Below are 112,870 nucleotides of genomic sequence, written 5' to 3'. Positions count from 1 at the left end.
TGCCTGGCCGCGCCACGGGCCGAACCAGCGAGCGGTGCGCTCCGGATCGGTGACACTCGCCCAGACGTCGTCGGCGGAGGCACGGTAGCTGCGAGTGAGGATCAGGTCGTGCCCCGTCGGCGTGTGGATGAGTTGTCCGGTGGGCTCAGGGGTCATGCCGTGTCCTCCTTGGAGTGGCGCGCGGTGTGCTGATCGTTGGCGGGCTCAGCCCGATTGCGGTCCCGTCGGGTGCGGTGAACCTCGGTCTCCAACGCCGCCAGACGCTGCGACCAGTCGACACGCTGGGTGTCGAACTGCGTGAGCCAGGCGGCTAGGTCACCCAGCCGGGAGCGGACGAGGGAGTAACGCCGATGGCGTCCGATCTGCTGGTCCCGGACCAGGCCGCTCTCCCGCAGCACGCGCAGGTGACGGCTGACCGCGGGTCGGCTGATGGCGAACCGGGCAGCAATGTCGCCTGCCGTCAGTGGGGTACGGCGCAACATCATCAGGATCTCCCGGCGCACCGGATCGGCGATGGCGTCGGCCACCTTGCTCAGGTCGTCCACACCAGAAGCGTAACCCATAGGTTACACGTCAAGAAGGCAAGCCTCAGTGCAACCAGCGCGGAGGTTAAAAGACAAGCTGAGATTTCGTCTCATTTGGTGATTCTGCGGTGGCAGATGAGGGTGCGGGCGATGGCGGTGAAGGCGAGGAAGTGTCCGGCCTTGCGTTCGTAGTGACGGTGCAGTCGGCGACAGCCGGCCAGCCAGGGCACGGTGCGTTCGATGGTCCAGCGGTGCCGGCCGAGCCGGATGGAGGACTTGATGCCCCTGCGGGCGATGCAGTGCCGGATGCCTCGCTTGCGCAGCCATCGCCGCAGGCGGTCGTGGTCGTAGCCCTTGTCGCCGTGGAGTTTGGCGGGCCGCCGCCTGCGCGGGCCACGACGGGACCGGATCGGCGGAATGCCCCGTACCAGCGGTTTCAGAGCCTGACTGTCGTGCAGGTTCGCGCCGGAGACGCCAATCGAGAGGGGCGGACCGGTCCGTTCGGTGATCAAGTGGACCTTCGAGCCTTTCTTGCCCCGGTCCACCGGATTCGGACCCGTCAGGTCCCCCCTTTCAGGGCCCGCATGTTCACCGAGTCGATCGCGCACCGCGACCAGTCCAGCTCACCGCGCGAGCCCAGTTCATCCAGGGCCAGACGGTGCAGCTTGGCCCAGACCCGGGCGGCGCGCCACTCGGTGAAGCGCCGGCGCGCGGTCGGCCCCGACGGACCGAAGACCGGCGGCAGCTGCCGCCGCGTACAGCCCGTCGTGGCCACGAAGACGATCGCCGCGAGCACCTCACGGTCACCATAACGACGCCGCCCACCACCTTGCGGCCGTGTCGGAGCGGGCGGCACCACCCGCTGGAACAACTCCCACAACCCGTCCGGGACCAGCCGCTCCACGATCGTCATGCCTCGAGGTCACGAACCCAAATGAGACGACGTCCTAGCGTCGACGGTCCCGGCAGCCACAGAATCATGCCGCTTGAACTCCTCTCCGTACGGGACAACACCGTTCTCACCAGTATGTGGAGGGAGGTATTCCTTTCCGCGCGCCGCAACGGCGCGGCACCCGACACCGTCGTCGTCTCCGCCGACGGCTCCATACAGCTTCTGTAGACGAAGCCCCACCGAACCCATCCCCGTCCCCTGCCCCGGCCCGCCGCCGCGACGACCACGGCCGGGGCGGTCTTCCCAGTCGCGCAGGACGGCGGAGAACGTGGCGGTGTCGTTGTCGTAGTTCAGCGGGCCGTCCCAGCCGGCGGTGGTGAGGGCGTCGGCTCCACGGGGCGCGGCGACGAGTCCGAGGCGGGCGTGCGGGTGCCGGTCCAGGAAGACTTGCGCGTACTGATCGGCTGTCGCGCCGGCGTCCCTGACGGGCGTGGTGGCGGGTGCGGGTCCGGGCCAGGTCTGGCCGAACGGGGCGGTGACGGCCAGGCGTTCTTCTGCGTCCCGCTGGTCGTCGTCCTCGTCGGTGGCGGTGTGGTCCTGCCACCAGCGGGCGAGGACGGTCCGGGGGTCGTGGTCTGCCGGGGAGGACATCCGCTCGGGGGACAGTTCGCCGCAGGCCCAGGGGCGGAAGTCGGCCTCGTGCGGCTCCAAGGGGGTGAGCAGGAGTGGCCAGAGGCCAAAGGCGGCGTGCTTTGCGCGCAGACGGGGCCACAGGCCGGCAGGGGGCGGGCTGTCGCTCAGCCACAGCGGCTGCACGGTGCCGCGCCCCTCGTCCGACGTGATCATGCGGCCGGGCGGCAGTGTCAGGCCCTGGGGCAGACGGGATTCGAGGTTCACGAGCGGATGCCAGGTTCCCGGTCCGACAACAGGCCCTTGTGCGGGCGCGGAGCCGACAGGGCGCGCAGCTCGCCCGGGCCACGCGGTGCCGGCTCGGAGGCCGGGCGGACGGGGAAGTCCCCGGTCGCCCTCCGGCCGTTCCCGTCCCGGCGGCCGGCAGGCGCAGCCGGCCAAGCCTCCTGCAGTGCCCGATGCCGGGCGGCAGCAGCGGCCCGGCCGGTAACACCGGGACCTGTCGACGATCAGGATCGGGGCGCAAGGAAGCGGGCGTTGTCCGGCAGCTGTTCGCGGAATCTGTCCGGAATCGAGCCCATCAGCCACAGCCAGCACGCGCTCCGCACGATCTCGTCCTCGAGCAGAACGTACGGGCGGTCGGCGCGGCTGGTGTATCCGGTCTCGGGCGGGCGCCCCTGCTCGTCGGTCCAGGTCATGTAGTGCCGTCCGTCGACGCGCAGCACGCGCCGGCCGTCAGGGTCCTGGTCGCCGAGTGCCCGGTAACCCACGCAGGTCAGCCAGAAGTCGCACGAGCGGCACACCCGCCAGAGCGCCATCCGCTCGCCCACGCCTGCGATCTCCGTCGCCGCCCCCTTGCCCGGGCACAGCTTGCAGTCGAACACCTCATACCGCACGCGCGGGTACGCCCCCCGTCGAACCACCACTCGCCCTTCCTCAACGTCCGGCCGTCAGCCCCCTTGGACAGCTGTCCGGTCCGGGGTGGGCACTGTAACCGGCTCGATCACCCCGACCGGCGTCGTCCACTCGATACCGCCACCCGCGGGCCGCAGCCAGGCGACGGGGGTGTCCGTGCCGACGTCGGGAGCGATGGCCCGCAGGATGCCGGTCCGCCCGGATGCCGTGTCGCACACCAGGCGGCCGAGGAGCCGGTGCTTCTCGTGCAGCATGCCCGTCGTGATCATCGGGGGCCTCGTGGTGGACGGGGCGGCCCGGGGCGTCCTCGACGGGGGAACGAAGACGTCCCGGGCGGCGGCAACTCCTTATCGAGGCCGGAGTGTTTGCCGCTGACACCCAGTGAACGATCACTGGTGGTTCTGCGACCATCACGCATGCGGCCCCCTCATACGCGTATCCGCTTGGCGCATACGCGTGAGCGGCGGGGGCCGTGAGGACTCGTAGCGTGGGGGGGTGCACCGTGCGGCACGAGGCGGAAGTGCGGGCAGCGTCCCGCGGCGGCGACTACGGCAGGGGCATCGGGCTGGTCCGCAGGGACCGGCGCATGACCCAGACCCAGCTGGGACAGGCGCTGGGTCTGTCGCAGCCGGCCGTCTCGCGCCTGGAAAAACGCGGCACGGGAACCTATCAGACCAGCGTCTTGGCGGCGGCCGCCGCGCACCTGGACATCACGCCCGATCTCGTCGGGCTGTCCAGCGGCTGGCCGAAGTCACAGGCGAGAGACGACGATGACATGCACCGACGTGCCCTCCTCGGCGGGGCGGTGGCCGCAGCAGCGGCACCGGCCCTGGCCGCCTTACCCACCACCCCGGCCGAAGGCGCCGCCGGCGGTCAGGCCGCCGCTCTGCGTCTGTCCACCGCCGCCTACAGACGGCTCGACGCCTCCACCCCCTCCCAGGATCTCGAGGACGTCGTGCAGGCGCACCTGCGGCTCATCCAGACCACCGCCCGCATCGCCGGCGAGGAGCACCGGATACGGCTCGCCGCCGTCGGCAGTGAAGCGGCCAGCCTTGCCGGGTGGCTGGCCTGGGACATGAGCAACCACGGCTCCGCCCGCGCCCGCTACGGGGCCGCCGTCAACGCGGCCAGGTCCGCAGGCGACCCGCTGCTCACCGCCTACCAGGTCGGCGGCTCTGTTCACGTGTAGCGACAGCACGTGGTCATGAGTTTCGACGTCAGTTGGTGATCTGCCCGGCCGGGAATGTTCACGAGAGATGACGGCGCTGCGGGTCGCGAAGTCTCTTGGCCATCACCTGCTCCCTGGTCACGCCGTCGGGCAGCAGGTCCCCTAGTTCTCCGGTGGCGATGAACCCGTTGCGTCGGTAGAGGGCGGTGGCGGACTCGTTTCCTGGGATCACCGCGAGCTTCAGTGTTGTGGAGCCCGATCGCAGGGCCCACGTCGTGACTGCTTCGATCAACTGGTCTCCGACGCCGTTGCCTCGCGCCTCGGGGCTGACCCACAGCGACCTGAGCTCGCTAGTTTCGCCGTCCCCGGGGACGCCCCTGACCATGCCGACAGGCAGGCTTCCCTGCAGCGCGACGACGTTGCAGGAACCGGGGACAGCCAGGCGAGCACGCCACTGCTCCTGGCCACCCCGGTGCCAGTCGGCGAGCCTGGCTTTGAACGCGTGCGGCGCATCGGTCAGCGCGGCAACGCGGATCTCCTGCCACAACGGCCAGTCATCTGGCGTGATGATGTGCAAACTCACCATGCAATGGAGTTTGCCCCACGGCCGGCAAACGGGTAGGTAGCACTGGCCGTCAGGAGCACGTGCGCAGTTCAGCCAGCTTTCGAGGGTCCCTCGGCCCGGGCCCGGGTGGAGGCGATGCGGTAGGAGTCGGTGCCGGTCTCGATGATGGTGCCGTTGAAGGTCAGGCGGTCGACGATGGCCTCGCAGAGGCGGGGGTCGGTGAAGGTCTTGGTCCAGCCGCCGAAGGACTCGTTGGAGGCGATGGCGACGCTGTTCTTCTCCTCGCGTTCGGTCAGCACCTGGAAGAGGAGTTCGGCGCCGTGGCGGTCGAGTTCCATGTATCCGAGTTCGTCGATGCAGAGCAGATCGACGCGGCCGTAGCGGACGATGGTCTTGTTCCGCTGCTTCTCGTCGGCGGCCTCGACCAGTTCGTTGACCAGCTTTGTCGCCAGCGTGTAAGCGTGTAGCGGACGCGGTAGCCCTTCATCGCGGCCTCCGTCCCGAGGGCGATGAGCATGTGGGACTTGCCGGTGCCGGAGTCACCATCAGGCAGAGCTGCTGCCCCTTCTTCATCCACTCGCGGGAGGCGAGTGTGTGGATGGTGGCGGGGTCGATATTGGGGTTGGCGTCGAAGTCGAAGGTCTGCAGCGACTTCTCCCTGGGGAAGCCGGCCGCCTTGATCCTGCGTTCCGAGCAGCACCGGGCCCGCGACCAGGCCGAACTCGCCGCCGAGACTCGCCGCTTCTTCCGCAGGCGCCAGCGACAACCGCACATCATCCGCGGCTGCTTCGGCGGCCCGCACGTCCGCTACACCCTGGACGAGAACCCCATGAGTTTCTGATCAATAACTGTCAGAACGGTACGGCGGGGCAGATGGTGCCCCGTGACGGGACCGCCAGGTCGGTGAGGTAGCTGTCCACGGCGTCCTGCATGCACGGGCCGCTGGTGACGCTGCCGTGGCCGTGGCCCGCGTAGGTGAGGAGCACGCCGCCACGGCCCAGCTGCCGGGCCACCGAGACCGCCCACGGATAGCCGGTGGCGGGGTCGTGCAGCGCGTTGGACACCAGGATCGGCGGGGTGCCGTGTGCGTCCAGGCGGTGCTGCGGGTTGGTGGTCGGTGCGCCCAGGCACGCCGCTGTCATGTGGAGCGGCAGCAGGTAAGGCAGGTCAGGAGCGGTTCGGTTCATCATGGCGACGAGTGCGGCGTACTCTTGGTGGTCGCGCACGGGCAGATGCCAGTCCGAGCAGAAAACCGGAACGGCCGGAGGCAGCGGCGCGGTCGAGGTGGGCGACGCGGGCAGTGGCTCGCCCGCGTCCATCTTCACGATCGCCGTGGCCAGGCCAGCGTAGTCGGCCTGGTAGAACTTCCGGAATGCGACTGTGTTGACCAGGTCCGAGGACGACAGCGGCGTGCCCGGCTCCGCCGGGTCCTCCAGTTCGCCGCGCCCGGCCCGGGCCAGCAGGTCCCGCCAGACGGCTCGGACATCGCGGCCGTGCAGCGCGCAGTCCGCGGTAGCGGCGCACCACTTCATGAACTCCCGGAAGGAGTCCTGCGCCGTGGCCGCCTGGGAGCGCAGGAAGTCGCGAGTGGTCAGGACGCTGTGGTCCATGACGCTCTCCAGCACGATGGCCCGTACACGGCGGGGATAGGTTCCGGCGTACTGCGCGCCGAGCAGTGTGCCGTACGAGCTGCCGTGGAAGGTGAGTTTCGGTTCGCCGAGGGCGGCCCGGAGTGCGTCCACGTCCCGCACCGTCTGGGCGGTGTCGAGGTGGTCGAACACGGGGCCGGTACGGGCCCGGCAATCGGCGTGGAGTCGCCTGTTGTACGCCATGGTGGCGTCGAAGTCCGCCTGGCTCTTCAGCTCCAGCGACGGCCGCTCGGCAAGGAGATCGCCGGAGCAGGTCACCGGGGCGCTGTCACCGACGCCGCGCGGGTCGAAGCTGATGATGTCGAACCTCCGGCGGACCTCGGGGCTGAACCGGCCAATACCGTCCACCACCCTCTCCACCCCCGAGTCGCCCGGCCCGCCGGGACCGAACACCATGGAGCCGACGCGCGCGCCGGGATCGGTGGCCTTGCGGCGGGCCACGACCAGGTCGAGTCTCGGCCCGCCCGGGTGGGCCCAGTCGACCGGCACCGAAAGAGCGGCACACTCGGCTCCCGGATCGACAGTGTCGTCGCACGGTGCCCACTGCAAGGCCCCGGTGGCGGTCGCAGACGGCGACGCGTGGGTAGCGGGAGCGACGGTGAGACCGGTGGTGACGGCCATGACAGCTCCCACAGCCATGGCCGTACCCCGCGCGGCGGCGCACCGCGGTGTGAATCTGCCCCTTAACGGCATGAGCCCTCCTCGTGACGGGAGTGGTTGTGTCAGACATGCGGACCCGGCCGGGGCGCCGTCGTCACGTTAGGTGCGCCGTCGACCGTTCGGTGCTCCTGTCAGGGACACTTCCGGGTCGCATCGGGGACCACTCAGGGGCGGTCAGGACCCAGGAACGTCGTCGAGCGACAGGGACGGGAGCAAGGAGCGCCCGGAGGCCCGGGAGCCGAGGGCCTGCGGCTGACCGGCGAGGGCGGGCTGCCGCAGCAGCTGGCCAAACGGCTGCTGGAATCCTCCCTGGAAGGCGAGATCACCGACCACCTCGGCTATGACCAGCACGATTCGGCGGGCAGGAACGGCGGCAACTCTCGCAACGGCACACGCTCCAAGGCCATCCTGACCGATGTCGGACCGGTGGAGATCACCGTGCCCCGCGACCGCGACGGCTCCTTCGAGCCGAAGATCGTCAAGAAGCGGTGGAAGCGCCTGACCGGCTTCGACGAGATGGTCATCTCGCCGACCGCGAAGGGTCTGACCACCGGAGAGGTGCAGGCCCATCCTGAGGCTGATCCTTTGGAGTGGACACCCTGACGATGGATCTTGACGGTCCAGGGAGGGATGCCCAGGTGGGACGCAAGTCTCCGTACCCGGAGGAGTTCCGGAAGGACACCGTCGCGCTCTACCGCGCCGAGGCGGGCAGGCGGACGTACGCGGCGGTGGCAGCGGATCTCGGCATCACCGCGGAGTCGTTGCGGACGTGGGTCCGTAAGGCCGAGGCCGTGCCCGGACGCCGTGCCACGGGCGGGAGCGAGGCGGAGGAGCCGGCCCGGCTGCGGGCGGAGAACGCTCGGCTGCTCAAGGCCGAGAAGGAGTGGCACCTGGAGCGCGAGATCCTGCGCCGGGCAGCCGCCTATTTCGCCCGGGAGGTGAAGTGAGACCCCACCGCTGGGACTTCCTCTCCGACAACCGAGCCGACTTCGGCGTCAAGCGGATCTGCCGTGTGCTCGGGGCGTCCCGCGCCGGCTACTGCCGGCACCTGGCCACCGAGCCCGCCCGCGCCGAGCGCCGGGCCGAGGAGAAGCGGACCGTGGCCGAGATTCGTGCCATCCACGCCGAGCACCAGGGCGCCTACGGCGCCCCGCGCGCCCATGCCGAGCTGCGGGCGAGGGGACGGAGGATCAGCCGCAAGCGCGTCACCCGGCTGATGCGGATCAACCACATCGTCGGCCGGCACCTGCGGAAGAGGAAGCGGACGACGATCGCTGACCACACGGCGCCGCCCGCGCCGGACCTGGTCATGCGCGACTTCACCGCGGACACGCTGGACACCGGGTGGTGCGGCGACATCACCTGCGTAGCCGTCGGGACGACCTGGCTCTACCTCGCCACGGTGATCGACATCTGCTCGAGGAGGGTGATGGGCTGGTCGATCGCCGATCACATGCGCACCTTGCTGGTCACCGACGCGATCGAGACGGCCGTGGCCGCCCTCCATGGAGGGCGGCCACTCGCATTTCTTCCGGGTCCACGCGCAGCCAGAACAGGACCGGCGCCGAGACGACGACGGAGTCGTGTGTCCATGAAAGGGCCGCTGTCGTGCGACGATCTTGTGTATTGTCACCGCGAAACGCGCATATCGGTCATGAGACGTGCGGAGGAGCAGCCGGTGCCGACTGGTGCTATGCACACACGGCGGTGCGCGCTGCGCTTGCTCATCCGTGAAGTACGAGACGGTCTGCACGGCAGGCAAGTGGCCTTGGTGGCAGCAGGCATTTCCTTCTTCGGGATGATCTCCGTCGTTCCCTTGGCCCTGGTGCTGCTCCGGCTGTGCGTGGTCGCGCTCGGTGGGGACGACACCCGGCGGGCCGTGGGGCGGATCGCGGACGCGCTTCCGTACGGGCACGGAGTGCAGACAGGGCTGCGGACCCTGGCCGAGGCGGTGGTCCAGTTGTCCTGGCCTGCTCTCGTCATCGCGCTGGTGCCCGCCACCCTGTACGGGGAAGGGCTGCGACGAGGCTTCCTGCAAGTGTCCCCGGTGGCGGCGGAGGACGACACGTTCACCGGCTGGCGGGGCAGGTTGGGACTGGTGCCCGCACTGATGGCGGCCCCGCTTCTCATGGGTACCGCCCTGTACGTCGCTCCAGCGCTGGCCCGACTGGCCGACGCCGGCGGCTGGCGTCCTGCAGTCTCCGCCTTCCTCGCCTTCCACCTGCTGTGGCTCCTGCTCTCCACGGAGGTGCTCCTGGTCTTCCGGTTCGTCGGCGTCGGTGTCGCAGGCTCCCGGGCGACGGTCCTGGCCGCGTTCGCGACGGGGGCGTTCTTGTGCGGTTTCCTCTGCGGCTTCGTGGTGTTCCTGGCCATCCCGGTCGACTGGAGCGTGCCGTTCGGCGGACTCGTCGTGCCCGGTGTCACCGTGGCGCTGGGGCTGTGGCTGTATCTACTGCACGCGGTCCTGCTCGTCGGCTACCGGCTGATGCTCTGCCTGGACAGCCGCGCAGGCCCCCTTCTCGCGATGCCCCGTCCTTTCCAAAGGAGCCGCACTCCGGGAGATCACCTGGCCGGTGAGCCCACCACCTGGCCGTGGTCCGGAGCGACTGGGGCCGCAGGAGCGCGCTCCCACAGCCGTAGGAGGGTGTTCACCGGACCCGGGGCGCACGGCCGCGTCAATGCCCTGGCACGGTGGGCCGAACTCCACGGAGGGTACGAACCCTCCGGCGGCGTCCTGGTCCCGGCGTGGGTGGTGCTGGTCCAGCGCTGCGCCCGCACACATCCGCTTCGCGTCGTGCCGCCCGATCTCCTCTCGCTGGCCGGGCCCCTCACGGTCGCCGCCGCCGTGGGACCGGCGACCGCGGGCGGCCCGTGGCCGTTGGTCTCCTGCGCGCTCGTCGTCCTGTCCGGTCTGTTCGACGGGCTGGACGGCGCGGTCGCCGCAGTCAGCGGCCGGGTCCGCCCTCTGGGCGCTGTGGTGGACGCCCTGGCCGACCGGGTGGCGGATCTTCTGCTCGTCGTGATCCTGTACGCCCTGGGGGCGCCGGCCCCTTGGTGCCTGGCGGCCGCTTCTCTGGCTCAGCTGCACGAGTACGTGCGAGCCCGGGCCAATGCGGCGGGAATGCGCGGAGTCGGGGCGCTGAGCGTCGCCGAGCGGCCGCTGCGGGTGGTGCTGTGTGCGGTCGCGTGCCTGGGAAGCGGCCTGCTGTCCGAAGGCACGCCGGGGACGGGATGGGACTGGGCGACGGTGTGCGCGGTGTGCTGGACGGTGGCCGGAGCCGTCGGCTTCCTGCACCTGGCGGTCGGGGTGGCGCGGACGCTGAAGTGAGGGATCCGCGGAATCAGGCGTCGCCGATCTGCGCTGCGACGATTTCCGCCGACAGCGCCACCAGCGGAAGGCCGCCGCCGGGGTGCGCCGATCCGCCGACGAGGAAGAGCCCGGGGACGGGGGAGCGATTGGCCGGTCGGAGAAAAGCGGCGCGGATGCCGTTGGACGAGGTTCCGTAGATGGCTCCACCTGGGCTTGCGGTGGTGTGCTCCAGATCGAAGGGGGTGCGGGCCTCGTACCACAGCAGGCGCCGACGCACGTCCGTGCCGCGGTCGGCCATGACGTCCAGGATCCGCTCGGCATAGGACTCCTTGAGCCCTGGGACGGTCCAGTCGACCGTGCCGGGCGCCCCCCACGGTGAGTGCCGGGGGGCATTGACCAGGACGAACCACGCCTCGTGGGCGTCATCGGGACGCAGCGCGGCGTCGTCCGGAGAGCTGATGTACACCGTCGGGTCGGCGGCGGGACGGGCCGGAGCACCGAAAACGGCGTCGAACTCCGCGTCGTAGTCCGCCGGAAACAGAACTCGATGATGCGGTGGCCGGTGATGCCGCCCGCGCAGCGCGAGCAGGAGAACGAACCCGGCCAACGAGGGCTGGGCACGTGCGAGGGCGGTCAGAGGCCGGTGCCCGCGCCGGTCCGCTGCCAGGCGTCCGTAAAGGACCCCGGCGTCGACGCCGGAGACGACGACGTCCGCCGCTGCCGTGCCGCCGTCCTCCAGGCGGACACCGGTGACGCCCTGGCCCGAGGTGTCCACCGCGGTGATCCCGCAGCCGTAGCGGAACAGCACCCCTAGATCGACGCACCGCTGCTCCACGGCCTCGGCCAGCAGACGAAGGCCACCGGGCACGTACCAGGTGCCGTAGTGCTGCTCCACGTACGGGACCACCGCCATGACGCCGGGTGTGCGCCGGGGATCGGAGCCGCTGTACGTGGCGTAGCGCTCCAGCCACATGCGCAGCCGGGGATCGCGCAGGTACCGTCGGCCGGTGCCCCGCAGGGTGCGCCAGGGAGCGACAGCCACCAGGTCGCGGGGACGGACCGAGCGGCGCAGCAGCCCCGCCGGACCGCCGAGCGGACGCCGCAGTACGTTCTCGCCCACCAACCGCCACAGCTCGCCGGAGGCCGCGTGCAGCCGGGCCCACTGCGCTCCGGCCCCCTCGCCCAGGGCATCGTCCAGCACACCAGGCACCAGGCGCGGGTCACCGGGCATCGCCAGCCGGGTCCCATCGGCGAACCGGTAGCTGCAGGCCGGCTCCACCGGTCTCAGCGGTACGCAGCGCTCCATGGGAGCGCCGGTGTCCGCGAACAGCCGGTGATAGACCTCGGGCAGGGTCAGCAGCGACGGCCCGGTGTCGAAGGCGAAACCGTCTCGGCGCAGCGTGCCGAGCTTGCCTCCGCACACGGTCGCTCGCTCGTACACGGTGACGTGGTGCCCCTGACGGGCGAGCCGGGCGGCAGCCGCCAGCCCGCCCATGCCGGCACCGATCACGGCGACGCGGGCCACCTCAGCGCCACCCCCGCAGCGGTCTGCCCTTCCACGTCAACGTGGAACGGCGGTGGCCGAGCCAGGACTGCGCCGTCAGCACCACCAGCAGCCCCACGGACACCGGGTGAGCCAGCGAGTCCGGCCAGCACCGCCCGCCCGTGCGCCGCGCGGTCAGCGTCCGCCCCGTCACGGCCGCGACGTATCCGGCCGCCCCCCAGCGTGATCCCCACAGCGCTGCCAACGGGGGCACCACATAGGCCCAGACGAGGAGGGCGCACACCGCCGTCGCGCCACCGCCGGAGCCGAACGCCGTCCACAACGACTTGCCGTATCCCTCGCGCAGGTCGCGCCAGCCGTCGTACATCCGGCACCTCGCGATCCGGCTGCCGTCCACGATCCCGCCCTGACCGCCGGCCCGCTTCAGCGCCCGGATGAGTGCCATGTCCTCGAGGACCTCGTCCGCGACCGCGGCGAAGCCGCCGCATCCGTACAGGGCGGTGGCGTCCACGACGAGGAACTGGCCGTTCGCCGCGGACAGCGCCGGCCGCGGCGAGGTCTCCGCCCGCCGTAACGGCAGTACCGTGAGCCATGACCACTGCAGCAGTGGCTGGACGAGCCGGTTGGCGGGTCCCTTGGCGACCTGGCGGGGAAAGGGGGAGACCAGGTCGAGCCCGGTCGAGCGCAACAGCGCCACTGATGACGCCACCGCATGCGGCGCGAGCACCACGTCCGCGTCCACGAAGACCAGCACGCTGCCCCGCGCGAGCGACGCGAGCTGGTGGCAGGCATGGGCCTTGCCCGGAGAACCCGGCTTCGGTGCCGTGCCGCGCACGACCCGGGCGTGCCGGTACGGTCGGCACAGGCGGCGGACCACGTCACCGGTGTCATCGGTGGACTGGTCGTCGAGCACGATGACCTCTGCCCGGGGCAGGTGTTCCTGCGCCAGCAACGACCGCAGTGCGGGACCGACCCGGCCGGCCTCATTGCGCACCGGCATCAGAAGGGACACATGCTCGGTCACCGGCGGCGGATCCGCCGGCGGAATCCGCAGAGCCGTGCTGTTCCAGGCGCTGTGCGCGGTACCGGCGGCCGCCAGCACCGTTCCCGCGGCGACCACCGTCCGCACGGGACGGAACCGGCTCACCCTCGTCTCCCGACGGCACCCGCCATCCGCACGGCCAGCGGCACGGCGACCAGGCCCATGAGCGTTCCGCCCACCAGCGCCACCTGCGGGCGGCCGAAGAACACCAGGCAGGCCGTCACCGAGGAGGCATAGGTCCACAGATACAGCATGAGGGCCGGACCGTCGTGCCCGCCGCTCTTGGTGGATCGCCGCACCGAGCGCCCGGTGGCGACGTCCACGGCGGCGACCATGACCACGGACACGGCCACCCACCCGACGAAGTTGGTCAGCGGCACGCCCTCCACGCCGGGAAGTGCCGGGCGGGGGTCCGACCAGATCCAGTGACCGGCATCCACCATCTGCGGGTCGAGGAAGACGTCCCAGGACGCCAGCGCCCACCCGCCGATCACCGCCGTCCGCACCCGGGCCGGGCGCGTCCGGGCGCGCCCCCGGCTCCCGGCCAGTACGCGCCCGGCCTCCAACGCGGGCCAGGCCATCATGACCCAGGCGAGGGGCACCACCACCGGCACCCCCACCACGCTCGGCCCCAAAGAGCCCGTGTAGCGGTAGGCACCGAACGGAAGACCCGTACGCACCCCCACTGCTTCCACCGCCAGGCCACCCAGCCCCGCCAGCACGAACAGCGCCAGTGGGCCCCGGACGCCGTGCCGCAGCGCGGCGGCCGCGAGGGACGCCAGGCAGAAGACCACCACTCCGACGACGGTGAGCACATCGCGCCGCGAACCGGACACGAGCGGGTAGGGAATCTGGCACAGCACGGCGGCCGCGGCCAGTAACCAGACCGCCCGCCGATCGCCTCCGGACCCGCGGCGCAGCCCCGGCCGTTCCTGTACCTGAACCATGCCGTGAGCATAGGAAAACGCCCCGGTCCCCCACCGAGGCGGCAGGAACGGCACCAGAAGCTTCACCGGTACGGACCACACGGCGGCGCGGCGGCCGTGAACGCCTCCCGTGCGGGCACGGGACTGGACGGACCGCGCCGCACCACCTCGTCCGGCCGGCGACAGCAGTGAGGAAGCGGTCCAGGAACGCCCCACAGACTGTGCGCAAACCACTCCCCCGCGGCGGACAGGCCCGGACGGGACCGGCGCGCGGTACGGATCAGCGTCGCCACGAACGGCCTCCCGCCGACTTGGCAGACGGGACCGCCGCCCCGTATCGCGGTCGTCGGCGGCGGCATCGCGGGGGTCACGGCCGCCGTCGCCCTGGCCGAGCGGGGCATGACGGTCGACCTGTTCGAACAGCATTCCCATCTCGGCGGGCGTCTGGCCGGCTGGCCGACCGCACTGCGCGACGGTTCGACCGCGACCATGTCCCGCGGCTTCCACGCCTTCTTCCGGCAGCACTACAACCTTCGCGCGCTGCTGCGACGCATCGACCCCGGCCTCACCCTCCTGACACCCGTTCCGGACTATCCGCTGCTCCACGGCGCCGGGCAGACGGACACCTTCGCCGGTCTGCCGAGGACGCCACCCTGGAACGCGGCGGCCTTCATGATGCGCAGTCCCACCTTCCGCGCCGCAGATCTCAGGACGATCGACGGGCGCGCCGCCCTCGGAACTGTTCGACGTGGGCGTACCGGACGTCTACCACAGGCTCGATCACCTCGACGCCCGGTCCTTCCTGGAACAGGTCCGCTTCCCGGTGAACGCCCACCACCTCGCCTTCGAGGTCTTCTCGCGCAGTTTCTTCGCCGACCCCGCCGAACTCTCGGCCGCCGAGTCGGCCGTCATGTTCCACATCTACTTCCTCGGCTCCAGCGAAGGGCTCCTCTTCGACGTTCCCCGGCGGACCTTTCCGGCTGCCGTACGGGACCCCCTGCGCCAACATCTGCATCGGCTCGGAGCCACGGTCCATACCGGCACCGCCGTGTCCGCGGTCCTGCCCGGACGGCAGCGGCGGTTCACCGTCATGACCGGGGGAGGAACGGCACCCGGGGAGCACGCCGTCGACGCCGTGGTGCTTGCCGCGGACCCCCAGGGCCTGCAGCGCATCGTCGAAACCTCGCCGGCCCTGGGGGGCGGGAATGGCGACGACGGATCACGTGCCTGCGCAGCGCGCCTCCCTCCCTGGTCTCGCGCCTGTGGCTCGACCGACCTCTGAACGCGGACCGGCCCGCCTTCCTGGGCACCGGTGGATTCGGTCCCCTGGACAACATCAGCGTGCTCGACCGCTACGAGGATGAGGCACGGGCGTGGGCCCGGCGAAGCGGCGGATGCGTCGTGGAATTGCACGCCTACGCCCTGCCCGGCGCCGCCGACCCGCAGCAGGTGCGGGAACGGCTGACACGGGAGATGCGACGGATCTGTCCGGAGACGGCGAACGCCACGGCGGTCGACGGGCGCCACGAACTCCACGCGGACTGCCCGCTGTTCCCTTCCGGAGGGTTCGGGGACCGCCCTACGGTGACGACGCCGGACCCCTGCCTCGTCCTGGCGGGCGACCTGGTGCGCGTCGACCTGCCGGTGGCCCTCATGGAGCGGGCGGCCACCAGCGGCTTCCAGGCGGCGAACGCCCTGCTGGCCAGGTGGGGAGTGCGCGGACACGATCTGTGGAGCGTTCCCGGGGGACACATCCGGCACATTCCCAGAGACACTCGGATGTCCAGCAACGTGACAGCGGCCTCGGAGACGCGGAAGGTGACGGTGTGGTGCTCGACCGTCTCCCACCGGACCGTGAGGCGGTGGCGCGAGGGGTGTTCGACGCTGCGGTGCAGGTCGACCCCGTCGCAGCCGTCAGCCGCGAGGAAGAGGGGCAGGGCCTGGGCGACGGCTTCCTCGAACTCTTGCTCCTGGCCCGGGCGGATCTCGATCTGGATAGCCATCAGGTGACACCGCAGCAGACCGGTGAAGTGGCTGACGGTGTGCGCGGACAGCGGCAGACGGCACTGGCAGACAAGCGGACAGGCGTCCTCGGCGTGCTCCTCGGCTCTCTTCACGCAGCGCCCAATGGCTGCCGGAGGAAATGCAGTCACGTTCATGCCGCACCATTCCGGGCTGCTCTTGCCGGGCTCGCCCCGAGCGCCGGCTCCAGTCAGCAGGTCCGTGGGATGTCGCCGTCCTGATCGGCCGAGTGAAGCAGTTCGATGACACGTTCCTCGTACCGGACGCGGGCCGGGGAGAAGTCGTACGGCATCTTGCCGACGGCCTCCATCGGACTCATCCTCGCCTCGCCTTCCTCCTCGCCGACGTGCTCGTCCCCCTGGTCCAAGAGGTCCTCGAGGGCCTCGTCCAGGCCGGATCTGTCGATGGCGGCTCCCAAGGCGGTCTCATGAGCACACCGCTGGGCAGCCAGGTCTTCGATAGAGGGGTCGTCGGGGGACACGGTGTCGTCCAAGGCCGCTTCGGCCTCGGCCAGACGGTCTTCCTCGGCCCGCAGCTCGGGGTGGGTGGCCAGGACGATGAACCGGTTGGCCTGGACGGCGGCGCCCGGGGAGCCGAAGATACGCTCCGTGACCAGAAGGGTATCGAGATCGGCCGGGCGCAGGGCCCCGGGCGCCAGGTCACGCAGGCGGCCACTGACCAGCGGTGAGAGCAGGCCCAAGGGGGTGCCCACCTCGCGGAGGCGGTGCACGGCGGCCCGCTGGGCTTCGATGGCGGCCGCCTTGGAGACGAGGGACTCCTCCAGCCGAGCCAGGGACTGCTCGATGCCGGTGGCGCCCTCGAAGCCGGCCCGGATGTCGTCCAGGGAGATACCCGCATCAGCCATCTTGCGGATCCACAGCAGGCGGATCATGTCGTCGTACACGTAGCGGCGGCGGTCGTCGCTGCCGCGTTCCGGTTCGGCGAGGAGCCCGATGGCGTGGTAGTGGCGGATGGCGCGGGGGGTGATCCCGGCGAGCGCGGCGGCATCGCCGATCTTGACTTGGCGGGGGATCGCAGGAAGGGGCATGTACGGGAACCTCTCAATGTCGTGCTCGCCGCCCACTCGACCACATGCCGCTACGGCACATGCAAACCCCGCTTCCGTGGGCACGTCCCGCGTTCCCGCATCACCAAGGGGAAGTGTCCGGTCAACGGCGGATCTGGTGGTCAAGGAGACGCCCGAGATGACCGAGACCGTTGTCGAGCAGGGGGTTGTGGCACGACCGTGGAGGCGACGGCAGACCGAAACGGGCCGGATGTACCTCGTGGGACTGCCGTCGTACCGGGACCTCGAGGACGGCAGCGCGGAAGCGGCGGAGTACCGGATCCGGGTTCGGTCTCCCGACCGCCCGTGCGGCGCGGACGGAACGCCTTGCCGGTCAGCTTGCGCAGCCGGACGTGGCCCTCACCGTCGGCACCCCCGCGCCCGGCCGGGCGCGGGGGTGCCGACGGTGAGCCCGAAGGCGACAGCCCGCCGGTGGTGAGACCCCCCAGATGTCTGGGATGGGATACGCCGACCGACCGCGGCACTCTTTACCCGGTCGAGGGTGGTGAGCCGCCTTCGGCGCGTTCGGTGACGACAACGAGGGGGAAGAGATGTCCATGCGAAGAAAGACCATGGGGATGCTGGCCGCGGCCGCAGTCGCCGGCCTGACGGTGGCGGGGGCTCCGGCTGCCGGTGCGGCCCCGTCTGCGGCGGGTGCCGCGGTCACGGCCTCCGTGTGGCGGAACGTCGCTCTGACCGGCACCTACACGATCCGCGACGACGAGGGCATCTTCGCCGCCGGTACGTACTGCAACGGCAACGTCGCCTCCGAGGGCTGGGTGAACGAGGTCCGCACGCCGTCGGTGTGGTGGGAGACCACGTGCGGGGGCGAGATCCGCGTGGAGAAGCATGTGTCCGCGGAGACGGACGCCGGCGGCGGAGTCATGATCTATGTGACCCTGCGGTTCTACGAGGGAACGAACGACACCAACACCGACCTCGACGCCGAGTACAACTTCAACCGCTACGTCCCCGCGGGACAGACCTCGACGATCAGCGAGATCACGCTCCGCAACGGGGAGAACGGCGGCAAGGACTGGGCGAAGCTCAACCTCGTCCTGCACAACAACCGCTGACCCGTACCGAGGCGTCGATCGCACGCCCCGGACGTCGACGGTTCCCGGGCACGGTAAGCGGAGGCACAACTACCTACGCAAACCGGGCTCGGGAACTGTTGTGCACGCTTAGCCTCGGATCATGAGGCGTCATGGGGGAGCAAGGCGGGTCGACGAGACCGGGGACGCGGCGGCGCGGGCGGCGCAGTCCGCGCGGAGCTTCGAGGAGTTCTTCGAGGCGGTGAAACGGGTCGTACGGCCTGCGCTGCGCTTCGACGTATGCGCCTGCTTGACCGTGGACCCGCAGACGTTGATGAACACCGGCGGTGACTACCGAGATGGCCTGCCGCCCGCCATGATGCCGCGCATGCTCGACATCGAGTACCGCGAGGGGGATGCCAACGACCTGTCCGATCTGGCGGCCAGACCGACGCCGGTGGGCCTGCTCAGCCGGGAGACGAGCGGGAACCTCACCCTCAGTCCCCGGTACCGCGACATCATGCGGCCCCTCGGCTTCCGCGACGAGCTGCGCGTACTGCTGCGGGACCGTCACGGAGCATGGGGCGCCCTGGTCATGGGACGCGCGGACGACGCGCCCCCGTTCGGCCCCCCAGAGCTGGCTGCGGCGGCGTCGCTGGTCCAGCCGTTGGGGAACGCACTGCGCCAGCTGCACCTGACGCGGCTCGCCGAAGCGAACACCTCGGAGACGGCGCCGGGACTGGTGCTGTTGGACGGCGACCACCAGGTGGTGCATGCGACACCCACCGTGGCCATGTGGTTCAACGACTTGGCGCACGCCGACGGCGTGCCGTCCGGGGATCGCGGACTGCCTCCCGCCGTGTACGCGGTGGCAGCGGCGGTGCAGGCCGCAGGGGCCGCGGCCTCCCACACCTCGTGGATGCACAGCCGCAGGCACGGCCGGGTACGGTTGCACGCCTGGCGCCTGGAGGAACCCACGGCGGCCCCGGCCCGCACCGCCGTCGTCGTTGAACGAGCCGGTCCCACTGAGCACATCGCACTGATCGTCGCGGCGTACGGACTGACTCCTCGCGAGAGGGACGTCATGGCGCTGGTGTTGCGGGGGCGGTCCACAGCCGACATCAGCCGCAGTGCAGGCTTGTCACCGCACACGGTCCAGGACCACCTGAAATCGGTGTTCGACAAGACGGGCGTCCGCAGCCGACGGGATCTGGTCGCCACGCTCTTCGCTCGTCACTACTTGCCGGGGCACTGTCACGTTGGGGAGCTCCCGTAGGGTGATCCTCAGGTTGATCGCTCCGAGAAGGGGTTTGCTCGTGGGTGCTGCGTCGCCGTCGTACAAGGGGCACCGGTACCCGTTCGAGATCATTTCCCACTGCGTGCGGCTGTGTCACCGCTTCCCGCCGTCGTTCCGGGAAGTCGAGGAGCTGATGCTCGAGCGCGGGGTGTTCGTTTCCCACGAGACTGTCCGTCGCTGGTGCGCGAAGTTCGGCCAGATCTATGCGACCAGCACGGGAACGTGTTGGACATCCTCGTCCAGCCCAAGCGCGACACCCATGCCGCCGTGCGGTTCTTCCGCCGGCTCCTGAAGGGCCCGGACCACGTGCCACGGGTGATCGTCACTGACAAGCTGCGCTCCTACGGCGCGGCCCACCGCCAGGTCATGCCGGGAGTAGCGCACCGCACCCCGAAGTACCTGAACGACCTGGCAGAGAACAGTCATCAGCCGGCGCGGCAACGCGAACGCGCGATGAAGGGCTTCCGCTCCGTCGGCGGAGCGCAACGGTTCCTGTCCGCGTTCAGCGGCCTCTCACCGCGCTTCCGGCCCCGCCGCCACCTGATGACCGCCCCCGGCTACCGAGCCGAGACGACCGTCCGCTTCGCCGTCTGGGACCAGGCCACCGGCGCTGCCGGCCGGCCCACCACGGCCTGAGCACCGGCCCGAAAACCGACCCCTGCCACGCCCCGACGCGCCGTCAGAGACCCAGGCGCCCAACAACGTGACAGCGCCCTCGGAGCCGACCCGGACTGCGTCCACGTGGAAGGCCAGGTGGTACGCGTCGTGCCACAGCCACATCGCACCGACGTACAGACCGCTGCCGGCAGTCCGTGGCGGGGTGAACTCCACAACCCCCAGCCACCACGCGTGATCACCAATCCACAGCCGCGACCGCCCACGCTGGGCCAGGCCGAGCGGCTTCAGGGACTCCCGCGCCACCGAAGTGATGATCCGGAGAACCGGACTGCGATCTGCCATGACCGGCATCATCGATCTTCGCACCGACACCCCCCGCCGGTACTGAGCCTCACCGGTCCACAGAAGTTGGACCAGAACCCGAGAGCGGACAGCAGGTGTTCATCACTTCGGGAGGCACTGAAGTGTGCCGGTCGACTCGAACAGCATGGGGGCTCCGCAGCGTCGCCCTCGCTGCTCCGACCGGTGGCGGGAGGGCAGCCGGGACGCGTGCAGGGAACAATATGGATCATGGACTACGGCGTACGTGAACCAGCGAGGCTCGGACGGACCCAGCTGTTGGACGGTCGGTTCCTGGGCTGGGCGGAATGGGGGCCGGCCGACGGCACCCCAGTGCTGTTGTGCCCGGGGGCGGCCACCAGCAGGTGGCTCGGTTTCGGCGGCGGTGTCATCGACGCAGCAGGCATCCGGCTCATCAGCGTGGACCGGCCCGGCCTTGGCGCCTCCGCCCCAGCCCCAGGGCGGACCCTGACCAGCTGGGCCACCGACATCCGGCACCTCATCCAAGAGCAGGCCCTGCGAGCCCCGTCGGCGGTGGGGTTCTCGCAAGGGGCGCCGTTTGCCCTCGCCCTGGCCGCAAACGGTCTGGTGAACGCGGTGGCCGTGGTGTCCGGCAGCGACGAACTCGCCCATCCTCGCTTCACACACGCCCTGGCCCCGCAGGTGAGGGACATGGTGAACGCCGTCGCAGCCGATCCCGACGCCGCTGAGGCATCCTTCGCGGACTTCGGCAGCGCCGACGCGCTGTGGGACCTGATCATCACGACGAGCCCCGAGGCAGATCGCACGGTCTACACCGATCCGGTCTTTCAGCGCGCCTTCCGGCGCGCGATGGATGAGGCATTCGACCAAGGCCCAGCAGGCTATGCCCGCGACACTGTCCTGGCGATGAGCCGCTGGCCATTCGACCCAGCTGACATCGCCGTCCCGGTCGAGCTTTGGTACGGAGAGCAGGACACCAGCCCGGTCCACTCCCCGGATCTGGGCGAATCACTGACTCAAATGACCCCGAAGGCGACCCGGCATCTGCTTCCCACCGCCGCGGGATCCCTGCTCTGGACGCACTCCGAGGCCATCCTGCGCGCCTTGCTGGCCCACGCCCGCTGACGACAGCGGAATCGAGCAGCCCACCTGCAACCGGCTGGACTGGGAATCGAACGGCGCTCAGTGCCGGTGTCTCCCGAGGTGGTGAACATCTGCTGTTCATTCTCAGGCTGGGGCGCGAGGACCTGGCCGGTCAGGGCGCGGCGTCGGGGAAAGGGAAGGGGAAGACGGCGGCCGCGGGGAAGACGGTGGCGTCGCAGCAGGAGATTGCGGGCGGGCCGGGTGGGGAGCAGCCGCTCGATGGGGGCGTGGTCCGGGGCAGGCGGGTGCGGTGTCGCGCGGGGCGGGTACGGTGCCGGTCGGCGGCGCTTTCTCGGTGACGGCTCCGGCTGCTCCCCCGGCGCCCGGGGCTGCTCCGGTCCGGTCCGCTCCTCCGGCCGCGGGACTGTAAGGGGCCTGACCACCGGCAAGGGCCAGGGCCGCTGAAAGACCGCACTGAAACGCCTTCGACATCACCTTCGGCGGCCGCCTGTCGGCAGCCAGCCAGTAGCCCCAACCACCCCGGTCACACCGCTCGTTCGACAGACCCCCACCAGGCCCGCGGACACATGGTGGCCCGCATGCTGAGCGGCACCGGCGACCACCTGGACAATCTCTTCACCATCACCCGGAACCCGACCAGCAGCCCTCACATGCGGGACCTGGAACAGCAGATATACAACGCCGTGGCAGGCTAGCCCGCCCGGAACATCGCCGGACAGACCGTACCGTCCGGCGTCTACCTCGAGCACACCGACGACAGAACAAACTCCGTACCCTCCCGCATCTGCATACAGGCGGACGGATCCAACGGCTACCGGCTCGACACCGATTTCACCAATCCTGACCACGCAGCACAACAGAACCGACGCCACCAAGGAGTCCAATGACCGACCTCACCGCCCTCACCAGGCTGTGCCCGCCCCCCGAGCAGGCCATGAGTATCCGCTGGGACACGGTCGAAGCCGGCCTCGGCATGCCGCTGCCGCAGGACTACAAGCAGCTCGCCGACCGGTACGGGCCCGGAGCCTTCAACGACTACCTCCACATCTTCCACCCCCACGGCGTGACCGAGTTCGTCAACCTCACCGGTCCCATGCCCGGCCGGATCCGCGCCCAACTGCGCAAGGACTACGACCAGGGCACGCATCCCGTCCCCCACGATCCGGGCAAGCTCTTCGCCTGCGGCTCCACCGACAACGGCGAGTACCTCTTCTGGATCACCGACCCCGCAACCGACCCCGACCGCTGGCACATCGCGGTCAACGAAGCCCGCGGTCCCCGCTGGTTCGCCTGCGCCGGAACCCTCACCGCCTTCCTCGTCCGCGTCCTCAGCGGACAGATCCAGGTCCCCCAGTTCCCACACAGCCTCCTCGACACCCCCGCCCGCTTCGCCCCCTCACGCCCCACCCCCTGGAAACCAGAACCCCCCTCCGACACCCAGCCCGTCGACACCGCAGCAATCCGCTCCTGGGCAAACGCCCACGGCTACAACGTGCCACCCCGAGGACGGATCCCCCGCGAAGTCCACGAAGCCTGGGAACGCGCCAACCGCCCCTGACAGACGGAAGGGACGTCACGTGGCTGAAGGGTGTCGAGCAAGTACTCCCCGAGTCGAGGAGATCCGGGATGATGAAGCATGCTCCCGGATGACTGGCACCTCACCCAAGACGTTGACGGCTTCCTCGCCCGAGCCGGGGGCTTCCTGCGGTCGCGCCCCGCTCTGCACAACACGCCGCTGACGGACATCGAGAAACTGCGGATACGCAGGCCGGACGCACACGGTCCCGTCAGCGCCGTCTTCGGCCGGCTGGAGGCCGGAGGCGAGGTCCACGCGGTCTTCTATCTCACTTCGCGCGGCCGCCTGGGCCTCACTCCCCTCTCCGTCGGGCAGACCGACTCCCTCGCCGCCCATCTGACTGTCCTCGGCCACTCGCCCGCCAGCGTCATCGCGGACCATGACACCGCCACCGCATTCGCCGACTCCTGGCAGCGGCACACGGGCGCGGCGCCAGTGCTCTTCTGGCGGACGCATCTCTACCGTCTCGGCACACTCACCCCGCCGCAGCCGTGCCCGGAGGGCCGGGGCCGTCTCACGGACGGGACAGACCGCGAACACGTCGTGCGCTGGTGCCGTGAGTTCTGCGTCGACGGCGGGGAGCAGTCCTCCATCGACTTGATCGACGCCGGCTCCTGGGACGACTCACGCTTCGGCGACCGGCACTTCATCTTCTGGGAGACCCCGGACGGCATCCCCGCCTCGATGGCAGCCGCGACCTCGGTCATCGGCGGCATGATCCGGATCGACCCCGTCTACACCCCGGCCCACCTCCGGGGCCGCGGCTACGCGGGCGCTGTGACGGTCGAGGCGAGCCGGGCAGCGCTGGCCGCGGGCGCGACGGACGTCGTCCTGTTCACGGACCCGGACAATCCCACCAGCAACGCCCTCTACCAGCGCATTGGGTACGTCCACGTCGCAGACTTCGCCGGGTACAAGTTCTCCTGAGGCGCACCACAGGCCGGGTGAGGGCGTGATCGGCGCAAACGCACCAGCCACGTACCGGCTGTGACCGCCGTGAAGCGGCTGACGAAAGCGGTGGCGGGCACTCCGATCAGCCTTCGGGTCGGTGACGCTCAATCCTGCTCACCGCCGTCGTCATCGTCATCGGTGTACGGGGCGGGTGTACGCCTCGCTGGCGGCGAGGACTCTGCCGACATCGTGCTGGGTGGCGGGGCGGCGGTTCTTCGAGCCAGGCGGCCGGCCCGGTGTCTGGTGCGGGCCTTGGCCGGTCATGTGCCGACCTTGGCGGTGTCGCCGTCGACGCGCGTGGTCTCGCGGGCGGCGGGTTCCGGGCGTCCCGAAGACGAGCAGCGCGCCGCACCGGGCAGAGCACCGCCGCAGCCGCACGGGCCTCCCTTCCCGCCTCTGTCCGTCCGGCGGCGGGCGCGGCGAAGAGCGCGCAGCGAGGCAAGGCCGCCGGGTTGGGAGGAGGTGCGCAACACTTGCCGCCTGCCCGGCTTTGCGGAGCCCGAGGCCCGTCGTCTCCGACGCGTTGCCGTAGGACTCGGACCGGGCCTTGGCCAACGAGATGCCGGTGGTAGAGGCCGATGTCGTGTCCGCCGCGCCCGCGCCGGGGGCGGGCCCTGAGCCAGTGGTCCTCGGTTTTCCGGGCGGAGGGGCAGCGCCAGATCCAGCAGGGCGTCGACGGTCTGGCCGTCCAGCTTGCCGTCGAGGTGGAGGGAGCGGCGCAGGAGGTCACCGACGTCCTTGGGCTCCGGTCCGAGACGTACGCGGGCGAGCAGACAAATTTCACCGAAGAGCACCGGCGTCCTGTCCGGTTCCCGCAGGATGTACCAGTCGAGGAGCGTGACGACGTCGCGCTGGATGTCCCCGAGGGAGATGCCGGTCCTGTACGTCTTCGCGGCCCGTCCGACCTCTTCGGCAAGGCTTCCGACGACCGCCTCGACCAGCGTGGTGCGCAGGGCCGCGACGGGGATGGAGCCGTCGGTGTTGTCGCTGAGGGCGACCGCGGGCCACCAGGCGAGCTGCGCGGCGGATGAGCTGTCCCGAGTTTCGTAGAGTCCGGTGATCTTGTTTCAGGCGGACTGTGGGGTGGCTTCCTGTTGTCGCCACCAGCCGCGTTCGTACTCGGCGGGCGGTACGCAGTCCAGGGCGGAGTGGAGCCGTTCCTCGTTGTACCAGGTGACCCACTGGAAGATCGCCCGCTCGACCTGGTCGACGTCCCGCCACGGTCCTTGCATCTCGATCAGCTCGGCCTTGAAGGTGCCGTTCAGCGCCTCGGCCATCGCGTTGTCGTAACTGTCCGCGACGGAGCCGACGGACGCGGCGACCCCGACCTCGGCGAGCCGGTCGGGGTAGCGAACCGACACATATCGCGATCTCCTGTCGCTGTGATGGACCAGCCCGGATTCCTTCTTGATCCGCCTCCTCCACAACGCCATTTCCAGGGCATCCAGCGGCAGTTCAGTCCGCATGTGGTTCGCGACCTGCCAGCCGACGATCATCCGCGAATACACATCCAGGACGAACGCCACATACGCCCAGCCGGACCATGTGCGGACATACGTCATGTCCGCCACCCACAGCTGGTCGGGGCGAGAGGCGGTGAAGTCGCGGTCGACCAGGTCCGGCGGTCTGGGTGCCGACGGCTCCGGCACCGTGGTGCGGCGACGCTGTCCGCGGATCACGCCCTCCGGGCCCAGCTCACGCATCAGCCGCTCGACGGTGCAGCGGGCCACGTCGACGCCCTTGCGTCGCAGCGCGCGGGTGATCCGGCGGACGCCATAGGTGCCGCCGGACTCGGCATGGACCTGTTCGATCAGCGGCATCAGCTGCTCGTCACGCAGCCGGCGAGCCGACTTCGGCCGCTTCCTGCGCGCGTAGTACGCCGACTCCGACAGCCCCAGCGCCCGGCAGGCGAACCCGACCCCGAGACCCTTGTCCCTGAGGTGCTCGATCACCTGGTCGGTCTCGTCCGGGGACGGTCGAGTTCGGCCGCAAAAAACGCGCTCGCGGCCTTGAGGATCTCATTCGCCCGCCGCAACTCCGCCACTTCTTTGCGGAGCTGCTTCAGCTCCTCGCGCTCGACGCTCGTCAGCCTGTTGTCGCGCTCGCCGGCGTCCGCCTCCGCTTGGCGGACCCAGCCGCGAAGGGCTTCCTTGTGGATGCCCAGGTCCTTGGCGACGTGCGCGATCGGTCGGCCGGTGGTGCGGACCTCACGAACGGCCCGCTCGCGGAGTTCGTCCGGGTATTCGCGTGGTGCTGGCACTGCTCGTGGTTCTCCTTCGGGCCAGGATCATAAGCCTGGCTTCAGGGACTCCACGAATCCGGGGTCAGCTCACTGGAGCCCGTCGGGGGTGGCGTGGCCGGCGTATTCGGCCAGCTGCCAGCCATTCTTTCGGCCGACCGGGCCGAGCAGACCACGAACGTAGTCGCGCGTCCGACGGCGTGGCTCCACACGGCCGAAACGATGGCCGACACGGAGGAAGAGGTCTGCGAGTCCGTCGTCCCAGGTCTCGGCTGCAGGCTCGTTGATCACGACGGGAGGCTGCCCCGGCCACTGCCGTTACCAGCGCCGGCTGCACACGATCGAGGGGCGGCCCCGTAAGGCCGCCCCTGACGGGCCACCGGCCCACCACACTCACCACACGCAGCCTCTGAGCAGGCAGAACGTCGAAGTCCTGCTGGAGTACTAGGAGGTCCTGCCGCTCGAGGGGATTTCGCCACGACCTGAGCCACACATCCGGACGTGGGTACGAAGCGTGCAGCCGTGGCCGCCAACATGCACGAGTTCGTCAGGCGTCGGCGAGAAGGGGATCATACGCGGTGTTCCTGCGGCGGCCGGACATGAAGGAAAGGAAGTCGCCCACGAAGGCGCTGCGGCCGTAGGCGCCGTCTGTGGTGGTGAGGTCGCGGTGGAAGGCGGTGCGGAAGAGCGCCCGGTGTTCGTCCGCGCTTATGGTCCCGCTGCCGTCCTTGTCGGTGGCGTCGAAGAGCACTTCGGCGACGCGGATGAGCGCGGGACCGGCGAGGGAGGGCACGGCGGCGGCGTACTCGTCGGCGCTGACACGGCCGTCACCGTCCGTGTCAAGGGCGGCCTGAAGCTCGCGCCACCAGGCGGCGAAGGCGTCGTAGAGCCGGGTCTCCTCGGGTTCGTCCAGGTCAAGGCGGGTGGCCAGTTCGCGTGCCATGGCGGCGAGGTCAGGCCAGTCGAGGTGGCCGTCGCCGGTCTGGTCCAGCACCTGCCGGAAGAACTCCTCCGCCGAGCGTCGGCCCTCTGCCGCCGCCGGGGTAGCAGGGGCCGGGTCGGGACTCGTGTCACCGCTCAGTGGTGTGAGGAGGCGGAGCAGGGCCGATGCCCGCTTCATGCGGGCGCGCAGCGCGGTCACGGCCCGGGCGCGGGGGTCGTCGCTGTCGGGCGAGAGGGAGAGGGCCTCGATGATGGATTCGGCATCGATCCAGCCCTCGGGCAGGAAACGGGTGAGCCCGGCGGCGAGGTAGGCGCCCTGCATGAGGGTCGGGGCGCCGGGCATCTCGGACAGGCCGGCCTTGCGCCGGTAGGGCTCGGGAAGCGAGGCGACGGTGATCGCGCCGAGGAGCGGACCGACGACGGCCCGGCCGACCGCCCACAGCGTCGGCGCGCCGTCGAGCAGTGCCGGGGCGGGCAAGTGGTCGAAGAGCCGGTAGAGAATGATGCGGGCCGCCTCGGTGTTCTCCAGCTCGTCCTCGACGACCCGGTCGAAGTACCGCCAGAAGTCGTTCAGGTCCTCGGGGAGTTCCCCGGCGTCGCCGTCGAGCGCGGCGAGGAAGGCGCGGTACTCGGCGTACATGCGCTCCATGGTGCCTTGGTCGAGCGGCTGACCGCTCAGTCGGCACATGGTGACGGCGCTCTCGTAGAGGGTGGCGACCACCCAGGCGCGAGTCGCGCGGTCCATGGCGTCGTAGGAGCGGCCGCGGGTGTCGGAGCCGCTCATGCGGGCGTGCAGCCTGTTGAGCCGGGCGGCCTCCCGTTCACGTACGGCTGGATCGGCGTTGAACATGCGCCGCATGCTGAGGAAGGTGTTGCGCAGCCGACGCCAGGGGTGGGCGACGAAGGTGGAGTTGTCGGCGAGGGCGGCGCCGATCTGCGGGTGGGCGGCCTCCAGCACGGTGGCGCGGATTATGGCCAGCGCCCAGCGCGGGTCGTCGAAGAAGGCGCGGAACTGTGATTCCGGGCCGAACAGGGGTGCCCTGTCGGACGTTCCCGTGGTTCCAGTCGTCATGACGGGTCTCCGTTCGTCTGGGGCGGCACGCCGCCGAAGCGGCGGTCACGGCGCCGGTAGGTGTGCAGGCAGGTGAGGAAGTCAGGGGCCCGGAAGTCCGGCCAGAGCACCTCGGGGAATACCCACTCGGCGTAGGCGACCTGCCAGAGCATGAAGTTGGAGATGCGCTGCTCGCCGGAGGTGCGGATGACGAGGTCGACGTCGGGGGTGTCGGGAAACGGCAGATGGTCCGCGAAGAGCCGCTCGGTCACCTCATCGGCGGGTGTCCCGTTGCGAATCAGCGACTTGGCGGCCTCGACGATGTCTCGGCGTCCGCCGTGGTCGAAGGCGACGGTGAGCGTCATCCCCTGGTTGTCGGCGGTCAGCGTCGCCAGATCGTCGAAGTCCTGGGCCAGCTCCCGGGGGATGCGCGGGTCGGCGGCCCCGAGAAAACGACAGCGGATGCCGCGGACGAGAAGCAGCGGTGCGTGCTTGCGCACAGCCCGGCGGACCAGGCGCATCAGGTAGTCGACCTCGGGGCCGGGGCGGTCCCAGTTCTCGGTGGAAAAGGCGTACAGGCTGAGCCACTCGATTCCGGCCGCCCGGGCCGCCTCGATGATGTCGATGACGGTGGTTTCGGCAGCCCGATGACCCGCCGTTCGTGGAAGCGAACGCCGTTGAGCCCAACGGCCGTTGCCGTCCATCACGCAGGCTACGTGCCGCGGCACCACACGCACCGGCCCATCGTCCCGCCGCTGATCGTTGCCGTATGGTCGCCCGCCCGCCCCGTCCCCCGTTGCCGTGCGTGCGCGATGGACGTCGTGATCCGTCACACCCAGCCCCGTCTCGCCCGGAGCGGCACGGTCGGCCCTGCCCCGCTCGGTCACGCCCACCCCATGTCACCCATACACACGCCCCACCGGAGCGTTCCTTCTAGGAGTCTGACGGCAGGGAAGGGTCCTGACCGGTCGAACGGGGGGGCGTCACCCTTGGCTCAGATGTCCGATTCCCTCGGTATCGGCAGGCGCGGACCTGACCCGCGTCGACCTGCCCGGCGCGGATATGCGCGATGCGAACCTGGTCACGGTGTTCATGGAAAACGCAGACCTGCGCAGCGCGGACTTGCTCGGCGTGGACCTGCGGAAAGCGAACCTGAGCGGCTCGGACCTGTCCGGCGCGGACCTGGACGGAGCGGGCCTGAGGCACGTGGACCTGACCGATGCGGACCTGTCCGGCGCGGAGCGGTAGCGCAACATCCCTCCGAGCGGGGCGGTAACGTCCGAATCGGGGCCCCGATGGCCCCATCATCCAGGCAGTCGGACAAAGCCTGGAAGCGTTACGTTCGTAACACTTCCCACCGCCTGCCTTACATACCTGGTTGGCGAGCTTCGGCTTTGACCTGCGTGGTCACGCCTGCGCCCCTGGACCCGTACTTCGCAGGTCGTTGATTCGTACGGTGTGACCGGTCCGGAAGCGTCCCGGGCCGGGAGTGCGGCGTCGGGTGGGGTGTGTCGATGACTTCCCGGTCCTCGCGGCCACAGTCTCAGCGTCAGCGCCTTGAAGTGGCGGTGATGTCCGTGGTGGAGAAGCGTCTGGGTGCTCTGCCTGTCGCTGCCGAGTCTCTGCGCCGGCTGGATGTCGCCGGAATCGTCGATGAGGTGTGTCCTGGTGGCGCGAGTGCGTTGGTGACGCACGGGCAGGTGATCGAGGCGCTGGTGGTCAACCGGCTGACGTCGCCCGCGCCGCTGGTGAGGGTGGAGGACTGGGCCAGGTGCTGGGCAGTGGAGGAGGTCTTCGGGATCGAGCCCGGCCTGCTCAACGATGACCGTCTGGCCAGGGCCCTGGATGCGATCACCTCCTCGACCTCCTTGACACCGGCATCGGACAAACCCGCTGGCCACAGACTTGCGGCTGAGCGCTTCAGCCTGCCTGTGAGCGCGAGAGTCGGCCCCCTGGGGGCATGTGCACCGCTCCGGTGTCGGGCGCGGGCAGACTACGCACATGCAGCTCCCCGCCGAAGCCGTAACCACCGCTGTGTTGCTGGAGGTCATAAGGATTTCCGAACTCCCGACAAAGCGGGGTGCCCCGTATCCCGGCAGGGCGGGCGCCCACTGGATCGGGAGCGAGGCAGCCGGCGTCCTGGCCTTGATCGAGAGCTTGCCCGGCAGCGAGCAGCACCGCTGCGGCTTCTCGCCGGGCTGGAGCGTCCGGGCGTACGCGGACACTCTCGACCTGGCGCTGTTCGAGGCGGCGTTCTGCTTCCACTGCCATGAAGTCCGCATGCGTGGAACCGCCGTGCCACCCGCACTGGCCACGCAGTTCTTCGACGCGGGTGCCCCGCAGGCGCACGCCCTCCTGACCCTTTTCCGAGAGGCAGCCCCGTAGCCGGTCGGCCCCAGTAACGACCTGAAACGGTGACCTGCGAAGTCCGGGCCCAGACAACGTGGGCCGCCTCTGTCGGCGGATAGACGAGCGCGCCCCGGACCGTACCAGTGTGGCTGAGCGCCACAGTTGGCCAGCTTGAGCGCGGTCGGCGGGGACGGCGGTCTACGCCTCCCGGGACGTCCGCCGCCCTCCCCGTCGGGAGGACGGACGCCGCCACCAGCAGTCCGGCCGCCAGCGCGCCCACCGCCGCCGCACGCCGCCACCGCTCCTTCTCCGTGGAAAGAGTCATGCCTCCCCCTGTCGTCCGCCGCGGTGCAGTGGTGTGGCAACGGCTCCCGCGGCCGACCGGTCGGCCGGGCCCTTGCGGGAGTTCCGGAACTGTCAGGAAGAACGGTTTCGAGGGTGCTTCGGTTCGCGGCGTGGTGCCGCGCACCGCACGGATCCGCCATCGCGCCCTCACCGTACGCACCCGCCCCCCGGGCGGCTCCTCCACGCGGCTCCGGAAGGCTTTCGTCCGCTTTTCCGGTTGCCTGTCGGAGCCCCGTCAAAAATAATGCGACGACGTGTGAACCCGCAGGTGAGGGCGTGCGTCCTACGAGATGGGCAGCGGCTTCGGCCGCTCACCGCCCGAACTGTAAAACTGGATGAAGGACATTCACATGAAGCGCTCGCTCAAGCGAGTCCTGGTCACGGCCGGCACGACCGCGGCTCTCGCGGTCAGCCTCCCCATCGGCAGCGCCGCCGCGATCAACACGGCGCCCTGCGGCAACCGGACCGACCTGGTCAAGATCGACTACAACAACGGGAGCTCGTCGGTCTGCTACGCCAACGCGGGCTCCGTGAGCGTCAACCTCCCCAACGCCTACCGGGTCTCGACGGGCAACAACGTCGTCACCTTCAGGACGAGCGCGGGCACCGTGGTCCTGGGGAAGTGGCAGACCAAGAGGGTGGTCGAAGCCGGTACGACCATCACCAGCGTGCAGATCTCCTGACGCGTCCACGCGTTCGGGAGACGGCGCCGGAAAAGCGGGGTCCCGCGGCTCAGGCCGCGGGACCCCGCTCCGCTTCCCCCCACCCGCCCACAGGGCCGGAAACAATCCCTCTGCCGGAAGTACGGCGACGCGGCCGACCTCGTCGGCCCGCCGTCCCTGTGCCGCCTCGCCCAGCGGTCCAGGGCGCACGGCTTCTCGGAGATCCTCGGTCCGGGCTGCCCCGGCCACAACGACCACACCCACGTGGCCTTCGACCCGTCGCCGTACTGGTCGGCTCCCACCTGCGGCATCTGCTCCACCGAGGACGAACAGGGGCGGGCCCGTCCTCCCATGAGCCTCACGACGCCGGCCCGTAGGTCACCGAAGGCGTCAACACGAAGACCGGGCTCCTCAACGGCCGGGCCCGCCCGCTGATCCGGCGGGCTGCGCCGGATCAGCGGGATGACAGCCCCGTGGCTCCTCCGTCCTACCGGGCGAACCGTACGGGCAGGCTGCGCGGACCGCGGATCATCATTCCCGGGCGCCAGGTGATCGCCGTCGGGTGGACGTCCAGGGCCAGGTCCGGGCAGCGTTCCAGCAGCGTCCGCAGGGCGATGCGCGCCTCCAGCCGGGCCAGCGGCGCACCCAGGCAGTGGTGGATGCCGTGGCCGAACGCCACATGGCCGCGGGCGTCACGGAGGATGTCGAAGCGATCGGGCTCGGGGAAGCGTTCGGGGTCGCGGTTTGCATCGGCCATGGCGACGAGGACGAGTTCGCCCCCTCCGGGGATGACCGTGTCGCCGATCGTCACCGGTTCGGTGGTGAAGCGGAACGTGGGGGTCTCCAGCGGTCCCTCGTAGCGCAGCGCCTCCTCGACGGCTGCGTCGACGAGGGAGAGGTCCGCGCGCAGAGCGGCCAGTTGCTCGGAGTGGGTCAGCAGGGCGAGGACGGCGTTGGATATGAGGTTCACGGTGGTCTCGTGGCCGGCCACGAGCAGCAGCCAGGCCATGCCGAGGAGTTCCTCGTGGGAGAGCCTGTCGCCGTTGTCGTCCGAGTTGTGGATCAGTCCGCTCATGAGATCGTCACCGGGCTGCCGCCGCTTGCGCTCCACCAGCTCCACCAGGTAACGCGCCATCGACTTCGCCGCGGCCTGACGCAGTTCGGGGTCGGCCGCGCCGAGTGCGTCGTTCGACCACGCCCTGAAGGATTCCCGGTCCAGGTCCGGCACGCCCAGAAGTTCGCAGATCACGGAGATGGGCAGCGGGAAGGACAGCGCCTCGACGAGGTCGACGCGCCCGCCGGGGGCGGCGAGCATCCTGTCCAGGAGCGTGTCCGTCGTCTCCTGGATGCGCGGGGCGAGCTCCTCGACGCGGCGCGTGGTGAACTCCCGGGCGACCAGCTTGCGTAGCCGGGTGTGGTCCGGCGGGTCGGCCCTGAGCATATGCGTGCCGGGGGATATGACGCCGAGGGGGAGGGAGGGCGAGGCCTTGCTCCAGTCCTTGGAGAGTCTCTGGTCCGCGAGGGCAGCGCGCCCGGCCTCGTATCCGACGACGAGCCAGGCCTCCGCGCCTCCTTCCGGCATGCGGATGCGGTGCACCGGGCCCTGCGACCGCAGTCGGGCGTAGACGGGGTAGGGGTCGCGGGTGAAGGACTCGCCGAGCGCCGCGAGGTCGACCACGCTCATGGGAATACCACCTAACTGGTTCCGGGAAAAGGAGTTGTGCGCCGTAGTGACCCGGGCGCGAACGTCATGGCGACGCGGAGGCGGCAGGGGAAGGGGTCACCCGGGAAGCGGCCGACGGTTGTCGTCCACCGGCGTGTGCGGCGCGGTGGAGGAACGCGTTTCGGCCGGGCCGTGGGCGTCGTGCACGCCGGATGCCGCCGGCTCATGGTTCCGGCAATGGTCCGCCCCCTCGGATCAACACCTGACCGCCCACCGACTGTAGCTCCTGTCGCCGCTGAAGGCAGGCGAATATCGGGCGGGCGGAAGGCGGTGGACGCGTCGGTGCGACCGGTCGGGTGTCAGTTTCCTTACGGGAGCGGCCGGCAGGCCTCGTACTGGCCTCCCACCGTCAGCCCGTAGGTCAGTGTGCGGTGACTGGCGCCGTGCACGCCGCGCTGTTCGTAGGCCGTGCAGGAGCGGTGGGCGGCGTCGTTCCACTCCTCGAAGATGACGACGTGGCGGGTGTTGTTGTCGCCGGTGGCGTCGATGACGAGGTCTCCGGGCTGGAGTTAGCCCCTCGCAAGAGGGCGGGAGAGCCTGCGGTCGGCCGACCCCACGTGTTGGTGCCGGCGTCCGTCGTCGACGGTGAGCCAGGTCGCGGCGCGGGCGGGGACGCGGCGCGGGCGGGGTCGCCCGACGGTGACCCGCCGGGGGTGACGGGCCGTCGGTGGCCTCCTCCGGCGTGAGCGCAGGAGGCCACCGGCAGCGTCACATGCTCAGCGTCTGGTCCACAGGTTCCAGAAGAAGGCGCCCCCGGCGCGCTGGTAGCGGTCCCAGTGACCGCGGTCGATGCCCTGCTGGCCCGCGGTCTGACATCCGCCCAGGGGCATGTACTTGCCATGCCGGATACGGCGACGGCCGGCGCCGCCGCTGACATCACCGCGACTTCAGGGTCCGACAGGAACAGGAGCTCTTCCAGACGCAGCAGCACTTCGTTCGCGGCCGCGAACTCTCGGGCACGACAAGGCAGCCACGGGGCATTTCAAGACGATCGAGCGAGGGCCAACATGGAGATCAACAGTCACGGAGCGAGAATGCTCCACAGAAGTTGAGCCAGAACCCACTACTGCTCGATAGAGCCGGAAGCCTACGCCACCCCTTGAACCCGTCCACTGCACCCCCGGGACTGCGGAGCCTGCGCCCCCGTGGGGCTGGTTGTCCGTGGCGCTGTCACGTCACCGCGGGTCGCTGCTCCCGGAAGGAAACGCCGCGTACAGAGCTTCGGCATGCACCACGTCCCATTGGCTGATCAGCAGGCGCTCCACCCCACCGTCGTGCCGGCGCAGTTCGATTTCCTGTCCTTTGTCGAACTCCACTCGCGCCTGCGGGTTCCTGCAGACCGCCTCGGCCTCGCCGCGCATCATCTCGAACCAGATGCCGCGTATGGCGTACTGGAGGTCATTGCCTCGGTGGCGCAGTACTCGTACCCGACGGTCGGTCAACAGAAGTGAAGCGCGTCGCGGGATCAGGCCCCACAGCGTGCGTCCGTATGTCACCGCACAGCCGGCTGTCATCCGCTCACCCTTGGGAACCCACTGGGTCAAGCGTTCGCGGTCCACCGACCACTTGGCCGCTTCCACCTTCATCCCTTCGTCTTCCGCACGACAGCGTCACTGTTCGGTGCTCGTCTGCCCTGGAGCAGCACAAGGGAGCGGGCTGGCCGAGGTGGTCAGGAAGATGGGCGGCCGGTGATGGCCGGCAGGGTCGTTGTCCTGATCCGGCGGTAGGTCCTGAAGCCGTGCACGGTCAATGCCGTCCAGATGACGGTACTGACCAAAGGCCACCACAGGTCCCAGCCCTGCTCGCCCCGAATGAGATTGACGACCCAGTTCACCGCCCAGCTGACCGTAAGGACAAGGGCCGCCCACCTGGCCCACCGCCAGATCCGCATCGTTCCTCGGGCACGGGTTTCCTGGGAGTTCTGCTCGTCTTGCCGAAGTCGTGTGCCATCCATGACTATCCGCCTACCCCCTCCCCGTCCCTTGCCTCCCGGCCCCTGGAAGAGGACCGAAAACGGACGGCCTCACCGGCTTCAGAGATGCTCAAGGGGTGGTCCGGGGAGGGGCCGGCTTGCAGCCAGATGCTGAGGCGCGGGAACGGGACCCGGGCCGCGGGTGGTTGCCTTACCGGCAGTGGGTCAGGCATGCGCGTGGCGCGGTTCAGCCGTCCTCCGTGATGCGGCGTGATGCGCGGGCCGTCGCGAGCCTGCGAGCTGGAGGCGCTGCAGCCACAGGGAGGCTGTGAGCAGGAGGGCGCTGAAGACGGTCAGGAGGAGGGCGGACACCCACATCTGCGGGCTTCCGGGCAACTGCCAGGCGGTCCAGGCGGCCAGTACCGCCCACAGCAGGACGCCCCCTGCGTAGAAGGCGCGGACCCGGCGCAGCTGCCGCACGGCCCGCGAGGACGTGACGCGATCAGTTGTGGATACCATGGCGCCCCGTGTACCCCCGTGCACGCTGTTCAACGGAGCGGGTTGATCGGGTTCTCCCTCCGGCCGCCCCTCATGCTTGCTGCTGGGTGCGTCCTTCGAAGTCGCGTCGTACTGCCGCGCTTTGGTCCTCGACCAGTCCCGCACCGCCGGGTGGATCCAGGACGGCGCCGCAGTGACTGCACAGTTTGCCGTCCCCGGCCGGCGTGCCGCACGCCTTGCAGAACCGGTTGCCCTCGCCGTTTTCGATCCTTGTGTCATGGCTCTCCCTGCAGGGGGACGGTGAGCCCCTTCCGACCTGACGGGTGGTTGGGCCGTCGCCCCAGTGGCGGGCGTGAAGGAAGCTCCTGGTAGACGGGGCCGCGACCAAGATCGCCAGTCCGCCAGGGGCTCTCGTGCCTGCCTATCCGTCTGCTGTCGATCCGTCCAGCCGCACCCTGCAGCGTCTTGCCGGTCTCCTGGCGGATCACCGGCCTCAGATTGGCTCCCGCTGGCGCCGCCTCACCTGTGGTCAGCAGGCCCTGCTCGTTCTGGCGCACTTGTGCTGCGGTGACCCCTACGCCCGCCTCGCGGCGGGTTTCCAGATCGGGATCGCGACGGTCTATCGCCACATGAGCAAGGCCGTCATTCTCCTGGCCCCTCGCTCCGACGCTTGAGCGGGCCATGGAGACGGCCTACAGGAAGGCGTACGCCATTCTCGACGGCACCCTCCTGCTGATCGACCGCATCGCCGCCGATCGCCCGTACCGCTCAGGGAAGAAGAGGCATCACGGCATGAACGTTCAGGTTCTTGCCGTCGACGGTCACGTAATTCCCCGCCTCGGGCGGGTTCGGCGTCAGGTAATTCCCCACCCTCGCGTTCGGGCTTCCCGCGGGGACGGCGGTCGCGAACGGCGGGCTCGGACTGCTTTTGAAGCTGGTCTATCCGTGCAGCCAGACCCGCAGTGGACCGACCGGCTCGAAGCCGTGGCGGACGGCGGCCGCCAGGTCGTCGCCGTGTTCGTAGCCCACCACCGGCAGAGTGGGGAACAGCCAGTGCACCGCGTCCAGTACGACCGGCCAAGCCGCGTCAGGACCGCCGTCCGATGCGAAGACGTTGGAGAGTCCGACCACATGGTCGCTGCGGCTCGCCACCGCCCCGGCGACCACCCGGCCGCTGGCGGACCGTCCGGCGAGCACGAAGGTGGCCGGGTCATCGAGCAGTTCGGGCCGGAAGAGGTCTGCGTTGCCGTCTCCGTCGTCCCAGGCCAGCGCCCAGGCGCGCAGTGTGTCCGGATCGCCCGCCACATCCCAGGCAAGAGCCGGCGCGACAGCGGACGTGCTCGCCGGGCGGTGGATCCACTGCGCCTCGAACAGGACGTGGAAGCCGGCCTCGCTCAGGTCGAGGTCGGCGAAGCTGTCCTTGACGGAGGCGTTCGGCGTGGTGGTGTCGATCCGCGCCGCCAGCGCGGCCGGGTCGGTTCCCGGCACGAGTGTCACCGCGTCGGGGTAGTACCGCGGCGTGCGGGCCGGGGCGGTCCAAGCCTGCAGGCCGAACTCGCTCGCCAGGCCGTGCGATCGGCTCATCGCTGCGCACCACTCGGCATTGTTGCGGGCGGCGGCCTGGACCATGAGCTGTCTTGACGTCGTCACACATGCGGATCATGGCCTGTCCCAGGCCGGTGGTCGAACGCTTTTCCGCGCCCTACAGGAGGGCCTCCCCCGAAGACCCGTCGGCCGGTTCCAGGCGAATCATGTGATCGTCCAGCACTGCCGACGGTCAAACCTTCTCCGTCTTGGGCGGTTTGAGTGTGATGCCATTTGCATCCTGAATTCCGCCTATTGACCATAGGTAGCGCGGAGTCCGGGATCGAGGGGCCTGGTCGTCGCGGAGCTGTCCGTGTTCCTCGCCCCATGGTTCGGCAGGCCGATGGACAGTCCGGACGGCAAGGAGAACGTTCGTCGTGGTCGACATCACCGAGGTCTACGTCCATGGGTACCGCGGGTGATCGGCGTCGACGACTTCGCCCTCAAGCGCCGGCACCGCTACGCCACCGTGATCATCGGCGCCAGGACCGGCGAGCGGATCGACGTCCTGCCCGACCGCACCGCCCCGACCCGGGTCACCTGGCTGCGCGAGCATCCCGGAGTCGAGTACGTGTGCCGGGACGGCTCCGCCACCTACGCCGAGGCGATCCGCCAGGCTCCGCCCGAAGCGGTACAGGTCAGCGACCGGTGGCGCCTCTGGTCCAACCTCTGCGGCAAGGTCCTGGCCGAAGTCCGCTCCCACGCGGCCTGCCGGGCAACCGCCGTGAACCCCGCCCGGTCCGGAGGCGTACGCGAACAGACCACCCGCGAGCGGTGGCAGCGCGTCCACTACCTGCCCGGCCAGGGCATCGGCCTGCTCGAATGCGCCCGCCGCCTCGATGCCGCCCTGAACACCGTCAAGCGGTACTCCCGCATGAAGGAGCCCACCGGGGACCGCCGCGCACCTCGCTGCAAGCCCACGCTTGTCGACCCCTACCGCGGCCACCTGCGCACCCGCCGCGCCGCGGACCCGGCCGTCCCCGTCCTCCAGCTCTTCCGGGGGATCAAGGAGTTGGGCTACACCGGCAGCCTCAACCTGCTCCGCCGCTACATCACCCGGGGTCGCGTCGAGGGCGACAAGCCGGTCACCGCCCCGCAGCGCTTCGCCCGTCTCCTGCTCACACGCCCGGAGAACCTGCGCGACAAGGCACCGCGCTACTGCGGGAACTCATCGGAACCTGCCCCGAAATGACCGAACTCGCCTTCTTCACCGGCAAGTTCGCCCAGCTACTGACCCCGGCGGAGGGCAACGACGCCAAGCTCACCAACTGGATCACTGCGGTTCGCACCGCTGACTTGCCCCACCTGCACTCCTTCGTGAACGGCCTCGAGCTCGACCGCGCCGCCGTCGACGCCGGTCTCACCCTCCCCTACCACAACGGCCGCACCGGGGGCGTCAACACACGAACCAAACGGATCATGAGGCAGACGCATGGCGGAGCCGAGTCCCCCCTGCTCCGCCCCCATCCTCCTCCAGTGATCACTGCACAGCGCTACCGCCGATCACGGGACAGAGCCGAACGTCTTACGGTCCCGCCGGCTCGCCGGCTGATACGACGTTCAGGACAGTGTCCGCGAGCGGGCATGGATGGCTCCACTGATGATCCGCACCGCGCGGTCGACACTCCGCGCCGTGGCCTCGGAGGACGCCTGCTCGGACTCGTAAATGAATGCTGTGGCGCCGCGCCGACTGCCGCAGTAGTCGACGATCCCGTGCTCGATCTGCGTCCGCAGCGCTTCCTCGTACCCGTGGCGCTCGTATGCGCCGGAGTCGTCGCCGGCGATGGGCAGGAGATGCGTGGTGAGTGCCTGAAGTTTCGGTCGCAGGCCTGAAGTCGGGGAGTGCTCGAAGGCCCAGCCGTTGACAAAGACACGGTCTATCCACCCCTTCAGCAGCGCAGGCATCGACCACCAATACACGGGGAAGATCAGTACGAGATCGGTGGCACGCTCGAGACGACGGTGCTCACTGACGATGTCGGCCGGATAGTCGCCGCCCTCGTGGTACGCCCGGCGGTCTTCCAGGGTGAACGCGGGGTCGAACCGCTCCTTGGACAGGTCGGCGGCCTCGACTGACATGGGATGGAGTGCCGCCTCGAGTTTTTCCAGTACGTGATGCGTCAGGGACCGGGGGTCGGGGTTCGTGGCGACCAGCAGGGTGTGCATCGACAGCTCCGCCTCCTCAGGAACAACCTACTATCAGTAGCCTACTACTAGTAGGTTACTGGTGGATGAGAGACTGCGGAGCATGGCCGAGCGACGACTCCCCAGTGCCGAGCGGCGGGCCCAGCTCGTCGGCATTGCCCGCAACGTGATCGCAACCGAAGGTACGGACGCACTCACGCTCGCGTACCTGGCGAGCAGAGCAGGGATCTCCAAGCCCGTCGTCTACGATCACTTCTCCTCGCGCTCGGCGCTCCTCCTCTCGCTGTATCAGGACTTCGACCAGCGACACCTCGCCGACCTGCACGCTGCGATAGCGCACACCCCGCCGGATCTGCGGCAGCGGGTCGAAGCGATCGCGGCGGCTCACGTCGCGTGCGTCGTCTCTCAGGGCGTCGAACTCAGTGGAGTGGTGGCCGCGCTGGCCGGCACACCGGCCCTCGAGAAAGCCAGGCGAGAATCCGAGCGCCGCTACATAGACATCTGCCGGCAGGCCATACGGAGCGCCGACGGCGCTGCGGACCTCCGTGAGGAAGCAGCCATCGCATTCGTGGGCGCAGCGGACGCACTCGGCCATGCGGCCGCCCGTGGAACGATCAGCCCGGAACTCGCCCGGTCGACCATCACCACCGTGTTGCTCAGCCTTGTCAACGCCTCTGGTTGATGGACTCGCAGCCTGTGCGGTCGCTCTCGCGTCAACAACCTCCTGACCCCCAACACCTGGCGGTCAACATGAAGTACCACATGGTCGTCGCGGGCGGCACCGACCGCTTTGGACCACGCGACTGCGGCCGACAGCGACAGGTCCAGCTCGTCGGCCGACAGCATCGGGGGGGCGGCTGGACAGCAAGAGCGCTGACCGCGCCGTTGCGGCCGGAGAGTACTCGGTTCAGGCCAAGCGCAGCGATGCGTTCGCGGAGCCGTTCCGCCGACAGCGGCCAGCCGCCCCGGCTGCCGGGAAACACCACGCCGAGCCGTGCTGCACGACAGCCTTGGTCTGCAGCCGCTCGTATGCGGCATCCCGTCCACCCGCTCACGCCGCCGACGCCCGGCCAAGCTCCACGCCGACAAGGGTGACGACTACAGCCACCTGCGCCGATGGCTCCGTCGACGCCGCATCCGGCACATCGGCATCGGGCAGACTGCCCTCCGCGCAGTGCCGCTCTCACCGGTCCCACGCGCCCTGTCAGCCAGACCGTGCGCTTTCTGCGCCCTTGCCCCGCCATGTGGACGGCGGGACAAGGCCACCAGGGCGCCTGGACAGTTCCATCACGAAGGGGGCCCAGGGCACGGCAGACTGGACGAGGGCTTTGCCAGACAGGCGTTACTGAGGTTGAACTCGTGATGTCGTGTTGTTGGTCAGGCGGATCCGATGGTCAGGCCGGTCTCGGCGAGGCAGCCGTCTGTGAGGTGGGCGCGGTACTGGATGTGCCGTAGGCCGCGGCACACAGCCGCTTCACGCCGTGACGGCGCTGTCGGTCTCGTCGAGCTTGCAGATTGCCGCGGTGGTTTCGACGCCGTCGTCGTGCAGCAATTGGCGCATGCGGGAGACGTCGATGAAGGCGGCGTCGAGGGGATGCGTGAACAGGCGTGAGAGCGCAGTGCCGTACTTGGCCATCGAGCTTTTGCCCGGGATGAAAATCGACAGTTCGTCCCGGGCTTCGAAGAGCTGCACCTTGATGTCGCCGGGCAGGGCTGTGACCGTTTCCTCGTCCGCCGTGACGGGGATCTTCACCAGCCAGCGCTGTCCCTCGGCGGTACGCCACTGCCTCTCCTGCTCAGGGGCCTCTGTGGCCCATGCACGCCAAGGGGTCCCCGAGACAACGACGCCACACGACTCCACAGTCTTGACCACGTTCTGAACGGTGGCGGTGACGGCGGCATCGATTTCGGTCCAGTCGTGGGGGCTGTCCCCGATCCAGGTCCCGGGCACCAGCTTCGATGCCACGGTCATCTCGGGTACGTGGCTCAGGCGCACCGCCGGCCACGAGTCGAAGAACTCGCGCGCGTCGCTGATCGCCTCGTCCTGGGCCTGTCGCTGGCGCTGCACCTCCGTACTGTGCTGCTGCAACAGGGCGGGCGCCGCATCCGGCTCGTCGAGAGCGCGTCGGACCAGCTTGACGCTCATCCCCGTGCCGCGCAGCGCGGTGATGAGCATGGCCTGCTCGACCTGCTCAAATGTGTACGCGCGGTAGCCGGTCCGCTCGTTGACGTCGGCCGGGACGAGCAACCCCTCAGAGTGGTAGAACCGCAGCGTCTGGGGCGACAGATGGCACATTTCACTGAATTCGCTGATCGACAACATGGCGCCAGTTTCGCCCTTACAGCAACTACAAGGTCAACCGGCGGGCCGGGGCCTGCGTCGATGCCCTGGCTGGTCTCGGCCACGTTTGCCGAGGTCTTCACGCTCTGTGCGTCGACCACGGCCGCGGTCGGCTGGGTGCTGCGGCCGTGGGATCGACGGGTGCTGTCGCGGAGCAGGTCGTGGACCTGCTGGGTGGTGCCGTCGGCCTCCCACTTCGCGTAGTAGTCGTAGACGGTCTTGTACGGCGGGAAGTCGTGGGGCAGGTACTCCCACGGGATGCCGGTGCGGTTGACGTACAGGATCGCGTCGGCGATCTCCCGCAAGTCGTGCACCCGGGCCGCCGTGCCGGGTCCGGTCCGTCTCGCCCGCCAGGCGGTGAAGACCGGTTCGATCAAGGCCCGGCGGGCGTCGGAGACATCACTGCGGTACGGACGACGAGCACTCACACCTCGCCCAACGACCGCCAACGCCACCAGTCACAGAACCATCCCCGACTGTCAGCTAGACAGATCAGGTGAAGGCGTCGACGGGTGCGGGGAAGGCGTCGAGTCGCACTCCTCGGCGGGGGCCAGCGCACGCTTCCGCATCCGGCCCTCGTGCCAGACGGCCACCGGCGTGCCGTGCCCCGGTCCGCGGCCGAGCAGTACGTCGCCGGCGGCGGCCGGGGCGAGCGGCGCGACGCCGCCGACATAGGCGTCCAGCGCGACGGGACCGGTGGCGCGGGCGGCCAGTGCATGGGGCAGCAGCGAGGACAGGCCCGGCAGCGCGCCGGCGGAGAGCACGGCCGTGCGGCCGGCGGCCACCCATCGTTGGGCGCCCCCGTCGGCGGACAGCAGGTTGTGGACCGGGTCGTCACCGGCCGCGTCGACGTAGTCCGCGCCGCTTCGCAACGCGGCTCGGGCGACCGTGTCGAGGACGCGGTACGAGGGTCCCGCGCAGTTGACAACGAGTCGACAACCCGCTGTGAAGTGCTCCAGCGATTCGGGGTTGGTCAGGTCCACCGCCAGGGCGTCCGCGTCAGGGCCGTCCTCCGGAAGGTCGGCGATCAGCGCTTCCGCCCGGCCCTGATCGCGGCCGGCCACCAGCAACGGGTGGACACCCGCTCGGTGGAGCCGCCGTACGACCGCGCTGCCGACTGCTCCGTAACCGCCTATGACGCCGATGGCCGCCAGGACCGCCGGGTGGCGGGCCAGCACCGCCTCCACCTCGCCCAGTTCGATGCGGTGCCCGCGGATCTTCACCTGCCGGTCCACACGCCCGAGGACTCGATGGTGCCCTCGGCGCTCCACCGGCCGAGGTCCCCGGTGCGGTACAGCCGACGGTCCAGCACGGGGTGGACGGCGAACCTCTCGGCGGTCTGGACCGGATCGGCGGTGCAGCCGCGGGCCAGCCCGTCGCCGCCGATGACGTCCGTGCGACCTCGTGGGGTGGGGTGCCGAGGACTTCGGCGATGCAGTCGATGACGCGGGCAAGGAGGTCGTCGCTCGGCACAGACTGGTCCATCCGGTCCCCGTCGAAAGGCGGGCAGGGCAGCGCTTCCCCGCAGAGAGATCCCGGGGGAAGCGGAACACCGATGAACTTAATTGAAAATGATTATCATATCAACCAACTTGCGGTGTCGGATCGCTCGCACGCTCGAGAACGCACAGCCCCAGGCCGGAAGCGCCGGCCCGGCGCAGCACCAGTCCCGCTTCGGCGACTTCGGCCGTCAGCGCGTCCTCCGTCGCGACCCACCAGCGGTACTCAACCGACGCCCCGGCCAGCGGCCGCCCCTGACGCAGGACGCCGTAGTCCATGCGCCAGGTGATCTCGTCCGCCCCCGTGGGGCGCGCGCTCGCCCAGCCCTCGTACTCGAGCTCGCCGACGACGGCCCGGGCCATCCGCATCCGTTCCACCTCCACCGGGGCGAACGGCGGGGTGAGGTTGAACACCAGCGCCCCGCCCGGGGCGAGCTGCCGGGCCGCGCGGCTCCACAGCGCGCGCCTCTGCCCGGGCGGCAGGTGGCCGATCATGTTCAGGGCCACCACGGCCCGCACGCCGTCGGGCCAGTCGGCGCTCGCGCAGTCGTCCGGAACCACTGTGACGCGCTTGCGCAGTTCGTCGTCCTCGTGGACCCGGGCGAGCAGGACGGCGCGCATCGCGGCGGACGGTTCGACGGCGAGCACCGACACCTGTGGCAGCACGTCGCAGATGACGCGCACACCCCGCCCGGAGCCGGCCCCGAGGTCCACCACGGCCCCGGTCCGGGCGCGGACGTGCGACAGGACGTCCGCCAATGCCGGGGCCAGCGGCCGCCACGACTCGGCGATCAGGATGTCGAGGTACTCGGCGGACCGCTCGTAGGGGTCGCTCATCACTGCTCCAGACACTCGATGTCTCGCGGTTGCCCCCGCACGGTAATAAAAAATGAATTTCATTACCAGGAGGGAGCGTGGGACGCCGATGCGGCATCAGTCGGATCCGGCGAGCCTCCTGCGGCTCCGGCCACCGGCGGCGAACTGCCCACCCGCTGGGCAGTGTCCGGCGGATCATGCCGTGGTCGAGGCCGTCGAGACCCGGCTGACCCCGATAGCATCGCGGCGTGTTCGAGTACCACGGCTGGATCGCTGTCAGGGAGACCGCAGTTGGTGACGACGATGACCTCCGACTGCGGCAGGTCGTCGATGAGCTTCGGCTTCGCATCGCTCAGATGGCCAGTCCCTACCTCCTGGATCTCAGGTGGATGAACGGTGAGCCGTTCATCCACGTGGGAGGCAATTCCAATCACCGCTCGTCGTCAGATGTGGTCGGACTGTTCGAACATGTCGCGAAGGTCGCTCCCGGCTCCTACGGCCTCCTGCATATGCGCGATGACGAGGACCCGGGCCATGAGAACGAGGTACGCGTACTCAGGCTCGCTCGGGGCACGGTCACGCATCACACGGAGGCGCTGCTGTCTCCCTGCATCCCGACGCTGGAAGACCCCTTCACTGTTTAGTTCTGTCCGGCTGGTCACGGCCCGAGCCACGGACGGATCGCCGCGGCCGTGACGGTGCCGTGAAAGCGTGAAAGACGAAGGCTCTCCTGTCGTGGCGCGTAGCCACGGCTCGGGAGTTCTTGAGCCGATCGATCGCCCGCTCGACCTCGTTGCGGCGCTTGTGGATGTCGCTGTCGAAGCTGGTGCGCCGGCCGCCCTTGCCGCCGCGTCGTTTGCGGTTGGCCCGCTGGTCCTTCGGCTCGGGGATGGTGTGCTTGATCTGGCGTCTTCGCAGGCAGCGGCGATTGCGGCGTGAGCTGTATGCCTTGTCGCCGCCCAGGTGGCCAGGCCGCGCGCGAGGGTGACCGCCCTGGAACGGGGAACGCGGATGCGTTCGAGGACCTCAATCACCTGCGGCGCATCGCCCCACTGGCCGGGCGTGACCAGGAAGGCCAGAGGTTTGCAGCCGCCTTCAAACTTCTGGCGGTTGCGCCTGGCCGGCCTTGTCCGGAACGGTGCCTCGGGTCCCGCGGCGGCACAGGGGGCGGAGCCGACGGGTCCAGCGGGCGGCCCGGTCAGCCGTACATCGCCACGCGGTGCGGAGCCGCGAGCGCGTCGTCGATGGGGTGGGGCTGCGGCTTGCCGGAGGAGTCGAGCCTGTTCCACCTCTGCAGGTTCACCGCGACCGCCACCTGCCGCTTGCCGTCGGCGCGGATCACGGCCAGCGCTCCACCGCCCCAGACCGTGCCGCCGTGGCCCCAGAAGGTGCCCTGACCGGGGCCCTCCATCGAGTGCAGCCCGAGGCCGTAGTCGATCGTCTTTCCCTCCTGGGAGACGACCAGGACGGTGCCGACGGGGTCGCTCGAATGGATCTGCCGGCACACAGCAGCCCACATCGGGACCTACTGGCCCACGCAGGACAGTTGGCGGCACAACCCACCGGCGCCTGCCTCCCCATCGACCTGAACGTCCGCCCCACTGCCTCGCCGGCCGAAGTGCTCCAGGCCGTCACCGCCCGCGGCGGACTGCTCAGCAGCGCCCTGCCCACGGCCGGCCCGGCCCTGAGGACCTGGCACTGGGACCCGTGCGACCCCGAAGGGTTCGCCGCGACGGGTGCCGCCGAGATCCTGCTGCCCCTACGACATCGCGCAAGGGCTGTCCGTGGACTGGCTGCCACCGGCACCGTCGAGCGCAGCGCTGCTCAACCGGCTCTTCCCCGCGGCCCCGCCGGGAGACCCCGCTCGGATCCCGCCGTCGCACCAGTGCCTACGGCAGCGGTGAGGGAGGCGACTGCGTCGTAGCCGCCGTCGGGGTGCGCGCCTGGCCGGAGTCCCGTTGCGCCGTCGCGGCGAACGCCGCCCGATACGCGGTGGGCGACGTGCCCAGGACGCGTCGGAAGTGCAGCCGCAGGTTGGAAGGGCTGCCCAGGCCGCAGCGGTCGGCGATGTGGTCAACGGCGAGTCCGGTGGTCTCCAACAGTTCCCGGGCCCGGTCGAGCCGGGCGGCGAGCAGCCACCGCAGGGGCGTCGTGCCGGTCTCGGCGACGAACCGCCGGGCGAAGGTCCGCGGCGCCATGTGCGCATGCGCGGCGAGCCGCGGGACCGTCAACGGTTCGTGCAGACGGGCCAGAGCCCACGCCCGGGTGGCCGCGAGGGTGACGCCGGGTTCTTCGGGGGCCAGCGGCCGTTTGATGTACTGCGCCTGCCCGCCGTCGCGGTGGGGCGCGGAGACCAGGGCGCGCGCCACTTCGTTCGCCGTCCGCGCGCCCAGGTCACGTCGCACCAGGTGCAGGCACAGGTCGATGCCGGCGGCAACGCCCGCCGAGGTCAGCACCTGTCCCTCGTCCACGTAGAGCACGCGCGGATCCACCGATACCGTCGGGTACCGCGCGGCCAGTTCGTCGGCGTATTTCCAGTGGGTGGTGGCCTTGCGGCCGTTCAGGACCCCGGCTGCCGCCAGCGCGAACGCTCCCGTGCAGATGGACACCAGCCGTCGGCCCCGGGCGTGCGCCTCGGCCAGTGCGGTGAGCACGTCCGCCGGGAGCTCCCGCAGGTGCGGTGCGTACCCCGGGACGATGACGGTGTCCGCGCCGCGTACGGCCTCCAGCCCGGCCGTCACCGTGACCGCGAAGCCGGCGGCGGTCGTGACCGGGTGCGCGGTCCGTCCGCACAGGGTCAGTCGGTAGGGGTCGCCGGGCACGGCGATGAAGACCTGGGCCGGGATGCCCAGGTCCAGGGGCAGTACGTCGTCCATGACCAGGACCGCCACTCGATGCGGTGCGACAGGGCTGGCAGCTTCCTCGCGCATGAGGGCAATTCTGCCACTGTCACGGACGGCCGGCGCGGACGATCCTCGATGCCATGAACGACGAGATGACCACTGGCGTCCCGCCGCTGCCCGACTCTCCCGTCGTCCGCCGCGCACTGGCCCTGGTGCGCGGGACGGAGTCCACCGCGACCGCCAACCACAGCGTCCGCAGCGCCCTGTTCGCCCGGCTCCGTGCCGACCATCAGAGCGCGGAGCCGGGGCGCGACTACGACCCGGAGCTGCTGTTCCTGGCCTGCGTCCTGCATGACATCGGCCTGACACAGGCCGGTGACCGCCACCAGCGGTTCGAGGTGGACGGCGCCGACACGGCCGCGGAGTTCCTCACCGCGCAGGGTCTGCCCGCCGCCGACGTCGACGCCGTGTGGGAGGCCATCGCCCTGCACACGACGCCGGGTGTCGCCGAGCGCCGCGGCACCCTGTGCGCCCTGGTGCACCAGGGGACCGGTATGGACTTCGGCTGGGGCACCGACTGTGTCGACGACGCCACCGGCGCCGCGATCCACGCCGCCTACCCGCGGCTGTCCATGGCCACCACCCTCACCGACGAGATCGTCGCCCAGGCGCGGCGCCGCCCGGAGAAGGCCCCGCTCTTCTCCATCGCGTCCGAACTGCTGAGGGAGAGGTCCGTGCCGCCGCACAGGACCCGGATGGAGACCATGGCCGACGCCGCGCGTTGGGGCAACTGAGCATGACCACCTACGGAATCCTGCTCTTCGACTCGGCGCAGGAACTCGACTTCACCGGCCCGTGGGAGGTGTTCACCACCTCCTCCGGCCTGCGGGACGGCGCGGACGACGTCCTGCTCGTCGCCGAGCGCTCCACGCCCGTCCGGTGCTCCCAGGGCATGCGGGTACTGCCGGACCGCACGCTCGATGACCATCCGCCGCTGGACGTCGTCCTCGTCCCGGGCGGCTCCGGCGCCCGGAAGGCCGAACCGTGCAACGAGCGGGTCACCGGCTGGCTCACCGCCACCGCCGCTCGCGCGGCCTGGGTGGTCGGCGTCTGTACCGGCACCTTCCTGCTGCACGCCGCCGGCCCGGCCCGGTCGCGTCGGGTTGCCACGCACTGGCAGTACGAGGACGCGCTCGAAGGGCGCGGCGACGTCACCGTCGTACGCGACGCCCGCTATGTCGTCGACGGCAACCTGCTCACCAGCCAGGGCGTATCCGCCGGCATCGACAGCACCCTGTGGCTCGTCGGCCACCTGCACGGGCGCGAGCACGCCCGCGCCGTACGCCGTGCCCTCCAGTACGACCCGGCACCCCCGTATCTGGCGGACGAGCCTCTCCCCTGTTCATGACCGACCGAGAAACGGAGTACCGAACGAGATGAACCGCCGTAGCCTCCTGCACGCCACCACCGCGCTCGGAGCCGCAACGCTGACGGTCGGCGCCGCCCCCGTTATCTTTTTCGCGGTCCTGCAAGAGGGCCGCTGGCCTCCGGGCCCGGCATGACTGTGTCCCCCTGTCGACGGGATGACCTGGGGGGTGGTGTCACCGGGCCCGAGGGGTGCCGTCGGAGACGCTGATCAGAGGTCCGACCACCGCCCGGCCGGGCGCAATGCCCGGCCGCCCGCGGGCGGCAGGTCTGCATAACGTGGATGCGCGAGAACGGCCCCGACCGCCGAGGTCGGCACGCATCGACGCATGTGGGGGCACGGTGATCAGCATCGACGGGGTGGGCGTCTTCCTGGGCCTGGACGTCGGTAAGCAGACGCATCACGGCCACGGCCTGACCCCGGCCGGGAAGAGGGTGTTCGACAAGCAGCTGCCGAACAGCGAACCGAAGCTGCGGGCTGTCTTCGACAAGCTCACCGCCAAGTTCGGCACCGTCCTGGTGGTCGTGGACCAGCCCGCCTCCATCGGCGCCCTCCCGCTGACCGTCGCCCGGGACGCCGGCTGCCAGGTCGCCTACCTGCCCGGACTGGCAATGCGCCGGATCGCCGACCTCTACCCCGGCGAGGCCAAGACCGACGCGAAGGACGCCGTGGTCATCGCGGACGCTGCCCGCACCATGCCCCACACCCTGCGCACCCTCGACCTTGCCGATGAGGTCACCGCGGAGCTGACCATGCTGGTCGGCTTTGACCAGGACCTCGCAGGCGAGGCCAACCGCACCTCCAACCGCATCCGCGGCCTGCTCACCCAGTTCCACCCCAGCCTGGAGCGCGTCCTGGGCCCGCGTCTGGACCATCCGGCAGTGACCTGGCTCCTCGAGCGCTACGGATCCCCGCAAACACTCCGCAAAGCGGGCCGCCGCAAGCTGGTCGAGGTCGTCCGGCCCCGAGCGCCGCGCATGGCCAAGCGGCTGGTCGAGGACATCTTCACCGCACTCGACGAGCAGACCGTCGTCGTCCCGGGCACCGGCACCCTCGACGTGATCGTCCCGTCGCTGGCGAAGTCGCTGGCCGCCGTTCACGAACAACGCCGGGCCCTGGAAACCCGGATCGAGGCACTGCTGGAGGCCCACCCTCTTTCCCAGGTCCTGACCTCGATGCCCGGCATCGGCGTCAGGACCGCCGCAGTCCTCCTGGCCACCGTCGGCGACGGCAGCAGCTTTCCCACCGCCGCCCACCTGGCCTCCTACGCCGGTCTCGCCCCGGCGACCCGGCAGTCCGGCACGTCGATCCACGGCGAGCACGCCCCCAGAGGCGGCAACCGGCAGCTAAAACGAGCGATGTTCCTCTCCGCGTTCGCAGCCCTCCACGATCCCGCCTCCCGGACCTACTACGACCGCTGCCGAGCCCGCGGCAAAACCCACACCCAGGCCCTCCTCCGCCTCGCCCGCCACCGCATCAGCGTCCTGTTCGCCATGCTCCGCGACGGAACCTTCTACGAGCCGAGGAGCCCCCGACTCGCTTGACGAAGGACATAGAGGCACCCCCCCCCCGGGCCGACGCGGCAACCTCCGCGGCTCCCGGGCGCGACCGTCCGTTACGCGTACACGTCGTCATGTTCGACGGTGTGGAGGAACTCGACTTCACCGCCCCGTACGAGGTGTTCTCCGCCTCCGGTTACTTCGCCGACCGGGAGGTGGAGGTCCGTCACGTGGCGCTCGACGGTCCCCGTACCGTCGAGGCCGCCTACGGCACCCGGCTGCGCGTCGACCACGGGTGGGCCCCCGAGCGGGCGGACCTTCTCGTCGTCCCCGGCGGCGGGTACGCGCGCCGCGAGGATCCCGGCGTGTGGGCCGAGATCCGGCGCGGCTCACTGCCGCGAGCCCTGGCCGACGCGACCCGCCCGGGCCTGACCGTCAGCGCGTTGTGCACGGGCGTGATGCTGCTCTCCGCCGCCGGGCTGACCTCGGGACGTCCCTGCACCACCCACCACCGGGCGCGGGCCGACCTGGAGCGGCAGGGCGGCGTGCTGAAGAACGCCCGCGTGGTCGACGACGGCGACCTGGTCACCGCCGGCGGGGTCACCTCCGGGCTGGACCTCGCCCTGTGGCTGGTGCGCCGGGAACTCGGCGCGGACGCCGCGGTCGGTCTGGAGGAGATGCTCGAGTACGAGGCCCGGGGCACGGTCTGGACGGCGCGAAGCAGCCGGTGAGCGGACATCGCCGGCCGCCGTCCCGAAGCCCTGCTGGTGCGCGGGGGCGGGCAGGCGGCACGCGCTGCTCGAGGTCCATGCCCAGTGGCGACGGCCGGTTCCGCTTGCCGCCGGTTACCGGTGCCCCTCGTACGGCAACGACGCGGACCACAGGAGCGCCCCGACACGGTCGACTCCGAGATCGCCCCGGGCCGGTCAGCCAATGTGACAACGCCGCTGTACGTGATTGTCGGCCTGTTCGTTTGAACTCGACGGCTCATCAGGTTCATGCGGATGAATCGTGTGAACGACGTCACGGACGCGGGGATCCACAGTCCTGAGGCCCTCGGCCCCCTCACCACTGACCTCTTGCTCGTCCCCGGCGGTTCCGCATGGGGGCGGAGCCCTCATCTTTCTGCCGGCCGTCCCGACCCCGTGGGGATCTCCCCCGCAGGGGAACCGGCCCGAACGCCCCGGACGGCTCGGACCCTTGTCGGGACACGAAAGGCCTGCAATTCTCTGGCCTGTGATCAACGCCAGGATTGCCCCTGCCGATTCGGCCGTGTCCGGCCAGTCGCAAGGCGGACCGTCCGCCGTCGCACTCCCCCACGACCCGCAACCGGAGTGGGCCGCGTTCGTCGCGGCGGCGGTCGCCGCCGCTCCGCTCGCGCCGGTGGTGCCGGCCGGGGAGCTGCCGGGCACCTCCGGTTTCCGGTTCGTCCTGGCCCCCTTCGCCGAGCTGGCCGCCTCCCGGCTGCCGGCCGCCGTTCCCGACACCGACCTGCCACGCCTCCGGGCCCGGTTCACCGAGCGGTTGGTCCGGAGCCTGGCCCGGCAGGCCGCCCGCACCCTGGTACTGGAGCTCAACGTCGCCCGGGTGGGCGGCCGCCTGACGGGTGACACCCCCGCAGCCCGGTTCCGCGCCTTCCTGGCCCTGACGGCATGCCGGGACGGTCTGTCCGCTCTGCTGTCGGAGTACCCGGTGCTCGGCCGGCTGCTGGCGCAGACCTGCGTCAACGCCGCCGACGCCCTGACCGAACTGCTCGACCGCTACACCGCCGACCGGACGGAGCTGGTCCGCACCCTGCTGCACGGCACCGACCCCGGGCCGCTGGTCTCGCTCCGCGCCACCGCCGGTGACGGACATCGGCACGGTCGCAGCACCGCGGTGCTCACCTTCGCCGACGGCTCCCGGGCGGTCTACAAGCCGCGCCCGCTGACCGCGCACCGGCGCCTCAACGAACTGGTCTGCTGGTTCAACGGACAGCCGGACGTGCCGGAGCTGCGCACCGTCGCCCTGCTGGACCGGCCCGGCTACGGCTGGCTGGCGTACGTGGCCGCCCTCCCCTGCCGGAACCGCGGCCGGATGGAGCGGTTCTACCGGCGGCAGGGCGCCTGGCTGGCGCTGCTGCACGCGCTGGACGCGACCGACCTGCACTTCGAGAACCTCATCGCCCGGGCGGACCACCCGGTGCCGGTGGACGTCGAGACCCTCTTCCACCCTCCGGTGTCCGGTTCCGCCCCTGACGGCGACCCGGCGGCGCTCGCGCTCGCGGCCTCGGTCCACCGGGTCGGCCTGCTGCCGCTGCTGCTCTTCGGCGAGGACGGCACGTCCCTGGACGCCTCCGGCCTGGGCGGCGACGCCGGGGCCGTGGCGCCGCTGCCGGTGGTGGCCTGGGCGGAGAGCGGCACCGACCGGATGCGGCTGGTCCGCCGGGCCGGGGCGATCGCCGGGGCCCACAACCGCCCCCGGCTCGACGGGGCGGAGGCCGACCCGGCCGAGTTCACCGAGGCGGTGGTGGCCGGATTCCGCGCGGGGTACCGGGCGATCGCCGCCGGACGGGAGGCGCTGACCGGCCCGCAGGGCCTGGTGCACCGCTTCGCCGAGGACGAGGTGCGCGTGGTGCCCCGGGCCACCCAGGTGTACGCCACGCTGCTCGACGAGTCGACCCACCCGGACGTGCTGCGCGACCCGGCCGACCGCGACGAACTCCTGCGGCTGCTCGGCACGGACGCCCTCGGCACTCCTGGGCCGACCCGGCTGCTGGAGCACGAGATCGCCCAGCTCTGGGACGGCGACGTGCCGTTGTTCACCGCCCGGCCAGGCTCGGCGGACCTGTGGTCCGGCCCCGGTCTGCGGATCCCGGACGCACTGGAACGGCCGGGGCTGGAACGGGTGCTGGAGAAGATCCGCGCCATGGGGGCGGCCGACCTCGACGCCCAGGAGTGGATCGTCCGGGCGGCGCTGGCCGCCAGGTCCACCGCCTCCGCCCACCGGCCGGGCGCACCGGCCACCCGTCGGAGCGGCACGACCGGACCTGACCTGACGGACCGGCCGACGGCGGAGCGGCTGCTCAGTGCGGCGCGGCGGATCGGCGACCGCCTGACGGACGGCGCCCACCGGGGCCGGGGCCGGGCCAACTGGCTCGGCCTCGAACTCCTCGGGGACCGGGCCTGGCGGTTCGGACCGGCCGGAGCCGACCTCGGGCACGGCTACCCGGGCCCGGCGCTGTTCCTCGCCGAGCTCGCCGCGCACACCGGGGAGGAGCGGTACGCGAAGACGGCGCGCCAGGCCCTGAGCCCGCTGCCCGCACTGCTGGAACGCCTTGCGGCGGAACCGGAGGACCGGGCGGCCGTGGGCCCGGGAGCCTTCGCCGGGCTGGGCGGCATCGCCTACGCGCTCGCCCGGACCTCCGCCCTGGTGGACGACCCCGAGCTGGCCGACTGGGCCGACCATGCCGTCGAACTCACCCGTGCCACCGCCGAGCACGACACCGCCACCGAGGCCCGTAGTGCGGCCGGAGCCGCCGACGGGTTCCGGGGCGAAGCCCGGGCGGGCGGGCGGACCGGGCTGGCCGAGGGGGCGGCCGGCGGGCTCGCGGCGCTGCTCGCGGTGCACGAAGCCACCGGGAGCGCTGCGGCCTGGCACGGTGCCGCGCTCTGCGCCGAGCGGCTGACGGACCGTCCACTGCCGGCCGCCCCCGGGTTCGCCGAGGGCGCGGCCGGGGTCGGCTGGGCGCTGCTGCGGTTCGCGGCGGCCGGCGGCGGGGAGCGGTACGAGCGCGCGGGCCTCGCGGCGCTGCGTCACGCAGCCCGGGGCGCCCGGGGCGCTGCCCGCACCGGCCTGACCTGGTGCCGGGGCCTGCCGGGTATCGCCCTGGCCGTGGCCGACAGCCCCGCCGCCCTGGCGGATCCGGAGCTGACCGGGCTTACCGGGCATGCCGTCCACGAGCTGGCGGACGCCGGTCCGCTGCCCGGCCACGCCCTGTGCCACGGCGAGTTGGGCGTCCTCGAACTGCTCGGCCACCTCACGGACCCCGGCACCCGGGAGTTGCTGGACCACCGGACGGGCGCCCTGGCCGCCACACTCGACCGGGCGGGCCCGGTCTGCGGTACCCCCGGCGGCCTGGCCGTTCCCGGACTGCTGACCGGACTGTCCGGCATCGGGCTGGGCCTCCTGCGGCTCGGCTCGGCCGGGCGAACAGCTTCGACGCTGCTGCTGCAGCCGTCGCCACCAGCGCGGCCGTCGTGAACCGACGGCGCGACCATCACCGAGAGGAAGACACATCCATGAACGTCGAAGAGTTAGTCCGCAGCTGGAAGCAGCCGAAGGTGCGCGGCGACCAGGCCGTCGACCACCCGAGCGGGCAGATCACGCTGCGCCCCGGCGGCGGCCCCCGCCGCAGCCGGCTGCTCTCGGGTTTCGACGAGCAGACGATCATCGGGACCCTGACCGTGACCGTTCCGTTCGCACCGGAAGCGACCGGCTAGGGCCTGTCCGACAAATGATCCTGGTTGGGTTCGCGGAGCCAGAGGATGAGTGCTGCGAGGTGGAGCCCGGCCCGGTAGCGGGCGGCCAGTTCGTCGAAGCGGGTCGCGATGGCGCGGAACTGCTCGAGCCGGTTGAAGCAGCGTTCGACGACGTTGCGGGCCCTGTGGAGCTCACGGTCGAAGGTCGGCGGTCCGCCGCCGGCCCGGCCGCGCCGCACCCGGTCGGCCTTCTGGTCGGTTCTTTCGGGGGTCACTGCCCGGATGCCCCGGCGCCGTGGCGTCTGGCGGATCGCCCGCGCCGAATACGCCTCGTCGGCGATGACCGCGTCGGGTCTGCGACGCGGCCGCCCAACGCCGGACCGGGGCACTCGTACCGTGTCCAGGACCGCGTCGAAAGCGGTGGAGTCGTTGACGTTGCCTGGTGTGACGAGGACGGCCCAGGGGCAGGCCCCGGCCGTCGCAGGCGAGGTGGACCTCGGTGGTCAGCCCGCCGCGGGACCGGCCGAGCGCCTGGCCAGCCGCCGCGCGTGCCGGATCTTCCAGCTCGTCCCCCGCCGACGCCCCTTCTTGCGGGCGCCGGCGGCGTGGTGGTGGGCCCGGTTGATCGTGGAGTCGACCGAGACCGTCCATTTCACGGCCCCGGCGCAGTCGTCGCGGACCTGGACCTCCTCGAGCAGGCGGGCCCATGTCCCGTCCGCCTCCCAGCGGGCGCACCGCTCATGGACCGTCTGCCACGGTCCGAAGCGCTCCGGCAGGTCACGCCCCGGAGCACCCGTCCGCAACCGCCACGACACGCCGTTGATCACCTGCCGGTGATCCCGCCACGGACGACCCCGCCCGTCGACACCCGGCGACAGCGGCGCTGTCCGCTCCCACGCCGCATCCGTCAGCTCACCACGACCCACCACAAGATCAATCATCAGACAGGCACCGCCGGCCTCGGCCTGGGTCGCCCGCTGAGCGATTCCTCCCTGGTCTGGCCGACGGGCTGGAAGGGGCCCCGGTGACGGCGGCACAGGGACTGCTGGACTTGGCGCCGGGTGCCGGGTTCCGGATCGACGGGGTCGACTGGTTCGCCGACGAGGTGGAGCCCCAGCACGGTCTGGGCATGCGCGGCCTGACACCCGCCCCCCGGGGCGTCTTCCCCGTCTGGCTGCTGACGACATCGACGCGCTACTGCCCCTCCTGCCTCTCCGGCGACGGCTCGGCCGTCCAGCAGCGCCACGGAGGACCCCGGAAACTGGCATGGCGGACGGCGGCCGACTTCGCCTGCCTGGAGCACCGCTGCTTCCTTCGCACCACCTGCCCCGCGGCGTCTTCGAAGACCGTCCGGACGGGCTGGGTGTCATAGGAGACGCGCACGAGCGTCGCCGCGTGCTGGGCCTGCTCCAGGGTCTCGGCCAGGACGAGAGCGACCGGCTGGCCGCTGTGGTGGATCTCCGTGTCCTGCAGCGGGAGGAAGCGCTTGACCAGCAGGTGCGGTTCCGGGACCGTCAAGCGCGGCATGTTCCGGTGGGTCATCACGGCGGCCACACCGGCGGAGCGCTCGGCCTGCCGGGTCTCCAGGCGGGTGATCCGTCCGCGGACGATGGTGCTGAGCACCATGACGCCGTGCAGGGCGCCGGGGACGTGCACGTCCGCGGTGAACTCGGCCGCGCCGGTCACCTTCGCGTGGCCCTCGACGCGGGGTACGGGCCTGCCCACGATCCGGCTCATCGCCTGCCTCCCAGGTCGGTCAGAATGTCGGCCAGTGCACGGCGTACCAGCTCGACCTTGAACGTGTTGTGCTCGCGCGGCTGCGCGCCGCTGACCAGCGCCTGGGCGGCCGACGCGATGGTGGAGTCGGTCAACGGCCGCCCGCGCAGGGCCGCTTCGGCCTCGACCGAGCGCCACGGCCGCGGGGCGATGCCCCCGAAGGCGAGGTGGACATCGCTCACCTCGCCGCCTTCCATGGTCAGCGCCGCGGCCACGGAGACCACGGCGAACTCGAACGTCGCCCGGTCGCGCAGCTTGAGGTAGCGCGAGTGACGGGCCGACCGGCTCCCGGGGACGGTGACCCCGGTGATCAGCTCGCCGTGCCGCAGTGCCGTCTCCTTGTGCGGGGTCGTGCCGGGCAGGAGGTGGAAGTCCTTGAGGGGGATGGAACGTTCGCCCCGTGGGCCGAGAACGACGACGGTGGCCTGCAGGGCGCTCAGTGCGACCGCGAGGTCGGAGGGATGGACGGCGATGCAGTGGCGACTGCCGCCGTGGATCGCGTGCCAGCGGTTCTGCCCCGTGATGGCCGGGCATCCGCTGCCGGGCTCGCGCTTGTTGCACGGGCTGCCGGCGTCGCGGTAGTACCAGCACCGCGTGCGCTGCATGAGGTTCCCGCCGATGGAGGCCCGGTTGCGGATCTGCGGGGACGCCGACGCCAGCAGGGCCTCGGACATCGCCGGGAACCCTGAACGGACCACCGGGTACTCGGCCACCTCCCGCATCCGGGCCATCGCCCCCACGTGCAACGTGCCGTCGCGCAGTTCGATGCCTGACAGCGGGACCTGATTGACGTCCACGACCAGGTCCGGGGCGAGAGCCCGGTCCCTGACGAGGTTCAGCAACTCGGTCCCGCCCGCGACGAACGTCGCCCCCGGGCGGGCCGCCACCAACCGCACGGCCTCGGACGCACGTGCCGTGCGCGTGTAGTCGAACGGCTTCATCAGACGCGCTCCCTCGCGGCGTCCCGTACGGCGTCGACGATGTTCGGATAGCAACTGCACCGGCAGAGGTTGCCGCTCATCCACTCCCGGATCTCGTCGTCGGAGCCCGTATGCCCCTCGTCGATGCAGGCGACGGCGGACATGATCTGCCCGGGGGTGCAGAACCCGCACTGGAAGGCGTCCCGCCGGATGAACGCCTCCTGCACGGGATGCAGTTCTTCGCCGCGGGCCAGCCCTTCGACCGTGGTGATCTCCCGGCCGTCCTCCATGACCGCGAGGGTCAGGCACGACTTCACACGCCGGCCGTCGACGAGAACCGTGCAGGCGCCGCACTCGCCCCGATCGCAGCCCTTCTTCGTGCCCGTCAGGCCGAGACGCTCACGCACCGTCTCCAGGAGGGTCACCCGGGTCTCGACTGTGAGGCGATGAGTTCTGCCGTTGACATGGAGTGTCACCTCAGTGGCCGGGGCGGGCGGTGCAGCACCCGCGCCCTCGCCGACGGCGGTGCCCAGCACACCGCCGGTGGCGACCAGCGTGGCGGTGAACCCACCCGTCTTGAGTACGGCCCGGCGGCTGTGCCCGCCCATGGGCGCTTCGTCGTTGTCGGACATCCTGCTGCATCTCCTCGGCTGATCGCGGACGGGTCGGGTCGTGCCGTGGCTGAGAGGGACGGAAGAGGACTGCGTGACACGGGCCGCTGCGGCACCGGCGTGAGAAACGGCCGGGCGCGTCACCTGGGTCACGGCATCACGACGTACAGGACACGACGGCTTCAAAGGGATCGGCCGCTCGCAGCCCGCACGGGAGCGCAACGCCGCAAGCACTTCGGGAACGACCGGGGTCGGCCCCGCTCGGGCAATAACGAGGCTTACTGCTTCGAAACCCTAGCAGATTCGATGCACGGTGTCTCGATGCAAAGGGGTGTCGGGCCCATAGGACCGGGGACCTCACGTGCGTCGCACGCCGCACTCGCCCCGGGCTGCGGCCGGCGGGCAGCGGTACGCCATGTCCCGATACTCTGTCGGCATGACCGGCCCTGCCGCCCCCGGGCGCCCACGCAGCGAGGTCGCCCGCGTCGCCGTCCTGCGCGCCGTCGACGACCTGCTCGTCGAGATCGGCTACTCCGCGATGACCATGAAAGGCATCGCGGAGCGCGCCGGAGTGGGGCGGATGACCGTGTACCGGTGGTGGCCGACCAAGGCGCACATCCTGATCGAAGCCTGCGATGAGGACGCGCGCAGCGAGCTGGCCGTCACCGCGCACGCCGACCCGGTCCGCACGATGACCGATTTCCTGGTCAGGCTAGCCGCCTTCCTCACGACCTCACCCGCGGGAGCCGCCTACCGAGCGCTGCTCGGCGAAGCCCAGCACGACTCCGAGGTCGGCCGCCTCGTCGCCGACGCCGACCTGCTGGCCGCACCGGCCCGCGCTGTACTGGATCACGTCCGGACTCGGCTCGGCGCGGTACCGGAAGACCGATCAGCCGTCGCCGAACTGTGCGGACCGCTCGCTCTGATGGTGATGACCGGCGCGCCCGCACCCTCGCGCCCGACCCTGCACGCGATGGCCCGTCGGCTCGCCACAGCCTGGGCCTGACCGGGCGTCGGAATCCTTCGGCCGGCGTGCCCCTGGCCGTACGGGCGCACCGGCCGTCGTGCGACTGGTGCGGTGAGCGATCGCCCCTGTCCGCGTGTCGGTCCATCAAGTAGCCTCCACGACATGCGCATGACTTCTTCACTTGTCGTCGGCCGGGACGACGAGCTCGCGCTGGCGGACAGACTGCTGTCGGAGGCCCGGCAGCACTCCGGCCGTGCGCTCTTCCTCCTGGGAGAGGCCGGGATCGGCAAGTCACGGCTGGCCGGCGAGTGCGAGTCCAAGGCCGCCGCGCTGGGCCTCCCGGTGCTGCGCGGGCGCGGCAGCGCGAGCGGGTCCGGCACCCCCTTCCGGCCGCTGGCCGAGGCGCTCTCCTCCCGGTTCCGCATCGGCGGACCTCCGACCGACCCGGCGCTCGCGCCCTACCGCCCGGCCCTGGCCAGGCTGATCCCGGAGTGGCGGCCCGCGACGGCCGTCGGCCACCCGGAGGGCGTGGTCGACCTCGCCGAGGCGCTGCTCCGGCTGCTGGCCGTGATCGGCAGGCAACACGGCTGCGTACTGGTGCTCGAGGATTTGCACGACATGGACTCCGAGACCATCGCCGTGCTGGAGTACCTGGTCGACAACCTCGCCGGGCTGCCGGTCCTGCTGGTCGGCACCCTGCGCCCGCAGCCGGGCCCGGCCCTCGACCTGGTCGACGCGGCCGACCGGCGGCGGGCCGCCTCGGTGGCCACCCTGCGGCCGCTCAAGCCCGGGGCGGTACGGGCGATCGCGACCGGCTGCCTCGGGGTGCCCGCCGCCGGGGTGCCGGCCGAGCTGGTCGAGCATCTGGTCGCCAGCGGGGACGGAAACCCGTACCTGGTCGAGGAGTTACTGGCCGAGATGGTCGGCTCCGGCCTGCTGCGCTGGGGCGGCGGCGGGGATTGGCAGGTGGCCGGCGATCTCTCCACCACCGTCCCGGCCACCGTGGTCCGGGGCTACCGCCGGCGGATCGAGCTGCTGGACCCCGAGGCCCAGGAGGTGGTGCTGCTGGCGGCCTCACTGGGAGCCCGGTTCTCCATCGCCACGCTCCAGTTGATCACCGGGACGGAGGACCGCTGCCTGTTCGCCCGGCTGCGCTCCGCCGCCGAGGCGGGCCTGATCGTGCCCGACCCGGGTGCGCCGGACCGGTACGCCTTCCGCCACGCGCTGACCGCCGAGGCGGTGCTCGCCAGTCTCCCGCCGGCCGAGCGGGCCGCGATCGCCCGGCAGGCCGCTGTCGGCCTCCAGCAGGCCGACCCGGAGCTGACCGACGACCACTGCCAGCTGGTCGCGGACCTGCGGATCGCGGCCGGTGACCTGGCGGACGCGGCCCTGCTCTACGCCGAGGCCGGGCGCCGGGCACAGGCCGACGGTCTGTCAGGGACGGCCGTGGTGCTGCTCGGACGCGCCCACGAACTGGCCGACCCGTCGGCCCGGACCGTGATCGCCGAGTCGCTGCTGTACGCGCTGGCCGACGCCGGGCAGCTGGACCGGGCGCTCGCCCTGGTCGACTCGCTGGCACCGGCCGGAGCGGCGGCACTGGGCCTGGACGCCCGGATCGCCCTGCACACCCGGCTGGCCTGGGTCGCGGTGGCGGCCGAGCGGCGGGCCGACGCCGTCAGCCAGATGGCGGCCGCCCGGGCCCTGCTCCAGGACGGCGGCACCCCCCAGCAGGGCGCCGCGCTCGCCGTGGTCGAGTGCGAGCTGGCCCTGCTGCCCGGACAGGGCGGGTGCACCGCGGAGGCCGAGCGGAAGGCCCGGGCGGCGGCGGAGGTGGCCGAGCAGACCAGACTGCCCGTAGTGGCCTGCCAGGCCTGGCAGTTGCTGGCCCTGCTGGTCCGGAAGCGCGGCTTCGACGTGGCCGACGCCTGCCTGGAGAGGATGCTCGCCGTCGCCGAGACGCACACCCTGCCGCTCTGGCGGGTCGAGGCGCTGACCAGGCTGGGTGCCAACACCTACATGCAAACCGGCGACATCCGCCGGCTCGAACAGGCCTGGGAGGCCGCGAACGAGCTGGGCGCGATCCAGTTGGCCCAGACCGCCGAGAGCGTGCTGGCGATGAACGCGGTGCTCCGGGGCGACCCGCGGCGGGCCGAGGAGATCCTCGCCCGGTGCCTGGGCGCCAGCGCGCGGATGGGCAACCTGGGCACCCGCCGGTACCTGCTGCTGGTCTCGGCCACCCTCGGCGCGCACCGGGGCCGCCGCCGCGAGATGGAGCGCGGCCTGCTGGCGTTCCGCCAGGCCGGGGGCGCCGAATCGCAGCTGACCCCGGTGATGCTGGGTCTCTGCCGGGCCGTCTGCGCCCTGCTGGAGGAGGACCGGACGGCCGCCCGGGCCGAGCTGGCCGCCGCGGCCGCCTGGGAGTCCCTGCACCCGAACGTCTACTACCTGGCCGGCCGGTACGGGCTGAGCCCGCTGCTGGAGGTGCTGGCCGGCCGGGCGGTCCGCACGGACTTCACGGACGTCGCGGCCAACCCGGCCGCCGGACTGGCCTGGAACCGCCAGTTCCTGATGCTCGCCGACGCCGTGCTGCTCGGCCGGGAGGGCCGGGGCGAACAGGCGGCCGGGGTGGTCGAGGACTTCCGCCGGCACGCCGCGATCTTCCCGACCGGCCACCACCTGGGCCTGCGCCTGGTCGCCGAGGCCGCCCTGGCCGACGGCTGGGGCGACCCGACGTCCTGGCTGCAGGCCGCCGAGGAGTACTTCCACCAGCTCGACGTACCCGCCGTGGTGGGCACCTGCAGGGCGATGCTGCGTCAGGCCGGGGTGACCGTACCCCAGCGCCGCAGCGGCCGGGAGCTGATACCCGCCGAGCTGCGCGCGCAGGGCCTCACCCCGCGCGAGTACGAGGTACTGGCCCTGCTCGTCGACCGGCCCGGCAACCAGGACATCGGCCGGCGGCTGTGCATCTCACCGCGTACGGTCGAGAAGCACATCGCGAGCCTGCTGCAGAAGACCGGTCTGGCCGGCCGCGCCGCTCTGACCCGGCTGGCGGCCGAGCTCTCCGCCGGCGGCTGAACTCGCCGTCCCGGCCTCCCGGCGCGGGCCGAGCGGACCCAGGTACAGGTCGAGCGGCGGCTCGGGCGCGAGGTAGAAGTGCCCGCCGGGCAGCACCTCGTGCCGGAACGACCCCCGGGTGAGCTCCCGCCACAGCTCGCCCTGACGGTAGGTCACGTGCGGGTCGTCCGCTCCGCGCACCACCAGCAGCTCGCAGGCCAGCGGCGGACCAGGGCGGTGCTCGTACCGCTGGAACAGCTCGAAGTCGGCCCGCAGGTAGGGCAGCACGAGCTCGCGAACCCGGGGGTCGGCCATCAGTTCGGCGTCCGCCTGGCCCATCGCGACGATGCTGCGCACCGCCGAGTCGTCGTTCCAGACGGTGCCCTGCACCGAGACGTGGGCCGGTTCGTGCGGGGCGCGGGCCGCCGAGGCCACCAGGCGCCGTACCCCGCGGCCCTGCTCCTCCAGCCGCCGGGCCACCTCGTAGGCGACGATCGCACCCATGCTGTGTCCGAACAGCGTGACAGGCCGGTCCAGTTCGGGGAGGACGGCGGTGCAGACCTCCTCGGCCATGGCGTGCAGGTCGTGGTGGCAGGGCTCCGGCAGCCGGTCGGCCCGGCCGGGGTACTGGACGCCGAGGATCTCCACGTCGGTGCGGCCCCGGGTGGCCCAGCCGCGGTAGTAGTTGGCCGATCCGCCGGCGTGCGGCAGGCAGATCAGCCGCTGCGGAGCCTCGGGGCGGGGCTCCAGGATCCGGACGGTGGTCACGCGTCCACCTCCTGACGACGAGCCAGTACCATGCCGTGCAACTCCTCGAAGGAGCGCAGCCCGTAGACGTCGGCGAAGTCCAGCTGGACTCCGAAGGTGACCGCGATCGACTCGATCAGCAGGATCAGGTCCAGCGAGGTCCCGCCGGAGTGGAAGAAGTCCTCGCCGCTCTCGGCGGGCGTTCCGGTCCGCTCCAGCCACAGCCGGGCCAGCTCCGCCCGGTCGTCCGCCCCGGCCGCGGGCACGGCCTCCGGTGCGGGGGTGGACGGCAGGGCCTTCAGGGCCTCGCGGTCGACCTTCCCGGAGGGCTTGAGCGGGAACTCCGCGACCACCATCAGCTCGTCGGGCACCAGCTGCCGCGGTGCCCGCTCCGCCAGCCGGGTCCGGACCGCCCTCGGGTCCGCGCCTTCGGAGGCCGGGCGGACGAAGGCGCGGACGTGCCGCTCGTAACCGGTGCCGACCGCGGTGGCGACCGCTTCCCGTACCTCCGGGTCGGCGGCCAGCAGGGCCTCCACCTCGGCGAGGTGGATCCGATGCCCCCGGACCTTGATCTCGTCGTCCTCGCGGCCGCGGAAATCCACCGCCCCGCCCGCGAGCAGGACGGCCCGGTCACCGGTGCGGTACATCCGGGCGCCCGGCAGGTCCGAGAACGGGTCCGGCAGGAAGCGCTGCTCGGTCATGGCCGGGTCGCCCACGTAGCCGAGGGCCAGCCGGTCGCCGCCGAGGTAGAGGTCCCCCACCTCGCCGGGCGGCAGCGGGCGCAGCCGCTCGTCCAGGACGTGGCAGGCGGTGCCGGCCAGGCCCGGTCCGATCGGGACCGAACCACCCTGCCGGTCCCAGTCGTCGAGCGAGAAGGCGGTGGAGATCACGGTGTTCTCGGTGGGCCCGTAGCAGTTCAGGAACTTCAGCTCCGGGAAGCGGTCCAGGATCCGCACCGCCTGCTCGCGCGGCATCACGTCACCACCGACCATCAGACACCGGAGCCCGCCCAGCGCGTCGGGGTGGTGGTCCGCCAGCAGCGCGAACACCGCCGGGGTGAGCACGGTGGTGGTGACCCGCTCGTCCCGGAGGAGCTCGGCCGTCTCGTGCAGGGACAGCGCCCGGAGCGGGGCGCAGAGCACCGAGGCGCCGACCAGCAGGGCCGACCAGATCTCGTACATCGCGGTGTCGAAGGTCAGCACCGTGTGCACCAGGAAGGTCTCGTCCGGGTCGCGGCGCAACACGCCGGGCCGCAGGCAGAGCGCGGTGAGCGCGCCGTGCGGCACCCCGACCGCCTTGGGCGCGCCGGTCGAGCCGGAGGTGAAGATCACGTAGGCCAGCCGGTCCGGGTCCCCGGCGGGCAGCGGGTCGAGCGGGTCGGCCTGCTCGATCAGCTCGCGGACGTGCCGGCTGTCCGCGCCGATTCCCTCCGGCACGCGGTGCTCCGAGGTGGCCAGCACCAGCGAGACGCCGGCGATGGCGGTCATCCGTTCGGCGCGCTCCGGCGGGCAGCCGGGGTCGATCGGCACGAAGTGCCCGCCCACCAGCAGGACCCCGAGCATGGCCACCAGTGCGTCACGGTCGCCCACGCCGAGGACGCCGACGGCGTCACCGGCGCCGACGCCCTTGCCGTGCAGGGCGCCGGCCAGCCGGATCGCCCGGTCCCACAGCTCGGCGTAGGTGGAGCTGCCGGTGCGGTCCCAGGCCGCCACCTTGTCCGGGTGCTCGGCCACCTGCCGGCGGAACACGGCGTCGACGCACTCGAAGTGCTCCCGGCCGCGGGGGCCGGGCAGGGTCGCCTTACTCATCCGTTGCCTCCTTCTGCGACGGCGTCATGAGCCGTTCGACGAGCCGGGCGTGATCGCCCATGGTGCGTGCCAGCAGCAGATCCCGGAGCGGAATCACCACCGTGAAAATCCGCTCCAGCCGTCGGGCCAGCCGGATGGCGAGCAGCGAGTCCCCACCGTTGGCGATGAACTCCGCGTCCTCGGTGAGGCCGGGGTGGCCGAGGAGTTCGCGCCAGGCGGCGGCCACCGCCCCGGCGGGAGAGGGCGGTTCGACGGCGGTTGCCTCCACCGGGACGGCCGCCGGGCTCTCCGGGGCCCGTGCGGAGACGCCGACCGGGGCCGGAACGGCCGACCAGACCGTCTCCGGCGCGATGTGGCGCTCACCCCCGAAGGAGGTGCCCGGCAGGTGCAGCCGACGGCCGGCCGGAATCAGCGCCGACAGCTCGACGGGCTGGCCCTCGGTCCACAGCCCGGCCAACGCGAGGACGAGTTCGTCCTCCGCCCGGGGGTCCTTCCCCGGCACCAGCGGGAGGCTCTCCAGCCCGGCGGCGGCCGCCATGCCGGAGAGGGCCTGGCCCGGCCCGACCTCCACGGCCAGCGCACCGGGGTACAGCTCGCGCACGGCGGCGATGCCCTCACCGAAGCGCACCGGCCGGCGGACGCCCTCGGCGAGGACGGTCAACGGGACCTCGGTACCGGCCGGCACCACGGTGCCGTCCAGGGTGGACACGTAGGGCAGCGAACTCCGGCCGCCGGTACGGCCGGAGAGGCACGCGCGGAGGACCTGGACGGCAGGCTCCATCGCGGCGGAGTGGAAGGCGTGCGAGGTACGCAGGCGCCGGGCCGGGATCCGCCCGGAAAGCCGGTCCTCCAGCGCCCGGACGGAGGCGGCCGGCCCGCTCAGCACACAGGCGCCCGGGCCGTTCACCGCCGCGATCTCCAGCCCGCTGGTCGCGGTCACCGGTTCGGCCAGCAGCTCGTGGGCCTCGGCCTCGGAGCAGGAGAGCGCCAGCATCGCACCGGGCGGGCAGGCCTGCATGCTGCTCGCCCGGACGGCCACCAGCTCGACCGCCGCCGCGAGGTCCAGAACCCCGGCCAGGCAGGCGGCCGTCACCTCGCCGAGGCTGTGCCCGGCCAGTGCCACCGGGCGCAGCCCCAGCCCTTCCAAAGCGCGGACCGCCGCGTACTCCAGGGCGAACAGCGCGGGCTGGGCCAGCTCGGTGGTGCGCAGCAGCTCGGCGGGGAACTCCGGGTCCCGCAGCGCCTGCCCGGCCAGCCCGGCCGTGAAGGACTCCATGACACGCAGGCACTCCTCCAACGCCTCCTGGAATCCTGGCAGTCGGGCCTGAAAGGGCAAGGCCATGCCCGGCCGCTGGGTGCCCTGCCCGGGGAGCAGGAAGACCAGCGGCCGCGGGCCGTCCTGCGGCACCCGGCCGCGGACCCGCCGGGGGCCGCCGCGCAGCGCCCCGGCGAGCTCCGGGCCGGTCCGGCCGACCACCGCGAGCCGCTCGGCCAGCGGGGCCCGGCCGGCCCGCAGGGTGAAGGCCACGTCGGCGGCGTCCGCCTCCTGCTCGGTCAGTGCCTCGGCAAGCCGGGCCGCGGTCAGCTCCAGGCCCTCCGGCCGGACCGCGGAGAGGGCGAGGACCGAGGTCCGCTCCGTCGAGATCCGGTCCGCCCGGGCCTCCCCCGCCGGGATCACGGGCGCCTGTTCCACGATCACGTGCGCGTTCGTCCCGCCGATCCCGAAGGAGCTGACGCCCGCCCGGCGGGGCTCGGGGCCCTGCCAGGCGCGGGCCTCGGTGGGCACCTGGAGCGGCGAGTCCAGCTCCGCCAGCAGCGGGTTGAGGTTCTCGAAGTTGGCCACCGGCGGTACCTGACCGTGCTTCAGGACCAGCAGGGCCTTGTAGAACGCGGCCAGCCCGGCGGCCGCGTCGAGGTGCCCGATGTTCGCCTTGAGCGCGCCCACCGGGATGATCACGGCCGGGTCGGCCCCGCGCAGTGCGGCGGAGAGCGCCGACCACTCGATCGGGTCACCGACGTGGGTGCCGGTGCCGTGCGTCTCGACGTACCCGAGCGAACCGGGCGCCACGTCGCCGGAGCGCAGCGCCGCCCGGATGACGGCGGTCTGTCCTTGCGGGGCGGGGGCGTTGAACCCGGCCTTCGCCGAGCCGTCGTTGTTGACGGCCGAGCCGAGGATCACCCCGTGGCAGGAGGCGGTCTCCGGCCCCAGGTCCTCGAAGCGGCGCAGCACCACCGCGATCACGCCCGAGCCGCCGACCGTCCCGGTCGCCCGGGCGTCGAAGGGCCGGCAGCGGCCGTCGGCCGACATGATGCCGCCGCGCAGGTGGGTGTGCCCGGCCTGCGGGAAGCCCACCGATGCGGCCACCACCACGGCCTGATCGCAGTCGCCGGCGTTCAGCGCCTGGACGGCCAGGTGGACCGCGACCAGCGAGGAGGAACAGGCCGTCAGCACGTTGACCGCCGGGCCCTCCAGGCCGAGCCGGTAGGCGATCCGGCCGGCCATGAAGTCCCGGCCGGTGCCGACGTGCAGGGCGGCCAGGGTGTCCGCCGAGGCGGCCGGGTTGCCGAGGATCCGCGGCAGGTACCTGCTGCTGGACGAGGAGGCGAAGACCGCGGTGCGCAGCCGGTCCGCCAGCGGACTCCGGCCGGCGTCCTCCAGCGCCGCCCAGCTCGCCTCCAGCATCAACCGGTGCTGCGGGTCGATGAGCTCGGCCTCGCGGGGACTGATCCCGAACAGCTCGGCGTCGAACCGCTCGCTGTCCTCGATCAGACCTCGGACCGGGACGTAGGCCGGGTCGTCGAGCAGGTGGCGGGGCACGCCCCGGGCCGCCAGCTCGTCGAGGTCGAGGGTGCTGGTGAGCTCCTCGCCCGCGCAGACCGCCGCCCACCACTTCGCCCGGTCCGCCGGGCCGGGGAGCCGGGCGTGCATGCCGGTGACGGCGACGTCCAGGGAGCGGTTCCTCACCTCCCGTCCTCCGTTCCGGCCGTCCGCCGGGAGCGGCCCGCGGCGAGCCGGAGCCGGCGCTGGTCCGGGCCGTCGGCCCCGTCCTCGGCGTCCGCGGCCCGCACCGCCGGCTCCGGCCCGGGCGCGCCGCCGCCGCTCGCGGCGATCAGCGCGGTCTGGGCGTCGACGGTGGTCGCGGTGAACAGCTCGACGATCGGCACCCGGGTCCTCGCCCGGTCCTCCAGCTCCATCTGGAGCAGCGGCACCAGCAGCGAATGCCCGCCCGCGTCGAAGAAGTTGACGTCCCCCGCGCCCGGCGTCTCGCCGAGCACCGCGGCCCAGGCGGCCCGCACCAGTGCCCGCAGGTCCGGTCCGGTCGCCGGGGCGGTCTCGGGCTCGGCGGGCTCGGGAACCCCGTCCTCCTCGGTGCGGAGCTCCACGGCCCGCAGCGCCTCGCGGTCCACCTTGCCGTGCGGGGTGCGCGGCAGCTCCGGGACCACCCGCAGCACGCCGGGCACCATCGCGGGCGGCAGGGTCTCGGCCAGCCGGGCACGCAGCTCCTGGAGGTCCACCCCGTCCTCGGTCACCAAATGGGCCGTCAGGCTTCCCCCGCCGGGCGCGAGCAGCACGGCGGCATCGGTCACGCCCTCGGCCGCGCGCAGCGCGCCCTCCACCGCGCCGAGCTCGACCCGGTGGCCGCGGACCTTCACCAGCTGGTCCCGGCGGCCCAGGTAGCGCAGGCCCCCGCCGGTGCCCCAGCGCACCCAGTCCCCGGTGCGGTAGGACCGGGCGCCGGGTGCCGTGCCGTACGGGTCGGGGCGGAACGCGGCCTCGGTCGCCTCGGGCCGTCCGAGGTAGCCGCGGGCCACTCCGCGGCCGCCCACGTGCAGTTCGCCGGCGGTACCGTGCGGCATCAGTCGTCCCTGCCGGTCCAGCACGTAGAGGCTCGCCCCGGGGACGGCCCCGCCGATGTCGACCGGGCCGGGCGCCTCGAAGCGGCGGTAGGTGCTCCACACCGTCGCCTCGGTCGGCCCGTACTCGTTCACCAGCGGCGTGGCCGGGAGCAGCGCGAAGTGCCGCTCCAGCAGCGCCTCCGGCAGCACTTCGCCGGCCGTGGTGACCACGTCGAGGGCGCCCAGCGCGGGCCGGCCGGCCCGCTCGGCCCGGTCCAGCAGCCCGGCGTACAGGGCCGGGACGGCCAGCAGGGCCGTAACGGCGTGGGTCTCGATCAGCCGCAGCAGTCTCTCCGGGTCACGGACCTCCTCGGTCCGCGCGACCACCAGCCGGCCGCCGGAGGTGAGGGTGCCCCAGATCCCGGCCGCCGAGGAGTCGAAGGAGAGCGGCGAGACCAGCAGGAAGGTGCGGTAGCCGCCGTAGGTCAGCCGCCGGGCGGTGGTGGAGGCGGCCAGCGCGCCGTGCCCGACCTCCACGCCCTTGGGCTCGCCGGTGGTGCCGGAGGTGTAGATGAGGTAGGCCGGGTCACCCGGCTCACTGCGGTGTGCCACCCATGCCTGGTCCGGCAGCACCACCGGGGCCCCGATCGGCAGCACCCTGGCCTGCGGGAGGCGCTCCCGCCAGGCGGCGTCGGCCAGCACGAGCTCGGCCCCGGCGTCCGCCAGGACGGCGTCCAGCCGGGCGGCGGGGTGGCCGGGATTGAGCGGCAGGTAGACGCCGCCGGCCCGCAGCACCGCCAGCACGGCTACCACCATCTCTGCCGAGGGCTCGGCCAGCACGGCCACCGGCGCCCCCGGGCGCACCCCCCACGCGGTGATCCCGGCGGCCAGGGCGTCGGCCCGGCCGAGCAGCTGGCCGTACGTCAGCTCGCTGGAGCCGCAGACCACGGCGGGCCGGTCGGGGTCGGCCAGCGCGATCTCCGCGACCACCTCGTGCACCGCCCGGAAGCCCTCCGGCAGCGGGATCCCGCGGCCGGCGGCCAGCAGCTCGGCTCGCTCCTCGGCGGAGAGCAGCTCCAGCGAGCCCACCGCGGCCTCGTCGTCGGCGGTCAGCCCGCCGAGCAGGGCGGCCACGTGGCGGGTGAGCTGCTCGATCAGGGCCGGCTGGTAGCGGGAGGTGCGGTAGGTCGCCAGCAGCTCGGCCGAGGCGCCATTGTCCCGCAGCACCAGGGTGAGGTCGTACTTGGAGATCCGGACCGGGAGTTCGAGGGGGGTGACCTCCAGTCCCGGCACGTTCCGGGGCGCCTCGCGGGCCTCGAAGTTGAACAGCACCTGGAAGACCGGGGTCCGGGTGACGTCCGGGGTGATCCGGAGCTTTTGGACCACCTCCTCGAACGGGACCGACCGGTGGGTGAAGGCCCGCAGCAGACCGCGCTGCACGGCGCCGCAGAGCGCCGGGCCGGCCTGCGCCGGATCCACGTGCACCCGGACCGCGGCCGGGTTGACGAACATGCCGACGGTGTCCACGAATTCGGCGGACCGGGTGTCCATGGTCGAGCCGACCACCAGGTCCTCGGTGTCGGTGTAGCGGGCCAGGGTGAGCGCGAAGGCGCTGAGCCCGATCACCTGCGCGGTGGTGCGGTGCCGCCGGGCGTATCCGCGGACCGCCTCCCAGGTCTGCTCGGGGAGCGGCACCCGGACCACCGCGCCCTCCTTGTCCGCGGTTCGGGCGGCGGGCTCGAAGCCGAGCGGCTCCGCGGTCTGCGGGAGCCTCAACTCCTCTATCCAGGCGTCGAACTGAGCCGAGGCCGGGCCGGCCGCGGTCTCCCGCTCGACGTGCTCCGGGTAGGAGCGGCCGGCCGGGGCGAGCTCCCGGCCCGCGTAGGCGGCGAACAGGTCACCGGTGATCAGCGCCATCGAGCGGCCGTCCACCACCGCGTGGTGGGCGTTCAGCACCAGGACGTGGTCCTCGGGGCCGAGCACCAGCAACTCCGCCTCGGCGAGCCGGCCGCCGACCAGGTCGAAGGACCTGGTCACCGCCCGGTCCAGCTCGGCGGGCAGGCCCTCCGCCGCGATCTCCCGGACCGCGAGCCCGAACTCCTCGGCCGGCCACCGCGCGCGCCGGGGCTCGTTCTCCACCTCGAACAGCCGCAGCCGCAGTTCCTCGTGACGCTCCACGACGGCCCGCCAGGCCCGGCCGAGGGCCGCCCGGTCGAGCGGTCCGCGCAGCCGTCCCGCCCAGGGGGCGGTGTACTCCGCGCTCCCCGGTTCAAGGACGTGCGCCAGCCAGAGCCGACGCTGCGCGGACGACAACCCCACGCTCTCCTCGGGCACCTGCTCCGCCATCAACTTCTCCTCTCGTGCGTGTACGTGAAGGTGGGCCGGAAGGCTTCCGGTATCGCCGCGGTGAGCCGGCCGAGGGCCGCGTGGTCGGGCACCCGCCCGTACAGCCGGCCGAGCCGGTCGGCCGCGCCGGCCCGCCAGTCGAGCGGCTGGCCGGGGCGACCCCGGACGTCGACCAGGTCGACCCCGGGCAGGGCGCGCAGCCGGTCCAGCCCGCCGACCTCCACCAGGCTCCGGGCTCCGGCCGGCGGCACCAGCGCGTACTGGTAGGTGACCTGCTCGAACTTCGGTGCGCCGGGCGCCGGCCGACCGAGGGCGAGCAGCAGGGCGGCCTCGACCACGTCGTACCCGGCGCCCCGGCGCAGCAGGTCGACGATCAGCCCGCCGACCCGGCCGTTCACTTCGATGACGCGCGGGCCGTCCGGTGTCAGCTTGATCTCGGTGTGCACGACGCCGTCCCGGATCCCGAGGGCTCCGATCGCGGCGTCCGCCAGTGCACGGACCCGCTCGGCGGTCTCCGCGCGCAGGGTGTGCGGGACGAAGGACCCACGCTCGCGGAACGGCTCCTCCAGCCGGAATTTGCCGGTGATGCAGATGAGTTGGCGGTCGCCGTCGTGCACGGCGGTCTCCACCGAGACGTAGTCCCCCCAGTCGGGGCCGGCCTCCTCCGCCACCCCGGTGAGCAGGCTCTCCACCAGGAGCACCGCCCCGGTCGGGGCGGACCGGAAGAAGTCCGCCGCCAGCCGTTCGGCCTCCTGCGCATCGTCCGCCCGGCGGACGGAGCGGCTGCCGGTGCCGGTCCGCGGTTTGAGCACCACGGGCAGGCCGACCTCGGCGACCGCCGCGGCGATCCCGGCGGGCTCGGTCACCGGCACGCAGCGGGTGGTGTCGATCCCCGCCCCGGCCAACAGCCGCCGTTGGAGCAGCTTGTCCATCAGCCGCCGGGTGGTCTCCGGGCTGTGCCACCGGGTCAGCCCGAGCGCGGCAGCCAGCTCGCCGGTCTCCGCCAGGCGGTGCTCGCTGAAGGTGAGCAGGCCGTCCGGCTCCCGGGCGGCCACTGCCCTCGCCGCCTCGGCCGCGGTGAGGCCGCTGACATCGCAGAGCTCGAACCGGCCGCGCAGGCCCGGCAGCAACTGCGCGACGTGGGACGAGTGTTGGTCGATCACCAGGAAGAGTTCGGCTCCGCAGGCGCGGGCCGTCGAGGCGATCTCCCCGGGCCCGGCGGCGCCGTCGTCGTAGACCACGCCGAGCCGCGGGTCACCGGATCTGCTGTGCATACCCATCCGTCCGTCGAAGCGAGTGGCCGTCCGGTGGCGCGCCGCCGGTCAGTCCTGCGGGGCGGCCGGCCAGGAGCGCTCGGCGGTGAGGTAGAGCAGCTCGGAGCGGACCCCGCGCTGCCCGGCCAGGTCGCGCAGGATGACCTCCTGGCGCAGCTGCTCGGCCTCGGGGTCGAACCAACAGCCCGTCAGGTGCTTGAGCCAGGGCTCGATCCCCAGTGCGTAGACGAAGATCTGCTCGGCGCCGAGCCGCTCGGCGAGCTGGTCGGCGGGCCCGGCGAAAGAGCCCTTCAGGCCGCGCTCCAGGCTGTGCTCGCGGGAGATCGGGGTGTCCAACAGGGGGCCGTAGAGCCAGGTCAGCGGGGCACCGACGCACTCCAGGCCGATGAACAGGGCGTCCACCGGACCGATCTCCTCGGCCACCAGGTCGTAGAGGGCCGGGTCGATCGGCGAGGTGTCGGTGGCGAACAGGAAGCCGCGGCCGCCGAGCCGGACCATCGGCACCATCTTGGCGCGGATGTCGAGCTCGCCGTGCTCGCCGAGGAAGGGCAGCGCGGTGATGGTGGCCGGGCCGGCCTGCAGGCTCTGCATGTCGGCGAGTTCGACCACGTTGCGGAAGCCGAAGTGCTCCAGCATCGAGCGCAGGCCGATGTCGGCCAGGCTGCCGCCGGAGGACTGCGGCACCACGATGGTGCCGATCCGCCGCCGCAGCTGGAGCAGGGTCTCCAGCGAGAAGTGGTCGGAGTGGCCGTGGCTGAGCACCACGACGTCGATGGTCTCCGGCAGGTCGGCGATGGTGAAGTGGCCCTCGAAGCCGTCTCCGTCGTAGCCGACGGTCGGGTCGGTCATCACCGTGAAGCCGCCGAAGTCCAGCAGCACCGAGGCGTGGCCGAAGTACTGCATCCGCACCTCGCCGGTCCGGTTGGGTACGTAGCGCCGGGGTTCCTGCTCGGTGAACAGGCGGCGGAAGTCCACCCGGGCCTCCTCGTCCAGGCCGAACTTCTCCGCCAGCTCCGCCACGTCCACCGGCTCCAGCCGGGCCGCGAACAGCTCGTCCAGCAGCTCGGAGGCGAACGGCACCTCCAGGTCGGTACGGCCGGGAGCGGGCAGGATCGGCGAACTGTAGATGAAGGGCTGCGCCTGGTCGTGGCGCTCCATCAGGGAAACCGTCTGGGCGTGTGGTTCGGTCGCCGGGGTGCGGTAGAGCAGACTCTCGAAGAACCGCAGTCCGGCGTTGTTGGCCGTATCGTAGACCAGCTCGGTGACCCCGCGCAGAGCGAGCGGCAGGTCCTGGTAGAGCGGGGCGAGCGCGCGGCCGTCGCCGTTCTTGGCCAGCGTGGCGCGCATGGTGTCGATGTCCTCGGCCATCCGGATCCGGGCCTCGCCCTCGGCCAGGGTGCGCTCCAGCAGGTCGGCGACGCCCTGCTGGCCGGCCGGGCCCGGGTCGATGAACGGGGCGCCGAACATGTTCGGGTCGGCCAGCGCCCGGGCGTGCTGCTCGGGGCTCTCCAGGTAGCGGCGCAGGGCCGGCAGGTGGCGCTTGACGAGGTTGAGCGCGCCGGTGTGGGGCGCGGCCACGAACGGTACCGCGTACCAGCGGTGGACCAGTGGCTGCACGACGGTGGCCGGCGAGAGGTAGGCACGCATGCGGGGTCTCCATCCGTGCCGCGGAGGCACGTTCGAACGTGACGGTCGGGTGGCGGCGCCCACTCTGGCCCGGGGGGCGGGCGGGACACATGGGGGGCCGGCTCCCAGATTCCGGGCACCGGTCCGGACGGAATCTGGGTGCGCTCCCCCCATGTGCGGGGGCGGCGGCGCTGGGAGTGTTGCCGGCGCCGCCCCACCCGACGAACGAGAGCGAGGGGACCCATGACCGCGGTCCACCGGCCCGACACCGCCGTGATCGTGGACGGTTACTCCACGGGCGCCTTCCTCCCTCCGGTCTTCGCGGCCCTCGGGGTCGAGGTGGTCCACGTGCAGAGCACCCCCGAGCCGATGCCGACGATGCTCCAGCCGGACCCGGCCGCCTACCGGGACTGGTACGTGCTCTCCGGCGAGGACGGGCTGCCGGACACGGTGGCCGCGCTCGCCGCGCTGGCCCCCGTCGCGGTGCTGGCCGGCCAGGAGCCCGGGGTGCCGCTGGCGGACCGGCTGGGTGAGCTGCTCGGGCTGGCGGGCAACGGTTCCACGCTCTCCGCCGCGCGCCGCGACAAGTACCGGATGATCGAGACCCTGCGGGCCGCCGGGCTGCGCTGCGCCCGGCAGTCGAAGGGCTCCGACCCCGAGGAGCTGGCCGCCTGGGCGGCCGCCGAGGGCGGCTTCCCGGCCGTCGTCAAGCCGCTCAGCTCGGCCTCCACCGACCACGTCTACGTCTGCCGCACCACCGAGGAGGTGGCGGCCGCGGCCCGCCGGGTGCTGGCCGCGACCGACATCTTCGGCAGCCGCAACACCGAGGCGCTGGCCCAGTCCTTCCTGGCGGGCACCGAGTACATCGTGGACACCGTCGGGGTCGGCGGCGAGCACTACGTCTGCGGGGTCTGGGAGTACGAGAAGACCGAGCTGCCCTCCGGCCGGAGGATCTACGACCGGGACGTGCTGCTGGACCCGCGGGCCGAGCCGGTGCCGGAGCTGATCGCCTACGTGCTGGACGTGTTGCGGGCGCTGGGCATCGAGCACGGCCCGGCCCACGCCGAGGTGATGATGACCCCGCAGGGCCCGGCCCTGGTCGAGATCGGCGCCCGGCTGAACGGCAACATGAATCCGGGCTTCCACGACGTCTGCCTGGGCACCAACCAGGCCCACCTGACCGCGCTCGCGTACATCCGCCCGCAGGAGTTCCTGGACCGCTACGCCGGCCGGGTCTACACCAAGCGCCGCGAGGCCGTGGTGCACAACACCCGGACCGAGCTGGACGGTGAGGTCACCGCGGTCGACCAGGCGGTGGTCGACAGGATCGCCGCACTGGAGACGGTCCACCTGGTCGGCGTCAAGCTCGCCCCGGGCAAGCGGCTGCGCCCCACCACGGACCTGCTGACCAGCCCGCTGCGGATCTTCATGACCGGCTCCGACGCGGAGTCGCTGCGGGCCGATCACCGGACCATCCAGACCCTGAAGGACAGGGTCTACCAGCTGGCCGGGCCCCCGGCCGAGGCGTGACGACGCACCCCCCGCAAACACCCGAGGAGAGGTCAGCCACCGTATGGACGCCGAACGACGGCCAACCGTCCTGCTGTTGGGCACCGACAAGTACGTGATGCAGGCCTGTGTGCGCAACGGCGTCGACGCCGTGGTGATCTGGGGCTCCACCGCCTACGACTACGGCATCGTCCCGGTCCCCGAGCAGTTCACGGTACTCCGGGTCGACGACCAGACCAGCGCCGAGGCCGTCCTGACGGCCCTTCACCGGGCCGGCCTGGCCGGCCGGGAGTTCGACGCGGTGCTCACCTCGGACGAGTGGGCCATGGTGACGGCCGGCATGGTCGCCGAGCACCTCGGCTGCCGCGGCATCGACCCCGTCACCGCCGCGCACTTCCGCGACAAGTCGCTGCAGAAGCGCCGGATCGCCGCGGCCGGACTGCGCACCGCCCGGGTCACGGTGATCGAGGACATCCACGACGTCTCGGCCGTCACCGAGCTGCCCTACCAGCGGGCGGTGCTCAAGCCGATCGCCGGCGCCGCCACCGCCCGCACCTCGGTGGTCACCAGCCTGGCCGACCTGGAGCAGCGCAGCCGCCAGTACCGCAAGGAGAAGACCGCCCAACGCACCTTCGCGCTGGAGGAGTTCGTCGAAGGCGACGAGTGGGTGGCGGACGGCGTGGTGTTCGAGGGCGAGATCGTCTTCCACGCGCTCGGCACCTACGGCGACCCGTGCCTGACCGTGGTCGACCAGGGACTGCCGCTGCGGCTGCGCCGCTTCGACCCGAAGTCCGAAGCCTGGGCCTACGAGCTCGGCGACCCGTTCGTCCGGCGCGCGATCGAGGCGCTCGGCCTGCGCGACGGCGCCTTTCACATGGAGCTGTTCCACCACCCGGAGCATGGGCTGACCTTCGGCGAGTGCGCCTCCCGGCGCGGCGGAGCGCTGATCCACGAGGAGCTCCAGGCCAAGTTCAACGTCCACCTGGGGGCCGCGCAACTGTCCGCCGCGCTCGGCCGCCGGCCCGAACTGACCGTCGTGGAACGGTCGGAGACCATCGGCGGGACCTATCTGCCGGGCCGTCCGGGCACCCTGATCAGCTGCCCCTCGCCGGCCGAACTGCGGGCACAGCCCGGCGTGGAGTTCGCCCGGGTGGAGTTCCCCTTCGGAGGCCGGTTCGCCGACGGCCTGGGCTCCACCAACCAGAAGCTCGGCCAGGTGCTGGTCGCCGCCGACTCGGAGGAGGAGCTGCAAGCGCGGCTGGCGGAGTTGCGCGCGTGGTTCGCCGAGCGCACGGTGGTCGCCCCGTACGGCAGTTCGCTGCGCGAGCTGCGCGCCTGGCAGCGCGAGACCTGGCCGGACCAGGACTACCGGGACGCGCTGTGGGACTGACCGGGAACGCCCAAGCCGTCGAGGAGCGTCGGCTGCGGGGCCCGCTCGCCCGGCTGCTGCCGGAGACCGCCGAGCAGCGTGCGCTGGCGGCCGGGAGTTTCGTGAACTCCCTGGGTGCCGGGATGTTCATGACCAGCAGCGTGCTCTACTTCACCCGGATCGTCGGCCTGCCGATGGCCCAGGTGGCCGCCGGGCTGTTCTGCGGGGCGATGGCCGGGCTGGCGGCCGGGCTGGTCGCCGGGCGGATCGCCGACCGGTGGGGAGCCCGGGAGACCCAGATCGCGGTGATGCTGATCGGAGCCGCCACCGTGGCCTGCTACCTGGTGGTCCGCACCTTCTGGCCCTACCTGCTGGTCTCGGTCCTGCTCGGCGTGGTCTTCGCCGCCACCAAGTCCAGCCAGGCGCCGCTGGTCCGCAGTTTCGGCGGGGAGAACCCGACGGTCTTCCGGGCCTACCTGCGCTCCTCGACCAATCTGGCCATCGCCCTCGGCGCGCTGATCGCCGGGATCGGCATCCAACTCGACTCCGCCACGGCCTACCTGTGCCTGGTCGGCGGCCGGGCACTGGCCTTCGCGGGCAGCGCGCTCGCGCTGCTCCGACTGCCCCGGCCGGCCCCGCTGCCGGTGCCCCGCGGCAGCCGCCGCTGGGAGGCGCTGCGGGACCGCCCCTACCTGACCGCGACGGTGCTCAACTCGCTGATGTCGCTGCACTACGCGGTGCCGACCTTCCTGCTGCCGCTCTGGATCGTCGACCACACCGAGGCCCCGCGCTGGATGGTCTCCGGCGCGCTGCTGCTCAACACGGTGCTGGTGATCGGCCTTCAGGTGCGGGTCAGCCGCGGGGTGGACGACACCGAGGCGGCGGGCGCCCGGATGCGGTACGCCGGGGCCGCCGTCCTGGCCGGGCTGGTCATGATGGCCGCCGCGAGCGACCGCTCCGCCTGGGTCGCGGTGGCCCTGCTGCTGGCCGCGGTCGCCGTCTACACCTTCGGCGAGCTCTGGCACGCCGCGGCCTCCATGGAGTACTCCTTCGGCCTCGCCGCCCCGCACGCCCAGGGCGAGTACTCCGGGGTCTTCGGCCTCGGCGCGGGCGTCGCCGAGGCGCTGGCCCCCGCCGTGATCGGCGCGCTCGCGCTGACCTGGGGACCACCCGGCTTCCTCGCCCTCGGCCTGGGCTTCCTGGCCGTCGGCGCGAGCTGCCGGCCGCTCATCGCCCGCTCCCTGCGCAAGGCCGCCGAAGCGGCGGCCCCGACCACCAGAAAGGCGTGACCGGAGATGACCACCACGACCGATCCGCAGTCGCTCGGCCAGGACATGCTGGAGCTCGTCCCCGGCCTGCACTTCGACCACCGGGAAATCCTGAAGGCCTACCAGCAGACGGTGGACCGGGTGCCGGTCACCGACCCGGAGAACCCGGAGCACCGGCTGCGCCGCCTCGGTCTGACCCACCGCGCCGACGCGGCCGACCCCTGGCACGACGCCGGCACCGGTCAGTTCAACCAGCAGACCGGTGAGAAGCACTTCGAGGAGTCCGAATTCTCGTTTTTCAACGAGGAGTTGAAGGACACCTACTTCCACCACCTGTATCAGAGCCTGCCGTTCCGGGTCGGCCGGATGCGCCTGGTGCCGCTGCACCCGGGCGAGATCTACCACATGCACACCGACGCCTCCCGGGTGGCGCACGTCGCGATCACCAGCAACGAGGACAGCCGGCTGCTGTTCCGCACCGGCCACACCTACCACGTGCCGACCGACGGCCGGGTGCACCTGCTCAACACCAGGCTGCACCACTCCGCCTACAACGCCGGCAGCACCACCCGGATCCACCTGACCATGACCAAGGTCGAGTAGCCCCGGTCGCCGCCCCACCCCGCCACCGCACCCCACCGATCAGCAGGGAGCCCGCATGACCGCCCAGGAGCCGACCGCGCAGGGCCGCCGCCCGGTCGTGGTGCTCGTCGACGGCTACACCACCGGCAACTACCTGCCGCCGGCCTTCGCCCGCAAGGGCGCGGACGTCGTCCACGTGCAGAGCACTGCCGAATTGATGACCACGATGCTCGCCCCGGACCTCAGCGCCTACCTGGCGAACCTGGTCTGCGACTCCCCCGAGGAGACCGCCCGGCAGCTGGCCGAGTACCGGCCGGTCGCCGTGGTGGCCGGCCAGGAACCCGGTGTGCCCCTGACCGACCGGCTCTCCGAACTGCTCGGGCTGCCCACCAACGGCACCGCTCGGTCGGCCGCCCGCCGGGACAAGTACGAGATGACCGAGGCGCTCCGGCGGGCCGGGGTCCGCTGCGCCGAGCAGTTCAAGAGCGGCCGCCCCGAAGAGCTGGCCGAGTGGGCCGAGCAGCGCGGCCGGTACCCCGTGGTGGTGAAGCCGCTGACCTCGGCGGCCGCCGACGGCGTGGCGATCTGCCGGGACGCGGCCGAGGTCCGCAAGGCGGCCGAGGCCGTCCTCGCCGCCCGCACCGTCTTCGACGAGCCGAACCTCGAAGTCCTCGTCCAGTCCTACCTGGTGGGCGAGGAGTACGTGATCGACACGGTCTCCTGCCAGGGCCGGCGCTACACCTGCGGGGTCTGGCAGTACCGCAAGAAGCTGATCGGCACCCACAACATCTACGACCACGAGCTTGTCCTGGACCACCAGGACCCGCGGGTGGCCGAGTTGATCGCCTACACGGACACCGCGTTGCGGGCGCTCGGCATCGTCTTCGGACCGACCCATGCCGAGGTCATCATCACCGCCGACGGTCCGGCCCTGGTCGAGGTCGGCGCCCGGCTGGCCGGCGGGATGAACCCCGCTTACCACGACGAGTGTCTCGGAGCGAACCAGGCCGACCTGACCGCGCTGGCCGCCGTCCGCCCGGAGGAGTTCCTGGAGCGGTACGCGGGCCGGCACTTCCGCAAGCTGCGGGAGGCCTGGCTCTACACCACGCCCACCGAACTCGACGGTGTGGTGGACAGCCTGGACCAGGACGTGCTGGCCGAGATCGAGGGCCTGGAGACCGTCCTGGGCCTCAACGTGAAGATCAAGGAGGGCGGCCGGATCCGGCCGACCGTCGACCTCTACACCAGCAGCCTGCGGATCTTCATGGCGGGCGACTCCGCCGCGCAGGTGGAGCGCGACTACCTCCACATCCAGCGGATCAAGGACCAGGTCTTCCTACTGCGCTGACTTTACATCAACCCCTTATCACAACGCGGGAGTTCTCCAGCATGACCACCACCGAAGACACTCCGCCGCAGCTGCTCCTGGTCGGCGGCGCCGCGCCGAACCCGCTCAGCGTCGACGTGGCCGTGCAGGCCCTGGCCCAGGCCCGGGCCCGCGGTCTGCGCACCCACGTCACCAACCAGGAGGCCACCGTGGCCGCCACCCCGGAGGTGGCCGAGGCCGCCGACGCGGCGAGCGCGGTCGACTTCGAGGACGCGGCGGGCAGCGCCAAGTGGGCGGCTGTCCGGCGCGATGAGGGCGAGCGCTTCGACGTGGCCCTCGCGGTCCGCGAGATGGCCCAGGTGGCGGCGGCCGAGGTCGCCGCCGAGCTCGGCGCCGTCGGCAACCCGCCGGAGGCGGTCCGCCGGATCCGCACCAAGGACGCCTGCCGGGCCGCGCTGGCCGCGGCCGGCTTCCCGCAGCCGGCCGTGCGGCTGTGCGCCGACGAGCCCGAGGCCCGGGCCTTCCTCGCGGAGAGCACCGGCCCCTGGGTGGTCAAGCCCCGGAACGCGATGGGCAGCCAGGGCGTCAGCCGTGTGGACGACCCGGACGGCCTGGCGGACGCGATCGAGCTGCTGCCGAGCCAGGACCCGTTCCTGGTCGAGGAGTTCGTGGACGGCCCGGAGTTCAGCGTGGAGGGCCTGTTCCTCGGCGCGGTGCCCACCGTGCTGGCGGTGACCGCGAAGGAGAAGCTCCCGCCGCCGTTCTTCGTCGAGGTCGCCCACGTCCTGCCCGCCCCGCTGCCGGAGGCGGACCGGGCGGAGATCGACCAGCAGGTCCGTGCCGCGCTGACCGCGCTCGGCATGCGGTTCGGCGCCTTCCACGTCGAACTCTGGCTCACCGCACGGGGCGTGGTTCTGGGAGAGGTGCACGGACGGGTCGGCGGCGGCTGGATCCACACCATGCTGCCCTACGTCTTCCCCGGCCTGGAGCTCTTCGGCCTCGTCCTGGACGACGCGCTCGGCCGCCCGGCCGAGCTGCCGGCCGCCTCCTCCCGGGCGGCGGCCAGCCGCTTCCTGGCGCCTGCGCCCGGACGACTGGTCGCGGTCGAGGGCTGGGAGGAGGTGCTGGCGCACCCCGGTCTGCTCTACGCCGAACTGACCGTGCGGCCGGGGGACGTGATCAACCCGTTCCGCTCCGGCCAGGACCGGGTGGGCGCGGTCGTGGTCGGCGCGGAGAGCCCGGCAGAGGCCGAGCGGCTGGCCCGGGAGCTGGCCGCCTCGGTCCGCTTCGTCACCGAGGAGCCGTCCGGCGCGGAGTACCCCGAGGAGGTCGGGGCATGACCGGCACCACCACCGGCACCACCGTCCGGGCCGGCCTCCAGGCCGACGTGGCGGTGATCCCCCATCAGCTGGACCGCCCGTTCCAGATCTCGCACATGACCATCGCCACCGTCGACCGGGTCCGGCTCCGGCTGATCGGCTCCTGCGGCCGGCTCCGCGGCGAGGGCGAGATCGCCGCGGACCTCGGCTACGGCCAGGACGGTCCGGCCATCGCGGCTGAAGCCCGTTTGCTGGCGGGCGAGTTGACCAGGGTGCGCGGCACCGAGACGCCCGACCGGCTCAGCGAGCTGCTGGCCGGCGCGGCCTCGGCGTTCAGCGCTCCGGCCCGGATGCTGGTCGAGATGGCCTTCCTGGACCGGGCCGCCCGGACCGTCGGGCTGCCGGTCTGGCGACTGCTCGACCTGCCCGAGCCCGGTCCGGTCCGGCTGATGCACACCGTCCCGATCGGCGAGGAGGTCCCGGCCGCCCGGCCGGTGAAGATCAAGCTCGGCGGCTCCCGGGACCAGGAGGTGCTCCGCGGCCTGGTCGGCGTGGACGGCCCGGTGGTGCTGGACGTCAACCGGGGCTGGGGGCGCGCCGAATGGGAGGAGTTGCGCCCGCTGGTGCAGCAGGTCGCGCCCACCGTCCTGGAGGACCCGGTGAGCGATGACGCGCTGCTCCCGGAGGTGCGCGCCGCCCTGCCCGGCACCACCGTCCTGCTGGACGAGGGCATCGACGGCCGGGCCGCGGTGGAGCGCGCCGCGCTCACCGCCGACGGCGCCAACATCAAGCTGATGCGCTTCGGCGGCCTGCTGCCCGGCCTGGACGCGCTGCACCACCTCGCCGCCCGGGGCACGGCCCGGATGCTCGGCTGCTTCCTGGAGCCGCCCCGGTCGATCGCCTACGCGGCGCAGCTGGCCGGCCTGTGCGACTGGACCGACCTCGACGGGCACTTCTGGCTCTGCGACGACCCGCCGGTGCTCGGCTACCACCTCGACAGCTCCCGCCCCGGCATTCCCGGCATCCGGTACTGACGCCTCCCCGGCGCCGTCCACCGCACCGAACACACGAGGAGTCAGCGCACCATGCAGCACGTCACCGAGCCTCTGCCGTACGGCACGTGGAACTCTCCGGTGGAGGCGGCGGAGGCCGCGCAGGGCGAGGCCCTGCTCGAATGGGCCGGTTTCGTCGGCGAGGAGGTGTGGTGGACGGAGACCCGTCCACAGGAGGGCGGGCGCAGTGCGCTGACCCGCCGCACCGCCGACGGCCCGGCCCCCGCCCTGCCGCCCGGCTGGGACGTCCGCAGCCGGGTGATCGAGTACGGCGGCCGTCCCTGGCTGGCGCTGTCCGGCCGGGCCGAGGACGGCGTCGTCTTCACCCACTGGGACGACCAGCGGGTCTACCGCTGGCGCCCGGGCGCCGACCCGGTGCCGCTGAGCCCCGTCGGGGCCTGGGCCGCCGAGCTGCGCTACGCCGACTTCGCGGTCCGCAGCGAGGAGGTCTGGTGCCTGCGGGAGACCGTCGCCGACGCCGAGGGCACCTCGGTGGTCCGGCACCTGGTCGCGCTGCCGCTGGACGGCCGGGCCGCCGACGACCCCGCGGCCGTCCGGGTCCTGGCGGGCGGCCACGACTTCCTCTCCGGCCCGCGGGTCGAGCCGGGCGGCCACCGGGTCGCCTGGCTCGGCTGGAACCACCCGGCAATGCCCTGGGACACCACCGAGCTGATGGTGGCCGGGATCGAACCGGACGGCAGCCTGGCCGAGCCGGTCCGGGTGGCCGGCGGGGACGGCGAGTCGGTCACCCAGACCGACTGGGCGGCCACCGGCTCCGGCGCCCTCTACGCCGTCACCGACCCGGACGGCTGGTGGAACGTGCACGAGCTCGGGCCGGACGGCGGGCGGCGCAACCTCTGCGCCCGGCCCGAGGAGTTCGGCGAGGCACTGTGGCGGATCGGCCTGCGCTGGTGCCTGCCGCTGCTGGACGGCCGGCTCGCGGTGGTGCACGGCACCAGCGGCCGTCGGCTGGGCCTCCTCTCCCCGGACGGGCGGCTCGACGACCTGGAGACCCCGTACACCGAGTGGTTCTTCCCGGCCACCGACGGCCGCCGGATCGCGGCCGTCGCGGCCGGCCCGCGGCAGGGCCGCACCGTGGTGCTGATCGACCCGGCCGGCGGCGGCACCGAGATCCTCCGCGAGCCGTCCGCCGCCCACCCGGAGTACGCCACCACGCCCTACCGGCGCACTTTCACCGGGCCGGACGGCGAGCCGGTGCACGCCCACGTCTACCCCCCGTACCACCCGGAGCACACCGGGCCGGACGGCGAGCTGCCGCCCTGCCTGATCCTCGCCCACGGCGGGCCGACCAGCCGCAGCCACCTTGTGCTGAACCAGGAGATCAGCTACTTCACCAGCCGGGGCTTCGGCGTGGTCGACGTCCAGTACGGCGGCTCCACCGGCTTCGGACGGGCGTACCGGGAACGGCTGCGGGAATCCTGGGGCGTGGTCGACGTGCGTGACTGCGCCACGGTGGCCCGCGCGCTGGCCGCCGAGGGCCTGGCCGATCCGGACCGGCTGGCGATCCGCGGCGGCAGCGCCGGCGGCTGGACGGCCACCGCCTCGCTGGCGGCCGAGCCCGGCCTGTACCGGGCGGCCGGCATCTACTACCCCGTGCTGGACGCCGAACAGTGGCGCACCCGGGGCACCCACGACTTCGAGTCGCGGTACCTGGAGAGCCTGATCGGCGCCTGGCCGCAGCAGCGCGCCCGCTACGCCGAGCGCTCGCCGGTCGAGGGGGCCGGCCGGATCCGCGCCCCGTTCGTCCTGCTCCAGGGCCTGCGGGACACCGTCTGCCCGCCGGCCCAGGCCGAGCGGCTGCTCGCGCTGCTCAAGGACTCCGCGGTGCCGCACAGCTACCTCACCTTCGAGACCGAGGGACACGGCTTCCGGCTCGCCGACACCGTGATCCGCTCCCTGGAGGCCGAACTCGCGCTCTACACCTCGGCCTTCGGTCTTGCCCCGTGAACGCCCGCCCGTCCCCGGACGTCCCCACCGACACCTCCACGCAGAGGAACACGACATGCCCTCAGAACGATCCTCGACCGGGCGGACGGACCGCTCCGGTCCCGGCCGCCCGGACCTCGACGACCTCGACTTCGACCGGCTGGCACCGCCGATCAGACGAGGTCTCAAATCCCTGACCCGACTGGACAACCACCACGCGCTCCTGGCGATCGCCTTCGAGTACGGCCTGGTCGCGCTCTGTGTCACCGCCTGCGTCGCGGGCTCCTACTGGGCCTATCCCGTCGCGGTGGTCCTGATCGGCTCGTCCCAGCGCTTCCTCGCCCACTTCCTGCACGAGTCGGCCCACAAGAGCCTGGCCCGGAACCGGATTCTCAACCTGGTGGCCGGCACCGCCCTCTCCGGCTACCTGGTCGGCCAGCTGTACGGCCCGTACCGCAGCTCGCACGTCGGCCGGCACCACCGCCGCCTCGGCGAGGCGGACGCCGACCCGGACTACCGCTTCCACCTCGAGTGCGGGCTCTACGACCCGAACCGGAGCGACCGCGGCTTCCTGGTCCGCGAGGTGCTGCTCTCGCTGCTGGGGCTGCGCACCGTGGACTACCTGCGCTACCTGGTCCGGGACCGGGTGTGGGCCCGGGAGTCGGACCTGACGGTCTCGGTGCCGGTGCCGCTCCGAACCGAGCAGCGGCTGTTCCTGCTCCAGTGGGCCGCCGTGTTCGGCCTCTGCGGCTGGCTCGGGGTGCTGCCCGAGTTGCTGCTGTTCTGGTTCGTCCCGCTGCTGACCAGCAACATCGCGATCGGCTGGCTCTCCGAACTGGCCGAGCACTACCCGCTGCCGGAGAGCGAGTCCACCCGGGTGCTGCTGACCCGCAACCGGCACGGCCGGGCCCTGGAGACCTTCCTGCTCAGCCGGCACGGCGACCGCTTCCACCTGGTCCACCACCTCAACGCGGGCATCCCGTTCTGGAACCTGCACCGGGCCCACCGACTGCTGCTGGACGACCCGGCGTACGCCGGCTGGGACGGCATGTGGGCGGGGGTGCTCAGCCGTCCCCGCTCCCGGCGCGGCAAGGAGACGGTGATCAGCTATGCGGCCAAGTACCGCACCTGGCGCCGGAACGGCGGTGACCCGACCACCGCGGACCGCACCTTCGCCCAGTCGATGATGCTCGCCGCCGGGCAGGTCACCGTCACCGTCCCCCAGCAGTCCGAACCGACCACCGCGAGGCCCTGATGACCGAGGCATCCGTCACCGTCACGACGCCCGCCGGCGACACCGCCACCACGCCCGACCGGGACGCGGGCCTGGGCCTGCGGCTGCTTGCCGCCGACGAGCGCTGCCGGCGCGCCTTCGCCGAGCCCGGCTCGCTGCTGCGTCAGATCGCCTACCCGGCGGCCCGGCGCTATCTGGTCGCCGACGACCTGACCGGGCTGCTCCCCCGGCTCGACCTGCTCCGGACCCGCGGGTACCGGGTGTCGGCCGAGTACGTCGGCGAGGAGATCCGGGACGAGGCCGAGATCGAGCAGGTGGTCCAGGCGTACCTGACCCTGCTCGCCGCCGACGTCGGACCGCTCCAGCTCGGCTTCGACCTCTCCAGCGTCGGCCTGCTGGTCTCCCGCGGCCTGGCCGTGCGGAACACCTCACGGATCCTCACCGCGGCGGCCGCGCACGGCAGCGAGGTGGTGCTCTCGATGGAGCGCTCGGAGCTGGTGGACGAGATCGTCCCGGTCTTCGCCGAGCTGGCCTCCGCCCACCACAACGTCGGCATCACCGTCCAGGCCCACCTGCACCGCACCGAGCGGGACCTGCCCGGCCTGGTCGCGCTCGGCCGCAAGATCCGGCTGGTCAAGGGCGTCTATGCGGAGGCCCCGGAGACCGCCCTCGGCCGTGGCCCCGAACTCGACGAGCGCTACCTCGAGTTCGCCGAGTACGCCCTCGGCGAAGGCGCCCGGCTCGCCCTGGCGACCCAGCACGCCGAGCTGCTGGCCACCGCCGAGCAGCGCGGGCTGCTGGCCGGGGCCGAGGAGATCGAGATGCTGCACGGGGTCCGCCCCGCACTGCTCCGGCACTACCGGGAAGCCGGCTACCCCTGCCGGGTCTACACGACCTATGGCCAAAGCTGGTGGCTGCACCTGCTGCACCGCCTGGCCGAGCACCCCGCCATGGCCCTGCGCGCTCTGGCCGATCTCGCCGATCCCTCCGCCACGGCCTTCGGCACCGACTACTGACGGGGCGTCATCCATGACCGGACAGCTGATCCACCTCAACACGGCCGGGGCCGGCCTGATGCCCGAAGCGGTCTCCACCGCGATGGCCGACTGCCTGGCCCGGGAGGCGGCCACCGGCGGCTACGAGACCGAGCTGCACCACGACGAGATCCTCCAGCACGACGTCTACCGGCGGCTCGGCCGGGTCGTCGGCGCCGAGGCCCGGGACCTCGCGGTCTTCGACAGCGCCACCCGCGCCTGGTGGCGGGTGGTCTCCCGGCTCGGCCTCGGCCCGAAGGACCTGATCTGGGTCACCCCGTACGAGTACGCGGGCAGCCTGATCGGGTACTTCAACCTGCGCGACCGAACCGGCTGCACGATCGAGACCATCCCACTGCGCCCCGACGGGGACCTCGACCTGGACTGGATGGCGGCCAACATCTCCGACCGGGTCGCCCTGGTCTCGGTCACCCACGTGCCCTCCGGCTGCGGGATCGTCAATCCGGTCGCCGAGATCGGCCGGCTCCTCGCCCCCTACCGCGCCTGGTACGCGGTGGACGCCTGCCAGGCCGTCGGGCAACTGCCGCTGGACGTGGACGCGATCGGCTGTGACCTGCTCACCGGGGCCGGGCGGAAGTTCCTCTGCGGACCGCGTGGAAGCGGCTTCGCCTACACCACACCGGAGTTGCGGGCCGCGTTGCTGCCCGACTTCACCGACCTGCACGTGGCCCGGGTCAGCTCGCCGACCGCCGTCACGGTGCACGAGGAGAGCGCCCGCACCCTGGAGTTGGGCGAGCGCAGCACGGCCGTGGTGCTCGGGCTGCACGCCGCGCTCGGCCACCACCTCGAACTCGCACGGGAGGGAAGGGCGTTCCCCCTGAAGGGCGTCATCGAGGCGCTGCACGCCTGCGTCACAGGGCTGCCCGGCGCCGAGCCGCTGAGCCCGGGGACGGAGCAGTCGGGCATCCTCTCCTTCCGGCACGGCACCCTGCCGGCCGAGCGTGTCCGGGACGGGCTGGCGGCCCACGGCATCAATGCCTGGAAGATCGCAGGCGACCACACCCCGCTCTACCTCTCGGCCCGGGGCGTCGACACCGCGGTGCGGCTCTCGGTGCACCACTACAACACGCTCGAGGACGTGGAGGCGCTCGACCGGGCCCTCCACGACCTCCGGTGATCCGCCCCTCCGCCCGCCCGTCGGGAGGGTGGCGGCCGGACGGTCCCGATGGGCATGCGTGCGCATGTTGATCAGGGAAGCCACCGTCCCGACGCAGTTCCCACGACAGCGGTGTGACCGCATCGGTGACCACCGTCGCGCGCTTGGGACCGTCGGGGAGGCAGCCGTGCTGGTTGGCCTTCACCGCCGGTCCGGTTTTCGCCGTGGGGCGTACTCCTTGCCGTTGAGCGAGACGTCGTCCATGCGGAACCGGAGGAGGACGAGCTTGAGCGAGGGCTCGGCGATGGCGAAGTCGGCGCAGCCGTCGCGGAGTTTGGCGAGCTCGGCGTCGAACGGCTTGCTGGGGAAGGTGATCGCTGCATGGAGGTCGGGGACGCGAAGGGCCAACCGCACGCGGGACATGACGTGCTTCCTGCTGGTGGGTAGGGGTCCGGGTCAGCCGCAGCAGCCGCCTGCCGGGGCCTCCTCGACGGTTGCGCCTGCTGTCGCAGGCGTGCCGAGCCGGACGAGCTGCGGCGCGGGCGCGCAGCAGCCGCCGCCGTCGGTCTGCTGGAGGGTGTCGGGTGTGTCGAACAGGCCGGCGCCGCCGCAGACTCCGGTCTCGGGGAGGGTGAGTTCGACGCGGTCGGCGGACTCGAGGTCGCCGGCGATGGCGGCGGTGACGGAGCGGACCTGCTCGTAGCCGGTCATGGCCAGGAAGGTGGGGGCGCGGCCGTAGGACTTCATCCCGACCAGATGGACGCCCTGTTCGGGGTGGGAGAGCTCGCGGTGGCCGTGCGGGTGGACGGTGCCGCAGGAGTGCTGGTTGGGGTCGATCAGCGGGGCCAGCCCGACGGGTGCCTGCAGGCGTTCGTCGAGGCCCAGGCGCAGCTCGGAGAGGAAGGTCAGGTCGGGGCGGAAGCCGGTCAGGACGATCACCTCGTCCACCGGGGCGAGGCGGCGCCCGTCCTCGCCGACCAGGACCAGGCGACCGTCGGGGTCACGCTCGATCGCCTCGGTACGGAATCCGGTGACCGCGTCCGCGTGGCCGTCGACGACGGCGGCCTTCGCCGCCAGTCCGAGGGCGCCGCGGGCGGGGAGCCGGTCGGCGGCGCCGCCGCCGAAGGTGGGACCGGAGATGCCGCGGCGCAGGATCCACACCCCGTGCGTCCCCGTGCCGTCCTCGGACCTGGCCAGGTCGGCGAGGTGGGCGAGCGCGGTGAAGGCGGAGGCGCCGGAACCGATGACGGCGGTGCGCTTGCCGGCGTAGCGGGCGCGGACGGCGGGGTCCTTGAGGTCGGGGACGCGGTGGGTGATGCGGTCGGCCGCCGCCTTCTCGCCGAGGGCGGGCAGTCCGCTGGCGCCGGCCGGGGACGGGGTGGTCCAGGTGCCGGAGGCGTCGATCACGGCGCGGGCGAAGAGGCGCTCTTCACGGCCGTCGGCGTGGGCGACGTGGACGACGAAGGGCTGGGTCTCGCGGTCGGCGTCCACGATCCGGTCGCGTCCTGTGCGGGAGACACCGGTGACGCGGACGCCGGTGCGGACGGTGCCGCCGAGGACGTCGGCGAGTGGCTGCAGGTACTGCTCCGCCCAGTCACCGCCCGAGGGGTACGTCGCCGGGTCCGGCCTGGTCCAGCCCGTGGGGGCCAGCAGCTTCTCGGCGACCGGATCGACGACCTCCCCCCAGGTGGAGAACAGGCGCACATGGCTCCACTCGCGCACGGCCGCGCCGGCACTGTCGCCTGCCTCCAGGACGAGCGGTTCGATGCCGCGCTCGGTCAGGTGGGCGGCGGCGGCAAGGCCGACGGGTCCGGCCCCGATCACGATGACGGGCAGCTCGGTGGTGACGGGCGCGTTCACGGTGACTCCTCGCTTGTTTCGATATACATCGATGGCTTGCGCGGCCCAGCATGCCATCTGTATTGATGAACGTCAACATAGACATTCATCGAAATCAAGGGTTTGCCGAGGGGACCACATCGATGTCGCCGTCATCGGCGGCGGCCAGTCGGGGCTTGCAGCCGCCTCCGCCTCGCTGCGCTGCGGGGTGCGACCGGTGGTGCTGGAGGCATCCGGTACCACGGCCGGATCGTGGCCGCACTATTACGACAGCCTCACGCTGTTCTCGCCCGCCCGGTACAGCTCCCTGCCCGGGATGCCGTTCCCCGGTGCCGACCGCGACCGCTACCCGCACCGCGACGAGGTCGTCGCCTACCTCAACGCCTACGCCGACCGACTGGACGCCGAGATCCGCACCGGCTGCCGCGTCACCGCGGTCCGGCGCACCTGCGACGTCTCCACAGTGGAGCTGGAGGGCGGCGACCGACCGTCCGCGCGGGCCGTCGTGGCGGCTTCCGGGACGTTCGGACGCCCGCACCGGCCGGCGCTGCCGGGCCTGGAGGAGTACGCCGGCCAGGTGCTGCACGCCGCCGACCACCGCAGCCCTGCCCCGTTCACCGACCGCAGGGTGGTCGTGGTCGGGGCCGGGAACTCCGCGGTGCGGATCGCCGCCGAACTCGCCAGGACCGCCCGCGTCACGCTCGCCACCCGGGCACCGGTGAAGTCCGCGGCGCGGCGCGTCCTCGGCCGCGACCTGCACTGGTGGCTGACCCGCACGGGCCTGGACACCGCACCTCTCGGCCGGCCCACGACGCGCCCGCCGGCGCAGCCGGTCCTCGACGACGGCCGCCACCGGGCCGCCGGACAGCCCGAGCGGCGAGCGATGTTCAGCGGCGTCGACGGAACCAGGCTCCTCTGGCCGAACGGCGAGCGAGAGGAAGTCGACACGATCGCCGTTCGCCACCGGCTACCACCCCGACCTGACCTACCTCACCGGCCTCGACGGCGCCCTCGACGCCGCCGGGAACCCCGGCACCGCGAGGACCTCGCCACGAACGTGCCAGGGGCTGGAGTGGCAGCGCGGCTCGTCGTCGAACTCGCTGCGCGGCGCGGGCCGGGACGCGGAGCGGATCGCCCGGCGACCGACCACCTGCGTCAGCGCCGGTGACGACCCTCCCCGCACTGGTTCGACATGTGTCAACATAGGCGCATGTCGAATGCGAAGGCGCTGCCGCTGCTCGAGCCCGCCGACGGTCAGGGCGCGGCGCCGTGCTGCCCGCCGCTGACCGAGCGCCCGATGAACGCCGAGGAGGCTGAGAGTGCGGCGCGGATGTTCAAGGCCCTCGGTGACCCGGTCCGCCTGCGGCTGTTCTCCGCCGTGGCCTCGCACGAGGGCGGGGAGGCGTGCGTGTGCGACATCTCCGACGTCGGCGTCTCCCAGCCGACCGTCTCCCACCACCTGAAGAAGCTCAAAGAGGCCGGTCTGCTCACCTCCGAGCGGCGCGGCACCTGGGTCTACTACCGCGTCGAGCCGTCCGTGCTCGCCGACATGGGCCAACTGCTGGCAGGCGCCTCGGCTACAGCATGACCACACGCGGACGTCCGCCGGCGGCGCCCAGGGCCGCTGCGCCCGAACTCGCCCGACCGGCACAGCTCCTGCGCCGCGCGCTCCGCGCAGAACCACTCGCCGCGCTCCTCCGCCTCCCGGATCACCAGGTCCAGGTGACCGTGCTCCAGCAGAAGACCTGCTTTCCGGGGAAAAAGGCCGCCGTGGTCGTTCGCCTGCCATACAAGATCATCCGCGTTCACAGCTGGAAGCGTAGGAGCAGCCTCTGACATGCCGTCGAAGGGCGGACGAGCGCGCGTCGGCTTGGCTTGGCGTTCAACCGCAGGTGTTCGGCGGGGTCGAGGCAACGGTGACCTGGGCGGTCCAGGAACCGGGTTCCCGAGGCGGATCCCAGGTCACGTCGATGTGTACTTCGTGGAAGTCATGTGCGAGTCCCACCATCATGGCCGCCGCGGCGGCCCGTGCCTCGGCTGGGCCGGCGTTGACCGGAACATCGGCGAGGCGCCCGCAGAGCATCCCGCCTTCCACGGTGAGGACACTGTGGCGCCAGCCTTCCGGCGCCGCCAGCAGAACGATGCCCTTCGGCATGCCGAAGGGAGGTGACCCCTTCTCCTCCCGCTTTCGTCTCGCCATGGAGCCATCCAACCTCGTCGGCTTCCTGACGGGTCAGGCGGGCAGAGCTTCAGGTGCCGCGGCGGGGCTTGGTGCCGGCTTCGTGGTGGGCGGGACGGCTGGACGCCTCGCCGGTGGCGAGGCACCCGCGGGGATGGTCCCGCACGGGCGACACTCCCGGGTCAGGACGTCACCCTACCGGGGAGACCGCTTGGGCAATGCCCGAGCAGGGTGTTCGTCGGACGCGGAGTGCGAGGTGTGTGGCCGGTGTGCGGGTGTTCAGCCGTAGACCACGGACCACGGGCGTGGGGCGTCGTCCGGGGGGAGGGGAACGCCCGCGCGTCCCGAGGCCGCCGTGTGGTCGCGGGCCAGGACGTCGGCCGCGAGCTCCGCGAAGCGGCGGGCGGCCGGGTGGGCCCCGCGGCCGACGGGCCAGGCGCCGCTGACGCGCAGGGTGAGGGGGCGGTCGGCCAGGGGCCGCCAGGCGACGCGGGGCTCCTTGCGGGCCACCGGCCCCGAGTCGAAGGCGACTCCGTGGCCCGCCGTCACGAGGGCGAGCAGGAACTCGGGGTTGGAGGCGTGGCGGAGACGGCCGGGGACGAATCCTTCGGCGCGGCACACGTCGAGGATCCGGTCGTACCAGCCGGGCGCGTGCGCCCGCGGAAACAGCACCAGGTCGTGGCCCGGGAGGTCGCCGAGCGGCACTTCCGGCAGCCGTGCCAGGGGGGAAGTACGGGGCAGGACGACGCCCAGGTCCAGAAGGACCTCGGGGCCGAGGTGCAGTGCGGTGGCGTCGACGGGGTGGTGCACGAGTCCGACGTCCAGCCCTCCGGAGGAGAGCAGCCGCACCTGCTCCTCGGTGGCGACCTCCTGCAGGTCGACGGAGAGCCCCGGAGCGTGCTCCGCGCAGGAGGCCAGCAGCGCGGACAGCACGGCGGCCGTGGTGTCGGGCGGGACGCCCGCGCGGAGCGTGCCGAGGCCGCCGTCGGCGGCGCGGCGGGCCAGGGTGCGCAGCCTCTTCTCCCGGTCGAGGAGTTCGTGTGCCTCCTCCAGCAGCGCCGCCCCGGCGGCGCTCAGCCGGACACCGCGCTGAGAGCGGTCGAACAGTTCGGCTCCGAGTTCCTTCTCCAGCCTGCGGATCGCCTGGCTGAGCGGCGGCTGGGCCATGCCCAGCCGCTCGGCGGCCCTGCTGAAGTGCAGCTCGTCGGCTACGGTGACGAAAAGACGCAGGTGGCGCAAGAGATCCACGGCCAAGGATCCTATGCGAAAGCCGTCTTGAGGAAATGGGCCGGCCTGCCGACGGCCGGTGGACCAGCTGATGACGGGGCACGTCGATGTCCGGGGGTGAACAGTGATGAGCACGCGAACAGCGATCGAGGATCGGATCCGGCAGGTCTTCACCGAGGCGGGCGCGAGGGGACAGTTGCACGCTGTTCCCGTTCGTGCGCGCACGCCGGCCGCCGGGGGGACCGACGACGAGCGGGATGTCCGTGAGGTCGCCGTGGGCGCCGACGACGCCGTGGTCATCGCTTCGATCTTCAAGGTGCTGCTGGTGCTGGAGTTCGCCCGGCAGGTCGTGGCCGGCCAGCTCGATCCGCGGGAGCGGGTGCGGGTGACGTCGGCCGACCGACTCGGCGGCTGGGGCACCGCCGGCTGCCTGGACGACGTCGAGCTGTCGTTGCGCGACCTGGCCTACTTCGCGATGTCGGTCAGCGACAACTCAGCCGCCGACCTGCTGCTGGACCGGGTCGGTCTGGACACCGTGCGACTGCTCGCGCAGGAACTCGGCCTGGAGCGGACGCGCGTCGTGGGCGGCCCGCGGCACCTGCTGGAGTCGATGCTCGCGGAGGTGGGGGCACGCGACGAGAGGGAGTTCGCCGTGCGCTACCCGGCCCTGCCGGACGAGCGGAAGAGACGGCTGGCGGTGCTGGATCCCCGCCACACCACGGCCAGTACACCCCGCGAGATCACACGGTTGCTCCGGCTCGTCTGGACCGATGCCGCCGGGCCGCCGGAGGCCTGTGCGCTCGTCCGCGATCTGATGGGCAGGCAGCTGTTCCGCCACCGGCTGGTGTCGGGTTTCCCGGACGACGTCTCGGTCGCGGCCAAGACCGGCACCCTGCCCGGACTGCACATGGAGGCGGGCGTCGCCCGTTATCCGGACGGCGAGTGCTACGCGATCGCCGTGTTCGCGCGCACGCACGAATTGACCGCATCCCGTGCCACGGTGGACGCGGCGATCGGCCGGGCCGCCGGATTCGCGGCCGCTTTCCTCCGCGGTGACGGCCGCTGACCGGGGCGTATACCCGTTCGCGTATCGGATGTGCCCGACTCCGGTCTTGGACAAGGGGCTTCGCCCCTTGATCTGCTGACGTCATGACCCAGGACATACACGCCCCGGGCGAACCGGGCGTCTCCCCTCGTCGCAGGTTCGACCGCCGTACGGTGCTGCGGGGCGCCGCGCTCGGTGCGGCGGCCCCGCTGATCCCGGCCACAGCGGCCACCGCAGCCACCACATCCGCGTCCGCCGGCCGCGACCGGGACGGTGACCGGAGCGCCCGTTCCGTGTCGTTCCGCTGGCTCGGCACCACGGGCTGGCGCATCGACGTGGGCGGCCGCACCGTGCTCTTCGACCCCTACCTCACCCGTTTCCCCACTGGGCTGTTCGGCAGCGGTCTCGACCCGGAGACCGAGCTGAGGACGGACCCCGAGGTCGTGGACGCGCACATCGGCCGCCCCGACCTGGTGCTGGTGAGCCACTCCCACTGGGACCACCTCGGGGACGTGCCGTACATCGCCAAGGCCACCGGCTCACGCGTCATCGGCACCGAGACCACGTACCATCTGCTCACCGCCCTCGGAGTCGACCCGGGACAGATCTCCGTGGTGAAGGGCGGCGAGGTACTGGACATCGGCACGGTCACCGTCGAGGTCGTGCCCAGTCTGCACAGCCGCAACAAGAACTGCGCGTACTTCGCCCCGGGCACGCTGAACGCCCCGCCGGCGAAGACTCCCCGCACCATCGCGGACCTGCCCGAGGGCGACACCCTGGCCTTCCGGGTCACGGCCGGAGAGCGCGGCCCGTCAGCCTTCCTCATGGGGGCCAGCGACTTCTCCGAGCGGGCGGTGCGGGGCCTGCGTCCCGACCTCGCGATGATCGCCCTGCCCGGCGTCACCAGCACCACCCACCGCTACGTGCCCCGGCTGCTGGATGCCCTGGACTCCCCCGGTGTCGTCGTTCCCGTCCACTGGGACAACTTCGAGCTGCCGCTGAGCGGTTCCCCGGTCCGCGACCCGGCGATGGACCTCGACACCTTCCTCTCCCAGGTCGGGGAGGCGTCCCCGGCCTCCCGGATCGTCGTCCCGGACTACCGCACCGTGTACGACGGCGACATGCGGCCCGCACGCCGGTGAGCGAGGCCTGCCAGGCCGGTGCGGAGCCGTCGGCCCGGCAGGTCCGGCCCTGCCGGCGCGGGCTCCCCCGCACTGCGGTCACACCCGTGCCGGGGCGGCAACGGACCTTCGGCACTGCTTGGCCCGGACAGTCGTCGACAGCCATGTCAGTATGACGGGACGCTCCGTATTGAGATTGGATACTCCTTGATGGTTCCTGGTCCCCTTCTCAGCTCGAGACGGCATCTCCGCTTGCGCTTACGGCTCGCGGCGCTGATTGTTTCCGTGTTGTCGGGAAGCACCGCCTGTGCAGCGGGTGCCACCGGCGACACGAGCGCCACTGGTGAGACGGTCGCCTCAAGCGTCGCCCCCCGGGCACAGGGCGACGCCTCTCCCGGCTCCGGCCTGACCAAGACGCTGCGAGCACTTGAGAAGTCCTACGACGGGCGGATCGGCGCGGTGGGTATCGACCTGGAGAACGGTCGGACGGTCGGGTACCGGGCCGACGAGCGTTTCCCGTTCAACTCCTCGTTCAAGGTGTTCGCGTGCGCGGCGGTACTGGACAGGGCGCGTACCAGTGAGCCGGGGCTGATGGACCAGGTGGTGCGCTGGAAGTCCGCCGACATGGCCGGATTGACCGCGAACTCTCCGGAAACCACCGAGTACACCGACACCGGGATGACGCCCGCGCAACTGTGCCGCGCCGGGATCACCAAGTCCGACGGGTTCGCTGGCAACATGCTCCTGGAGCAGATCGGCGGGCCGTACGGGCTGACCGCGTTCTTCCGCACCGTCGGTGACCGGACGAGTCGCCTGGACCGGCCGGAACCTTGGCTGACCGAGTGGGAACCCGGCGAGGTGCGGGACACCACCACCCCCGCGGCGGCGGCGCGGACCTTCACCGAACTCACCACCGGTGACACCCTTCAGGCCGGCGACCGAGCGCGGCTGGTCGGCTGGCTGGAGGCCAGCCTCACCGGCGCCAACCGGATCAAGGCAGGACTCCCGAAGAACTGGACGATCGGCAGCAAAACCGGCACCGGCGGCGCAAGCAACCACGGCACCGCCAACGACCTGGCGATCGCCTGGCCACCCGGATCGGACATGCCGATCGTCCTGGCGGTGTTCACCAACCGCGGCCACGACGACACCGGCCACGACGACAAGGTGATCGCATCCACCGCCACCGCACTGGCCACGGCTCTCGGCAGACTCTGACCGGCCGCCGGCCCAGCGCATGGTCAGCGCGACAAGGACGCACGCGCGAAGTCGTCCACGGGGCAACGACCGATGCGGCCGGTCAGGCCGCGAGAGCGGTGGACGGTGCGGGCCGGTCGCAACGTGCCCCCACCGGCCGCGACGGACAAGGAGGTCCGCCATGCAGTACGTACGGCACGCCAAAGGCGCTCTCGCCGTCGTCGCCGCCACCGCGGCCTGCCACACCCTGATGTCCGCCGGCTACGCCTGGGCCCGCGCCAGTAGGGTCACGGACGAGCACACGATGTTCTCCGGCGCCTTCGAGTTCCTGCTCACCACAGCCGCTTCCTGGGCTCTCATGCCCCTCCTGCTGTGGGCCGGCATGAGGGTGATGGGCGAGACCGGCAGCGCCGTGCTCGTACTCGTCGGTGGGCTGGTCTGGGCGGGGCTCTCCGGGTACTGCATCGATGACATCGACCGCGCGGGCGGGCACATACCGGTCCCGGCCCTCGCCGCGTACGTCCTTCTCGGGACGGGGCTGGCCGGGGTCGATTCGAGCCGGACGGCCCCTGACGAGGCCGACAGCAGAGCGGAACCGGGCAGCTGAGGGCTCGCAGAGAATCAAGGTGCTGCTTCCTGTGATGCGGGTCGTTGTGGTGACATAAGCGCTCCGGCACCGGAACACCCCCGCGTCCTCCCCGCCGGTGTGGGGTGCAGCAGGACCGCAGGCACGGACGGCAACGCCCGGGTGGCCCGGTACGGCAATGAGACGAGCACTGGTCCAGCATTCCAGCCACCGTCGAGAGAACTCGCGCGCGAGCCCTCCACCAGCAGCGACGACTTCACGAGTCCCGCACCCGGCCACGTCATGGTCGTCTTCCCTCGCGTGTTGCCGCTCGATGCGGTGCAGCCCTGAGCGACCAGCCGCCCCGTCACCGGCAATCGCTTCCCACGTCGTGAGTGAGGCGTGCTCCGGGGGAGCTTCGGCAGGGCATGAGGTCCCCGGGAGCTGCCGACGACCGGGGAAGGCCAGGGCGGGGCGGGTACGCCGGGCGGCGCGATACGCCCCGGCGGGGATCCGGCTGCCGTGCGACTGCCGCGCGATCGGGTGCGTCCACACCAGGAACGCAGGAAGCCCCGTCGAGGCAGGGTGGGCAAATGGGTCCCCTGCCCCGACGGAGCTCGGTCGGCCGTGCGGTGGGTTACCGGCGCCCGGCAGCGGCCGGTGCCGTGTGCGGCGCTCTCCGGCTCAGCCGAAGTTCACGTCGCTGCACCACATGTAGGCCTGGTCGAGGTGCGAGGCCTGCCAGATCACGAACAGGATGTGGTGTCCGGTGTAGCCGGAGGTGTTGACGTTGAACCTGATGTCCTGCGCCGGGGCGAAGCGGCCGGTCTGCGTGATGAAGTCGAGGTTGCCCCAGCCCAGGGTCTGGGTCTTGGGGTTGAAGCCCTGCTTGCTCACGTAGACCCTGAAGTAGTCGGCACCGTGGGAGGCCTGGTCGTGCAGCTGGACCGTGAAGTTGTTGCTGATGTTGGTCGTCTTCCACTGTCCGGGCTTGTTCAGGCTGGCGTTCCTCGAGAGGTTGTTGCTGCAGAGCGTCCCGTCGGGGGTCCGTGCCTGGAACTGGCCGCCGAGGCCGTCGCGGAGCGCGCTCATCCAGTTCCACATGGTGTCGGCGTTGGCCTGGAATGCCTGATAACACATGGGGTCTTCGGTCTGCATGGCCGGGCTCATGTGGTTGCTGCCCCACGTCTTCCAGCACTGGTACGCGCGGGAGGCGGGGTTGACGATGGTGCCGTGAGCCTGGGCAGGGACCGACCAGGCCAGTGCGCCGACGACCACGGCGAACACCATGAGGAGCGCCTGGAGGGGCCGACGGAGGGACGACCGTGAACGCCCGGTCAACGGACTCTTTTTGCGCATGTGGGGGGAACTCCTTCCAGTTGCAAGACTGTCATGGGAGCGCTCCCAACAGTACGTCTTCTGAGTGAAATGTCAATGAAACAAACGGAGTTGATCATAAAGATGGCGGCGAGCAGGGAATCCGCCGTGATCCGGAAGTCAGAACCGTTCCCGGGGCCGGAGAGCGAGGACGCGGTCCGGACCGGCGTGCGGGACGGCGCCGGGAAGGGGCGTTCGCCGCATGGCGACGGGACCTGGTTCTGGCGTGAGGGCTGTCCGGTTCCACGGCACGCGAGACCTCGGGTCCCGATGTGCGCTTTCGTACGCCCCAGTTGGCCTCGCCGGGCAAGTTGCCCGGTGGGAGCCGTGACTGTAGGGCGCTTCGGGCGGGGAACGCGGAGCGGCCGGGCCCCGGCGAGCTCCTCCCGGTCCATCACCCGGCGTTCCAACACCGCTTCCGCCTCGGCGAATCCGACCATGATTCGTTCCGCCTGAGGGCGAAGTCCCCCGTCCGTGCCCGGGCAGCCGCCTTCCGTTCCTCCGACAATCCCAACCATCGAATGCGTCGGCCAACTCACCTTTGCCGAACCGGAATCGAGCTAGCAAACCCTGCCGCGGCGACACCGGGAACATGCCTGGCAAATAAGCACAACCCTCATATCCGGAGGAATGTCGGCTCATCGTGACGCCGCGTCGATTCGCGGTCTTGCAGATCTGGAGCAGCGGGGGAGACTGCCTTCACGACCGGGTCCGCCCGGTCTCCGGCAGTACCGCACCAAGCAGATCGGTCCCCGTCGCTCCACCGAGATGAGGTCTTGTGAACCGAAACCGAGTTACCGTCAGCGCGGTCGCCGTGACCCTGTTCACCGCCGGCCTCGCCGTCGTTCCGGCAGCCGCCGCCACCGCCGCCGAGGCGGAGGCCCGCGTCGGAGCCGACTGGTCGACTCAGTCGATCGTCTTCACCGCCGCTGCAGGACAGACCAACAACCTCAACATATTCTCCATGTACACCAGCGACGGGATCCGGCGGATCGGCTTCAGCGACGTGGTCCCGCTCGAGCCGGGCGACCACTGTGCGTACTCCAGACCCGAGGAGACCACCTCCGTCGTCTGCGAACTGCCCGCCGACAGCTCCCGGCCCGACAGGATCGACGTCTTCCTCGGCGACGGCAACGACACGATCGCCGCCTTCACCCCCGGGATCGGCAGCGTCAGCGGCGGCCCCGGCGACGACGAACTGCACGCCCACACCGCACGCACGGTGCTGGGCGACGCGGGGAACGACATGGTCATGGGACCCGCGGCCCTCTACGGCGGCGACGGCATGGACCACCTGATGGGTGACAGCAGCAACCAGCGGATGTGGGGTGGCCGGGGCGACGACATGATCGAGGGCTACGGCGGCGACGACACCGTGCACGCCGGCCCCGGCGACGATCACGCCATGGGCGGGGACGGCCGCGACATCGTCCTCGGCGGCCCCGGCAACGACACACTGGACGGCGAAGGCGGCGACGACCTCGTCTGCGGTGGCACCGGAAAGGACGTCCTCGAAGGCGGGCCCGGCCGCGACATCGTCCTCCCGTAAGCGCGCCTTCATGCCCGGAGGCCCTGGCCCGCGGCGTGAACAGCGTCGCGGGCGCCGGGCCACCGCTGTCGGCTACCCGCCACCCGAGCCGCGTCAACCGCGAACGTCGCAGACGGCGGGTTTCCGCGCGACACGAGGTGACCCGGCGGAAACGGTGATCACCGAGTCGGGCCGGTCGAGATCGCGGTGCCGCGGGACCGGGCCGGGTCGTTCGAGCCGTAACTGGCCAGAAAGCGCCGGCGACATCCGGGCGGGGTGGACGAGATGGTCCTGTCACTGTCGGCCAAGGGGCTGACGCACGGGGAGATCTCCGTGCGGGCCTTCCCCCGTGATGGTGCGAACCGCTCCGGGGCCGAGGGAGGCCCTGCGGCGCGACGAGAACGAAGGGATCGCCGGGCCGGCGTCGAGGTCGGCGTGACGAAGGCGTTCCCGCCGGGCAGGTGAGTGCCTCAGCAGCGCAAGGCGCTACGGGCGGGCGAGCTGGAGCCGCGCCGCAAGGAACTGCTCGACCCGCCGAAGGCCGGGATGGTCTGGGAACCGGGCGAGGAGGCGTGGGAAGCCGAGCTCGCCGCGCTGCGTTCCTACCGGCGGACCACCGGGCGCCTCGCACCCCGCCGGGACGCGGTGTGGACCGATTCGGCGGGCGATCCGGCCGACGCCGGCTCCCCCGGCCCGGCCGGGGGCAGACCGCTGCAGGTGCGTGATGTCGCCGGACCGTGGACGCGTCGGCCGACCAGGACGACCGGCTCACCCTCTGGTGGGGAACCCCGCGGGCCCCGTGGTGCGCCGCCGTTTCCGGTATCGCACCCGAGGGAACCCGGCGATGACCCGACACGGAAGGGCACAGACATGGCCAGCCATGAAAACCGCCACGAGGACGGCTACGGCCGGGCCCGCGACCCCGAGGAGCCTGGATCGCACTCGGGTGCGGAGAGCCAGGCCCAGGACCGTTCCATCCCAGGCACAGCGAGCAGCAAGGAGGGTTACCAACCGGAACGGGGCACGACGGCGGGCAAACCTCTCGAGGGCATCGAGGCCGAAGAAGGCGCCGCGCCTGACGACCGCGACGATGAGGAGCCCACCGGTCACAGTTGATACGCGAGGCGCACCGCCTGGCCCTCCCGGCCACAGGTGAACTGGCCTGACACTCCAGCCGGACTTCTGTATTCACCCTGGTCAGCAGCCTTTGTGGGCTCGACGGCCTCGGACTCGGACACGTTCTCACCGGTCATCGACGCATCTTCCATGGTCTGGAGTCACACCGAACGTCTTACGGTCCCGAAGACCGTGGGCGGCTGGGGACCGTTCCCCGCGGGTGCGGGAGCGGGGCCGTCCCGTGACGGCCGGCATGTGGACGTGCCCCGTCGCGGTCACGTCCGCTGGAACGATGTATCGACGACCACTCGGTGATCTCGTCATGGTCCGGCCGGCGTTGGTGCCGGACCTGTCATCGTGGGCTCAGAAAAGTGCCAGGCCCTCGCTGCTGGTGTCCGCGATGACCGGCCGGAACCGGGCGGGGAGGCCGTCCAGGCGGTCGGGTCCGGCCTCGGCCGCCACGGCAGGGACGGTCTCGGCCAGCCAGGTGCGAAACCGCTCGGCGGCTTCGCGGTAGGGGACGTGCGCCAGGACACGATGCTCACCGGAGGGGCACAGGTCGACGGCGACAGTGAACAGGCAGGAACCGGGCGCACGGTGGCTGCCGGTCCAGGACACGCGTAGCGCACCGCAGGGTTTACGCCCGCGGGAGCTAATGGGGTCGCGGTGGGTCGGGCGCAGGGACCGGCAGGCTGTGTGGGCGGTCCATGCGGCGAGGTGGGGCAGGGGCAGGGTGGTGCGGGCGCGGCAGCCGGAGCAGCGGTGCCAGTGACGGAGCCAGTCGGCGGCGTCGGTGTGGAAGAGACGTGTGTAGCGGTTCGCCACCCGGATGTCGCTGCTGTAGAGGTGGTCCGGTCGTTCTTGTGTGTTGCAGGAGTGGCAGAGGGGGGCACGGACGTAGCCGTGTTCGTGGCAGTGGTCGAGTACGGCGGCGGGTGCGGTGCGGCAGACGGCGCACGCCCACCCGGCCACCTTGCGGGAGATGCCGGGCCTTTTGCTGAGTACCGAGTACAGATGGCCTTTCAGTTCCTCGCCGTACGGGCGCGGTGGGGCGGCCGGACGGTCGGGACTCTCCGCCGTCCGCGGGGTGTCGACGCTTCTGGCCTGCCGGTGGCGGGAGGGCGACCCGGCGGCGGTTGCGCCTGCCCGGCGGGTCCGCGCGGCTCGCAGCCACCGCGTTTCGGTGTGCTCGGCCACGTCCAGCAGTCTGACCACGGCGTGCGGCAGCCACCATGTGCGCTGTGCTCCGTCTCGGGTCCGCTCCACGAGTATCCGTCGCCAGTCGATCCCCGCCAGATGACAGAGACGGCCGTCAGCCCGCTCGGGTTCGTCCCGTTCCTGCAGTTCCCGGGCGATGCGCCGACGCCATCGCAGCGGCGTTTCCTCATGATGTTCCTGCTTCGCCCCGTCACGGAACGGACCGATACGGACCAGAGCCCGGCGATCCATCTCCACCGCGTTCAGTTCCGCTGCCGCCCGGCGCACCTCGGCCTCCGGAACACTCCACCGGCCACCGCCGGTCTTCACCGTCGCCACCACACAGCCGCCGAGCAGGACGTAGCCCGCCTGAGCATGAGCAGGAGAGCGGGTGAACGCCGCGGGAGCCGTCGGCACCGCGCTGTCGGCCGTCAAGCCGGCCCACAGAACGTCCGCGGCGCCCAGAGTGATCAGACCGTCCGTACAGCCTGGGATGACACGCTCTGACATACCGACAGGCTAACGGCCGACCTCCGCAACACCGCCCACAGCGCCTCCATACCTGCGGCCTCGACGATCATGCGCCCACGGACCCGCCCCGGCATGAGCAGCCGGACCAGATCCAAGGCCACCGTCAGGCCACAACCCACACCTTTCAGCCGACCTGCTGCCCGGCACCCGTCGTACGCCTCAGAACGGTCCGCGCCACCGACCACACCGGCCAGACGGACAGGAGCATCCCCGCAGGTACGGGGAACAGCAGGCAGTCGACGGTGACGGGGCGTTCGGGGCGGGATCATCCCTGCGGGTGTGCGGGGGTGGTCCCACGATGTCGCCGCGCCGGATCCCCTCTCCCCCGCGGAGACGGTCCGGTCCCGTCACCATGTGCCACAGCGCGCGTTCATGCACCGCAACCGCTGGTGTCCGGGCCGGTGCCGGGTGCCCTGGGGCCGCAGGGTGTCCGGCATCGGGTCAGCCGGACAGTCCGGCCTCCCACCTGCGCAGCTGAAGCACGTGGTCGCTGAAGAGACGGCGGGCCCGGTCCAGCAGTTCACCCACTTCCGCGTCCCCGCGCGGAGTGTCCGCTCCCGGACGCCAGCGCTGCACCGACTGCCCGGCCCACGCGCGCAGCTCGTCGTCCTGATCGTCCAGCAGGGCGACCGCGGCCCGCAGGCCAACGACCCCGCCGCGCGCGTCGAGCAGCCGGAATGCGGCGACCCGGACCGGTCGGGGCCGCTCGGCACCGAGGCGCGCCGTCAGCAGCTTCCCGGGCAGTGTTCCGGCGAACGGGAGCAGCGCGGAGACCGTCTCCCGTACGACGCCGGGTGCCGGATCGTCGAGCAGCGGCAGCAGCCGTGCAGCGTCGGTCACGTCCAGCGTGCGCAGTCCGGCCACCGCCCGCGCCCGCACTGCCGGTGCCGGATGGGTGAGCAGGGGCCACAGCAACTTCGCGTCCACGCGCTCCCCGCACTCTGCCAGCCCGATCACCGCACCGGGCGGCATCGTCGGATCGGCTGGGTCCGCGCATCGCTCCCGGTACCGGGGCAGCGGATCCGTCCCGTGTTGGCGTACGACATACCGTGCGCAGGCCCGCACCAGCGCGGACCGGTCGGTGAGGAACTCCATCGCCCGTTCGGGTCGTTCCGCCCGCCGCAGCGCGGTGACCCCGGCCGATCGCGCCCGGGGATTGCGCGCGCCCAGGAGCGGCTCCAGCACCTCGTCCCAGTCGTCCCCGTCCGCCATGACGGCCAGAGCTGCGTCGGCGCACAGGCCTTGGACGACCGCGTCGTCGTCACAGGCGGCGCGGCGGGCCAGTTCGCCAGGAGAGAGGAGCCCTTCCTCGATGGTCAGCCGGAAGGCGAACCGGCGTACGGCGCGGTCGGTGTGGGTGTGCAGGGGCAGCCGCTCGCGCGGTGCCCGGCGGAGCACACCGCCGAGCAGTTCGAGCCCGTGAGCACCCCGCTCACGCAGGCCGACACGCAGGATCAGCGGCGCGAGGGCGACCGCGGTCTCCGCGTCGAGGCTCTCGCCCAGCAGCCTCCGGGCCCGCTCCCGCACGGGCGTGGCCCAGTCGCCGGCGCGTATGGCCAGCAGCGGAAGGAGCACGGGATGCTCCGCGGCCTCGTCCAGAGCGGTCTCACGCACCCGTCCGTCCGGATGGCACAGCGCAAGAGCGAGACGGGCCCGCGCATCCTGCCTCGCGCCCTCCTCCCGGATTCCGTCTGCCTGGGGCCGGCCGTGCGGAAGGTGCCCGAGTCCGGCGGCCGGTTCGACGTCCCCGGCCGGGTGGCGGAAGCGGTCGGTGATCCAGCGGCGGAAACCGTCGGTTGCCGAGTGCCGTGAAGACGCTCTCGGCCGCAATGCAGCGTCAGCGGCCGCGCCGGAGCGCAGCACCGCGGTCCGGTCCTCCTCCGGCAGCAGCGCATGTCCATACCGGAGAACCTGGCGGACGCCCACGTCAAACGCGGTCCAGGCCCGGGGGTCAGCGGTGTCCAAAGCCTCCGTGAGGGGCGCTCCCCGGATCAGGCGGACTGCCGCTCTCTCGCCGCTTCGGATGTCGTCGTCCATGCTCGTCCTGCCCCTGCCGATCTGCCGCTTCAGGTGATCGTAGGGGTGGGGCGACGGAGCGTCGCGGGAATTACCGCGCCAAGCTGCCGATCAGCCAGTGGTGCTGTGTCCGCGACGTCCAGCCGAATCCGGAGGCGTGGCCGGTCGAAGCGGACGCGGACCGGCCAGGCCGGGACTGGACACCGCCGGAACTGAATCCCCAACGGGCCGGGTCAAACGCCAAGCTCAGGCGTTGGGGCGCTTGCCGTGATTGGCGTTCTTCTTCTTACGGCTGCGTCGCTTGTTCCCTCGCTTGGACATGGTGCACATCTCCCTGATTCGGAACTTTCTACGCCTTGGTCAGCATAGATCCAGCCCGGAATGTCCGCATCAGCGGCGCCGCGGGCGCAGTGCGCGCAGACCGGCCTTCCGCCGTCCTGGAACAATCACTGGCTTCATGTCTCATGAGGTCTCCTTGACGGTTTGTCGTCAGGAGATCCGTGGCGGCCCCTTCCAGGTGACCGCCGAGCGCAGTAGCGGTGGTGCCGCCGGGGCACCGAAGAGTGTCGGGTCGTCGCCGAAGGCCGAAGAATTGGCGCCCAGGAGGCGTGGATCGCGGCGCGAAGCGCACAGCGGCGGGGCCCCGCAGATCCTGCGGGAAGCAGCCCTGGACGATTCGATGACAGGACGAGCCGTCGCGGGCGGGGCATCTTGGGCCACTTGATGTGGTGCAGCCGGTGGACCGCGTCCGGGAAGTCAGATCCTCTTCGGCTGTTCATTTCGTCCTGCGAACGGTGACGACGGGGCAGTGCGCGTGTGTCATCACGGCCTGGCTCACCGAGCCCAGGAGCAGTCCGGCGATGCCGCTGCGCCCACGGGCGCCGACAACCAGCAGCTGAGCTGCCCTGCTCGCCTCGAACAGGACCTCACGCGCCTTGCCTTCCACCAGGTCGTGTCTGACGGCGGTGTCCGGATGGGTGTCCGTGCGGCCGGCGACCGCCTGGGCCAGCAATTGCGCTGCGGACCGGGAGGTTGTGCCGGGCGGGGCCTTGTCCGGCTGCCATGCGTGAACCGCCACGAGCTCAGCCTGGCGCTGCGCGGCCTCGGCGAAGGCCACGTCGACGGCCTCGTCGCTGTCCGGGGAGCCGTCGACCCCCAATACGACAGGCCCTGCGTCGGCGGATGTCCGGTGTTCTTCACGGACCGTCATCACCGGGCAATGACTGCGGGCGGCCAGGGACACCGGCGTGGATCCCAGCAGCAGGCCCAGGACGCCCCCATACCTCTGGAACCGACGACGATCAGGTCCGCAGCCCGTGACTCGGCTTCCAGCATGTGCACCACATCACCCGTCACCACGGCCTTGATCACCACGACCTCGGGCGCCACGTCAATGGCGTGGGCCGCCGCTTCGTGGACCAGCGTCCCGGAAGCCGGGTCCGGCACCATGTACCTCGGCTTGAGCGGGACTTCGACATGCACCACACGCAGCTTCGCACCGCGCCGTGCTGCCGCTGCGGCGGCTCCTTCCACGGCGGTAAGACTCATCGCCGAGCCGTCCACCCCGACCACGACCAGGTTGCTCATAGCTGACTGCTCCGCTTCAGGCTGTGGATTCCCAGCGTCGCTCCATCGGGATGTCGCTGCAATCTCTGTGTGCCCCCGTCCACCGCACAAAGGTCGCTGGGACGCTGCCCGCCGATTGACCCGGTCCCGTCGTACGAGGTCATGGCGGGACCGAGCCCGGAGGGGATGCCCGAGGCGCGTGCGATGCGCCGGCCGGTATGGACGGATCGAAGCTCGTCCCGAAGGCCCAGGCCGGCGAGCGGGAACGCGAGCGGTGGCCCGGCCGCGCAGGCGGTAGTCGTCGAAGGCGCAGGTGCGGCCGTCCTCGTCGCACCGCGTCCAGCCGTCGTGGTTCACCGTGCGGCGGGTGTTGTTGGTGATCTCCGCCCACTCGCGGTTCAGGGAGAGGTTGGAGCGGTCGTCGCGACCCGGGAGCCGTACTGCACATCCGAGCTCTACACGTCCGGTCGGTGCGGGCGGTGCTCGGCCACCGGCGTGGGCATGGTCGGGAGCGCGGTCAGGGCGCCGGCACTCAAGGCAGCGGCGGTCGGGCGACCGGCAGTGATGGACTTCGACACAGGCTCCCCGGCAGGGTGCGGACACGCGCGGCGCGAGGACCGCAGGTCCGGGGGTGCCCGGTGCGAGCGGCGGCCCGTCGGCCGCCGCTCGCACACCCCGCCCGGGCTGTGGATGAGACGTGAAGCCCGCCAGGGATCATCCACATCACGGCGACCGTCATCCGTGATGTTCGTTTACATGCGGAATGCGCAAGGTCGACGCTTCGGGGCCGAGAACCATTGCGGGGCTCGATGCAGGCCCGCGGACGCCGTGGCGCCCCGCCCCCGGTGGCGGGGCCGGCCCCCGGAAGCGGGTGACAGTTCCTCGCGCCATCGCTGTCTGCCGGGCACGTACATGCAGTGGTACAAGCAGGCCCCGGAACGGAAACTCCGCCCTGACCGCAGACCATCACGGTCACGCCAGGCAACGGGTCCCGCTCCCTGTCCGTGCCGCCCGGAGCCGGCTCAGTGGCAGGGCATGCTCATGTAGAGCGCCTGTTCACCTCTTGATGAGGTGCCTTCGTAGAGGGTGGTGTCGAGTCCGCAGAAGGCGAAGCCCATCCGTCGGTATGCGTGGATCGCCGGCGCGTTGATGTTGGTCACCTCCAGCCAGAGGTGGCCGGCACCCAGCCGGCGGGCGGACTCCCTCGCGAGTCCCATCAGCGCGCGGCCCACTCCCCGGCCGCGGTGCGGCAGGGCCACTGCGATGTTCTCGACGGTCAGCCGGCGGTTCCAGCCGGAGTACGAGACGGTGACGAACCCGGCCAGGTCACCGGCGGCGCCGTGGGCGACGAAAGTGCGGGAGTCCGCGTCGCCCTCGTCGTCATCCGGCTCGTCCTTGGGGAACACCTTGGTCAGGGGCGGCTTCACCGGGATCTCCCGCAGCGCGAACCCCTCCTCGGTGACGATCACCTGGAATACGGTTTCGGTGGTGAAGGAGTCGTCCAGGGCCCTGATGGCCTCGGTGTCCTCGACGGCGGCGATGCGGTACCGGTAGGCCGTGTCGCCAACAGTGGTCATGGCACGACGCTACGACCACTCCGATCACGGCAGGACGAGTTTCGGCCGGGCCCGCCGGGCCCCAGGCCGCCGGGCGCCTCGGCTCCCTCCACGCCCTCGGCAGCCCAGGACTACACGTCCGGCCGGCTTCCGGCAGTTCACGCAGCCCTGACAGAAGATCGTCGATGCTGCTCTCGTGCCAGGGCATCCCCCGCTTCAGCCGGGGCGGATTCTCTACCCGGACAGCGAGGGTGATGCCACTGCTGCCCCGTCCTGCCGTCGGGCGTGGCACCTCCGTAGCGCGGCTACCGGCCTACCGGTGCAGGTGGGCCGGAGCCTCATCGCTTACGGGCAGAAACGCTCACGTGGCAGGAGCTGCCGGACGATGTCCGGTTCTCCGTCTCGTGTGCGGGCGTGGACCGTGTGGGCCAGCGGTGGGGAAGCCAGTGCCGTCGCCGACGGTGACCAGCAAGACGGCGGCGGTCCTGGGCCGACGCCGGGCGGTGCCGACTCAGGGCGTGGACACATCTCCGCCGATGCATACGCGCCCCCTCGGCACTCGACACACGCGCCCATTGGACCCGAGGCCGCGCCCCCTGACGAACCCGATGACGGGACCTGTCCGCCGCACGATCAGCGGAGCGGCACCCGCGTCGGCTCACTCGTCGATTTCGGCCAGCGTCAGGCCTCCACTGGAAACGGCCCTGTGCCACCCAGCCCGGCGCCGAAGGCACCATCTGCGAACTCGTCAACGCCCACCGGGCCCGCCACGGCCACCGCACAACCCACGTCCAGCGCACCCTGACCGGCATCGCCCTCGCCATCGAGCGGCTCGCCTCACGAGCGGCTGAGCACCTCCACCGCGCCAGAGACCTCACGGCGTTCCAGCACTGCATCGGCGCCCGGGAGCTGACCCGGGGATGCTGGTGGCGGCAGGGCGGATGAACCCAAGTCCCAAGATCTCCGACGGAGTCGCTCAATGTTCTGCGGACCGGGCGGTGAGCCTGTCTCCGGCGGTGTGCGCCGGCAGGAGCGGTTCGGGCACGGGCGGATTGCTGCCGTAGGGGCGTGTGACGGCTGTCGGCCGCGTCGGCATCTGACCGGATCGCGGGTCCCGCTGGAGTGAGGGCAGGACCAACTGCCACCAGTCGGGGAGGCGGCCGGTGAGGGCGTGCGGGCCCTCCAGCGCCTCCGTGAGCGTGCAGAATCCGAAGAAGGCCCGGACCAGGGTGCGGGCGGTGGCGGCCGGGCGGACATCGGCGGCCAGCTGCCCCCCTGCTCGGGCCTGGGCGAGCAGACGTGTGGCTGCGGTCGTCCAGAGAACGAAGGGGTCGGGAAGATCCACGTTGATGGTGTGGCGCTCGGCCCACAGGCGGGCGCCCGCGCGCGTCAGGGGATCTTCGGCGAGGGCGCGGGCGATCTCGTAGCTCAGTGCGACGAGGCGCTCCAACGGCGGCATGCTCCGGTCGCCGTACCGTGTGACGAGGCTCGGCCAGGTCGCGAAGCCGTCCTGGACGACAGCCAGGGCGATGCCTTCCTTACTGGCGTAGTGGAAGTAGACGGATCCGCTGGTTCGGCCGGACCGGGCGCTTATGTCGTTGACGCTCGTGCCCGCGTAGCCCTGCTGGGCGAAGAGGCAGGCTGCTGCCTCCAGGAGTGATCTGCGGGTTGCTCTGGCCCGTTCCTGCAAGATCTCGTGCACCTCAGTTCGGCTCCGTAGTGAACGACCCAAAATGTAGTGCGCCCGCGTACGCCTGGAGCGATGAACCGTCAGCCCCGCGCGGTGATTGCGCATTTCTTTCGAATCTGAACACCCACGGGTGGAAATTGGCTTCCCGGGTGCCGCTCCTGGTTCGCCGACCGACTCCCTCAACGCATGGAAACACGTGATTCCCTGCCGCGCACGTATGTCGCAACTTGCTTTCAAGCAAGTGTTGATGACGTTCCGTCAGAAAACCGAGAGCAGTCGGCTTCGGTGACCGCTTACACCTTGATCACCTGATGGTCGAGTACTCGAAGTGGTGATTGCACCGCTTTTCCGGGCCTAAATATCGTAGTCGTTGCAATGTTTTTCCTTTGCGGCTGATGCCCTGAAATGCGAGCCGTCCCGCCGGTCGAACCGTCGGCGGAGCGCCGGCTTTCCCTGCGGCCCGTCATCGAGGGCCGCGCCACTTCACCCCGCGGTCCCACGACTCGCGTGACCGCCCTCGCCCTCTCCCTTAGGAGGCCGCCATGACGCCGACGCTCCCAGCCCTGTCGAACTGGTCGCCCGAGGCCATCGTCTTCGACTGCGACGGCACACTGATGGACACAGAACGTCACTGGCAGGATGCGCGTAACCGCGCCTTCCGTGAGTTCGGTCTACTGCCCCCTCCGGGCTTCGCCGAGCGCGCCAAAGGCGTGCACTACGTCGACTGCGGCCGCCTGATGGCCGAGGAGACGCACAAGCCCGAACTGGCCGCGGACCTGACCGCGGCGCTGCTGGGACATTTCCTGTCCCTTGTGGCGGAGGATCCGCTGACGATGCCGGGCGCCTGCGAGCTGGTGAGTCTCCTCTCCGGGCGGATGCCGCTGGCCGTGGCCAGCAACTGCCCGCTCGAGGTGGTGGAGGAGAGCCTCGGCCGCGCCGGACTGCGTCGCCACTTCCGCCACATCGTCGTGCCCACGGTGCCGCCGGGGAAGCCGGCCGCACCGAAGCCGGTGAGTGACGGCGAGCGGTCGAAGGTGGTACGGCCCAAGCCGTGGCCCGATGTGTACACCACGGCGGCACGTCTGTGCGGAGTCCTCCCGGAAGCCGCGCTGGCCGTCGAGGACTCCCTCACGGGGATCGAGTCGGCGTGGCGTGCCGGCCTGCGGGTGCTCGGCGTGGGCCCGCTGCCGGACGGCGGGGACACCGGGCATGCCGATGCCTGGGTCATGGCTCTGGATCGCCAGGAGGTGCTGGGGTGGGTGCGGGGGTGGCGGCGCACCTCGCCACCGGGTGCCGGACAGGACCACGGACGTCACGAGCCGTTCTAGGAGTTCGTGTCGCGCCTCGTTGCGGACCGACGCCGCGCGCAATTCGCCGCCGACCGCACCGGATCCAGGACACACCCCGGCACGCCCTCCGTTTCCGCCGGGGCGGCACGGCCCTCCCGGGACCGACCGGCCCTCCCGGTTCCGCCGGACAGCCACGGCCGTACCCGCAGGCGCACACCACGAGGGGGCGTGGACGAGGAGTGGGCGGCCCCGGGCGCCCCTGGCCCACCCGCGGGTCGGATCCGCAGGCGAGCCGGTCCGCTGACTGACGTCGGGACGGGTCCCTTCAGCGGTGGTCCCACCACCAGGAGATGCTGGGGTAGGGCAGAGGGCTGGTGTCCGTGGTGGACAGCGAGGGCGCCCAGCAGGCGGGGGTCTCGGTGACGTCTTCCAGAGCTATGCGTTGTGCCGCTGACGGGTGATAACGCGGCGCGCACCAGTAGGTCTCGGTGTTGGCGATGATGAAACAACCGAGTCGCTCGATGAGGTACCGCAGGGGCGGCTCGGCCGAGGGCATCAGGCGCTCGCGCAGACGGAGGACGAGGAGCATGAGGCGGTCACGCACCTCGACCGCTGCGGCGACGGCCTCGTCGAAGGAGAGTCCGCGAGCCGCTTGCAGGATGCCCACGACGTTCGGGGAAGTCTGGCCCTCTGCCTTTTCCTTGCGGTAGGAGAAGACGTCGTTTTCCACTCCGACGAGCAGAGTCGTGCATTCGATCAGGGCCTGGACCGCCGGTGCGTTCCATTCCTCGTCCGGGATGGGAGCGGGGCCGCACAGTGCGATCTCCGCAGCGTACGTGCAACCGCCGACGTCGTGAATGCGCAGGGCGAGGTATTCGTCCTCGGTGGGTTCGTCCAGGTGGAGCTTGTGAACGCCGCTGGTGAGCGTGCGCCTGAGTCCGGCGCTCACACGGGCCACCTGGGTGGGGGTGCACTCCGCGCGCAGCTGCTCCATCGCATCGTGCAATGCCGCGATGAGGGGACTCGCGTTCCTCGGCACCCGGTATCCCGGAGACTCCATCACATGCGCGGCCCGGCCCACGAATCGGATGATTTCGCTGGTCCGGCTGGAGGCTTCGGGGTGGTCGAGCACGTCATCGTCGACGACGAGGGCCCACTCGTTCAGGCAGCCGAGGCCGCGGAGCACCCCCTTGCTGGTTTCCGGGGTGGAGAACCTTCCGAGGCACCAGGCCATGACAGTCCCGGGAACGTGGTGGGGTTCGGGGCTCACTTCGGCCCAGCCGTACGACTCCTTCCACGCGTGGACCTCGGCCACGACCTCCGTGGGAACGTGGGACGGCTTCGGCATCGGCAGGGGACAGTGGAAGCGCGGCGTGCTTCCCCGCTGCGCTGGAATCGCCGTCCGGCCCACTTCCGGTGTGCTGCTCATGCATGCTCCTTGGTCAAAGTCGTGAGGGTGATGGCCTGAAGGTGTGCCCGCCGAGATCGGCCGACGCGTGCTGGTTCCGCCCGGCCGGGCGGATGCGGCCGGGCGGGTGGATGCGGCCGGGCGGTCCCCGTCGGTCACGGGGAGCCCGGTGAGGGGTTCCGGCCCGCGGCTGGCGCCCGCTGGGCTTCGGGGGGCGCGGCGTCGCGTGGTTCCGCGATCACGGGGCGGCGGCCCGGGCCGGGCAGGGCGTTGCGGGTGCGGTGGCGGAAGGCCAGGAGGCCCAGGAGTGCGGTGGCGGCGAACCACAGCAGTTGCAGAGCGAGGTAGGCGGGCACGGCGGTGGTCGAGAAGCCGGCCGCGGTGGCGGCTTGGACGGAGCCGTAGGTGGGCAGCAGGCGTGTCAGCGGGTTGTCGGCGCCGGCGCTGACGACGGGGTTCTGCAGGGCGACGTCGATGACGCTGGTCATCACCAGGGCGAACATTCCCTCAACCTCGCGGCACAGCAGGGACCCCACGACTACGCCCATGGCTCCGTAGGTCAGCGCGGCGCAGAACAGCGCGGCGGCGAGCGGGTAGGGCTGCTTCGGTGCCCAGGCGGTGCACATGACGGCGGTGGCGTAGACGGCCAGGAGCGCGGACGCCAGGACCAGAGAGGCTGCCTTGGCCAGGACGAGGTGGGTGCGGGGGTAGCCGGCCATGGCCAGGCGCCGGTCGAAGCGCCCGCCGGTGAAGGTGGCGGCGAACATCATGAACCCGGTGACCAGGGTGACCGCGTTGAGGGCACCGGTGATCTGCGTCAGCTCGTTGCCGGCCGGCGCCAGCCTCTCCCCCGTGGCGGGCAGCTGGAACGGAGCCGCCCTGTCGGGGATGGTGAGGTAGACCAAGCCGACCCAGGTGGGAATGAAGAAGACGACCAGCAGCATGGCGAACCGGTTACGGGCGTGTTCGGTCAGGTCGTACCGGGTGGCTGTGGTGAACAGGATCAGGTGTCTCCTCATGCCGCTGCCCCCGTCTCCCGGCGCAGCGTGCCCGCCTCCAGTCGCCACAGCTCGTCGAGGCGTTCGCAGTCGTGGGCCAGGTGGGAGACGACCAGGACGGAACGGCCGGCGTCGCGCAGTCGGGCGGCCAGTTCCCAGAACCGCTGGTAGGTGTCCCAGTCGAAACCCTGGTAGGGCTCGTCCAACAGCAGAACCCGCGGATCGTGCATGAGCGAGAGCGTGAGGTTCAGCTTCTGCCGGGTCCCGCCGCTGAGCGCCCCGGCCCGCACATCGGCGTACCGGGAGAACCGCAGAGCCTCCATCACCTTCTCGGCGTGACGCAGGTCGGCCAGCGCGAAGGCCGTTCCGAAGAACTCCAGGTGCTGCCGGACGGTCAGGGCGTCGTTGAGGACCACCTCCTGCGGGCAGTAGCCGAAACGCCCTCCGTGACGCACCGTGCCGCGATCCGCTCGCAGTTCGCCGGCGAGGATCTTCAGGAGAGTCGTCTTGCCCGCGCCGTTCTCGCCGACGATCCCTGCCAGCACACCGGGCCGGAGGTCCAAGTCGACACCCCGCAGGACCCTCCGCCGACG

General features: G+C 71.5%; 90 protein-coding genes and 22 pseudogenes (2 of these 112 running past the window's edge). 54 read left to right on the top strand and 58 right to left on the bottom strand.

The annotated features are described in order from the left end of the window. From ACZ8ZB_RS33725 to ACZ8ZB_RS33700, 6 genes are all read right to left on the bottom strand, one after another. Window positions 1–156 carry the beginning of an SRPBCC family protein gene (locus ACZ8ZB_RS33725; RefSeq protein ID WP_470741343.1) on the bottom strand. 336 nt of this gene lie to the left of the window's left edge, so only the first 156 of its 492 coding nucleotides appear in the window; its start codon is at window positions 154–156; the stop codon falls past the left edge of the window. Then, on the bottom strand, window positions 153–545 hold the full coding sequence (locus ACZ8ZB_RS33720) for a metalloregulator ArsR/SmtB family transcription factor (protein WP_119100252.1): 393 nt from the start codon (window positions 543–545) through the stop codon (window positions 153–155). Before ACZ8ZB_RS33720 ends, ACZ8ZB_RS33725 begins: the two co-directional genes overlap by 4 nt. An 89-nt stretch (window positions 546–634) precedes the next feature. Then, window positions 635–1,437, bottom strand: a protein-coding gene (locus tag ACZ8ZB_RS33715) for an IS5 family transposase (protein ID WP_470741342.1) whose coding sequence is annotated in 2 segments (ribosomal slippage) — window positions 635–1,086 and window positions 1,086–1,437 — 804 coding nt in all. Because the reading frame shifts where the segments join, the coding sequence is not laid out codon by codon here. 9 nt (window positions 1,438–1,446) lie between these two features. After that, window positions 1,447–2,313, bottom strand: coding sequence for a DUF4253 domain-containing protein (locus ACZ8ZB_RS33710; RefSeq protein WP_470741341.1), 867 nt, complete (start codon window positions 2,311–2,313; stop codon window positions 1,447–1,449). Window positions 2,314–2,555: 242 nt separating this feature from the next. Continuing rightward, window positions 2,556–2,972, bottom strand: a complete 417-nt coding sequence (locus ACZ8ZB_RS33705; RefSeq protein WP_470741340.1) for a hypothetical protein — start codon at window positions 2,970–2,972, stop codon at window positions 2,556–2,558. Window positions 2,973–2,996: 24 nt separating this feature from the next. Next, window positions 2,997–3,230, bottom strand: coding sequence for a hypothetical protein (locus tag ACZ8ZB_RS33700; protein ID WP_470741339.1), 234 nt, complete (start codon window positions 3,228–3,230; stop codon window positions 2,997–2,999). A 218-nt stretch (window positions 3,231–3,448) separates the two neighbouring features. On the opposite strand from ACZ8ZB_RS33700, the gene ACZ8ZB_RS33695 reads away from it, so the two are divergent. Further along, on the top strand, window positions 3,449–4,150 hold the full coding sequence (locus ACZ8ZB_RS33695) for a helix-turn-helix domain-containing protein (RefSeq protein ID WP_470741338.1): 702 nt from the start codon (window positions 3,449–3,451) through the stop codon (window positions 4,148–4,150). 58 nt (window positions 4,151–4,208) lie between these two features. Here the strand turns inward: ACZ8ZB_RS33695 and ACZ8ZB_RS33690 are convergent, their stop codons facing one another. From ACZ8ZB_RS33690 to ACZ8ZB_RS33680, 3 genes and pseudogenes are all read right to left on the bottom strand, one after another. Then, window positions 4,209–4,715, bottom strand: coding sequence for a GNAT family N-acetyltransferase (locus ACZ8ZB_RS33690; RefSeq protein WP_470741337.1), 507 nt, complete (start codon window positions 4,713–4,715; stop codon window positions 4,209–4,211). A gap of 68 nt (window positions 4,716–4,783) precedes the next feature. Beyond that, window positions 4,784–5,402, bottom strand: a pseudogene (gene istB, locus ACZ8ZB_RS33685) (IS21-like element helper ATPase IstB); the annotation flags it as partial. Between the two features lie 143 nt (window positions 5,403–5,545). After that, on the bottom strand, window positions 5,546–7,036 hold the full coding sequence (locus ACZ8ZB_RS33680; protein WP_470741336.1) for an alpha/beta hydrolase: 1,491 nt from the start codon (window positions 7,034–7,036) through the stop codon (window positions 5,546–5,548). 207 nt (window positions 7,037–7,243) lie between these two features. Here ACZ8ZB_RS33680 and ACZ8ZB_RS33675 point away from each other — a divergent pair. The 3 genes and pseudogenes from ACZ8ZB_RS33675 to ACZ8ZB_RS33665 all read left to right on the top strand — a co-directional run. After that, window positions 7,244–7,573 (top strand): annotated as a pseudogene (locus tag ACZ8ZB_RS33675) (transposase); the annotation flags it as partial. A 68-nt stretch (window positions 7,574–7,641) separates the two neighbouring features. After that, window positions 7,642–8,513, top strand: a pseudogene (locus tag ACZ8ZB_RS33670) (IS3 family transposase); the annotation flags it as partial. 81 nt (window positions 8,514–8,594) lie between these two features. Then, complete coding sequence (locus ACZ8ZB_RS33665; protein WP_470741651.1) at window positions 8,595–10,331, top strand: YhjD/YihY/BrkB family envelope integrity protein; 1,737 nt, start codon at window positions 8,595–8,597, stop codon at window positions 10,329–10,331. A gap of 13 nt (window positions 10,332–10,344) precedes the next feature. Here ACZ8ZB_RS33665 and ACZ8ZB_RS33660 read toward each other — a convergent pair whose 3' ends face one another. From ACZ8ZB_RS33660 to ACZ8ZB_RS33650, 3 genes are read right to left on the bottom strand one after another with little or no spacing between them, the layout of a single operon-like run. Beyond that, a complete protein-coding gene (locus tag ACZ8ZB_RS33660) occupies window positions 10,345–11,838 on the bottom strand; it encodes a phytoene desaturase family protein (protein WP_470741335.1) in 1,494 nt (497 codons plus the stop codon). A 1-nt stretch (window position 11,839) separates the two neighbouring features. After that, a complete protein-coding gene (locus tag ACZ8ZB_RS33655) occupies window positions 11,840–12,964 on the bottom strand; it encodes a glycosyltransferase family 2 protein (protein ID WP_470741334.1) in 1,125 nt (374 codons plus the stop codon). Further along, on the bottom strand, window positions 12,961–13,806 hold the full coding sequence (locus tag ACZ8ZB_RS33650) for a carotenoid biosynthesis protein (protein WP_470741333.1): 846 nt from the start codon (window positions 13,804–13,806) through the stop codon (window positions 12,961–12,963). The genes ACZ8ZB_RS33655 and ACZ8ZB_RS33650 overlap by 4 nt, the downstream gene beginning before the upstream one ends. A gap of 258 nt (window positions 13,807–14,064) precedes the next feature. On the opposite strand from ACZ8ZB_RS33650, the pseudogene ACZ8ZB_RS33645 reads away from it, so the two are divergent. Continuing rightward, window positions 14,065–15,528: pseudogene (locus ACZ8ZB_RS33645) on the top strand (FAD-dependent oxidoreductase); the annotation flags it as partial. Window positions 15,529–15,671: 143 nt separating this feature from the next. On the opposite strand, the pseudogene ACZ8ZB_RS33640 reads toward ACZ8ZB_RS33645, so the two are convergent. Both ACZ8ZB_RS33640 and ACZ8ZB_RS33635 read right to left on the bottom strand, forming a co-directional pair. Further along, window positions 15,672–15,788, bottom strand: a pseudogene (locus tag ACZ8ZB_RS33640) (antibiotic biosynthesis monooxygenase); the annotation flags it as partial. Between the two features lie 209 nt (window positions 15,789–15,997). Next, window positions 15,998–16,855: a MerR family transcriptional regulator gene (locus ACZ8ZB_RS33635; protein ID WP_470741332.1), complete on the bottom strand. Its 858-nt coding sequence runs from the start codon at window positions 16,853–16,855 to the stop codon at window positions 15,998–16,000. 569 nt (window positions 16,856–17,424) lie between these two features. On the opposite strand from ACZ8ZB_RS33635, the gene ACZ8ZB_RS33630 reads away from it, so the two are divergent. From ACZ8ZB_RS33630 to ACZ8ZB_RS33595, 8 genes and pseudogenes are all read left to right on the top strand, one after another. Continuing rightward, window positions 17,425–17,949, top strand: a complete 525-nt coding sequence (locus ACZ8ZB_RS33630) for a hypothetical protein (protein ID WP_470741331.1) — start codon at window positions 17,425–17,427, stop codon at window positions 17,947–17,949. A 121-nt stretch (window positions 17,950–18,070) separates the two neighbouring features. Next, on the top strand, window positions 18,071–19,183 hold the full coding sequence (locus ACZ8ZB_RS33625) for a helix-turn-helix transcriptional regulator (RefSeq protein WP_470741330.1): 1,113 nt from the start codon (window positions 18,071–18,073) through the stop codon (window positions 19,181–19,183). An 88-nt stretch (window positions 19,184–19,271) separates the two neighbouring features. Next, window positions 19,272–19,840 (top strand): annotated as a pseudogene (locus ACZ8ZB_RS33620) (IS6 family transposase). A gap of 552 nt (window positions 19,841–20,392) precedes the next feature. Continuing rightward, window positions 20,393–21,268: an alpha/beta fold hydrolase gene (locus tag ACZ8ZB_RS33615; protein ID WP_470741329.1), complete on the top strand. Its 876-nt coding sequence runs from the start codon at window positions 20,393–20,395 to the stop codon at window positions 21,266–21,268. A 326-nt stretch (window positions 21,269–21,594) separates the two neighbouring features. After that, window positions 21,595–21,942 carry a DNA/RNA non-specific endonuclease gene (locus tag ACZ8ZB_RS33610; RefSeq protein ID WP_470741650.1) on the top strand — a complete coding sequence of 116 codons (348 nt, stop codon included), beginning with the start codon at window positions 21,595–21,597 and terminating at the stop codon, window positions 21,940–21,942. Between the two features lie 188 nt (window positions 21,943–22,130). Continuing rightward, on the top strand, window positions 22,131–22,805 hold the full coding sequence (locus tag ACZ8ZB_RS33605) for an SMI1/KNR4 family protein (RefSeq protein WP_470741328.1): 675 nt from the start codon (window positions 22,131–22,133) through the stop codon (window positions 22,803–22,805). 78 nt (window positions 22,806–22,883) lie between these two features. Continuing rightward, on the top strand, window positions 22,884–23,750 hold the full coding sequence (locus ACZ8ZB_RS33600; protein ID WP_470741327.1) for a GNAT family N-acetyltransferase: 867 nt from the start codon (window positions 22,884–22,886) through the stop codon (window positions 23,748–23,750). Between the two features lie 602 nt (window positions 23,751–24,352). Continuing rightward, a complete protein-coding gene (locus ACZ8ZB_RS33595) occupies window positions 24,353–24,805 on the top strand; it encodes a hypothetical protein (RefSeq protein WP_470741326.1) in 453 nt (150 codons plus the stop codon). Between the two features lie 36 nt (window positions 24,806–24,841). Here ACZ8ZB_RS33595 and ACZ8ZB_RS33590 read toward each other — a convergent pair. The 4 genes and pseudogenes from ACZ8ZB_RS33590 to uppS form a co-directional block, all read right to left on the bottom strand. Continuing rightward, window positions 24,842–26,034 (bottom strand): IS3 family transposase gene (locus tag ACZ8ZB_RS33590; RefSeq protein ID WP_470741325.1). Its coding sequence is split into 2 segments (ribosomal slippage): window positions 24,842–25,740 and window positions 25,740–26,034, totalling 1,194 coding nucleotides; the frame shifts between segments, so codons are not numbered across the junction. Window positions 26,035–26,106: 72 nt separating this feature from the next. Continuing rightward, window positions 26,107–26,301 (bottom strand): annotated as a pseudogene (locus ACZ8ZB_RS33585) (IS701 family transposase); the annotation flags it as partial. A gap of 259 nt (window positions 26,302–26,560) precedes the next feature. Continuing rightward, window positions 26,561–28,027 carry an oxygenase MpaB family protein gene (locus ACZ8ZB_RS33580; protein WP_470741324.1) on the bottom strand — a complete coding sequence of 489 codons (1,467 nt, stop codon included), beginning with the start codon at window positions 28,025–28,027 and terminating at the stop codon, window positions 26,561–26,563. Beyond that, window positions 28,024–28,743, bottom strand: coding sequence for a polyprenyl diphosphate synthase (gene uppS, locus ACZ8ZB_RS33575; RefSeq protein WP_470741649.1), 720 nt, complete (start codon window positions 28,741–28,743; stop codon window positions 28,024–28,026). Before uppS ends, ACZ8ZB_RS33580 begins: the two co-directional genes overlap by 4 nt. Before the next feature lie 223 nt (window positions 28,744–28,966). On the opposite strand from uppS, the gene ACZ8ZB_RS33570 reads away from it, so the two are divergent. From ACZ8ZB_RS33570 to ACZ8ZB_RS33550, 5 genes and pseudogenes are all read left to right on the top strand, one after another. Further along, window positions 28,967–29,254, top strand: a complete 288-nt coding sequence (locus ACZ8ZB_RS33570) for a pentapeptide repeat-containing protein (RefSeq protein ID WP_470741648.1) — start codon at window positions 28,967–28,969, stop codon at window positions 29,252–29,254. A 266-nt stretch (window positions 29,255–29,520) separates the two neighbouring features. Further along, window positions 29,521–29,853: pseudogene (locus tag ACZ8ZB_RS33565) on the top strand (DUF4277 domain-containing protein); the annotation flags it as partial. A gap of 298 nt (window positions 29,854–30,151) precedes the next feature. Then, complete coding sequence (locus tag ACZ8ZB_RS33560) at window positions 30,152–30,391, top strand: hypothetical protein (protein ID WP_470741323.1); 240 nt, start codon at window positions 30,152–30,154, stop codon at window positions 30,389–30,391. A gap of 659 nt (window positions 30,392–31,050) precedes the next feature. Further along, window positions 31,051–31,383 carry a beta/gamma crystallin domain-containing protein gene (locus tag ACZ8ZB_RS33555; protein WP_470741322.1) on the top strand — a complete coding sequence of 111 codons (333 nt, stop codon included), beginning with the start codon at window positions 31,051–31,053 and terminating at the stop codon, window positions 31,381–31,383. 120 nt (window positions 31,384–31,503) lie between these two features. Beyond that, window positions 31,504–31,674, top strand: a pseudogene (locus tag ACZ8ZB_RS33550) (M15 family metallopeptidase domain-containing protein); the annotation flags it as partial. A 175-nt stretch (window positions 31,675–31,849) separates the two neighbouring features. Here ACZ8ZB_RS33550 and ACZ8ZB_RS33545 read toward each other — a convergent pair. The 4 genes from ACZ8ZB_RS33545 to ACZ8ZB_RS33530 all read right to left on the bottom strand — a co-directional run bounded on the left by ACZ8ZB_RS33545 (window position 31,850) and on the right by ACZ8ZB_RS33530 (window position 35,516). Next, window positions 31,850–33,046: a cytochrome P450 family protein gene (locus tag ACZ8ZB_RS33545; RefSeq protein ID WP_470741321.1), complete on the bottom strand. Its 1,197-nt coding sequence runs from the start codon at window positions 33,044–33,046 to the stop codon at window positions 31,850–31,852. Between the two features lie 1,214 nt (window positions 33,047–34,260). Continuing rightward, the gene (locus ACZ8ZB_RS33540; RefSeq protein WP_470741320.1) at window positions 34,261–34,671 is read right to left on the bottom strand and encodes a hypothetical protein; all 411 of its coding nucleotides are present in this window, start codon (window positions 34,669–34,671) and stop codon (window positions 34,261–34,263) included. A gap of 83 nt (window positions 34,672–34,754) precedes the next feature. Then, entirely contained in the window at window positions 34,755–34,919 is a 165-nt protein-coding gene (locus ACZ8ZB_RS33535) for a hypothetical protein (RefSeq protein WP_470741319.1), read from the bottom strand. Window positions 34,920–35,222: 303 nt separating this feature from the next. Continuing rightward, entirely contained in the window at window positions 35,223–35,516 is a 294-nt protein-coding gene (locus tag ACZ8ZB_RS33530) for a hypothetical protein (protein WP_470741318.1), read from the bottom strand. A gap of 392 nt (window positions 35,517–35,908) precedes the next feature. Here ACZ8ZB_RS33530 and ACZ8ZB_RS33525 point away from each other — a divergent pair. Further along, a pseudogene (locus ACZ8ZB_RS33525) lies at window positions 35,909–36,308 on the top strand (transposase family protein); the annotation flags it as partial. Between the two features lie 126 nt (window positions 36,309–36,434). On the opposite strand, the gene ACZ8ZB_RS33520 reads toward ACZ8ZB_RS33525, so the two are convergent. Continuing rightward, window positions 36,435–37,079 (bottom strand): hypothetical protein, encoded by a 645-nt coding sequence (locus tag ACZ8ZB_RS33520; protein ID WP_470741647.1) that lies wholly within the window; start codon window positions 37,077–37,079, stop codon window positions 36,435–36,437. Window positions 37,080–37,491: 412 nt separating this feature from the next. On the opposite strand from ACZ8ZB_RS33520, the pseudogene ACZ8ZB_RS33515 reads away from it, so the two are divergent. Continuing rightward, window positions 37,492–38,540: pseudogene (locus tag ACZ8ZB_RS33515) on the top strand (ISL3 family transposase); the annotation flags it as partial. Window positions 38,541–38,639: 99 nt separating this feature from the next. Here ACZ8ZB_RS33515 and ACZ8ZB_RS33510 read toward each other — a convergent pair. Then, entirely contained in the window at window positions 38,640–39,245 is a 606-nt protein-coding gene (locus ACZ8ZB_RS33510) for an NAD(P)H-dependent oxidoreductase (RefSeq protein ID WP_470741317.1), read from the bottom strand. An 82-nt stretch (window positions 39,246–39,327) separates the two neighbouring features. Here ACZ8ZB_RS33510 and ACZ8ZB_RS33505 point away from each other — a divergent pair, with 82 nt between their 5' ends. Then, window positions 39,328–39,906, top strand: coding sequence for a TetR/AcrR family transcriptional regulator (locus tag ACZ8ZB_RS33505; protein WP_470741316.1), 579 nt, complete (start codon window positions 39,328–39,330; stop codon window positions 39,904–39,906). 318 nt (window positions 39,907–40,224) lie between these two features. Then, a pseudogene (locus ACZ8ZB_RS33500) lies at window positions 40,225–40,362 on the top strand (IS5/IS1182 family transposase); the annotation flags it as partial. 239 nt (window positions 40,363–40,601) lie between these two features. Here the strand turns inward: ACZ8ZB_RS33500 and ACZ8ZB_RS33495 are convergent. The 5 genes and pseudogenes from ACZ8ZB_RS33495 to ACZ8ZB_RS33475 form a co-directional block, all read right to left on the bottom strand. Then, window positions 40,602–40,685 (bottom strand): annotated as a pseudogene (locus tag ACZ8ZB_RS33495) (transposase); the annotation flags it as partial. Window positions 40,686–40,698: 13 nt separating this feature from the next. Then, window positions 40,699–41,547 (bottom strand): MerR family transcriptional regulator, encoded by an 849-nt coding sequence (locus ACZ8ZB_RS33490; protein ID WP_470741315.1) that lies wholly within the window; start codon window positions 41,545–41,547, stop codon window positions 40,699–40,701. Between the two features lie 191 nt (window positions 41,548–41,738). Then, window positions 41,739–41,993: pseudogene (locus ACZ8ZB_RS33485) on the bottom strand (transposase); the annotation flags it as partial. A 51-nt stretch (window positions 41,994–42,044) separates the two neighbouring features. Next, entirely contained in the window at window positions 42,045–42,800 is a 756-nt protein-coding gene (locus ACZ8ZB_RS33480) for a saccharopine dehydrogenase NADP-binding domain-containing protein (protein ID WP_470741314.1), read from the bottom strand. Between the two features lie 348 nt (window positions 42,801–43,148). After that, entirely contained in the window at window positions 43,149–43,901 is a 753-nt protein-coding gene (locus ACZ8ZB_RS33475; RefSeq protein WP_470741313.1) for a class I SAM-dependent methyltransferase, read from the bottom strand. Window positions 43,902–44,128: 227 nt separating this feature from the next. On the opposite strand from ACZ8ZB_RS33475, the gene ACZ8ZB_RS33470 reads away from it, so the two are divergent. Then, the gene (locus tag ACZ8ZB_RS33470) at window positions 44,129–44,524 is read left to right on the top strand and encodes an Imm7 family immunity protein (RefSeq protein ID WP_470741312.1); all 396 of its coding nucleotides are present in this window, start codon (window positions 44,129–44,131) and stop codon (window positions 44,522–44,524) included. Window positions 44,525–44,538: 14 nt separating this feature from the next. On the opposite strand, the pseudogene ACZ8ZB_RS33465 reads toward ACZ8ZB_RS33470, so the two are convergent. From ACZ8ZB_RS33465 to ACZ8ZB_RS33455, 3 genes and pseudogenes are all read right to left on the bottom strand, one after another. After that, window positions 44,539–44,977 (bottom strand): annotated as a pseudogene (locus tag ACZ8ZB_RS33465) (transposase); the annotation flags it as partial. Between the two features lie 101 nt (window positions 44,978–45,078). Beyond that, window positions 45,079–45,351 (bottom strand): annotated as a pseudogene (locus tag ACZ8ZB_RS33460) (hydrolase); the annotation flags it as partial. A 418-nt stretch (window positions 45,352–45,769) separates the two neighbouring features. Further along, window positions 45,770–46,810, bottom strand: a complete 1,041-nt coding sequence (locus ACZ8ZB_RS33455; RefSeq protein WP_470741311.1) for a GlxA family transcriptional regulator — start codon at window positions 46,808–46,810, stop codon at window positions 45,770–45,772. Between the two features lie 53 nt (window positions 46,811–46,863). On the opposite strand from ACZ8ZB_RS33455, the gene ACZ8ZB_RS33450 reads away from it, so the two are divergent. The 6 genes from ACZ8ZB_RS33450 to ACZ8ZB_RS33425 all read left to right on the top strand — a co-directional run bounded on the left by ACZ8ZB_RS33450 (window position 46,864) and on the right by ACZ8ZB_RS33425 (window position 54,129). Further along, a complete protein-coding gene (locus ACZ8ZB_RS33450) occupies window positions 46,864–47,517 on the top strand; it encodes an HD domain-containing protein (protein WP_470741310.1) in 654 nt (217 codons plus the stop codon). A 2-nt stretch (window positions 47,518–47,519) separates the two neighbouring features. Further along, window positions 47,520–48,131, top strand: coding sequence for a DJ-1/PfpI family protein (locus ACZ8ZB_RS33445; RefSeq protein ID WP_470741309.1), 612 nt, complete (start codon window positions 47,520–47,522; stop codon window positions 48,129–48,131). A 359-nt stretch (window positions 48,132–48,490) separates the two neighbouring features. Then, a complete protein-coding gene (locus ACZ8ZB_RS33440; protein ID WP_470740013.1) occupies window positions 48,491–49,693 on the top strand; it encodes an IS110 family RNA-guided transposase in 1,203 nt (400 codons plus the stop codon). After that, the gene (locus tag ACZ8ZB_RS33435) at window positions 49,690–50,379 is read left to right on the top strand and encodes a DJ-1/PfpI family protein (protein ID WP_470741308.1); all 690 of its coding nucleotides are present in this window, start codon (window positions 49,690–49,692) and stop codon (window positions 50,377–50,379) included. Before ACZ8ZB_RS33440 ends, ACZ8ZB_RS33435 begins: the two co-directional genes overlap by 4 nt. Before the next feature lie 541 nt (window positions 50,380–50,920). Then, a complete protein-coding gene (locus ACZ8ZB_RS33430; RefSeq protein WP_470741307.1) occupies window positions 50,921–53,890 on the top strand; it encodes a type 2 lanthipeptide synthetase LanM family protein in 2,970 nt (989 codons plus the stop codon). A gap of 38 nt (window positions 53,891–53,928) precedes the next feature. After that, the gene (locus tag ACZ8ZB_RS33425; protein ID WP_470741306.1) at window positions 53,929–54,129 is read left to right on the top strand and encodes a hypothetical protein; all 201 of its coding nucleotides are present in this window, start codon (window positions 53,929–53,931) and stop codon (window positions 54,127–54,129) included. On the opposite strand, the pseudogene ACZ8ZB_RS33420 reads toward ACZ8ZB_RS33425, so the two are convergent. After that, a pseudogene (locus tag ACZ8ZB_RS33420) lies at window positions 54,126–55,037 on the bottom strand (IS5 family transposase). The gene ACZ8ZB_RS33425 and the pseudogene ACZ8ZB_RS33420 sit on opposite strands and share 4 nt — an antisense overlap. Window positions 55,038–55,237: 200 nt before the next feature. Between ACZ8ZB_RS33420 and ACZ8ZB_RS33415 the strand changes: the two are divergent. Next, a pseudogene (locus ACZ8ZB_RS33415) lies at window positions 55,238–55,363 on the top strand (hypothetical protein); the annotation flags it as partial. On the opposite strand, the gene ACZ8ZB_RS33410 reads toward ACZ8ZB_RS33415, so the two are convergent. From ACZ8ZB_RS33410 to ACZ8ZB_RS33400, 3 genes are read right to left on the bottom strand one after another with little or no spacing between them, the layout of a single operon-like run. Next, on the bottom strand, window positions 55,303–55,845 hold the full coding sequence (locus tag ACZ8ZB_RS33410; protein WP_470741305.1) for a hypothetical protein: 543 nt from the start codon (window positions 55,843–55,845) through the stop codon (window positions 55,303–55,305). The pseudogene ACZ8ZB_RS33415 and the gene ACZ8ZB_RS33410 sit on opposite strands and share 61 nt — an antisense overlap. Next, window positions 55,842–56,825 carry an FAD binding domain-containing protein gene (locus ACZ8ZB_RS33405; RefSeq protein ID WP_470741304.1) on the bottom strand — a complete coding sequence of 328 codons (984 nt, stop codon included), beginning with the start codon at window positions 56,823–56,825 and terminating at the stop codon, window positions 55,842–55,844. Before ACZ8ZB_RS33405 ends, ACZ8ZB_RS33410 begins: the two co-directional genes overlap by 4 nt. Next, entirely contained in the window at window positions 56,825–57,436 is a 612-nt protein-coding gene (locus tag ACZ8ZB_RS33400) for a (2Fe-2S)-binding protein (protein ID WP_470741303.1), read from the bottom strand. Before ACZ8ZB_RS33400 ends, ACZ8ZB_RS33405 begins: the two co-directional genes overlap by 1 nt. 415 nt (window positions 57,437–57,851) lie before the next feature. On the opposite strand from ACZ8ZB_RS33400, the gene ACZ8ZB_RS33395 reads away from it, so the two are divergent. Both ACZ8ZB_RS33395 and ACZ8ZB_RS33390 read left to right on the top strand, forming a co-directional pair. After that, the gene (locus ACZ8ZB_RS33395; RefSeq protein WP_470741302.1) at window positions 57,852–58,421 is read left to right on the top strand and encodes a TetR/AcrR family transcriptional regulator; all 570 of its coding nucleotides are present in this window, start codon (window positions 57,852–57,854) and stop codon (window positions 58,419–58,421) included. A 123-nt stretch (window positions 58,422–58,544) separates the two neighbouring features. Next, complete coding sequence (locus tag ACZ8ZB_RS33390) at window positions 58,545–61,457, top strand: helix-turn-helix transcriptional regulator (protein WP_470741301.1); 2,913 nt, start codon at window positions 58,545–58,547, stop codon at window positions 61,455–61,457. Here ACZ8ZB_RS33390 and ACZ8ZB_RS33385 read toward each other — a convergent pair. The 6 genes from ACZ8ZB_RS33385 to ACZ8ZB_RS33360 are packed head-to-tail and all read right to left on the bottom strand — an operon-like array spanning window position 61,350 to window position 73,095. Further along, window positions 61,350–62,204, bottom strand: coding sequence for a thioesterase II family protein (locus ACZ8ZB_RS33385; protein ID WP_470741300.1), 855 nt, complete (start codon window positions 62,202–62,204; stop codon window positions 61,350–61,352). The genes ACZ8ZB_RS33390 and ACZ8ZB_RS33385 overlap by 108 nt on opposite strands. Next, complete coding sequence (locus ACZ8ZB_RS33380; RefSeq protein WP_470741299.1) at window positions 62,201–63,991, bottom strand: non-ribosomal peptide synthetase; 1,791 nt, start codon at window positions 63,989–63,991, stop codon at window positions 62,201–62,203. Before ACZ8ZB_RS33380 ends, ACZ8ZB_RS33385 begins: the two co-directional genes overlap by 4 nt. After that, on the bottom strand, window positions 63,984–66,956 hold the full coding sequence (locus ACZ8ZB_RS33375) for a type I polyketide synthase (RefSeq protein WP_470741298.1): 2,973 nt from the start codon (window positions 66,954–66,956) through the stop codon (window positions 63,984–63,986). The genes ACZ8ZB_RS33380 and ACZ8ZB_RS33375 overlap by 8 nt, the downstream gene beginning before the upstream one ends. Continuing rightward, on the bottom strand, window positions 66,953–70,174 hold the full coding sequence (locus ACZ8ZB_RS33370; protein ID WP_470741297.1) for a non-ribosomal peptide synthetase: 3,222 nt from the start codon (window positions 70,172–70,174) through the stop codon (window positions 66,953–66,955). The genes ACZ8ZB_RS33375 and ACZ8ZB_RS33370 overlap by 4 nt, the downstream gene beginning before the upstream one ends. Further along, window positions 70,174–71,448, bottom strand: a complete 1,275-nt coding sequence (locus ACZ8ZB_RS33365) for an ATP-grasp domain-containing protein (RefSeq protein WP_470741296.1) — start codon at window positions 71,446–71,448, stop codon at window positions 70,174–70,176. The genes ACZ8ZB_RS33370 and ACZ8ZB_RS33365 overlap by 1 nt, the downstream gene beginning before the upstream one ends. A gap of 48 nt (window positions 71,449–71,496) precedes the next feature. Continuing rightward, window positions 71,497–73,095, bottom strand: a complete 1,599-nt coding sequence (locus tag ACZ8ZB_RS33360) for an MBL fold metallo-hydrolase (protein ID WP_470741295.1) — start codon at window positions 73,093–73,095, stop codon at window positions 71,497–71,499. A 222-nt stretch (window positions 73,096–73,317) separates the two neighbouring features. Between ACZ8ZB_RS33360 and ACZ8ZB_RS33355 the strand changes: the two genes are divergently transcribed. The 11 genes from ACZ8ZB_RS33355 to ACZ8ZB_RS33305 are packed head-to-tail and all read left to right on the top strand — an operon-like array spanning window position 73,318 to window position 86,853. Beyond that, the gene (locus tag ACZ8ZB_RS33355) at window positions 73,318–74,604 is read left to right on the top strand and encodes an ATP-grasp domain-containing protein (RefSeq protein WP_470741294.1); all 1,287 of its coding nucleotides are present in this window, start codon (window positions 73,318–73,320) and stop codon (window positions 74,602–74,604) included. A gap of 43 nt (window positions 74,605–74,647) precedes the next feature. Then, the gene (locus tag ACZ8ZB_RS33350) at window positions 74,648–75,973 is read left to right on the top strand and encodes a hypothetical protein (protein ID WP_470741293.1); all 1,326 of its coding nucleotides are present in this window, start codon (window positions 74,648–74,650) and stop codon (window positions 75,971–75,973) included. Continuing rightward, entirely contained in the window at window positions 75,964–77,241 is a 1,278-nt protein-coding gene (locus ACZ8ZB_RS33345; protein ID WP_470741292.1) for an MFS transporter, read from the top strand. Before ACZ8ZB_RS33350 ends, ACZ8ZB_RS33345 begins: the two co-directional genes overlap by 10 nt. A 6-nt stretch (window positions 77,242–77,247) precedes the next feature. After that, window positions 77,248–77,823: a hypothetical protein gene (locus ACZ8ZB_RS33340; protein ID WP_470741291.1), complete on the top strand. Its 576-nt coding sequence runs from the start codon at window positions 77,248–77,250 to the stop codon at window positions 77,821–77,823. A 55-nt stretch (window positions 77,824–77,878) separates the two neighbouring features. Next, on the top strand, window positions 77,879–79,150 hold the full coding sequence (locus ACZ8ZB_RS33335; protein ID WP_470741290.1) for an ATP-grasp domain-containing protein: 1,272 nt from the start codon (window positions 77,879–77,881) through the stop codon (window positions 79,148–79,150). A 41-nt stretch (window positions 79,151–79,191) separates the two neighbouring features. Next, entirely contained in the window at window positions 79,192–80,469 is a 1,278-nt protein-coding gene (locus ACZ8ZB_RS33330; protein WP_470741289.1) for an ATP-grasp domain-containing protein, read from the top strand. Beyond that, window positions 80,466–81,482, top strand: coding sequence for an enolase C-terminal domain-like protein (locus tag ACZ8ZB_RS33325; protein WP_470741288.1), 1,017 nt, complete (start codon window positions 80,466–80,468; stop codon window positions 81,480–81,482). The genes ACZ8ZB_RS33330 and ACZ8ZB_RS33325 overlap by 4 nt, the downstream gene beginning before the upstream one ends. A gap of 51 nt (window positions 81,483–81,533) precedes the next feature. Then, window positions 81,534–83,468 carry a S9 family peptidase gene (locus ACZ8ZB_RS33320; RefSeq protein ID WP_470741287.1) on the top strand — a complete coding sequence of 645 codons (1,935 nt, stop codon included), beginning with the start codon at window positions 81,534–81,536 and terminating at the stop codon, window positions 83,466–83,468. Window positions 83,469–83,523: 55 nt separating this feature from the next. Then, a complete protein-coding gene (locus ACZ8ZB_RS33315; RefSeq protein WP_470741286.1) occupies window positions 83,524–84,702 on the top strand; it encodes a fatty acid desaturase in 1,179 nt (392 codons plus the stop codon). Further along, complete coding sequence (locus ACZ8ZB_RS33310) at window positions 84,702–85,697, top strand: proline dehydrogenase family protein (RefSeq protein WP_470741285.1); 996 nt, start codon at window positions 84,702–84,704, stop codon at window positions 85,695–85,697. Before ACZ8ZB_RS33315 ends, ACZ8ZB_RS33310 begins: the two co-directional genes overlap by 1 nt. 13 nt (window positions 85,698–85,710) lie before the next feature. After that, window positions 85,711–86,853 carry an aminotransferase class V-fold PLP-dependent enzyme gene (locus tag ACZ8ZB_RS33305; protein ID WP_470741284.1) on the top strand — a complete coding sequence of 381 codons (1,143 nt, stop codon included), beginning with the start codon at window positions 85,711–85,713 and terminating at the stop codon, window positions 86,851–86,853. 139 nt (window positions 86,854–86,992) lie between these two features. Here the strand turns inward: ACZ8ZB_RS33305 and ACZ8ZB_RS33300 are convergent. The 3 genes and pseudogenes from ACZ8ZB_RS33300 to ACZ8ZB_RS33290 form a co-directional block, all read right to left on the bottom strand. After that, a pseudogene (locus ACZ8ZB_RS33300) lies at window positions 86,993–87,037 on the bottom strand (hypothetical protein); the annotation flags it as partial. A 68-nt stretch (window positions 87,038–87,105) separates the two neighbouring features. Next, window positions 87,106–87,255: pseudogene (locus ACZ8ZB_RS33295) on the bottom strand (VOC family protein); the annotation flags it as partial. A 33-nt stretch (window positions 87,256–87,288) separates the two neighbouring features. Next, the gene (locus ACZ8ZB_RS33290; RefSeq protein ID WP_470741283.1) at window positions 87,289–88,692 is read right to left on the bottom strand and encodes an NAD(P)-binding domain-containing protein; all 1,404 of its coding nucleotides are present in this window, start codon (window positions 88,690–88,692) and stop codon (window positions 87,289–87,291) included. On the opposite strand from ACZ8ZB_RS33290, the gene ACZ8ZB_RS33285 reads away from it, so the two are divergent. Together ACZ8ZB_RS33285 and ACZ8ZB_RS33280 are read left to right on the top strand one after the other, a co-directional pair. Further along, window positions 88,598–89,839: a flavin-containing monooxygenase gene (locus ACZ8ZB_RS33285; protein ID WP_470741282.1), complete on the top strand. Its 1,242-nt coding sequence runs from the start codon at window positions 88,598–88,600 to the stop codon at window positions 89,837–89,839. The genes ACZ8ZB_RS33290 and ACZ8ZB_RS33285 overlap by 95 nt on opposite strands. A 42-nt stretch (window positions 89,840–89,881) precedes the next feature. Continuing rightward, the gene (locus ACZ8ZB_RS33280; RefSeq protein ID WP_470741281.1) at window positions 89,882–90,259 is read left to right on the top strand and encodes an ArsR/SmtB family transcription factor; all 378 of its coding nucleotides are present in this window, start codon (window positions 89,882–89,884) and stop codon (window positions 90,257–90,259) included. Window positions 90,260–90,553: 294 nt separating this feature from the next. Here the strand turns inward: ACZ8ZB_RS33280 and ACZ8ZB_RS33275 are convergent, their stop codons facing one another. Together ACZ8ZB_RS33275 and ACZ8ZB_RS33270 are read right to left on the bottom strand one after the other, a co-directional pair. Next, a complete protein-coding gene (locus tag ACZ8ZB_RS33275) occupies window positions 90,554–90,826 on the bottom strand; it encodes a hypothetical protein (protein ID WP_470741280.1) in 273 nt (90 codons plus the stop codon). A 303-nt stretch (window positions 90,827–91,129) separates the two neighbouring features. After that, window positions 91,130–92,098: a LysR family transcriptional regulator gene (locus tag ACZ8ZB_RS33270; RefSeq protein ID WP_470741279.1), complete on the bottom strand. Its 969-nt coding sequence runs from the start codon at window positions 92,096–92,098 to the stop codon at window positions 91,130–91,132. 106 nt (window positions 92,099–92,204) lie between these two features. Between ACZ8ZB_RS33270 and ACZ8ZB_RS33265 the strand changes: the two genes are divergently transcribed. From ACZ8ZB_RS33265 to ACZ8ZB_RS33250, 4 genes are all read left to right on the top strand, one after another. Continuing rightward, window positions 92,205–93,143 (top strand): serine hydrolase, encoded by a 939-nt coding sequence (locus tag ACZ8ZB_RS33265; protein WP_470741278.1) that lies wholly within the window; start codon window positions 92,205–92,207, stop codon window positions 93,141–93,143. 83 nt (window positions 93,144–93,226) lie between these two features. After that, a complete protein-coding gene (locus ACZ8ZB_RS33260) occupies window positions 93,227–94,264 on the top strand; it encodes an MBL fold metallo-hydrolase (RefSeq protein WP_470741277.1) in 1,038 nt (345 codons plus the stop codon). Between the two features lie 267 nt (window positions 94,265–94,531). Continuing rightward, the gene (gene bla, locus ACZ8ZB_RS33255) at window positions 94,532–95,461 is read left to right on the top strand and encodes a class A beta-lactamase (RefSeq protein ID WP_470741276.1); all 930 of its coding nucleotides are present in this window, start codon (window positions 94,532–94,534) and stop codon (window positions 95,459–95,461) included. Between the two features lie 160 nt (window positions 95,462–95,621). Beyond that, window positions 95,622–96,047 (top strand): hypothetical protein, encoded by a 426-nt coding sequence (locus ACZ8ZB_RS33250; protein WP_470741275.1) that lies wholly within the window; start codon window positions 95,622–95,624, stop codon window positions 96,045–96,047. 642 nt (window positions 96,048–96,689) lie between these two features. Here ACZ8ZB_RS33250 and ACZ8ZB_RS33245 read toward each other — a convergent pair. After that, on the bottom strand, window positions 96,690–97,364 hold the full coding sequence (locus ACZ8ZB_RS33245; RefSeq protein WP_470741274.1) for a lytic polysaccharide monooxygenase auxiliary activity family 9 protein: 675 nt from the start codon (window positions 97,362–97,364) through the stop codon (window positions 96,690–96,692). A gap of 796 nt (window positions 97,365–98,160) precedes the next feature. Here ACZ8ZB_RS33245 and ACZ8ZB_RS33240 point away from each other — a divergent pair. The 4 genes and pseudogenes from ACZ8ZB_RS33240 to ACZ8ZB_RS33225 all read left to right on the top strand — a co-directional run bounded on the left by ACZ8ZB_RS33240 (window position 98,161) and on the right by ACZ8ZB_RS33225 (window position 100,026). Further along, complete coding sequence (locus ACZ8ZB_RS33240) at window positions 98,161–98,931, top strand: calcium-binding protein (RefSeq protein WP_470741273.1); 771 nt, start codon at window positions 98,161–98,163, stop codon at window positions 98,929–98,931. A 165-nt stretch (window positions 98,932–99,096) separates the two neighbouring features. Then, window positions 99,097–99,243: pseudogene (locus ACZ8ZB_RS33235) on the top strand (transposase); the annotation flags it as partial. A 90-nt stretch (window positions 99,244–99,333) separates the two neighbouring features. Continuing rightward, window positions 99,334–99,561 (top strand): annotated as a pseudogene (locus tag ACZ8ZB_RS33230) (hypothetical protein); the annotation flags it as partial. A 219-nt stretch (window positions 99,562–99,780) separates the two neighbouring features. Further along, window positions 99,781–100,026 (top strand): hypothetical protein, encoded by a 246-nt coding sequence (locus ACZ8ZB_RS33225; RefSeq protein ID WP_470741646.1) that lies wholly within the window; start codon window positions 99,781–99,783, stop codon window positions 100,024–100,026. Between the two features lie 363 nt (window positions 100,027–100,389). Here the strand turns inward: ACZ8ZB_RS33225 and ACZ8ZB_RS33220 are convergent, their stop codons facing one another. The 7 genes from ACZ8ZB_RS33220 to ACZ8ZB_RS33190 all read right to left on the bottom strand — a co-directional run bounded on the left by ACZ8ZB_RS33220 (window position 100,390) and on the right by ACZ8ZB_RS33190 (window position 108,594). Next, entirely contained in the window at window positions 100,390–101,733 is a 1,344-nt protein-coding gene (locus ACZ8ZB_RS33220) for an endonuclease domain-containing protein (RefSeq protein ID WP_470741272.1), read from the bottom strand. A 462-nt stretch (window positions 101,734–102,195) separates the two neighbouring features. Next, on the bottom strand, window positions 102,196–103,791 hold the full coding sequence (locus ACZ8ZB_RS33215) for a hypothetical protein (protein ID WP_470741271.1): 1,596 nt from the start codon (window positions 103,789–103,791) through the stop codon (window positions 102,196–102,198). Window positions 103,792–104,016: 225 nt separating this feature from the next. Continuing rightward, window positions 104,017–104,091 carry a 50S ribosomal protein bL37 gene (locus ACZ8ZB_RS33210; protein ID WP_470741645.1) on the bottom strand — a complete coding sequence of 25 codons (75 nt, stop codon included), beginning with the start codon at window positions 104,089–104,091 and terminating at the stop codon, window positions 104,017–104,019. 454 nt (window positions 104,092–104,545) lie between these two features. Further along, the gene (locus ACZ8ZB_RS33205; protein WP_470741270.1) at window positions 104,546–105,013 is read right to left on the bottom strand and encodes a universal stress protein; all 468 of its coding nucleotides are present in this window, start codon (window positions 105,011–105,013) and stop codon (window positions 104,546–104,548) included. Beyond that, complete coding sequence (locus tag ACZ8ZB_RS33200; RefSeq protein ID WP_470741269.1) at window positions 104,980–105,357, bottom strand: universal stress protein; 378 nt, start codon at window positions 105,355–105,357, stop codon at window positions 104,980–104,982. The genes ACZ8ZB_RS33205 and ACZ8ZB_RS33200 overlap by 34 nt, the downstream gene beginning before the upstream one ends. A gap of 1,001 nt (window positions 105,358–106,358) precedes the next feature. Further along, a complete protein-coding gene (locus tag ACZ8ZB_RS33195) occupies window positions 106,359–106,913 on the bottom strand; it encodes a GNAT family N-acetyltransferase (RefSeq protein ID WP_470741268.1) in 555 nt (184 codons plus the stop codon). Between the two features lie 955 nt (window positions 106,914–107,868). Beyond that, the gene (locus ACZ8ZB_RS33190; protein WP_470741267.1) at window positions 107,869–108,594 is read right to left on the bottom strand and encodes a ScbR family autoregulator-binding transcription factor; all 726 of its coding nucleotides are present in this window, start codon (window positions 108,592–108,594) and stop codon (window positions 107,869–107,871) included. A gap of 530 nt (window positions 108,595–109,124) precedes the next feature. Here ACZ8ZB_RS33190 and ACZ8ZB_RS33185 point away from each other — a divergent pair. Continuing rightward, window positions 109,125–109,910 (top strand): HAD family hydrolase, encoded by a 786-nt coding sequence (locus tag ACZ8ZB_RS33185; protein ID WP_470741266.1) that lies wholly within the window; start codon window positions 109,125–109,127, stop codon window positions 109,908–109,910. Between the two features lie 286 nt (window positions 109,911–110,196). Here the strand turns inward: ACZ8ZB_RS33185 and ACZ8ZB_RS33180 are convergent, their stop codons facing one another. The 3 genes from ACZ8ZB_RS33180 to ACZ8ZB_RS33170 form a co-directional block, all read right to left on the bottom strand. Continuing rightward, window positions 110,197–111,300: a terpene synthase family protein gene (locus ACZ8ZB_RS33180; protein ID WP_470741265.1), complete on the bottom strand. Its 1,104-nt coding sequence runs from the start codon at window positions 111,298–111,300 to the stop codon at window positions 110,197–110,199. Between the two features lie 134 nt (window positions 111,301–111,434). After that, window positions 111,435–112,298, bottom strand: coding sequence for an ABC transporter permease (locus ACZ8ZB_RS33175; RefSeq protein ID WP_470741264.1), 864 nt, complete (start codon window positions 112,296–112,298; stop codon window positions 111,435–111,437). After that, a protein-coding gene (locus ACZ8ZB_RS33170; RefSeq protein WP_470741263.1) for an ATP-binding cassette domain-containing protein crosses the window boundary here: on the bottom strand, window positions 112,295–112,870 show its 3' portion. The gene runs 30 nt beyond the window's last position; the window shows 576 of its 606 coding nt (coding positions 31–606); its start codon lies off the right edge, out of view; it ends in the stop codon at window positions 112,295–112,297. Before ACZ8ZB_RS33170 ends, ACZ8ZB_RS33175 begins: the two co-directional genes overlap by 4 nt.

It is taken from the genome of Streptomyces sp. 12E (assembly GCF_055633275.1).
This window is presented reverse-complemented; position numbering and strand designations above follow the sequence as displayed.

Coding starts and splice junctions, on each gene's coding strand:
- ACZ8ZB_RS33450 (WP_470741310.1), top strand. CDS start 46,864: ATGAACGACGAGATGACCACTGGCGTCCCGCCGCTGCCCGACTCTCCC.
- ACZ8ZB_RS33410 (WP_470741305.1), bottom strand. CDS start 55,845: ATGAGCCGGATCGTGGGCAGGCCCGTACCCCGCGTCGAGGGCCACGCG.
- ACZ8ZB_RS33370 (WP_470741297.1), bottom strand. CDS start 70,174: ATGGCGGAGCAGGTGCCCGAGGAGAGCGTGGGGTTGTCGTCCGCGCAG.
- ACZ8ZB_RS33380 (WP_470741299.1), bottom strand. CDS start 63,991: ATGAGTAAGGCGACCCTGCCCGGCCCCCGCGGCCGGGAGCACTTCGAG.
- ACZ8ZB_RS33220 (WP_470741272.1), bottom strand. CDS start 101,733: ATGTCAGAGCGTGTCATCCCAGGCTGTACGGACGGTCTGATCACTCTG.
- ACZ8ZB_RS33650 (WP_470741333.1), bottom strand. CDS start 13,806: ATGGTTCAGGTACAGGAACGGCCGGGGCTGCGCCGCGGGTCCGGAGGC.
- ACZ8ZB_RS33265 (WP_470741278.1), top strand. CDS start 92,205: ATGAGCACGCGAACAGCGATCGAGGATCGGATCCGGCAGGTCTTCACC.
- ACZ8ZB_RS33400 (WP_470741303.1), bottom strand. CDS start 57,436: ATGTCCGACAACGACGAAGCGCCCATGGGCGGGCACAGCCGCCGGGCC.
- ACZ8ZB_RS33350 (WP_470741293.1), top strand. CDS start 74,648: ATGGACGCCGAACGACGGCCAACCGTCCTGCTGTTGGGCACCGACAAG.
- ACZ8ZB_RS33335 (WP_470741290.1), top strand. CDS start 77,879: ATGACCGCCCAGGAGCCGACCGCGCAGGGCCGCCGCCCGGTCGTGGTG.
- ACZ8ZB_RS33475 (WP_470741313.1), bottom strand. CDS start 43,901: ATGAGCGACCCCTACGAGCGGTCCGCCGAGTACCTCGACATCCTGATC.
- ACZ8ZB_RS33280 (WP_470741281.1), top strand. CDS start 89,882: ATGTCGAATGCGAAGGCGCTGCCGCTGCTCGAGCCCGCCGACGGTCAG.
- ACZ8ZB_RS33545 (WP_470741321.1), bottom strand. CDS start 33,046: ATGAGCGTGGTCGACCTCGCGGCGCTCGGCGAGTCCTTCACCCGCGAC.
- ACZ8ZB_RS33310 (WP_470741285.1), top strand. CDS start 84,702: ATGACCGAGGCATCCGTCACCGTCACGACGCCCGCCGGCGACACCGCC.
- ACZ8ZB_RS33225 (WP_470741646.1), top strand. CDS start 99,781: ATGGCCAGCCATGAAAACCGCCACGAGGACGGCTACGGCCGGGCCCGC.
- ACZ8ZB_RS33320 (WP_470741287.1), top strand. CDS start 81,534: ATGCAGCACGTCACCGAGCCTCTGCCGTACGGCACGTGGAACTCTCCG.
- ACZ8ZB_RS33260 (WP_470741277.1), top strand. CDS start 93,227: ATGACCCAGGACATACACGCCCCGGGCGAACCGGGCGTCTCCCCTCGT.
- ACZ8ZB_RS33365 (WP_470741296.1), bottom strand. CDS start 71,448: ATGCACAGCAGATCCGGTGACCCGCGGCTCGGCGTGGTCTACGACGAC.
- ACZ8ZB_RS33340 (WP_470741291.1), top strand. CDS start 77,248: ATGACCACCACGACCGATCCGCAGTCGCTCGGCCAGGACATGCTGGAG.
- ACZ8ZB_RS33390 (WP_470741301.1), top strand. CDS start 58,545: ATGCGCATGACTTCTTCACTTGTCGTCGGCCGGGACGACGAGCTCGCG.
- ACZ8ZB_RS33625 (WP_470741330.1), top strand. CDS start 18,071: ATGAGGCGTCATGGGGGAGCAAGGCGGGTCGACGAGACCGGGGACGCG.
- ACZ8ZB_RS33180 (WP_470741265.1), bottom strand. CDS start 111,300: ATGAGCAGCACACCGGAAGTGGGCCGGACGGCGATTCCAGCGCAGCGG.
- ACZ8ZB_RS33555 (WP_470741322.1), top strand. CDS start 31,051: ATGAAGCGCTCGCTCAAGCGAGTCCTGGTCACGGCCGGCACGACCGCG.
- ACZ8ZB_RS33580 (WP_470741324.1), bottom strand. CDS start 28,027: ATGACGACTGGAACCACGGGAACGTCCGACAGGGCACCCCTGTTCGGC.
- ACZ8ZB_RS33185 (WP_470741266.1), top strand. CDS start 109,125: ATGACGCCGACGCTCCCAGCCCTGTCGAACTGGTCGCCCGAGGCCATC.
- ACZ8ZB_RS33665 (WP_470741651.1), top strand. CDS start 8,595: ATGAAAGGGCCGCTGTCGTGCGACGATCTTGTGTATTGTCACCGCGAA.
- ACZ8ZB_RS33605 (WP_470741328.1), top strand. CDS start 22,131: ATGACCGACCTCACCGCCCTCACCAGGCTGTGCCCGCCCCCCGAGCAG.
- ACZ8ZB_RS33520 (WP_470741647.1), bottom strand. CDS start 37,079: ATGAGCCGATCGCACGGCCTGGCGAGCGAGTTCGGCCTGCAGGCTTGG.
- ACZ8ZB_RS33490 (WP_470741315.1), bottom strand. CDS start 41,547: ATGTTGTCGATCAGCGAATTCAGTGAAATGTGCCATCTGTCGCCCCAG.
- ACZ8ZB_RS33395 (WP_470741302.1), top strand. CDS start 57,852: ATGACCGGCCCTGCCGCCCCCGGGCGCCCACGCAGCGAGGTCGCCCGC.
- ACZ8ZB_RS33195 (WP_470741268.1), bottom strand. CDS start 106,913: ATGACCACTGTTGGCGACACGGCCTACCGGTACCGCATCGCCGCCGTC.
- ACZ8ZB_RS33630 (WP_470741331.1), top strand. CDS start 17,425: ATGTCCATGCGAAGAAAGACCATGGGGATGCTGGCCGCGGCCGCAGTC.
- ACZ8ZB_RS33595 (WP_470741326.1), top strand. CDS start 24,353: ATGTCGTGTCCGCCGCGCCCGCGCCGGGGGCGGGCCCTGAGCCAGTGG.
- ACZ8ZB_RS33540 (WP_470741320.1), bottom strand. CDS start 34,671: ATGAAGGTGGAAGCGGCCAAGTGGTCGGTGGACCGCGAACGCTTGACC.
- ACZ8ZB_RS33355 (WP_470741294.1), top strand. CDS start 73,318: ATGACCGCGGTCCACCGGCCCGACACCGCCGTGATCGTGGACGGTTAC.
- ACZ8ZB_RS33690 (WP_470741337.1), bottom strand. CDS start 4,715: ATGGTGAGTTTGCACATCATCACGCCAGATGACTGGCCGTTGTGGCAG.
- ACZ8ZB_RS33405 (WP_470741304.1), bottom strand. CDS start 56,825: ATGAAGCCGTTCGACTACACGCGCACGGCACGTGCGTCCGAGGCCGTG.
- ACZ8ZB_RS33700 (WP_470741339.1), bottom strand. CDS start 3,230: ATGATCACGACGGGCATGCTGCACGAGAAGCACCGGCTCCTCGGCCGC.
- ACZ8ZB_RS33275 (WP_470741280.1), bottom strand. CDS start 90,826: ATGCCGAAGGGCATCGTTCTGCTGGCGGCGCCGGAAGGCTGGCGCCAC.
- ACZ8ZB_RS33315 (WP_470741286.1), top strand. CDS start 83,524: ATGCCCTCAGAACGATCCTCGACCGGGCGGACGGACCGCTCCGGTCCC.
- ACZ8ZB_RS33330 (WP_470741289.1), top strand. CDS start 79,192: ATGACCACCACCGAAGACACTCCGCCGCAGCTGCTCCTGGTCGGCGGC.
- ACZ8ZB_RS33680 (WP_470741336.1), bottom strand. CDS start 7,036: ATGCCGTTAAGGGGCAGATTCACACCGCGGTGCGCCGCCGCGCGGGGT.
- ACZ8ZB_RS33325 (WP_470741288.1), top strand. CDS start 80,466: ATGACCGGCACCACCACCGGCACCACCGTCCGGGCCGGCCTCCAGGCC.
- ACZ8ZB_RS33215 (WP_470741271.1), bottom strand. CDS start 103,791: ATGGACGACGACATCCGAAGCGGCGAGAGAGCGGCAGTCCGCCTGATC.
- ACZ8ZB_RS33600 (WP_470741327.1), top strand. CDS start 22,884: ATGCTCCCGGATGACTGGCACCTCACCCAAGACGTTGACGGCTTCCTC.
- ACZ8ZB_RS33250 (WP_470741275.1), top strand. CDS start 95,622: ATGCAGTACGTACGGCACGCCAAAGGCGCTCTCGCCGTCGTCGCCGCC.
- ACZ8ZB_RS33445 (WP_470741309.1), top strand. CDS start 47,520: ATGACCACCTACGGAATCCTGCTCTTCGACTCGGCGCAGGAACTCGAC.
- ACZ8ZB_RS33505 (WP_470741316.1), top strand. CDS start 39,328: ATGGCCGAGCGACGACTCCCCAGTGCCGAGCGGCGGGCCCAGCTCGTC.
- ACZ8ZB_RS33425 (WP_470741306.1), top strand. CDS start 53,929: ATGAACGTCGAAGAGTTAGTCCGCAGCTGGAAGCAGCCGAAGGTGCGC.
- ACZ8ZB_RS33200 (WP_470741269.1), bottom strand. CDS start 105,357: ATGAGCAACCTGGTCGTGGTCGGGGTGGACGGCTCGGCGATGAGTCTT.
- ACZ8ZB_RS33510 (WP_470741317.1), bottom strand. CDS start 39,245: ATGCACACCCTGCTGGTCGCCACGAACCCCGACCCCCGGTCCCTGACG.
- ACZ8ZB_RS33305 (WP_470741284.1), top strand. CDS start 85,711: ATGACCGGACAGCTGATCCACCTCAACACGGCCGGGGCCGGCCTGATG.
- ACZ8ZB_RS33360 (WP_470741295.1), bottom strand. CDS start 73,095: ATGCGTGCCTACCTCTCGCCGGCCACCGTCGTGCAGCCACTGGTCCAC.
- ACZ8ZB_RS33615 (WP_470741329.1), top strand. CDS start 20,393: ATGGACTACGGCGTACGTGAACCAGCGAGGCTCGGACGGACCCAGCTG.
- ACZ8ZB_RS33245 (WP_470741274.1), bottom strand. CDS start 97,364: ATGCGCAAAAAGAGTCCGTTGACCGGGCGTTCACGGTCGTCCCTCCGT.
- ACZ8ZB_RS33530 (WP_470741318.1), bottom strand. CDS start 35,516: ATGGTATCCACAACTGATCGCGTCACGTCCTCGCGGGCCGTGCGGCAG.
- ACZ8ZB_RS33455 (WP_470741311.1), bottom strand. CDS start 46,810: ATGCGCGAGGAAGCTGCCAGCCCTGTCGCACCGCATCGAGTGGCGGTC.
- ACZ8ZB_RS33635 (WP_470741332.1), bottom strand. CDS start 16,855: ATGCCCCTTCCTGCGATCCCCCGCCAAGTCAAGATCGGCGATGCCGCC.
- ACZ8ZB_RS33175 (WP_470741264.1), bottom strand. CDS start 112,298: ATGAGGAGACACCTGATCCTGTTCACCACAGCCACCCGGTACGACCTG.
- ACZ8ZB_RS33285 (WP_470741282.1), top strand. CDS start 88,598: ATGCCGCGCTCGGTCAGGTGGGCGGCGGCGGCAAGGCCGACGGGTCCG.